98 protein-coding genes, 1 tRNA gene and 1 pseudogene (1 of these 100 running past the window's edge) are annotated in these 115,343 nt (G+C 67.1%); 58 read left to right on the top strand and 42 right to left on the bottom strand.

Annotation, left to right across the window (positions count from 1 at the left end; all coding sequences use genetic code 11):
• Positions 1–234: the beginning of a beta-ketoacyl-[acyl-carrier-protein] synthase family protein gene (locus C0541_RS19755; RefSeq protein ID WP_115051059.1), read on the bottom strand. Its footprint begins 963 nt before the window's first position; only the first 234 of its 1,197 coding nucleotides appear in the window; it begins with the start codon at positions 232–234; the stop codon falls past the left edge of the window.
• Between the two features lie 217 nt (positions 235–451).
• Between C0541_RS19755 and C0541_RS19750 the strand changes: the two genes are divergently transcribed.
• From C0541_RS19750 to zwf, 5 genes are all read left to right on the top strand, one after another.
• Positions 452–712 (top strand): YcgL domain-containing protein, encoded by a 261-nt coding sequence (locus C0541_RS19750; protein ID WP_115051190.1) that lies wholly within the window; start codon positions 452–454, stop codon positions 710–712.
• Positions 705–4,025, top strand: coding sequence for an ankyrin repeat domain-containing protein (locus tag C0541_RS19745; RefSeq protein ID WP_115051058.1), 3,321 nt, complete (start codon positions 705–707; stop codon positions 4,023–4,025). Before C0541_RS19750 ends, C0541_RS19745 begins: the two co-directional genes overlap by 8 nt.
• A 26-nt stretch (positions 4,026–4,051) precedes the next feature.
• The gene (locus C0541_RS19740) at positions 4,052–4,381 is read left to right on the top strand and encodes a low molecular weight protein tyrosine phosphatase family protein (protein ID WP_115051057.1); all 330 of its coding nucleotides are present in this window, start codon (positions 4,052–4,054) and stop codon (positions 4,379–4,381) included.
• Between the two features lie 63 nt (positions 4,382–4,444).
• Positions 4,445–6,244: a glycoside hydrolase family 15 protein gene (locus C0541_RS19735; RefSeq protein WP_115051056.1), complete on the top strand. Its 1,800-nt coding sequence runs from the start codon at positions 4,445–4,447 to the stop codon at positions 6,242–6,244.
• Positions 6,241–8,079, top strand: a complete 1,839-nt coding sequence (gene zwf, locus C0541_RS19730) for a glucose-6-phosphate dehydrogenase (protein WP_161960170.1) — start codon at positions 6,241–6,243, stop codon at positions 8,077–8,079. The genes C0541_RS19735 and zwf overlap by 4 nt, the downstream gene beginning before the upstream one ends.
• Before the next feature lie 814 nt (positions 8,080–8,893).
• On the opposite strand, the gene C0541_RS19725 is transcribed toward zwf, so the two are convergent.
• Entirely contained in the window at positions 8,894–10,705 is a 1,812-nt protein-coding gene (locus tag C0541_RS19725) for a monovalent cation:proton antiporter-2 (CPA2) family protein (RefSeq protein ID WP_115051054.1), read from the bottom strand.
• Positions 10,706–11,242: 537 nt separating this feature from the next.
• On the opposite strand from C0541_RS19725, the gene mgtE reads away from it, so the two are divergent.
• Entirely contained in the window at positions 11,243–12,610 is a 1,368-nt protein-coding gene (mgtE, locus tag C0541_RS19720) for a magnesium transporter (RefSeq protein ID WP_115051053.1), read from the top strand.
• A gap of 255 nt (positions 12,611–12,865) precedes the next feature.
• Here mgtE and C0541_RS19715 read toward each other — a convergent pair whose 3' ends face one another.
• The 3 genes from C0541_RS19715 to C0541_RS19705 all read right to left on the bottom strand — a co-directional run bounded on the left by C0541_RS19715 (position 12,866) and on the right by C0541_RS19705 (position 17,173).
• Positions 12,866–15,205, bottom strand: a complete 2,340-nt coding sequence (locus C0541_RS19715; protein ID WP_115051052.1) for a TonB-dependent hemoglobin/transferrin/lactoferrin family receptor — start codon at positions 15,203–15,205, stop codon at positions 12,866–12,868.
• Between the two features lie 147 nt (positions 15,206–15,352).
• On the bottom strand, positions 15,353–16,246 hold the full coding sequence (locus C0541_RS19710) for an EF-hand domain-containing protein (RefSeq protein WP_115051051.1): 894 nt from the start codon (positions 16,244–16,246) through the stop codon (positions 15,353–15,355).
• Positions 16,247–16,387: 141 nt separating this feature from the next.
• On the bottom strand, positions 16,388–17,173 hold the full coding sequence (locus tag C0541_RS19705) for a DUF4198 domain-containing protein (protein WP_115051050.1): 786 nt from the start codon (positions 17,171–17,173) through the stop codon (positions 16,388–16,390).
• A gap of 198 nt (positions 17,174–17,371) precedes the next feature.
• On the opposite strand from C0541_RS19705, the gene C0541_RS19700 reads away from it, so the two are divergent.
• From C0541_RS19700 to C0541_RS19665, 7 genes are all read left to right on the top strand, one after another.
• Positions 17,372–20,080, top strand: coding sequence for a bifunctional acetate--CoA ligase family protein/GNAT family N-acetyltransferase (locus tag C0541_RS19700; protein ID WP_104584156.1), 2,709 nt, complete (start codon positions 17,372–17,374; stop codon positions 20,078–20,080).
• Positions 20,081–20,184: 104 nt separating this feature from the next.
• The gene (locus C0541_RS19695) at positions 20,185–21,225 is read left to right on the top strand and encodes a DUF475 domain-containing protein (RefSeq protein ID WP_115051049.1); all 1,041 of its coding nucleotides are present in this window, start codon (positions 20,185–20,187) and stop codon (positions 21,223–21,225) included.
• Between the two features lie 859 nt (positions 21,226–22,084).
• Entirely contained in the window at positions 22,085–24,583 is a 2,499-nt protein-coding gene (locus C0541_RS19690; RefSeq protein ID WP_115051048.1) for a ribonucleoside-diphosphate reductase subunit alpha, read from the top strand.
• Positions 24,584–24,757: 174 nt separating this feature from the next.
• Complete coding sequence (locus C0541_RS19680; RefSeq protein WP_104537654.1) at positions 24,758–25,801, top strand: ribonucleotide-diphosphate reductase subunit beta; 1,044 nt, start codon at positions 24,758–24,760, stop codon at positions 25,799–25,801.
• 590 nt (positions 25,802–26,391) lie between these two features.
• Positions 26,392–26,877 (top strand): flavodoxin, encoded by a 486-nt coding sequence (locus C0541_RS19675; protein WP_115051046.1) that lies wholly within the window; start codon positions 26,392–26,394, stop codon positions 26,875–26,877.
• Complete coding sequence (locus C0541_RS19670) at positions 26,849–27,175, top strand: thioredoxin family protein (RefSeq protein ID WP_115051045.1); 327 nt, start codon at positions 26,849–26,851, stop codon at positions 27,173–27,175. Before C0541_RS19675 ends, C0541_RS19670 begins: the two co-directional genes overlap by 29 nt.
• Positions 27,176–27,524: 349 nt before the next feature.
• The gene (locus C0541_RS19665) at positions 27,525–27,935 is read left to right on the top strand and encodes an acyl-CoA thioesterase (RefSeq protein ID WP_115051044.1); all 411 of its coding nucleotides are present in this window, start codon (positions 27,525–27,527) and stop codon (positions 27,933–27,935) included.
• A 134-nt stretch (positions 27,936–28,069) separates the two neighbouring features.
• On the opposite strand, the gene C0541_RS19660 is transcribed toward C0541_RS19665, so the two are convergent.
• The 5 genes from C0541_RS19660 to C0541_RS19640 form a co-directional block, all read right to left on the bottom strand.
• Entirely contained in the window at positions 28,070–28,585 is a 516-nt protein-coding gene (locus C0541_RS19660; protein ID WP_115051043.1) for a hypothetical protein, read from the bottom strand.
• Positions 28,586–29,064: 479 nt separating this feature from the next.
• The gene (gene panE, locus C0541_RS19655) at positions 29,065–30,003 is read right to left on the bottom strand and encodes a 2-dehydropantoate 2-reductase (RefSeq protein WP_115051042.1); all 939 of its coding nucleotides are present in this window, start codon (positions 30,001–30,003) and stop codon (positions 29,065–29,067) included.
• A 111-nt stretch (positions 30,004–30,114) separates the two neighbouring features.
• Complete coding sequence (locus C0541_RS19650; protein ID WP_115051189.1) at positions 30,115–30,693, bottom strand: hypothetical protein; 579 nt, start codon at positions 30,691–30,693, stop codon at positions 30,115–30,117.
• A 2-nt stretch (positions 30,694–30,695) separates the two neighbouring features.
• Positions 30,696–31,499 carry an ABC transporter permease gene (locus tag C0541_RS19645; RefSeq protein ID WP_016903649.1) on the bottom strand — a complete coding sequence of 268 codons (804 nt, stop codon included), beginning with the start codon at positions 31,497–31,499 and terminating at the stop codon, positions 30,696–30,698.
• Entirely contained in the window at positions 31,496–32,524 is a 1,029-nt protein-coding gene (locus C0541_RS19640) for an ABC transporter ATP-binding protein (RefSeq protein ID WP_238601372.1), read from the bottom strand. Before C0541_RS19640 ends, C0541_RS19645 begins: the two co-directional genes overlap by 4 nt.
• Before the next feature lie 35 nt (positions 32,525–32,559).
• Between C0541_RS19640 and C0541_RS19635 the strand changes: the two genes are divergently transcribed.
• Positions 32,560–33,387, top strand: coding sequence for a ferredoxin--NADP reductase (locus C0541_RS19635; RefSeq protein WP_161960169.1), 828 nt, complete (start codon positions 32,560–32,562; stop codon positions 33,385–33,387).
• Positions 33,388–33,465: 78 nt separating this feature from the next.
• Here the strand turns inward: C0541_RS19635 and dmeF are convergent, their stop codons facing one another.
• Positions 33,466–34,446, bottom strand: coding sequence for a CDF family Co(II)/Ni(II) efflux transporter DmeF (dmeF, locus tag C0541_RS19630; protein ID WP_115051040.1), 981 nt, complete (start codon positions 34,444–34,446; stop codon positions 33,466–33,468).
• A gap of 65 nt (positions 34,447–34,511) precedes the next feature.
• Between dmeF and C0541_RS19625 the strand changes: the two genes are divergently transcribed.
• Positions 34,512–34,784, top strand: a complete 273-nt coding sequence (locus tag C0541_RS19625; protein ID WP_115051187.1) for a metal/formaldehyde-sensitive transcriptional repressor — start codon at positions 34,512–34,514, stop codon at positions 34,782–34,784.
• A gap of 139 nt (positions 34,785–34,923) precedes the next feature.
• On the opposite strand, the gene C0541_RS19620 is transcribed toward C0541_RS19625, so the two are convergent.
• Positions 34,924–36,489: a GH39 family glycosyl hydrolase gene (locus tag C0541_RS19620; RefSeq protein ID WP_115051039.1), complete on the bottom strand. Its 1,566-nt coding sequence runs from the start codon at positions 36,487–36,489 to the stop codon at positions 34,924–34,926.
• Positions 36,490–36,810: 321 nt separating this feature from the next.
• Here C0541_RS19620 and C0541_RS19615 point away from each other — a divergent pair, with 321 nt between their 5' ends.
• Genes C0541_RS19615 through C0541_RS19595 form a run of 5 tightly spaced genes read left to right on the top strand, consistent with a single transcriptional unit; the run spans position 36,811 to position 41,222 of the window.
• Positions 36,811–37,398 (top strand): hypothetical protein, encoded by a 588-nt coding sequence (locus C0541_RS19615; RefSeq protein ID WP_115051038.1) that lies wholly within the window; start codon positions 36,811–36,813, stop codon positions 37,396–37,398.
• Positions 37,395–37,595, top strand: a complete 201-nt coding sequence (locus C0541_RS19610) for a helix-turn-helix transcriptional regulator (RefSeq protein ID WP_115051037.1) — start codon at positions 37,395–37,397, stop codon at positions 37,593–37,595. The genes C0541_RS19615 and C0541_RS19610 overlap by 4 nt, the downstream gene beginning before the upstream one ends.
• 60 nt (positions 37,596–37,655) lie before the next feature.
• On the top strand, positions 37,656–39,254 hold the full coding sequence (locus C0541_RS19605) for an alpha/beta hydrolase (protein WP_115051186.1): 1,599 nt from the start codon (positions 37,656–37,658) through the stop codon (positions 39,252–39,254).
• Between the two features lie 31 nt (positions 39,255–39,285).
• A complete protein-coding gene (locus tag C0541_RS19600; protein WP_115051036.1) occupies positions 39,286–40,032 on the top strand; it encodes an ATP-binding cassette domain-containing protein in 747 nt (248 codons plus the stop codon).
• On the top strand, positions 40,029–41,222 hold the full coding sequence (locus tag C0541_RS19595; RefSeq protein WP_115051035.1) for an ABC transporter permease: 1,194 nt from the start codon (positions 40,029–40,031) through the stop codon (positions 41,220–41,222). Before C0541_RS19600 ends, C0541_RS19595 begins: the two co-directional genes overlap by 4 nt.
• Before the next feature lie 528 nt (positions 41,223–41,750).
• Here C0541_RS19595 and C0541_RS19590 read toward each other — a convergent pair.
• The 6 genes and pseudogenes from C0541_RS19590 to C0541_RS19565 all read right to left on the bottom strand — a co-directional run bounded on the left by C0541_RS19590 (position 41,751) and on the right by C0541_RS19565 (position 49,961).
• A complete protein-coding gene (locus C0541_RS19590) occupies positions 41,751–42,770 on the bottom strand; it encodes an energy transducer TonB (RefSeq protein ID WP_115051034.1) in 1,020 nt (339 codons plus the stop codon).
• Positions 42,771–42,904: 134 nt separating this feature from the next.
• Positions 42,905–43,738, bottom strand: a complete 834-nt coding sequence (locus C0541_RS19585) for a tryptophan 7-halogenase (protein WP_429001360.1) — start codon at positions 43,736–43,738, stop codon at positions 42,905–42,907.
• Positions 43,739–43,916: 178 nt separating this feature from the next.
• Positions 43,917–45,056: pseudogene (locus C0541_RS19580) on the bottom strand (tryptophan halogenase family protein); the annotation flags it as partial.
• Between the two features lie 12 nt (positions 45,057–45,068).
• The gene (locus C0541_RS19575) at positions 45,069–46,082 is read right to left on the bottom strand and encodes a cupin-like domain-containing protein (protein ID WP_115051033.1); all 1,014 of its coding nucleotides are present in this window, start codon (positions 46,080–46,082) and stop codon (positions 45,069–45,071) included.
• Entirely contained in the window at positions 46,072–46,773 is a 702-nt protein-coding gene (locus tag C0541_RS19570; protein ID WP_161960168.1) for a SapC family protein, read from the bottom strand. Before C0541_RS19570 ends, C0541_RS19575 begins: the two co-directional genes overlap by 11 nt.
• A 176-nt stretch (positions 46,774–46,949) precedes the next feature.
• Entirely contained in the window at positions 46,950–49,961 is a 3,012-nt protein-coding gene (locus C0541_RS19565) for a TonB-dependent receptor (RefSeq protein ID WP_115051032.1), read from the bottom strand.
• A 377-nt stretch (positions 49,962–50,338) separates the two neighbouring features.
• Here C0541_RS19565 and C0541_RS19560 point away from each other — a divergent pair, with 377 nt between their 5' ends.
• The 3 genes from C0541_RS19560 to C0541_RS19550 all read left to right on the top strand — a co-directional run bounded on the left by C0541_RS19560 (position 50,339) and on the right by C0541_RS19550 (position 55,632).
• Entirely contained in the window at positions 50,339–51,028 is a 690-nt protein-coding gene (locus C0541_RS19560; protein WP_115051184.1) for a glutathione binding-like protein, read from the top strand.
• 252 nt (positions 51,029–51,280) lie between these two features.
• Positions 51,281–53,509: a S9 family peptidase gene (locus C0541_RS19555; RefSeq protein ID WP_161960167.1), complete on the top strand. Its 2,229-nt coding sequence runs from the start codon at positions 51,281–51,283 to the stop codon at positions 53,507–53,509.
• Positions 53,510–53,841: 332 nt separating this feature from the next.
• Positions 53,842–55,632 (top strand): DUF885 domain-containing protein, encoded by a 1,791-nt coding sequence (locus C0541_RS19550; protein WP_161960166.1) that lies wholly within the window; start codon positions 53,842–53,844, stop codon positions 55,630–55,632.
• A 112-nt stretch (positions 55,633–55,744) separates the two neighbouring features.
• On the opposite strand, the gene C0541_RS19545 is transcribed toward C0541_RS19550, so the two are convergent.
• Positions 55,745–56,200, bottom strand: a complete 456-nt coding sequence (locus C0541_RS19545; protein ID WP_115051030.1) for a hypothetical protein — start codon at positions 56,198–56,200, stop codon at positions 55,745–55,747.
• A gap of 201 nt (positions 56,201–56,401) precedes the next feature.
• Here C0541_RS19545 and C0541_RS19540 point away from each other — a divergent pair, with 201 nt between their 5' ends.
• The 3 genes from C0541_RS19540 to C0541_RS19530 all read left to right on the top strand — a co-directional run bounded on the left by C0541_RS19540 (position 56,402) and on the right by C0541_RS19530 (position 60,749).
• Positions 56,402–56,644, top strand: coding sequence for a hypothetical protein (locus C0541_RS19540; protein ID WP_005989387.1), 243 nt, complete (start codon positions 56,402–56,404; stop codon positions 56,642–56,644).
• Positions 56,645–56,897: 253 nt separating this feature from the next.
• Positions 56,898–57,887, top strand: coding sequence for a porphobilinogen synthase (hemB, locus tag C0541_RS19535; RefSeq protein ID WP_115051029.1), 990 nt, complete (start codon positions 56,898–56,900; stop codon positions 57,885–57,887).
• Positions 57,888–58,229: 342 nt separating this feature from the next.
• Positions 58,230–60,749: a PepSY domain-containing protein gene (locus tag C0541_RS19530; RefSeq protein WP_115051028.1), complete on the top strand. Its 2,520-nt coding sequence runs from the start codon at positions 58,230–58,232 to the stop codon at positions 60,747–60,749.
• Between the two features lie 921 nt (positions 60,750–61,670).
• On the opposite strand, the gene C0541_RS19525 is transcribed toward C0541_RS19530, so the two are convergent.
• Complete coding sequence (locus C0541_RS19525; RefSeq protein ID WP_115051027.1) at positions 61,671–62,552, bottom strand: TolB family protein; 882 nt, start codon at positions 62,550–62,552, stop codon at positions 61,671–61,673.
• Between the two features lie 52 nt (positions 62,553–62,604).
• Here C0541_RS19525 and aroE point away from each other — a divergent pair, with 52 nt between their 5' ends.
• The 14 genes from aroE (at position 62,605) to C0541_RS19455 (ending at position 78,018) form a co-directional block, all read left to right on the top strand.
• A complete protein-coding gene (gene aroE / locus C0541_RS19520) occupies positions 62,605–63,456 on the top strand; it encodes a shikimate dehydrogenase (protein WP_115051026.1) in 852 nt (283 codons plus the stop codon).
• The gene (locus tag C0541_RS19515) at positions 63,446–63,820 is read left to right on the top strand and encodes a hypothetical protein (RefSeq protein ID WP_193725970.1); all 375 of its coding nucleotides are present in this window, start codon (positions 63,446–63,448) and stop codon (positions 63,818–63,820) included. The genes aroE and C0541_RS19515 overlap by 11 nt, the downstream gene beginning before the upstream one ends.
• On the top strand, positions 63,817–64,053 hold the full coding sequence (locus C0541_RS19510; protein WP_115051025.1) for a hypothetical protein: 237 nt from the start codon (positions 63,817–63,819) through the stop codon (positions 64,051–64,053). Before C0541_RS19515 ends, C0541_RS19510 begins: the two co-directional genes overlap by 4 nt.
• A gap of 253 nt (positions 64,054–64,306) precedes the next feature.
• The gene (gene dinG / locus C0541_RS19505) at positions 64,307–66,439 is read left to right on the top strand and encodes an ATP-dependent DNA helicase DinG (protein ID WP_115051024.1); all 2,133 of its coding nucleotides are present in this window, start codon (positions 64,307–64,309) and stop codon (positions 66,437–66,439) included.
• A 188-nt stretch (positions 66,440–66,627) separates the two neighbouring features.
• The gene (locus C0541_RS19500) at positions 66,628–67,236 is read left to right on the top strand and encodes a DUF6624 domain-containing protein (protein WP_115051023.1); all 609 of its coding nucleotides are present in this window, start codon (positions 66,628–66,630) and stop codon (positions 67,234–67,236) included.
• A 436-nt stretch (positions 67,237–67,672) separates the two neighbouring features.
• Positions 67,673–69,178: a catalase KatB gene (gene katB, locus C0541_RS19495; RefSeq protein ID WP_193725969.1), complete on the top strand. Its 1,506-nt coding sequence runs from the start codon at positions 67,673–67,675 to the stop codon at positions 69,176–69,178.
• A gap of 58 nt (positions 69,179–69,236) precedes the next feature.
• Positions 69,237–69,812, top strand: a complete 576-nt coding sequence (locus tag C0541_RS19490; RefSeq protein WP_115051021.1) for an ankyrin repeat domain-containing protein — start codon at positions 69,237–69,239, stop codon at positions 69,810–69,812.
• A gap of 873 nt (positions 69,813–70,685) precedes the next feature.
• Complete coding sequence (locus C0541_RS19485; RefSeq protein WP_161960165.1) at positions 70,686–70,910, top strand: hypothetical protein; 225 nt, start codon at positions 70,686–70,688, stop codon at positions 70,908–70,910.
• Between the two features lie 276 nt (positions 70,911–71,186).
• Positions 71,187–72,191 (top strand): tRNA dihydrouridine(20/20a) synthase DusA, encoded by a 1,005-nt coding sequence (gene dusA / locus C0541_RS19480; protein WP_115051180.1) that lies wholly within the window; start codon positions 71,187–71,189, stop codon positions 72,189–72,191.
• Between the two features lie 251 nt (positions 72,192–72,442).
• Positions 72,443–72,832 carry a hypothetical protein gene (locus C0541_RS19475; protein ID WP_193725968.1) on the top strand — a complete coding sequence of 130 codons (390 nt, stop codon included), beginning with the start codon at positions 72,443–72,445 and terminating at the stop codon, positions 72,830–72,832.
• Positions 72,833–72,903: 71 nt separating this feature from the next.
• Positions 72,904–73,587 (top strand): response regulator transcription factor, encoded by a 684-nt coding sequence (locus C0541_RS19470; protein ID WP_002808458.1) that lies wholly within the window; start codon positions 72,904–72,906, stop codon positions 73,585–73,587.
• A gap of 74 nt (positions 73,588–73,661) precedes the next feature.
• Entirely contained in the window at positions 73,662–75,032 is a 1,371-nt protein-coding gene (locus C0541_RS19465; RefSeq protein WP_193725977.1) for an ATP-binding protein, read from the top strand.
• A 123-nt stretch (positions 75,033–75,155) separates the two neighbouring features.
• Positions 75,156–76,745, top strand: a complete 1,590-nt coding sequence (locus tag C0541_RS19460; protein WP_115051178.1) for a DUF1800 domain-containing protein — start codon at positions 75,156–75,158, stop codon at positions 76,743–76,745.
• 85 nt (positions 76,746–76,830) lie between these two features.
• Positions 76,831–78,018: a DUF1501 domain-containing protein gene (locus C0541_RS19455; RefSeq protein ID WP_115051019.1), complete on the top strand. Its 1,188-nt coding sequence runs from the start codon at positions 76,831–76,833 to the stop codon at positions 78,016–78,018.
• Positions 78,019–78,178: 160 nt separating this feature from the next.
• On the opposite strand, the gene C0541_RS19450 is transcribed toward C0541_RS19455, so the two are convergent.
• Positions 78,179–78,934: a zinc-dependent peptidase gene (locus tag C0541_RS19450; protein ID WP_115051018.1), complete on the bottom strand. Its 756-nt coding sequence runs from the start codon at positions 78,932–78,934 to the stop codon at positions 78,179–78,181.
• A gap of 8 nt (positions 78,935–78,942) precedes the next feature.
• Entirely contained in the window at positions 78,943–79,218 is a 276-nt protein-coding gene (locus C0541_RS19445) for a hypothetical protein (RefSeq protein ID WP_115051177.1), read from the bottom strand.
• An 88-nt stretch (positions 79,219–79,306) separates the two neighbouring features.
• Between C0541_RS19445 and birA the strand changes: the two genes are divergently transcribed.
• The 4 genes from birA (at position 79,307) to C0541_RS19425 (ending at position 82,261) form a co-directional block, all read left to right on the top strand.
• A complete protein-coding gene (gene birA / locus C0541_RS19440) occupies positions 79,307–80,311 on the top strand; it encodes a bifunctional biotin--[acetyl-CoA-carboxylase] ligase/biotin operon repressor BirA (protein WP_338016151.1) in 1,005 nt (334 codons plus the stop codon).
• The gene (locus C0541_RS19435; RefSeq protein ID WP_115051016.1) at positions 80,308–81,036 is read left to right on the top strand and encodes a type III pantothenate kinase; all 729 of its coding nucleotides are present in this window, start codon (positions 80,308–80,310) and stop codon (positions 81,034–81,036) included. Before birA ends, C0541_RS19435 begins: the two co-directional genes overlap by 4 nt.
• Before the next feature lie 156 nt (positions 81,037–81,192).
• A complete protein-coding gene (locus C0541_RS19430) occupies positions 81,193–82,152 on the top strand; it encodes an SPOR domain-containing protein (RefSeq protein WP_115051015.1) in 960 nt (319 codons plus the stop codon).
• A 33-nt stretch (positions 82,153–82,185) separates the two neighbouring features.
• A tRNA-Thr gene (locus C0541_RS19425) sits at positions 82,186–82,261 on the top strand.
• Positions 82,262–82,439: 178 nt separating this feature from the next.
• Here the strand turns inward: C0541_RS19425 and tmk are convergent.
• The gene (tmk, locus tag C0541_RS19420; RefSeq protein ID WP_115051014.1) at positions 82,440–83,123 is read right to left on the bottom strand and encodes a dTMP kinase; all 684 of its coding nucleotides are present in this window, start codon (positions 83,121–83,123) and stop codon (positions 82,440–82,442) included.
• A gap of 46 nt (positions 83,124–83,169) precedes the next feature.
• Between tmk and C0541_RS19415 the strand changes: the two genes are divergently transcribed.
• Positions 83,170–83,442: a hypothetical protein gene (locus tag C0541_RS19415; protein ID WP_238601371.1), complete on the top strand. Its 273-nt coding sequence runs from the start codon at positions 83,170–83,172 to the stop codon at positions 83,440–83,442.
• A gap of 201 nt (positions 83,443–83,643) precedes the next feature.
• Here the strand turns inward: C0541_RS19415 and C0541_RS19410 are convergent, their stop codons facing one another.
• The 4 genes from C0541_RS19410 to C0541_RS19395 all read right to left on the bottom strand — a co-directional run bounded on the left by C0541_RS19410 (position 83,644) and on the right by C0541_RS19395 (position 86,069).
• Positions 83,644–84,186 (bottom strand): GTP-binding protein, encoded by a 543-nt coding sequence (locus tag C0541_RS19410; RefSeq protein WP_115051013.1) that lies wholly within the window; start codon positions 84,184–84,186, stop codon positions 83,644–83,646.
• Positions 84,183–85,100 (bottom strand): hypothetical protein, encoded by a 918-nt coding sequence (locus C0541_RS19405; RefSeq protein WP_115051175.1) that lies wholly within the window; start codon positions 85,098–85,100, stop codon positions 84,183–84,185. The genes C0541_RS19410 and C0541_RS19405 overlap by 4 nt, the downstream gene beginning before the upstream one ends.
• A 94-nt stretch (positions 85,101–85,194) precedes the next feature.
• Complete coding sequence (locus C0541_RS19400; protein ID WP_115051012.1) at positions 85,195–85,554, bottom strand: roadblock/LC7 domain-containing protein; 360 nt, start codon at positions 85,552–85,554, stop codon at positions 85,195–85,197.
• Positions 85,555–85,616: 62 nt separating this feature from the next.
• Positions 85,617–86,069 carry a roadblock/LC7 domain-containing protein gene (locus tag C0541_RS19395; RefSeq protein ID WP_115051011.1) on the bottom strand — a complete coding sequence of 151 codons (453 nt, stop codon included), beginning with the start codon at positions 86,067–86,069 and terminating at the stop codon, positions 85,617–85,619.
• 478 nt (positions 86,070–86,547) lie between these two features.
• On the opposite strand from C0541_RS19395, the gene rocF reads away from it, so the two are divergent.
• The 7 genes from rocF to C0541_RS19355 all read left to right on the top strand — a co-directional run bounded on the left by rocF (position 86,548) and on the right by C0541_RS19355 (position 92,897).
• Complete coding sequence (gene rocF, locus C0541_RS19390) at positions 86,548–87,471, top strand: arginase (protein ID WP_115051174.1); 924 nt, start codon at positions 86,548–86,550, stop codon at positions 87,469–87,471.
• Positions 87,472–87,580: 109 nt separating this feature from the next.
• A complete protein-coding gene (locus tag C0541_RS19385) occupies positions 87,581–87,733 on the top strand; it encodes an entericidin A/B family lipoprotein (protein WP_006451340.1) in 153 nt (50 codons plus the stop codon).
• Between the two features lie 81 nt (positions 87,734–87,814).
• Positions 87,815–87,949: an entericidin A/B family lipoprotein gene (locus C0541_RS19380; RefSeq protein ID WP_016904515.1), complete on the top strand. Its 135-nt coding sequence runs from the start codon at positions 87,815–87,817 to the stop codon at positions 87,947–87,949.
• Between the two features lie 253 nt (positions 87,950–88,202).
• Positions 88,203–88,412: a CsbD family protein gene (locus C0541_RS19375; RefSeq protein WP_017117799.1), complete on the top strand. Its 210-nt coding sequence runs from the start codon at positions 88,203–88,205 to the stop codon at positions 88,410–88,412.
• Positions 88,413–88,593: 181 nt separating this feature from the next.
• Complete coding sequence (locus C0541_RS19370) at positions 88,594–89,883, top strand: tryptophan--tRNA ligase (protein ID WP_115051010.1); 1,290 nt, start codon at positions 88,594–88,596, stop codon at positions 89,881–89,883.
• 57 nt (positions 89,884–89,940) lie between these two features.
• Complete coding sequence (locus C0541_RS19365) at positions 89,941–90,885, top strand: MBL fold metallo-hydrolase (protein WP_115051009.1); 945 nt, start codon at positions 89,941–89,943, stop codon at positions 90,883–90,885.
• Positions 90,886–91,244: 359 nt separating this feature from the next.
• On the top strand, positions 91,245–92,897 hold the full coding sequence (locus C0541_RS19355) for a M28 family metallopeptidase (protein WP_429001359.1): 1,653 nt from the start codon (positions 91,245–91,247) through the stop codon (positions 92,895–92,897).
• A 124-nt stretch (positions 92,898–93,021) separates the two neighbouring features.
• Here the strand turns inward: C0541_RS19355 and C0541_RS19350 are convergent, their stop codons facing one another.
• Complete coding sequence (locus tag C0541_RS19350; RefSeq protein WP_115051006.1) at positions 93,022–93,438, bottom strand: Rap1a/Tai family immunity protein; 417 nt, start codon at positions 93,436–93,438, stop codon at positions 93,022–93,024.
• An 85-nt stretch (positions 93,439–93,523) separates the two neighbouring features.
• Between C0541_RS19350 and yedA the strand changes: the two genes are divergently transcribed.
• Complete coding sequence (gene yedA, locus C0541_RS19345) at positions 93,524–94,420, top strand: drug/metabolite exporter YedA (protein ID WP_115051005.1); 897 nt, start codon at positions 93,524–93,526, stop codon at positions 94,418–94,420.
• Complete coding sequence (rarD, locus tag C0541_RS19340; protein WP_115051004.1) at positions 94,417–95,328, top strand: EamA family transporter RarD; 912 nt, start codon at positions 94,417–94,419, stop codon at positions 95,326–95,328. The genes yedA and rarD overlap by 4 nt, the downstream gene beginning before the upstream one ends.
• Before the next feature lie 251 nt (positions 95,329–95,579).
• Here rarD and C0541_RS19335 read toward each other — a convergent pair whose 3' ends face one another.
• The 5 genes from C0541_RS19335 to C0541_RS19315 all read right to left on the bottom strand — a co-directional run bounded on the left by C0541_RS19335 (position 95,580) and on the right by C0541_RS19315 (position 101,784).
• On the bottom strand, positions 95,580–96,695 hold the full coding sequence (locus tag C0541_RS19335) for an alpha/beta fold hydrolase (RefSeq protein ID WP_115051173.1): 1,116 nt from the start codon (positions 96,693–96,695) through the stop codon (positions 95,580–95,582).
• A 200-nt stretch (positions 96,696–96,895) separates the two neighbouring features.
• On the bottom strand, positions 96,896–98,215 hold the full coding sequence (locus tag C0541_RS19330) for an ABC transporter permease (protein ID WP_161960164.1): 1,320 nt from the start codon (positions 98,213–98,215) through the stop codon (positions 96,896–96,898).
• 13 nt (positions 98,216–98,228) lie between these two features.
• Positions 98,229–99,389, bottom strand: a complete 1,161-nt coding sequence (locus C0541_RS19325) for an ABC transporter permease (protein ID WP_115051003.1) — start codon at positions 99,387–99,389, stop codon at positions 98,229–98,231.
• Between the two features lie 12 nt (positions 99,390–99,401).
• Positions 99,402–100,091 (bottom strand): ABC transporter ATP-binding protein, encoded by a 690-nt coding sequence (locus C0541_RS19320; protein WP_115051002.1) that lies wholly within the window; start codon positions 100,089–100,091, stop codon positions 99,402–99,404.
• 448 nt (positions 100,092–100,539) lie between these two features.
• The gene (locus C0541_RS19315) at positions 100,540–101,784 is read right to left on the bottom strand and encodes an efflux RND transporter periplasmic adaptor subunit (RefSeq protein ID WP_161960163.1); all 1,245 of its coding nucleotides are present in this window, start codon (positions 101,782–101,784) and stop codon (positions 100,540–100,542) included.
• Positions 101,785–102,217: 433 nt separating this feature from the next.
• On the opposite strand from C0541_RS19315, the gene C0541_RS19310 reads away from it, so the two are divergent.
• The 3 genes from C0541_RS19310 to C0541_RS19300 all read left to right on the top strand — a co-directional run bounded on the left by C0541_RS19310 (position 102,218) and on the right by C0541_RS19300 (position 105,241).
• Positions 102,218–103,405, top strand: a complete 1,188-nt coding sequence (locus C0541_RS19310) for a sensor histidine kinase (RefSeq protein ID WP_115051001.1) — start codon at positions 102,218–102,220, stop codon at positions 103,403–103,405.
• A 91-nt stretch (positions 103,406–103,496) separates the two neighbouring features.
• Positions 103,497–104,099 (top strand): response regulator transcription factor, encoded by a 603-nt coding sequence (locus C0541_RS19305; RefSeq protein WP_115051000.1) that lies wholly within the window; start codon positions 103,497–103,499, stop codon positions 104,097–104,099.
• A gap of 353 nt (positions 104,100–104,452) precedes the next feature.
• Positions 104,453–105,241, top strand: a complete 789-nt coding sequence (locus C0541_RS19300) for a ThuA domain-containing protein (RefSeq protein WP_115050999.1) — start codon at positions 104,453–104,455, stop codon at positions 105,239–105,241.
• Between the two features lie 275 nt (positions 105,242–105,516).
• On the opposite strand, the gene C0541_RS19295 is transcribed toward C0541_RS19300, so the two are convergent.
• The 9 genes from C0541_RS19295 to C0541_RS19255 form a co-directional block, all read right to left on the bottom strand.
• Positions 105,517–106,059, bottom strand: a complete 543-nt coding sequence (locus C0541_RS19295; RefSeq protein ID WP_115050998.1) for a cytochrome b — start codon at positions 106,057–106,059, stop codon at positions 105,517–105,519.
• Positions 106,056–107,150 (bottom strand): catalase family peroxidase, encoded by a 1,095-nt coding sequence (locus C0541_RS19290; protein ID WP_115050997.1) that lies wholly within the window; start codon positions 107,148–107,150, stop codon positions 106,056–106,058. The genes C0541_RS19295 and C0541_RS19290 overlap by 4 nt, the downstream gene beginning before the upstream one ends.
• Positions 107,151–107,762: 612 nt before the next feature.
• Positions 107,763–109,133 carry a leucyl aminopeptidase family protein gene (locus tag C0541_RS19285; protein WP_115050996.1) on the bottom strand — a complete coding sequence of 457 codons (1,371 nt, stop codon included), beginning with the start codon at positions 109,131–109,133 and terminating at the stop codon, positions 107,763–107,765.
• A gap of 42 nt (positions 109,134–109,175) precedes the next feature.
• Positions 109,176–109,913 carry an HAD family hydrolase gene (locus C0541_RS19280; protein WP_115050995.1) on the bottom strand — a complete coding sequence of 246 codons (738 nt, stop codon included), beginning with the start codon at positions 109,911–109,913 and terminating at the stop codon, positions 109,176–109,178.
• A 122-nt stretch (positions 109,914–110,035) separates the two neighbouring features.
• Positions 110,036–111,142: an AI-2E family transporter gene (locus C0541_RS19275; RefSeq protein WP_115050994.1), complete on the bottom strand. Its 1,107-nt coding sequence runs from the start codon at positions 111,140–111,142 to the stop codon at positions 110,036–110,038.
• Between the two features lie 184 nt (positions 111,143–111,326).
• Positions 111,327–111,710, bottom strand: a complete 384-nt coding sequence (locus C0541_RS19270; protein ID WP_115050993.1) for a hypothetical protein — start codon at positions 111,708–111,710, stop codon at positions 111,327–111,329.
• Positions 111,707–112,195, bottom strand: coding sequence for a phage holin family protein (locus C0541_RS19265; protein WP_115050992.1), 489 nt, complete (start codon positions 112,193–112,195; stop codon positions 111,707–111,709). The genes C0541_RS19270 and C0541_RS19265 overlap by 4 nt, the downstream gene beginning before the upstream one ends.
• A 3-nt stretch (positions 112,196–112,198) precedes the next feature.
• A complete protein-coding gene (locus tag C0541_RS19260; RefSeq protein WP_102251076.1) occupies positions 112,199–112,561 on the bottom strand; it encodes a hypothetical protein in 363 nt (120 codons plus the stop codon).
• A 115-nt stretch (positions 112,562–112,676) separates the two neighbouring features.
• Positions 112,677–114,116 (bottom strand): Do family serine endopeptidase, encoded by a 1,440-nt coding sequence (locus C0541_RS19255; protein ID WP_115050991.1) that lies wholly within the window; start codon positions 114,114–114,116, stop codon positions 112,677–112,679.
• 242 nt (positions 114,117–114,358) lie between these two features.
• Between C0541_RS19255 and C0541_RS19250 the strand changes: the two genes are divergently transcribed.
• On the top strand, positions 114,359–115,177 hold the full coding sequence (locus tag C0541_RS19250; protein ID WP_115050990.1) for a histidine biosynthesis protein HisIE: 819 nt from the start codon (positions 114,359–114,361) through the stop codon (positions 115,175–115,177).
• Positions 115,178–115,343: the final 166 nt, after the last annotated feature.

The following is a 115,343-nucleotide window of genomic DNA, read 5'->3' as shown; positions in this document are numbered from 1 at the left end:
CTGCAGGGCCAGCCAGGCCAGGCGATTGTTGCGGCAGTCCCAGCCTTGCAGGGATGGCGGCAGGACGACGTCTTCCACGTCCTGCACGCGGCCGATCCAGCAGGGCAGCGGCTGCGGGCCGAAATCGTTGCGACGCATGCCGCTGCGGCGCGCGGCCAGCGCGGCAGCCTGGGCATCGAGCCCGGCGCCGAGCGCGGTGGTGGAGGTAAAGGCGGTGACGGCGACCGGGGCCATCTGGGACGGATGCTGCGCTTGGCTCACGGTGATCTGCTGGCAAAAAGTGGGCTCAGTATATCGATGGCGGGTCCGCCTCCCGTCGATGGCGCAACTGAACAAGCCGGTCATGTCGCTGACGGGGCAGGACTTTTCGCGTGCTGCCGCGCTTTCGCCATCGGCGCAATTGGGACACAATCCTGCGACACACTTGCCGATCGAGCGCGACCACGCGCGCATGCACGCCTACGTCTATAAAAGCCAACGCAAGCAGGACACCTTCGTCTATCTCGCCACGCGCGACGACTTCTCCGGTCTTCCCGCCGCCGTGCACGCGCAGCTGGCGCCGTTCGCGTTCGTGCTGGAGGTGGCGTTGACGCCGGAGCGCCGCCTGGCGCAGGCCGACGTGGCCACGGTGCGCGATGCACTCGGCAGGCATGGCTTCTATCTGCAGCTGCCCAAGACGGTGGTGCTGGCGGGCGAGTGCGACTATGACTGAGGCCGCACGGGCCGCACGCGTGCGTGCCGCAGCGCTGGCCGGGGCGGCCGGCGTGGCGTTGTCGTTGCTGGGCGGCATCGGCGGCGGTGTTGCCGCGGTGGCGCTGTGGCTGGCGCAGCCGGCGTTCGCGCTGGCGGTGTCGTGGGCGCGCGGTACCCGCGCATTGCCCAGCCCGCCGCGCGCGGTCGCGCAGGCCTTGCCGCCGCTGCTGACGATCTGGGGCGTGGGCCTGCTGGTGCTGGCCGCCCTGATCAGCTGGCCGCTGACCGCCCTGCGCGACAGCGGCAGCCTGGCGGCCGCGTTGGCCTTGAGCGTGGCGGTGAGCGCCGCGCTGCTCGGGCTGTGGCGGACCTGGCCGCTGTGGGGCGAGGTCGAGCGCGATGGCGGCGCCCTGGCCCCGCGCTGGCATGCGCTGGCGACGCAGGCATTGCACGCCTGGCGCGGCCTGCTGGCGGCGGTACTGGTGCTGGCGATGTGCACGCTGGTGGTGGCGCTGGCCTGGCCGGGCTGGTTGTCGAGCAGCTTGCGCTGGAGTCTGGCGATCGCCGCCAGCGTGCTGCTGCCGGCCGCCCATCTGCTGTTGCAACGCACCGCCGCGCCGGTGCGCAGCGATGCCCCGGCGGCCCCGCAGGCGGCCGATTTCTTCTCCGAAGCGGCGGCCGAGCCGCGTCCGCTGGAGCCGGTGGCCCGGCATCAACTGGTGCCCGAGCTGTTCGAGGCCGCGCGCAGCGGACGTGTGGACCGCGCGCTGCAGTTGCTCGACGCGGGTGCGGACCCGCAGGCGATGCCGCTGCCGGAATGGCGCGACCAACGCAGCCTGCCCGCGCTGGCCGCGGTGCTGCCGGACCTGCGCCTGCTGCGCGAGCTGATCGTGCGCCGTGTCGACGTCAACCAGCCGCATCGCGGCATGACGCCGTTGCTGGCCGCCACGCGCGACAGCTGGCACGGTCGCCCGGACGCGGTGATGACCCTGCTGGCCAATGGCGCGGACCCGCGCGCCAGCGACAACGACGGCAACACGCCGCTGCATCACGCGGTGCGCAGTTCCGACCCGGGCGTGGCCGCGCTGCTGCGCGATGCCGCCGCCGAACTCGATGCGCTCAACAAGGAAGGCCACTCGCCGCTGGCGATGGCCTGCCAGGTCGGCAACTGGCGGCTGGCCAAGTTCCTGCTGGAACGCGGTGCCCACTCCGAACCGGACGGCGGCGCGCCGGTGCTGCTGGCCGCGGCCGGCACCGAGGAAGACGACCCGGCCGGCGTGCAGCTGCTGCTCAAGCACAAGGCGCGCGTGGATGCGCGCGACCGTCAGCGCCGCAGTGCCCTGCACGAAGCCGCAGTGGCCGGGCACGGCGACATCGTCGAAGCGCTGCTGGCGGCCGGCGCCAACCTGGAAGCGCGTGACCTGCTCGGCCGCACGCCCTGGCTGGATGCGGCGCGGCAGGCGCGTAGCGGCGTGCTCGAACGCCTGGTCGCACGCAAGGCCGATGTGCTGGCCGTCGATGGCGAGGGCCGCAACGCGGTGATGCTGGCCTGCGCCGCCGACAACGTGTCGCCGGCGCTGATCCGGCGCCTGCTCGACCTGCAGGTGCCGGCCGACAGCAGCGACGCGCACGGCCGGCGCGCGGTGGATGTGGCCGCCGAAGCCGGGCGCTGGGCGATCGTGCAATTGCTCGACCCCGGCTATCCGTTGCCGGCGGCGGTCAGCGATGCGCACGGCGACACCCCTGGCGTTGCGCTGCTGCCCGATCGCCCGCCCCTGGTGCTGCTGCGCGAAGGCCTGCAGTTCGGCCAACGCGACGGCCTTGTCGCGCTGGCCCGCCTGTGCGGCCCGGAAGAACTTGGCGGCCTGCTGCACGATGCGCAGCTGGCCTTGAACGCCGATGCGGTGGACTGGCTGCTGCGCCACGGCGCCGATGCCGACGTGTGCGATGCCTGCGGCGATGTGCCGATGTTTGCGCTGCTGTCGCGGGGCGTGGAGGCGGTGCCGGCGCTGCAGGCGCTGCTGCGCCATGGGGTGTCGCCGGCCGGTGCGGGCGGGCTGACGCGGCTGCTCAGCGCCTGCGTGCAGCACGATGCGGCATCGCGCGGGCTGGAACAGTTCGCGCTGGAATTGCTCGAACGCGGCGCCGACCCGTTCGCCGCGTCGGCGGCCGGCGATCCGCCGTTGTCGCTGGCGGTGCGGCTGGGCTGGCTGCGCCTGCAGCAGTGGTTGCTGGAACACGGCGTGGACCGCGAGGCGCGCGACAGCCACGGCATGACCGCGCTGCATCTGGCCACCGCGCTGGGCCGCGAGGCCTCGCTGAAATTGCTGGTCAAACAGGGCGCTTCGCCGGAAGCGCGTGCTGCCGACGGGCAGACCCCATTGGGCGTGGCGCTGTCGATCGGCCGCCGCGACCTGGCCGACTGGCTGGACTGGCGCATCTGGTCGCTGCCGCACCGCAGCCTGCGCGAAGCGGATGTGCCGGCGGCCGCGATGGCCGGCGACACCGATGCGGTGCGTCGCCTGATCGATCTCGGCCTGCCGGTCGACGCCGTCGATGCACAGGGCTGCACCGCGCTGCTGCGTGCGGCCGGTGGCGGCCATCTCGGCGTGGTGGCGCATCTGCTTGGGCGCGGCGCCGATCCGCAACGTGCAGCCAATAGCGGCGCCACGCCGTTGTCGGCCGCGGTGAGCATGCGCCAGACCGAGATCGTAGCCGCGTTGCTGCAGGCCGGCGCGCAGATCGAGCACCGCCTGCCCGGCGGCGTCACCGTGCTGATGCTGGCCTGCGCGCTGGGGCTGCCGGATATCGTGGCGCGCCTGCTCACCGCCGCGGCCGACGTGCACGCCAACGACGACCAGGGCCTGGCGCCGCTGCACTGCGCCGCGCTGTACGGCTTCACCGCGCGCGACAAGAGCCGCCTGCTGGCCCTGCTGGATACCTTGCTGCTGGCCGGTGCCGACCCGGACTACCTGGCCGGTGGCCGGGTCAGCCCGCTGCTGCTGTTGCTGGGCGCGCGCGCCGAACCGGGCACCGCCTGCGACGAGCAGGTGGTGCTGGGCGGGGTCGAACGCCTGCTCGACGAAGACGTCTCGCTGGACGTGGCCGATCAACGTGGGTTCGGCCCGCTACACCTGGCTGCACTGCACGGCCTGCCGCTGCTGGTGCAGCGCCTGCTGCGGGCCGGCGCCGATGCCGACCGCCGCGACGCGCTCAACCGCACCCCGCGCGAGATCGCGGTCATGCGTGGTTTCATCGACGTGGCCGGCCAGTTCGAACCTGCCTTGCCGGGTGTGTCCTCGATGGCGCGCTTCCTGCGCGAAGGCCGCTGAGCCGGCGCGGCGGCGCACCGCTGCAGGTGCTGTTCGTGTGCAGCCGCAACCGGCTGCGCAGCCCCACCGCCGAGCGCGTGTTCGCCGACTGGCCGGGCGTGCAGACGCAATCGGCCGGGCTGGCCGCCGATGCCGACGTGCAGCTCACCCCGGAGCTGTTGCACGAGGCGCAGCTGGTGCTGGTGATGGAGCGCCGCCATCTGCAGCTGTTGCGCAGACGCTTCGCCGCGCATCTGCGCCATTGCCGGGTGGCCTGTCTGCACATTCCCGACGACTACGTCTACATGGACCCGGCACTGATCCGTCGGCTGGAACACACGGTGCCACCATTGCTGCGTCTGCCGGCGCTCTCGTAACCTGATCCCGACACCGCGCATGCAAGACTGCCGGCTCCCTCGCACGAAGGAAGCGCCTCTACGATGAGCGTGCGTATCGAAGACCACGCCATGCTGGGCAATTGCCACAGCGCGGCCCTGGTCGATCACCGTGGCACCATCGACTGGCTGTGTCTGCCACGTTTCGATTCCGATGCGTTTTTCGCATCCCTGCTGGGCGATGAGCAGCACGGGCAATGGGCGTTGTCGCCGGCCGGCGACTTCCGCAGCGAACGTGCCTACGAAGACGACAGCCTGGTGTTGTGCACGCGCATGCACACCGACACCGGCACGGTGGAACTGGTCGACTTCATGGTCGCCAGCGAGGAAGGCGACGGCCACCAGCACCTGGTGCGGATCGTGCGTTGCGTGCAGGGCCAGGTACCGATGCACATGCGCCTGACCTTCCGCTTCAACTACGGCCGCACCGTGCCCTGGGTGACGCGTATCGACGGCGGCATCCGCGCCATCGCCGGGCCCGACCAGCTCGCCCTGCGCTCGCCGCAGGCGCTGCACGGCGAGGACATGGGCACCGAAGCCGACTTCACGCTGGGTCAGGGCCAGAGCACCTGGTTCCTGCTCAGCCACGGCCTGTCGCATCAGCCCACGCCGGCGGCGATCGATCCGGAACGGGCCCTGCAACGCACGGCTGCGTTCTGGCATGGCTGGGCACGTCGCTGCACCGATGTCGGCCCCTGGACCGAGCAGGTGCGTCGCTCGCTGGTGGTGTTGAAGGGGCTCAGCTATCTGCCCACCGGCGGTATCGTCGCTGCGCCGACGGCCTCGCTGCCCGAGCATCTGGGCGGTACCCGCAACTGGGATTACCGCTACTGCTGGCTGCGCGATTCGGTGTTCACGCTGATCGCCCTGCTGCAGGCCGGGTATCGCGACGAAGCAGAAGCCTTCCGCGATTGGGTGCAGCGCGCCATCGCCGGTTCGCCGGACCAGCTGCAGGCGCTCTACGGCATCGCCGGCGAACGCCGGCTGCAGGAATGGGAGGCGCACTGGCTGCCCGGCTATGAAAACTCCGGTCCGGTGCGTATCGGCAATGGCGCGGTGGACCAGTTCCAGCTCGATGTCTACGGCGAGTTGATCGGCGCGTTCCACTACGCGCGCGAAAAGGGCGTGGCGCCGCCGTCCGACGACGATGGCTCGTCGGCCTCGTTGCTGGAAAAAGTGCTGGAGACGCTGGAAACGCTGTGGCGCCTGCCCGACGAAGGCATCTGGGAGATCCGCGACGAGCGCCGTCATTTCGTGCATTCCAAGGTGATGGCGTGGCTGGCGTTCGATTGCGGTGCACGCGATGGCATCACCCAAGCCGATGCGGCCAAGCGCGCGCACTGGGGCCGCATCGCCGAGGAAATCCGCGCCGAAGTGCTGGAAAAAGGCGTGCACCCGGATGGGCACTTCGTGCAGAGCTATGGCTCCGACCGCCTGGACGCGTCGCTGCTGCTGATCCCGATCGTGGGATTCCTGCCGGCGGAGGATCCGCGCATCGCCGCCACCGCCGATGCGATCGCACGCGACCTGACCGTCGATGGACTGGTCGAACGCTATCGCGCCGACGACAGCGCCGACGGATTGCCGGCCGGCGAGGGCACCTTCCTTGCCTGCAGCTTCTGGCTGGTGGAAAACTACGCCATGCTCGGGCGCACCGAGCAGGCGCGCATGCTGCTCGAACGTCTGCTCGGGTTGTGCAACGACGTGGGCCTGCTCGCCGAGGAGTACGACCCGCGCAACAAGCGCATGCTCGGCAACTTCCCGCAAGGGTATTCCCACGTGGCTCTGGTCAATGCGGCGCTGCGCCTGCACGGACGCATGGGCGAAGAGGAAACACATCCATGAATGAACAAGCCACAACCCCGCCGTGCATCATCGTGGTGTTCGGTGCACGCGGCGATCTGACCAAGCGCCTGGTGATGCCGGCGCTGTACAACCTGCGCCGCTCCGGCGCACTGGGCGAGCAGTTCGCCATCGTCGGCATGGACCACGGCGACATCAGCGAGCGGTCGTGGCGCACGATGATGGGCCAGTCGATGACCGCGCTGCTCAGCAGCCGCGATGCCGAGTTCCAGACCGACGAGTTCGACACCGACACCTGGGAGTGGCTGCGCGAGCGCATGCATTACCTGCGCGGCGATTTCACCGACCTGGGCGCCTATCAAACGCTGGATGGCGCGCTGGAGAAACTGCACAAGCGCTACGGCACCCAGGGCAACGTGCTGTTTTACCTGGCCACCGCCGCGCGCTTCTTCGAGCCGGTGCTGCTCAACCTGGGCGAAGCGGGGCTGGTCAGGCAACGCGAGGGCGAAGGCTGGCGTCGGGTGATCGTGGAAAAACCCTTCGGCCACGACCTGCCCAGTGCCGTCGCGCTCAATGCCACCGTCGCCAAGGTGCTGCACGAGGATCAGGTGTTCCGCATCGACCATTTCCTGGGCAAGGAAACCGTGCAGAACATCCTGGCGTTCCGCTTCGCCAATGGCTTGTTCGAGCCGGTGTGGAACCGCGACCGCATCGATCATGTGCAGATCACTGCCGCCGAGACCATCGGGGTGGAAGGGCGTGGACGCTTCTACGATCCCACCGGCTGCCTGCGCGACATGGTGCCCAATCACCTGTTCCAGTTGCTGGCGATGATTGCGATGGAGCCGCCGGCCGCGTTCACCACCGAGGCGATGCACCGCCGCCGCGCCGAAGTGATCGAAGCGGTGCGCCCCATCAAGCCCGAAGACGTGGTGCGCGGCCAGTACGCCTCCGGCGCGGTCAACCGCAGCGCCGTGCCGGGGTATCGCGAAGAAGACACGGTGCCGGACGATTCGGAAACCGAAACCTACGTGGCGATGAAGCTGCAGGTCGACACCTGGCGCTGGGCCGGCGTGCCGTTCTACCTGCGTACCGGCAAGCGGCTGCGCGAGCGCACCACCGAGATCGCGATCCGCTTCAAGCCGGCGCCGCTCGCGCCGTTCCGCAGCACCGAAGTGGGCGGTTACGGCCCCGATTGGCTGGTGCTGCACATCCAGCCCGACGAAGGCATTTCGCTGCAGTTCGACGTCAAGCGCCCCGGCGCGCAGGTCAGCCTGGCCCCGGTGCGCATGGACTTCCGCTACCGCGACTGGTTCCCCAAGGAATATACGGTGGGCTACGAGCGCCTGCTGCAGGACTGCATGAACGGCGAAGCCGGTCTGTTCCAGGACGCGGCGATGGTGGAAGGCGCCTGGCGCATCGTGCAGCCGATCCTGGATGCCTGGAAACAACCGCCCAGCGATTTCCCCAATTACGCGGCCGGCAGCGCCGGCCCCTCGGCCGCCGACGCCTTGCTGGCCATGAATGGCGGGCACGCCTGGCGCGCGCTCACCCCGGGCCGCAAGCCCCCGCCGCGCCGTGCACCGGACGTACGCGGCAGCGCGACGACGCCGGTCAAGAAAGCCACCGGGAAGACGGCCAGGAAGGCCACCAAGGGTGCCAAGGCGCCAGCCAAGCAGGTCACCGAGGCACCGGCCAAGAACGTCAAAAAGGTACCAGCCAGCAAGCTCACGAAGGCACCAGCCAGGAAGCTCGCAAAGGCGCCGGTCAGGAAGGTCACCAAGGCCGCTGCGAAGACCGTTGGCACGGCTGTGACCGGCAAGGGCGCAGCGAAGGCCCCGGCCAGCAAGACCGCAGCGCGCACACCGCGTCGCTGAGGGATGCGCGCGCCAAGCAGCCGCACGCACACATGGACATCCGCGTAGGAGCGCGCTCGCGCGCGATGGGGCGTTACCGATAGAGCCCCGTCGCGCGCAGGCACGCTCCTACGAAAGGCGTAGCGCTCCGGTGTGGTGGGTGTGGGTTCGCCGTCTCCATCGGCCTGATCACGCAGGTGCGATCAAACGCTTGCATGCAGGTTGCCCCAAGGCATCGACTGCACCCCGGCGAACGACGAAGAACACCCATGTAGGAGCGCGCTTGCGCGCGATGGGGCGTTACCGATAGAGCCCCGTCGCGCGCAGGCACGCTCCTACGAAAGGCGTAGCGCTGCGGCGTGGTGGGCGTGGGTTCGCCGTCTCCATCGGCCTGATCACGCAGGTGCGATCAAACGCTCGCATGCAGGTTGCCCCCAAGGCATCGACTGCACCCCGACGAACGACGAAGAACACCCATGTAGGAGCGCGCTTGCGCGCGATGGGGCGTTACCGATAGAGCCCCATCGCGCGCAAGCGCGCTCCTACGAAAGGCGTAGCGCTCCGGCGTGGTGGGTGTGGGTTCGCCGTCTCCATCGGCCTGATCACGTAGGCGCGATCAAACGCTTGCATGCAGGTTGCCCCAAGGCATCGACTGCACCCCGACGAACGATGAAGAACACCCATGTAGGAGCGCGCTTGCGCGCGATGAGGCGTTACCGATAGAGCCCCATCGCGCGCAAGCGCGCTCCTACGAAAGGCGTAGCGCTCCGGTGTGGTGGGCGTGGGTTCGCCGTTCCTACCGGCCTGATCACGCAGGCACGCTCCTACGGGAGGGTTAGCGATCCTGCGTGGTGGGGGCGGGTTCGCCGTCCACGTCGGCCTTGACGTCGGCCTCGAACAGATTCATCAGGTCCGCGCGTGCGTCGCGCGAGGTCTGGATCACCTTGGCCTCGTCGTCATAGACCAGGTGCTGCGCACGTATCAGGTCCTCGTCGTGCTTGCGGAAGCGTTTGACGTGTTCGTGCGCGAGCGCGTCGCCCACGCCGAGCGAGGTCAGCACGCGTTCGCTCAGTTCCAGGCTGGAGGCGAAGACCTCGCGGAACGGCTCGGCGCCCAGGTCCATCAGCTTCCAGGCATGCTGGCGATTGCGTGCACGCGCCAGCACGGTGGCCTGCGGATACAGGCGGCGAATCAGCCGCACCGTCTTGATATTGGTGTCCGGGTCGTCCACGGCGATCACGAACACCTTGATGCGATCGGCGCCAGCGGCACGCAGCAATTCGGGCCGGGTCGGGTCGCCGTAGTACAGCTCGCCACCGAAGCGGCGGATATCCTCCACCGTATCGGGGTTGTGCTCCAGTGCGACGAACGGCACGTGGCGCGAGGTGAGCAGGCGCGCCACCACCTGGCCGAAACGGCCAACGCCGGCGATCAGCACTTGCGGTGCCTGCGCGTCGATGGTGTCGAACGGCCGCTCTGGCTTGTTTGCCTGCACCCGCAAGGTTCCGTTGAGCAGGCGTTGCATGCCCAGCAGCAACAGCGGCGTCAGCGCCATCGAGACACCGACGATGGCCACCAGGCGATCGTGATTGGCGCGCTCCAGCAAGCCGACGCGATCGGCCTCGTTGAACACCACGAAGGCGAACTCGCCGCCCAGCCACAGCACGCTGCCGAGCATCAGGCTGCTGCGCAGCGGCAGCCTGGCGACCGTGCCGATCCCGACCAGCAGCGAGAACTTCACCAGCAGCAGGATCGCCACGCCGGCGGCGATCAGCCCCGGTTCGGCGACCACCCGGTTCAGGTCGATGCCCATGCCGACCGAGATGAAGAACAGCCCCAGCAATAGGCCCTCGAACGGCTCGATCTGCGATTCGAGCTCGTGGCGGAATTCCGAATCGGCCAGCAGCACACCGGCCAGAAACGCGCCCAGGCTGGCGCTCAATCCGGCTTCCTGCATGATCCAGGCGGTGCCCAGCACCACCAGCAGGGCGCTGGCGGTGAACACTTCCGGCATGCGCGTGCGCGCCACCATGTTGAACAGATAGCGCAGCACGAAGCGCCCGCACAGGATCACCAGCGCCAGCGCCGCCACCGCCTTGGCCACGTCCTGCCATTCCAGGGTGGCGTTCTTGCTGCCGCCCAGCAGCGGAATCGCCGCCAGCAACGGAATGGCGATCAGGTCCTGGAACAGCAGGATGGCAAATGCCAGGCGCCCGTAGTCGCTGCCCAGCGCCTTGCGCTCGGCCAGCAGCTGCAGGCCCACGGCGGTGGACGACAACGCCAGCGCCACGCCGACGATCAACGCGCTTTTCCAGCCCAGGTTGCCGAGCATCAGCAGGCCGCCCAGGATCAGCGTGGTCACCACCACCTGGGTGGCGCCGGCACCGAACACCGAATGCCGCATCACCTTCAAGCGGGCCGGCGACAGTTCCAGGCCGATCACGAACAACAGCATCACCACGCCGATTTCGGCCGCGCCGCTGATGCGCTCGGCGTCCTGCACCACGCCCACGCCATCGGGGCCGAGCACCACACCGGCAACCAGATAGGCCAGCACCGCGCCCAGGCCGAAGCGCTTGAACACCGGCACCGCCACGATGGCGGCCAGCATCAGCACCAGAGCCAGTTCCAGACCACCGCTATGCATGCGCACTCTCCGTTGAGATGCGCATTATGCCGCCCGCGGTCGGCTGCTGGCCCGGATCGGTGTGCGCTGCGTGCAACTGTGTGGATTGGCGGTGTGCCCAGGTGCGGTGCTGCAAGCCGGCAGCACCACGTCGCGGGCCGCAATGCACCACCGCGTTCCGCATCACCGGGCCGCATGGCCGGGCATGCACGCGGGCACGCAGTCACCGTTGCAGGCAATGACACACCCTCCTGGTCGATGGCGCACGGCCGGTGCCCGGGTGCAATGCACTTGCTTGCCGCATGACAGTTCCTGCGCTGCGGCACCCGCCTGGACGCCCGCTGAGCATGGCCTGCGCAGGGCATTGACCAGGCGGGCACAGGCGCGCAGACTGCGCCGCGCTGCCGCCCGGATCACCGGTCGGTACGCACCTTTCGGAGCCCATCCTCATGTCCAGCGACAGTCACCCTAGACCCGGGTCGATGACCCAGCTGGCGCGCGCCTGAGGCTCAGGTTCGCCGGCTGTCATCGACGACGGTCGTCACCAGGCGAACCACCATGTACAACGAAACCCTGCGCCTTGCCCAAGGCGTCGATGCCTTGATCGCACCCATGGCCGACTTCAACACGGCCGATGCGGTGGAATACCTCAACACCCTCGACCGCGACGATGCCGCCCGTGTGCTGGCCGCGCTGCCGCAGCCGCGTGCGGTGAAGGTGCTCGAACAACCCGAGCTGCACGCCGCCAGCGCGCTGGTCGCGCAGCTGCCGGCCGAGCAGGCCGCCGCCCTGCTCGGGCAGATGGCCGACGACCGCGCCACCGACCTCTTCCACGGCCTGGACGCCGAGCAGCGCGCGCCGCTGCTGTGGCTGCTCAGTGCCGAGGCGCGGCTGTCGATCCAGGCCTTGATGCGCTACCCGCCCAACACCGCCGGCGCGCTGATGACCACCGAGTTCGTGGCGGTGCCGGCCGACTGGACCGTGGGCCGCACCCTGCAGCACATCCGCGAGGTGGAGCGCAGCCGCGAGACGGTCTATGCGATCTACCTGCTCGACCCGCACAGCCGGGTGCTGACCCAGGTGGTCACCATGCGCCGGCTGATCACCGGCGCGCCGGATGCGCCGATCCTGGAGGTGGCGCAGGTCAACCCGCCGGTCACGGTGGACCCGGCGCTGGACCAGGAAGAAGTTGCCCGGCTGATCCGCCGCCACGACTTGCTCGCAATCCCGGTGGTGGATGCGCACGGGCATGTGCTGGGCATCGTCACCGTGGACGATGTGCTGGACGCGCTGATCGCCGAATCCACCGAGGACGTGCACAAGTTCGGTGGCATGGAGGCATTGGACAAGCCCTACATGCAGATCGGCTTCGGCCAGATGATCAAGAAGCGCGCCGGTTGGCTGAGCGTGCTGTTCCTGGGCGAAATGCTCACCGCCAGCGCGATGCAGCACTTCGAGGACGAGCTGTCCAGGGCGGTGGTGCTGACCCTGTTCATTCCGTTGATCATGAGCTCGGGCGGCAACTCCGGCTCGCAGGCCACCTCGCTGCTGATCCGCTCGCTGGCACTGCGCGAACTGCGCCTGCGCGACTGGTGGAAGGTGGCGCTGCGCGAGCTGCCCACCGGGCTCACCCTGGGCACCATCCTGGGGGTGTTGGCGATCGTGCGCATCGCGATCTGGCAGACCGCCGGCCTGTACGACTACGGCCCGCACTGGCAGATGGTGGCGCTGACCATCGGCGCGGCGCTGATCGGCATCGTCACCTTCGGTTCGCTGTCCGGCTCGATGCTGCCGTTCGTGCTGCAACGGCTCGGCTTCGACCCGGCCAGCGCCTCGGCGCCGTTCGTGGCGACCCTGGTGGATGTCACCGGCCTGGTGATCTATTTCAGCATTGCCGCGGCGATCCTCAGCGGCACCTTGCTGTAGCGCCGCGGGCAGTCGGCGGTGGCGAGCGCGTCGCTGCGCGCCGCCATGCCACAGGCTGCGATGGGGCAGATGCCGCATGTGCTGCGGCATCTGCCCCGGTTGTTGCGTGTGCGGATCGGCATTCGCCACGACGCAGCGGGTGCCGGACCAGGCCGTACCGGCGGGTCCATCGCGCCTCGCTGCACGGCCCACCGTGCAGCGATGCGCGGCAATCGCGGCAATCGCGGCAATCGCGGCAATCGCGGTCAGCGCGCCTCAGAACGTCACATACAACGTCGCGCGCAGGTTGCGGCCCGGTTCGCTGTAGCGGCCGATACCGTCATCGGTGGCATAGCCGTACAGGTAGAAATCGCCGCGGGTGACATTGCGGATGCGCGCCCACTGGTAGTAGCGCTCGTCGAACAGGTTGTAGACGCCCAGATTGACGCGCACGTGCGCGTTGAAACGGTAGCTGCCGAACAGGTCGACCACGCTGTAGGCGTCGCTGAGGAACGGCTCGGCCGCAGCGCCGAAGATGTCGTTCTCCACGTTGACGTCCTTGGCTTTCTTGGCCAGCGCATGGGTGATGTTGGCGGTGACACGCAGGCGCTCGTCCAGGCCCTGCCAGCTCAGGCCGAGCACGCCGCGATCCGGATTGATGCTGTCCAGCGGGCGGCCGTCTTCCAGCTCGCCCTGGTTGTGGGTCCATGCCGCGCGCAGCAGCCACGCATCGCCGAGCCTGAATTGCGCATCCAGCTCCACGCCCTTGACCTCGACCTGGCCGACATTGAGCAAGGTGGTGTAGTTGTAGCCGTTGCGGGTGGTGCACACGCCACGGGTGCAACTGCGGTAGAACGTGCCGGCATCGGCGGTGACGGTCTCGCTCTGGATGAAGTCGTCGTAGCGGTCGCGGAACACCGACAGGCCCACGCGCGCCCAGTCGCTCTCCCAGCGCCAGCCCAGTTCCAGGTTGAGGCTGCGCTCGGCTTCCAGCGCGGGATTGGCGGCCACCGTCGGCACGTTGATGGTGGCGCCGGTATCCACCCGGGTCAGCGCGGTGATGCTGGTCGGGGCATACATCTCGGCCGTGGTCGGGGCACGGAAGCCGCGCCCGGCCTGGAACCACAGCGTCTGCTGCGGGGTGAAGGCATAGCTGATGCCGGCCTGCCAGGTGGGCGAGGAGAACGTCACCTCGCGCACCGTGCCGGTGCTGTCGACGAAGGTGGGCGACAGCGTCGGCGTATAGCGGTAGTGGTCGTAGCGCGCACCCAGGGTCAGCTGCAGGCGGTCGTCGAGCAGGCCGATGCGGTCGCGCAGGTACACGTTCCAGCTGTCGGCATCGGTCTTGGGCACCTGCGCCGGGTCGATGGTGGCGGTGTCCAGCGCGCCGGCGTTGTTCCAGCGGTAGTCGATCGCGCTGTAGTCGATGCTGCGGCGCTGCCAGGCTGCCCCGTACAGCAGCGCCTGCGACCAGCCGCCGCCGTGCAGCTGCTTGTCGAAGTCGACCGCGATGCGGTCCAGGGTCTGCTCGGTGTCGCGGTCCTCGGCCCGGCGGCAGGGCAGCGCCACCGTGCAGCGCGTGGTGGCGGTTGTGGCCGGCGTGCTCGAGCTGCCGCTCTGGGTCAGGATGCGGGTGGTGCCACGGCTCTCGGTCTGCTGGCGGTCCAGCTGCGCCTGCAAGGTATCGAACAGGGCGTTGTCGGCCGTCCAGAGGTAGCGCAGGCCGTAGCGGTCACGGTCGTTGCTGTCCTCGCCGATGCGTTCGGCGTAGCTGGGGGCGCTGACGCGGCTGAGATTGTCGACCCGGTTCTGCGCGCGGTTGCGCTCGTAGACCACGCCGACGCGGTGCTGCGCGTTCGGCACCACGTCGAGTTTGGCCAGCACGTTGTCGCTTTCGTTGTCGATCGGGTCGGGCGTGCGCCGCGCGCTGCCGGTGTCGATCCCGGTGCTGGAGTACCAGCCCTCGGACTCGTGACCCTCGCGGCGGGTGTAGCTCAGCATCGATTCGACGATGCCGCTGCGGTTGGCGACGGTGAGGTTGCCCAGCCATTGGTCGTTGTGGCCGGTGTAGCCGGTCTTCAGGCCGACATGGCTGTCGTTGCCCTGGGCCTTGAGGTAGTCGTAGGGGTCCTTGGTGGTGAATACCACCGCACCACCGAGCGCGCCGCTGCCGGCACTGATGGAATCGGCGCCCTTGACGATGTCCACCCGCTTGAGCGCATCGACGTCCACGCCGCCGCGGCCGGCGCGGAAGAACTCGTAGTCGCGCGCGGTCTCCACGCCTTCGGCCATCGACAGGCCGTCGATGGTCATCGCCACCCGGTCGCCTTCCAGGCCGCGGATGTTGAAGCCGTTCTCGCCGAAGCGGCCCATGTCGGCGATGCTCACGCCGGGGATGTAGCGCACCAGGTCCTCCATGCTCTCGGCCTGTTCCTGCTGCAGCTGCGCGGTGTCGAGGGTGGTGACGTTCTGGTTGCCGGAGGCGCGCTTGTCGCGCGCGGCCTTCACTTCGACCGGGTCGAAGGTGGTGGCGTCGGCCGGTGCCTGTTCGGCATGCAGCGGGAAGGCCAGGCCGGTGGCGATCGCCAGGGCCAGCAGGGTCGGTGTCGAGGTCATCGTGGAGTCCACAGTCAGGAAGAGGAAGGAGCGCCGGACGGCGCGGACCTGGCTGCAAGCGGCAGAACACTGCAGTCGCGTGGCTGGGTGGGCCCGCCGGCGGCGGGCCAGGGGAGGGCGCGCGGGCGCCAGGGCCCGCGCAGCAGGTCAGTCGGCCCGGGCCGGCGTGGTGGCCGGCGCGGTCGCCGGCGGCGGCAGCGCGGCATCGCTGGCGTCGACCACGCCGTCGTGGTTGCGGTCGACGCGGGCAAAGGTGCGCAGCCCCGAGGCCTGGTACTCGGCGAAGCTCATGCGCTGGTCCTTGTCGGTGTCGAGCACCTTGAAACGCACATGCACCTGGCGATCGTCGGCCTGCTCGAGCGCGGTGAGGCGACGGTTGAGGCGGTCTTCGAACTCCACCTGGTACTCGTCCGGCGACAGCGCCGCGTTGCGGTTGCCGTCGGCGCTGGCGAACTGCGCCGCGCGCAGGTCCGCGTATTCCTTGCGGCCCACCTTGCCGTCGCCGTTCTCGTCGTACAGCGCGAGGAAGCCCTCGGCCGAGCCGCTGTCGGGCATGCCCGGGCGGCCGCCATCGCGATCGAAGGCCAGCGTCCTGTCGCCAGGGGCGGCCTTGGCCGCCGCCGTCAACGCTGCCTGGCCGCGTGCCCAGTCCTGCGCACCGGCGGCGTCGAATTCGGCGCGCGCCACCTGTCCGTCGCCGTCGGCATCGAGTGCGGCAAAGCGTTGCCTGCCGTGCGCGGCCTGCGCGCGGCGTTCCTGCTCCAGCGCCTGCTGGCGACGCTGGCGGAATTCGGCCACGTATTCGTCCTCGTCGACGCTGCCGTCGTGGTTGCGGTCGGTGGCGTCGAAGCGGGCGCGGCGGAAGGCCGCGAAGTCGGCGGCGGTGATGCGGCCGTCGCGGTCGTCGTCGTGCTGGGTGATGAAGGCCTGCACGTTGTTGCCGTGACCGCCGAGCAGCGGGCGCGGCCCGGACTGGGCGAGTGCGGTTGCGGGAAGCAGCAGCGCGCACAGGCACGCGCCGGCCAGGGAGCCAGTGTTCATGGATTGCCTCTTGAGGGGGAAAACGGTGGCGGGCCGTGGCGCTGGCTGGGCCTGCAGGCGTGTCGGGACGCCGGGCGGAGACGCCGCGCCGGTGAAGTCGGGCCAGTGGGGCAATGCAACCGCCGCAGCGGTTGCGCAGCGCTACGGCTCCAGCACCTGGAAGGTGAGCGTGGTGCTGTTGCTGTACTCGCGCACCGGGGCGTCGGCCGGGGCCGGGGTGCGGTGGCGGGACAGCGCCAGCCAGGTGCCGGCGCGGTCAAGCTGCATCGTGGCGCGGCCGGCCGCGTCGGTGGTCAGGCTGACCAGCGTCGGGGTGCGGTCGGAAGTCCAGACCGCCTCGCTGATGTCCACGGTCTGCCTGGCCAGCGGCACGCCGTCGTACTGCACCGTAAAGACGAAGCGCTCGCCGACATACAGGTCGTTGGGATGGGAGACCGGCACCAGTTCCAGGCCACGGTTGCGCGGCGCCAGCGCGGTGCGATCGGGTTTGCCGACGCTCAGATAGGTGTCGGCCAGGGTGCGCGACTGGAAGCTGGCGAGCAGCGTGGCGCCCTTGGGCATGGTCACGTTCGGGTCGCGCACGGTCTGCCGTTTGCCGTCCAGCTCCCAGGTGCGGAACTGCGCACCCACGCGCAGGCCGGTGCTGACCCGGTAGCTGCCGGGTTGCTTGCCCAGGGGGTGTTCGACCACGGTGCGGGTGTCGAGCGCCTGCACCCGGGCCGGCGCGACATCGCGGCCGTCGGGTCCGGTGATGCGGAAGTGGCTCTGGTCGAAGGCCGCCTCCGGGACGAAGAAGGTCTCGGCGAAGGCCGCGTCCAACGTGACCGTCTGGCCCGGCTGGGGCGTGAAGGTGTTGGGTGCCAGGTAAGGGGTGTGCGCAGAGGCGGAGGCAGCGAGCAGCAGCGCCGACAAGGTCAGCAGTTTCATGGGGGGCCCTGTTCCGAGTGGGTCGCTGGCGGCAGGGCGCGCGGCGGCGCAGGAAGCTGGCTGACCACACGATATTAACGAAAATGCGAATCGTTCACAACAATAACAAGCGCCGCGTCGCGCTTCCTCGCTGCGGGATCGATGACGTGCGCTCGGGCCGACGTGTACCGTGTCCGCTTTCCCCGCCGTCTCTTCGCCATGAGTACCTACCACCTGCAGCAGGTCTTTCGTCCCACCACCGTGGCGGTGGTCGGCGGCAGTCCGCGCGATCGCTCGGCCGGGCGGGCGGTGGTGCGCAATCTGCGCGCGGCCGGGTTTCCCGGGCAGATCGGCTGGGTGAGCCCGCGCTATACCGAGATCGACGGCGTGCGCACGGTGGCGCGGCTGACCGACCTGCCGTGGGTGCCGGACCTGGTGGTGATCACCGCGCCGGCGCGGATCGTGCCGCGCATCGTCTCCATCGCCGCGCGGCGCGGGGTGGCCGCGGCGATCATCCTCACCGCCGGGCTGGGCAGCGGCCCCGGCTCGCCGGCCGCGCGGATGGAGGCGGCCGCGCGGGCCAAGGGCATGCGCATCCTCGGCCCGCACTGCCTGGGCGTGATCGCCCCGCATGCGCGGCTCAATGCCAGCATCGCCGCGCATTGCCCGCAGGCCGGCGACCTGGCATTGATTTCCGAATCCAGCGCGATTGCCGCCGCGCTGGTGGAATGGGGCGTGGCACGCTCGGTGGGATTCTCGGCGGTGGTGTCGCTGGGCGACACGCTGGATGTGGATTTCGGCGACCTGCTCGACTACTTCGCCACCGACTACCGCACCCGCGCCATCCTGCTGTACGTCGAACGCATCGGCGATGCGCGCAAGTTCATGTCGGCCGCCCGCGCCGCCGCGCGCGCCAAGCCGGTGGTGGTGGTCAAGTCGGGCCGCCAGTTCCGCATCAATCCCAATGCCGATACGCATGCGCAGGCGCTGGCCGGCTCGGACGCGGTGTACGGCGCGGCATTCGCACGTGCCGGCCTGCTGCGGGTGGGCGCGCTGGACGAATTGTTCGCCGCCGCCGAAACGCTGGGCCGGCTCGGCAGTTTTCCCGGCCGGCGGCTGGCCATCCTCAGCAATGGCGGCGGGGTGGGGCAGCTGGCGGTGGACCAGCTGGTGCTGCGCGGCGGCACCCTGGCCGAGCTGTCGGCCAAGACGCTGGAGCGGCTGGATCAGTCGTTGCCGCAAGGCTGGTCGCGCAGCAACCCGGTGGACATCATCGTCGATGCCGATGGGCCGCGGTATGCCGCGGCGATTGAAGCCTTGCTGGACGACCCGGAGAACGACGCGCTGCTGGTGGTCAACGTGCCGACCGCGTTCACCTCCTCGGCCGATGCGGCCAAGGCGCTGACCCGCGCGCTGGACCAACGCAACCGCTACCAGCGCGAAAAGCCGGTGTTTGCGGTGTGGCTGGGCCAGGACGATGCGGCGATCGCCGCGCTCAATGCCGCGCGCGTGCCCACCTATGCGACCGAATCGGACGCGGTGCGCGGCTTCACCCACCTGGTGCGCTATCGCGAGGCGCAGGCGGCGTTGATGGAGACCCCGCCCAGCCTGCCGGAAGATTTCGTGGTGGATGCGGCCATTGCCCGCACCGTGGTCGACGACGCCCTGGCGGCCGGCCGGCGCTGGCTGGACCCGGTCGCCACCAACCGCCTGCTGGCCGCCTACGGCATCCCGATCGTGCCGCTGCAGGTGGCCGCCACCGCCAACGAGGCCGCCTTGCTGGCCGACCCGCTGTTGGCCGTCGGCCGCACGGTGACCTTGAAGGTGCTGTCCAGCGACATCGCGCACAAGTCCGATGTGGATGGCGTGCGCCTGAACCTGTCCAGCGTGGCGGCGGTGCGCGAGGCGGCGGCCGGCATCCTGGCGCGCGCGCGCGCTGCGCTGCCGGATGCAGTGATCGAGGGGGTGATCGTGCAACCCACCGTGCTGCGGCCAAAGGCGCGCGAACTGATCGCCGGCATCGCCGACGACCCGGTGTTCGGCCCGGCCATCGTGTTCGGCCGTGGCGGCACCGCGGTGGAAGTGATCAACGACCGCGAGCTGGCGTTGCCGCCGCTGGACCTGCGCCTGGCCCACGAGCTGATCGGGCGCACGCGGGTCTCGCGCATCCTCAAGGCCTACCGCGACGTGCCGGCGGCCGACGAGCGCGCGGTGGCGCTGGTGCTGGTCAAGCTGGCGCAGCTGGCCGCCGACATCCCGGAAATCACCGAGCTGGACATCAACCCGTTGCTGGCCGACCGCGATGGCGTGATCGCGCTGGACGCGCGCGTGGCGGTGGCGCCGGCGCGCAAGCTGCACAAGGGCCGCGGTCATCCGCGCTTTGCGATCTTTCCGTACCCGAAGGAATGGGAGCGCCAGATCGGGCTGGGCGATGGCACGCATGCGCTGGTGCGTCCGGTGCGCCCGGAGGACGACGCCTTGTTCCGCGCGTTCTTCGCGCGGGTCACCGACGAAGACCTGCGGCTGCGCTTCTTCCAGTCGGTCAAGCACTTCAGCCACGAGTTCATCGCCCGGCTGACCCAGCTCGATTACGCGCGCTCGATCGCGCTGGTGGCCATCGACCCCAAGACCGGCGACATGCTCGGCGCGGTGCGGCTGCATGCCGATGCCGATTACGAGCGTGGCGAGTACGGCATCCTGATCCGCTCGGACCTCAAGGGCCACGGCATTGGCTGGCAGCTGATGCGCATCATGATCGAGTACGCGCGCTGGCTGGGCCTGAAGCAGATCGAAGGCCAGGTGCTGCGCGAGAACCGCACCATGCTGGCGATGTGCCAGAGCCTGGGCTTCGGGGTCCGCCCGGATCCGGACGATGCGACCCTGATGGCGGTGACACTCCCTATAATGGGCGAGCCGCGCCCGGCCTGACCTTGCGTCACGCCGCGGTCCCCCTCTTCACCGCCTGCCGGATCTGCCGGGCCTTGCCCTGGCCCACCCATCCGGCTGTCGTCTCGGCCCGCCTCGGAGTGTCAATGTTTCGCGATTTCAGAATGTCGTTCTTGGTCACAGCGATCTGCCTGGGCCTGGCCGCCTGGTGGGGCCACACTACGTCGATGGGCCTGTGGCAGGCGCTGTGGCTATGCCTGGTGCTGAGTGTGCTGGAGGTGTCGCTGTCGTTCGACAACGCGGTGGTCAACGCCGGCGTGCTCAAGCACATGAACGCGTTCTGGCAGAAGCTGTTCCTCACCGTCGGCATCCTGATCGCGGTGTTCGGCATGCGCCTGGTGTTCCCGATCGTGATCGTGTCGGTGGCCACCGGCATGGGCCTGGTGCCGGTGATGCAGATGGCGCTGAAGGAGCCGGACCGCTACAGCCAGGTGCTGACCGACAACTACCCGTCCATCGCCGCCTTCGGTGGCATGTTCCTGCTGCTGGTGTTCCTGAACTTCCTGTTCGACCAGGAGCGCAAGCTGCACTGGCTCGGCCCGGTGGAGCGGCTGGTCGGTAAATTGGGCAAGGCCGATGCGATGTCGGTGATCGTGGCGGTGACGGTGCTGCTGGGCACCAAGCTGTTCCTGCCCGAGGCCATCTTCCAGAGCGTGCTGTTCGCCGGCCTGGGCGGCATCCTGCTGTATCTGCTGGTGGGCAGCGTGGATGCCTTGTTCGAGTCCGAAGAGAGCGAAGACGGCATGGGCCCGGCCAAGCGCTCGGGCATTGCCGCCTTCCTGTACCTGGAAGTGCTGGACGCCTCGTTCTCGTTCGATGGCGTGATCGGCGCATTCGCGATCACCCGCGATGTGGTCATCATCATGCTGGGCCTGGCAATCGGCGCGATGTTCGTGCGCTCGATGACGGTCTACCTGGTGCACAAGGGCACCCTGGACGAGTTCGTGTTCCTGGAGCACGGCGCCCATTACGCGATCGGCGTGCTGGCGATCATCATGCTGGTCGGCACCGTCTACCACGTACCGGAAGTGCTGACCGGCCTGATCGGCGTGGCATTCATCGCCGCCTCGGTGTGGTCCTCGATCCGCTACCGCAAGCGCCACCACGTCGGCCCGACCGAGATCTGATCCCGCGCACGGGCTGCGCACAAGGCGTCACGTAGTTCCTCTGGGAGGGGCTGACAAGGCGCCTTCTCGGCCATTCATGGCGTGTCCCGCAAGCGGTGAGGGCACCGCGCCCTCGACGCTGCGCGTTCTTGCTCCGGGGCCCTCGACCGCAACGTCCAATAGCGCGCGCGGCGGCGCACACCTGGATTCGGCAGTGGCGAGTTTGCTCCCGCAGCCTGGGCACGCGCCGGCGTCAGGGCGGCGCGGCAGGCGTGCGGTGCCGCTTGAGGCGGTCACGGCCAACTGACCGGCTTCAGCATCGATGCATGCCGCAGCCAACCCAACCGGACCCAACTGGCCGACGGAAATGTCGGTCCGGGTCTTGACTGCGCAATCAAATTGGCGGGTTCCAAGGGGCAGCATCGACCGTTCGTCAGACAGTGCTTTGTGCTGCAAGGGTTTTGGGGAATTTCCTACATTTGGTGTTGACCCCTCCGGGTGACCCCACTATCTTGGGGGAGTCGGTGGTTGGTCGCCCCAAGGCGTCCGGACCAGTGAGAGCATGATTTGCAGCAGGTTGCCGATCAAACGCCTCTCCGCGGCGGCAGCAACGAACGATCACGGCCATCCGGGCCTCGCCTGGAGCAGGCGGCGTGGTCTCGTTGCGCCGCGGTTGTTTCGCCACCGACCACTGCGCGACAGCACACCGCGCGGTGGCGGCCGTGGAATCTCCGGTAAGGAGATGGCTGGTGAGGCGATGCCGCCGCGGACCCCGTGTCCTGCGTGCTGGTCGTCGCGCACCGCCATCGCTGTCCAGGGAGTCCGGATCCGGCCGCAACCCGTCCCCAGCCGGGTTCGTGTGCCTACGCATGGAGGACGCATGACCACCAACGACACCCTTGCCGCGATCGCCGCCGTTACCGCAACACCCACCAGCGGTCCCGCCGGTGTCAGCGCACCCGGTTGCGGTGCGCCGGAACTGACCGACCCGTCGGATGTTGTGCCGCCTCCCCGCCAAGCCATTGCAATGCACGCACAGACCATCGAAGAACAAGCCGTCGCCACCTGGATCACCAAGGAGGCCGGCAACCGCCGGATCCCGTTCGAGCCGGAGCGCCTGGAGCGCGCGATCGACCAGATCCATGCCGAATTCCCGCAGCTGGACGTGGCCGACTACAAGCGCTCGGTGTTCGGCTTTGTCGACCGCAAGGACAGCGTCAACGCCGACGACCTGGTCGACCACCTGATCCGCGAGGCCGAGGCCCGCGTCGATCTGACCACCCCGGAATGGGAGCACTTTGCCGCGCGCCTGTACCTGCGCCGCCTGTACAAGCGCGCCAGCCGCAACCGTTTCTACGACGCCAGCCAGAAGTACGGCTCGTTCGTCGGCCTGCAGGAGAGCCTGGCCGACCGCAATGTCTATTCCAATGACATCCTGCGCCGCTACTCCAAGGACGAACTGATCGAAGCCGGCAAGATGATCGAGCCCGAGCGCGACAAGTTGTTCGCCTACAACGGCCTGTACCTGCTGGCCACGCGCTACCTGGCCACCGACAACTCGCGCGGCGTGTTCGAGCTGCCGCAGGAGCGTTGGCTGACCATCGCGCTGTACCTGATGCAGGACGAGATCGGCAACGGCAAGGGCAGCCGCGAGCGCCGCATGCAGCTGGTCGGCGAGGCCTACTGGGCGCTGTCCAACCTGTACATGACCGTGGCCACCCCGACCCTGGCCAATGCCGGCAAGGTCGGCGGCCAGCTGTCGAGCTGCTTCATCGACACCGTCGACGACAGCCTGCAGGGCATCTACGACTCCAACACCGACGTGGCACGCGTGTCCAAGCACGGCGGCGGCGTGGGCGCGTACCTGGGCTATGTGCGTTCGTCCGGTTCGGCGATCCGCGGCGTGTCCAATTCCTCCGGCGGCGTGGTGCCGTGGATCAAGCAGCTCAACAACACCGCGGTGTCGGTGGATCAGCTGGGCCAGCGCAAGGGCGCCATCGCGGTCTACCTGGACATCTTCCACCGCGACATCGAGGCGTTCCTGGATCTGCGCCTGAACAACGGCGACCAGCGCCTGCGCGCGCACGACGTGTTCACCTCGGTGTGCATCCCCGACCTGTTCATGGAAGCGGTCGAGCGTCGCGGCGACTGGTATCTGTTCGATCCGCACGAAGTGAAGCGGATCAAGGGCTGGTACCTGCAGGACTTCTACGACGAGAAGAAGGGCGACGCCAACAGCAGCTTCCGTCGCAAGTACGAGGAAGTGGTTGCCGACGAGCGCATCACCCGCAAGACGGTCAAGGCGATCGAGATCTTCAAGCGGATCATGGTCAGCCAGCTGGAAACCGGCAACCCGTTCATGTTCTATCGCGATGAAGTCAATCGCAAGAACCCGAACAAGCACGAGGGCATGGTCTATTCGTCCAACCTGTGCACCGAAATCCTGCAGAACATGAGCCCGACGCGGATGATGCAGGAGATCATCAGCGGCAATCAGATCGTCACCACCAAGAAGGCCGGCGACTTCGTCGTGTGCAACCTGTCCTCGATCAACCTGGGCCGCGCGATCACCGTGCAGGCAGACCAGGCCGATCTGCTGGGCGCCGACGTGCTGGAGCGCTTGATCCCGATCCAGGTGCGCATGCTCGACAACGTGATCGACCTGAATCAGCTGCCGGTGCCGCAGGCCACCATCACCAACCAGAAGTACCGCGCCATCGGCCTGGGCACCTTCGGCTGGCACCATCTGCTGGCGCAGAAGTCCATCCACTGGAATGCCAAGGAAGCCGAGGACTACAGCGACGAGCTGTACGAGCGCATCAACTACCTGACCGTCCAGGCGAGCATGGAGCTGGCCAAGGAAAAGGGCACCTACAGCGTGTTCCGCGGCAGCGACTGGCACACCGGCGAGTATTTCCGTGCGCGCGACTACAACAGCCCGCAGTGGCTGGAGTTGTCGGCGCAGGTGGCCGTCAATGGCGTGCGCAATGCCTGGATGCTGGCGGTTGCGCCGAACATGAGCACCGCGCAGATCGCCGGTTCCACCGCCTCGATCGACCCGATCTACAGCGCGTTCTACTACGAGGAAAAGAAGGACTTCCGTCGTCCGGTCGCCGCGCCGGGCCTGTCGCTGGACACCTGGCCGTACTACGAAAAGGGCGCCTACAAGGTCGACCAGTTCGCCAGCGTGCGCCAGAACGCGCGTCGCCAGCGCCATGTCGACCAGTCGATCAGCTTCAACTTCTACGTGCCCAGCACCATCCGTGCCAGCACCCTGCTGGACCTGCATATGACCGCCTGGCGCGAAGGCTTGAAGACCACGTACTACGTGCGTTCCAACGATATCGATATCAGCGAGTGCGAGTGGTGCAGTAGCTAAGCGCATTCGCGCTTCGCTTCCACGGTTCGCGTTGCGAACCGTGGACCCTGCTTCACCAGCTCCCACACCCCGCGCCTTCGGCGCGCCCCCTGACTCAGGGGGCTTTCCTCCAGAACGATTGCTGCCGTCGTCCCTGCTGCACGCGTACGACGCCTGAAACACGAGTAGAAATCCATGTCCGCAACACCGCTTGAGCGCATCAAGATCCTGGAGCCGCGTCACCCGAACCGCTCCACCGCCATCATCAATGGCCAGACGTCCGGCATCCTCAACTGGAACGACATCCCGTACCCGTCCTTCTATCGGGCCTACAAGGAGCTGTCGACCAACTTCTGGATCCCCGACGAGGTGGACATGAAGGGCGACGCGCGCCAGTACAACGAGCTGTCGGCGCGCGAGAAGAATGCCTACGACTCGATCATCGGCCTGCTGGCCACGCTGGATTCGCCGCAGACGCGCTTCATCTACAACGTTGCCGAATACATCACCGACCCGGCCGCGCATGCCAATGCCGCCATCATCGGCCAGCAGGAAGTGATCCATAACGAGAGCTACAGCTACGTGCTGGCCTCGATCACCGGCCTGGCCGACCAGAACCGCGTGTTCGAGATCGCGCGCACGCATCCGACCATCATCAAGCGCAATGCGCCGATCATGGGCGCCTACGAAGATTTCATGCGCGACAAGACGGCCGAAACGCTGATCCGCGCGCTGATCCAGTCCTCGATCCTGGAAGGCATCAACTTCTATTCCGGCTTTGCGTATTTCTACAATCTGGTCCGCCAGAACCGCATGACCGGCACCGGCAAGATCATCAGCTTCATCAACCGCGACGAGCTGGCCCACTCCAAGTTCATCAGCGAGCTGATTCGCGCCATCATCGGCGAGAACCAGGCGCTGCAGGGCGACCAGCTCACCGATTACGTGCACAAGGCCTTCGAGCACGCGATCGACCTGGAAACCCAGTGGACCGCCGAAGTGCTGGACGGCATCGACGGCATCGACGTGGACGAGATGATCCGCTACGTGAAGTACCGCGCCAACAAGATGGCCGGCATGCTCGGCATCGAGAAGCTGTACGAAGGCGCCAACGACAACGTGATGCCGTGGATCAAGGCCTACGCCGACAACTTCACCGAAACCAAGACCGACTTCTTCGAAATGCGTAATGCCTCGTACAAGAAGACCAACTCGGATAACGGCTTCGACGATCTCTAGCAGAAGGTGCAAAAAAAGACCCCGCCACTGTGGGCGGGTTCCAGATCGCTCTTTTACAACTTAGATGATTAAATCTGCCGGGTAGTGGACTGTGCGCGCCAACGCACATTCTTCCACCCGAGGCCCGGGATAGGCGGATGCCAAAGAGGCGGTTCGCACTACACCAGATTTGGAGCATCGTCAACAATTTGCACTCGCTGACAACACGCATCCTACAGAGAGTTGGACGCTAGGCCTAGTGCCTTCGGTCACTCTTCGACAGGATGGGTAGTTCCATTTCTACCGGTTCGTTGCGCCTCTTAGTTCGATCAAGAGGTCAGCATGACAGCTCATGCCAAGAGTGTGTTTGTGCATTCGTACACTAGGTTCCGTAATGGACGCCTGGAGAACGTATGTCAGCACTTTCGTTCGCTACCCAATCATTGATTGGTAGTTGTTAACTGGTAAATGGGAGGGGCGTCGGTGTACCGACGCCCCAATCTGAGTTGCTGTGTTGCTTTGGAATTGGAAATGATCGCTACAGCTGTCAATGAAGGCCGTTATAGCGCCTCATTTGAGCGCCGGTAATGCCATAGTGAATAAATCAAGTCATGAAGATCCTTCTTGCCGTAGCATCGCTTAGTGGCAACACCCGCGACGTAGCAAGGCTAGTCTCCGCTCGCTGCGCAGAGCATGGATTGGCACTAGATTGGATCGAGACCGACATGCAGACGCTTGCTGATGCCCCAGCTCCACCAAGTCGATATGACCTGTTCATGCTGGGCACTTGGACGGACAACGGGGGGCGCACGCCGTCGGAAATGAAGCGTTTCATCATCGATATGGTAAATCTGGTGGGAAAGCCCTCACACGTCGCGGTTTTTGGTACTGGCGAAACACAGTGGGGCGAGGAGTACTATTGCGGCGCGGTCCACCGCATTGCACAGTTCTTCGCCAGTCCCTTTCCCGTTCTGACAATCGAGCAGATGCCTCACGGTGTAAGTGACGCAAACATCATCGCTACCTGGACTGATCAAGTCCTGGCCCACTGCCAACATAGTCCCCAAGATGCAAACCATTACAGTCACCTCGCCTGAACACTACGCAGCCACTTTGGCAGCCCACCCGCGTGCGCTCGTGGATTTCTATAAGGACGACTGCCCTGGCTGCCGCATGCTCGACATGTCGCTGGACAGATTCTCTAAAAGCGATGCCGCCAGTGGCGTGGCCTTGCTGAAGGTCAAGCTGGAAGTGGTAGGTCATGACTTCTTTCGAGATCTCGGCTTGCGCCAGACCCCAACTCTGTCGCTATACCGCGACGGCAGCGAGGTGGCACGACTGCCCGGCTTCCAGTCGCCGGCGCAGGTGGAAACCGCAGTCAAGCACAGTCTCTGAGCTACGGTGGCACGGGCGCCTGCGGGTTGCCACGTCATGCATCAAGGATAATCGCTGCGCGCTGCCAAGCGATCGCGGTGCTCTTGTAGGAGCGGCCCGGGCCGCGACCGCCGTCGTGACGAACCTATCGGGCACGCGGCAATGCATGCGATAGCCACGCAGGCGATTGGCCATCAGCCGACCCTCCCAAAGCGGCAATGCGCAAGCGCGGTGTCCGCCTCGGTACGATGGTTGGCAACGGCGGCTGCGCTGCGTTCGGGCGTACGCCGCTGCGGCTGACCGCCTATCCTGTCGGTGCCAGGCTGCTGCAATCGCCCTGGCACGCAGCGCCTCTCCACTGGAAACCCTCATGTCAGACAGCTCGCAGACCCAGCCACCGATCGAAGCGCGCATGGCCGAGATCGTGTTCCCCAACCACACCAACCACATGGGCACGCTGTTCGGCGGGCAGGCGCTGGCGTGGATGGACAAGGCCGCATTCCTGGCCGCATCGCGCTATGCGCGGCGTGCGGTGGTGACCGCGCGCTCGGACCAGGTGGATTTCAAGCTGCCGATCCGCCAGGGCCAGATGGTCGAGACCATCGCGCGGGTAGTGTCGGTGGGGCGCAGTTCGATCAAGGTGGAAGTGGAGCTGATCGCCGAGGACCTGCTCAGCGGCGCGCGCGCGCTGTGCACCCGCGGCCACTTCGTGATGATCGCACTCGGCGACGACGGCAAGCCGACCTCGGTGCCTGCACTCCCGATGACGGACAAGGGCTGAAGCTGCAACCAGCGCTGTTCTCGTCGCCGATGCAGCCGGCCAGGCACCTGTCCTGCGCGCATGGCAGGGCGCACCGGGTGCACATGCGCACCCCGCAAGATGCGGCTGCGTAACCGGCAGCCGCCTGCGCTGGCCTATTCCTCGACCTCGCGGTCCTCGCGCTTGGCTTCAGCCATCGCCTCGGGCTCCAGCTCTTCGGCGCTGCGATTGAGTTTGACGAACACGCCCCAGGCGATCAGCAACAGCGCCGCGCACAGGCCCACTGCTGCCGCATATGGCAGCTTGGCCGGGTCGTCGTGCATCAGCTCGAAGACCGACACCAGCGTCTCGATCGCCAGCGCAATCACGATCACCACCAAGAACCGCGACAGGTAGCGGCGCACGCGCGTCGGTCCGCTGACCTTGACGTCGCGCAGGATCTCTTCCTCGAAGATGGTCTGGCCCAGCTCCAGCGTCACCAAGGCCACCGTGAGCAGGCCGATCGCTTCCAGCACCACGTTGAAGCGGTCGCGCACCATCATGTCGCCGCCGGGGGTGAAGCCATGCCACAGCTCCAGCCCGGCCATCGCCACCAGACCCGCCGCGCACAGCACGAAAAACGCCAGGATCACGAAATGACCGGCACGGAACAGGTGGCTGAGCAGCTTCATGATGACGACGGCGATGGAGGGATGCAGAGCATCGTGTGCATGGCGTGGTGGTGGTGCGAAGGCTGCGCCGGGTGGACGCGCCCTCATCCGGCGCTTCGCGCCACCTTCTCCCGCCAGCGGGAGAAGGGAAGGGGGCTGCGAGAGTAAGCGGTGGGGGCGCGGAGGTTGCTGTGGTGGTGCGAAGGCTGCGCCGGGTGGACGCGCCCTCATCCGGCGCTTTGCGCCACCTTCTCCCGCCAGCGGGAGAAGGGNGGAGGTTGCTGTGGTGGTGCGACGGTTGCGCCGGGTGGACGCGTCCTCATCCGGCGCTTTGCGCCACCTTCTCCCGCCAGCGGGAGAAGGATCTGCCGCGGCTAGGCGGCGGAGGGACGCAGGCCACTCGTCCAGTCATGCAGCGGTGGCTGCCCCTGCCTTCTCCCGCCTGCGGGGGAAGGTGCCCGAAGGGCGGATGGGGGCCACGCGCCCGCCCGCCATGCCCATCAGCTATGCCGCAACACCTGATACGCCTGCAGATGCACATTGGCGGCCATCAGCAGTGGCGCGTTGCGTCCGGTTTCGCGCACGCGCCTGAGCATGTCGCCGACGATCTGCGCTGCTTCCACGTCCTGGCCTGCTTCCAGGTCGCGCAGCATCGAGGCCTTCAATGGCGAATCCACCTGCAACAGCGTCTGCAGCGCCTTGGCGCGCGCGCTTTCCGGAATCGGCTGGCCGGCCGCATCGGCGGCCCACAGGCATTCGTTGTACACGCCGTTGATCAAGGCGCGGCCGTCGTCGGTGGCGACGATTGCGCCGACCGGCGCACGCATCAGGCAGGTGGCTGCCGCCAGCGCGGTGAGGAAGCTGTACTTGATCCACTGCTCCTGCGCGATCTGCGCGCTGGCCACATGATCGATGCCGGCCTGCGTGCAGGCTGCCGCAAATGCCTGCACGCGCGTCGACTCCGCGCTGCCATCGCGCTCGCCGAAGGTCACCGCCGCCGGCTTGCCCAGGTGCAGGATCTCGCCGTGCGCGCCCTTGGTGGCGCTGATGAAGCACAGCCCGCCCAGCACGCGTGCCGCACCGAAACGCTCGTCCAGCGCCGCGTAGTGCCGCAGGCCGTTGAGGATCGGCAGCACCGTGGTGTGCTCGCCCACCGCCGGGGCAATCGCCTCGATCGCGCTGTCCAGGTCGTAGGCCTTGCAGCTGAGGATCACCAGATCGAACGGCCGCTGCGCCACCAGCGCCGGCAGATCCTGCGCGGTGACGGTTGCCACCGGCAGCTCCGCATCGCCCAGTGGACTGCGGATGCGCAGGCCATCGGCCTGCAGCTGTGCCGCGCGCGCATCGCGCACCAGAAAGGTCACATCGACCCCGGCCTGCGCCAGGCGTCCGCCGAAATAGCCGCCGGTACCGCCGGCGCCGAGGATCAAGATACGCATGAAAAATTCCTTTCAACTTCATTCGAACGCGCAGACGGCAGCTATTCCTTCAGCCGGAGCGAGGATTCTCGGTCCGCATCAGGTTCTGGCGCAGTCGCCGGGGACTTTTGGTCAGTAGATCTGACTACCTCTACCAACAATATGTATTGGAAAGTCAGTACCTAGCTTTTTTAAGCTGGCCTTATTCATCTGATTAATAACTTCTTCCATGTTTCCCACGAACCGGCTTGCTTCTTGCGGTCTTGCTTGCTTAGCCCACGGCGGATCGGTGCTAGGAGTGCGTGGACTCGACCCCTTCCATGTGGCTTTCTCATCTTCGCGCGAGTAAGGCTTTGCATGGGCAACCTTGTTGCGGAAGCGGAATGCTTCATCTACCCAAGCGTGCGGAATGGCCTGCATTAAAATATCAAGCGCATCAACTAAGGCTAGAAATTTCTGATCTGGCGCGGTCCGCTCAAAATCCTCGATAGCCGCAAGCTGCGGAACCATTCGGCGTTCGTGTAGCGCATGACCGAGCTGGTTAAAGTAGGCCTCCAAAGTAAAGCAGCACATCATCATGGCGCCCAGTGCGAAATGGTTAGGTTGTTCCTCTGCGGCATCTCTGCTTCTTTCAAGAAAAGAGAGCGCCGCATTCGCGAGAAGCGCATGCGAATAACCTTCCACGCTTTGCGTCACATGCTTTCTATCCATCATCAGCTCCGCAAACCCACGCCACGGCGCAGCAGCCACAGCGCCAGCGCGCTGAGCACCGCGACAAAGCCCAGCATCAGCGCGTAGGCGACCCAGATCGGCACGTCCGAGCTGCCGAGCAGGCCGTAGCGGAACGCGTTGACCATGTAGAAGATCGGGTTGGCGTGGGTGGCCGCTTCGGCCCACGGCGGCAGCAGCTTCACCGAATAGAACACGCCGCCCAGATAGGTCAGCGGGGTCAGGATGAAGGTCGGCACGATCGCCACGTCGTCGAACTTCTTGGCGTACACCGCATTGACGAAGCCGGCCAGCGAGAAGATGGTCGCGCCCAGCAGCACCGTGGTCAGCGTGACCAGCGGATGCGGGATGCGCACCGGGGTGAAGAACATCGCGATGATCAGCACCAGCGCGCCGACCATCACCCCGCGCAGCACCGCGCCGGAGACGTAGCCCCACAGGATCACCCAGTTGGGCATCGGGCTGACCAGCAGCTCTTCCACATGGCGGCCGAACTTGGCGCCGAAGAAGCTGGAGGAGATGTTGCCGTAGCTGTTCTGGATCACGCTCATCATCACCAGGCCCGGCACGATGAACTGCATGTACGAGTAGCCGCCCATGTCGCCCACGCGCGAGCCGATCAGCCCGCCGAAGATCAGGAAGTACAACGTCATGGTGATGGCCGGCGGCACCAGGGTCTGGCCCCAGATGCGCAGGATGCGCTGCACTTCGCGGCGCACGATGGTGCCCAGCGCAATCCAGTTGCGGCGCGCGTTGGTGGGTTCGGTCACGGTGCGGATCTCGTTCATGGCTGGCCTCCGCTGCGCGGCTGCGCTGGCGGCGTGCCGTGGGGCGTGGGAGGCGTGGCTGCAGTGGCAGCGGCGCTGGTGGGTGCCGGGGCATCGCCGGTCAGGCGCACGAACAGCTCTTCCAGCCGATTGCTCTTGGTGCGCATCGAGCGCACCCGGATGCCGGCGCTGCCGAGCGTGGCGAACACGCGGTTGAGGTCCATCGCGCGCGGCATGTCCAGGTCCAGCGTGTGGCCGTCGATGGCGGTGAGCGTGGTGCCTTCGATCACCGGCAGTTCGGCCGGCAGGTCGCCGTCGATATCGAACAGGAAGCCTTCCACGTCGAGCTTGGCCAGCAGCTCGCGCATCGGCCCCTGGGTGACGATCTGGCCGTGGTTGATGATGGCCAGGTTGCGGCACAGGTGCTCGGCTTCTTCCAGGTAATGCGTGGTCAGGATGATGGTGGTGCCGGCGGCGTTGATCTCCTTGAGCACGCGCCACATGTCGCGGCGGATCTCGATGTCCACGCCGGCGGTGGGCTCGTCCAGGATCAGCAGGCGCGGCTGGGTCATCATGGCCCGGGCGATCATCAGCCGGCGCTTCATGCCGCCGGACAGCGTGCGGCTCATCACCTGGGCCTTTTCCCACAGGTGCGAGCGGCGCAGCTCGGCTTCGGCCAGCGCGGCAGCCTGCTCGCGCGGCATGCCGTAGAAACCGGCGTAGTTGACCAGGATGTCGAAGGGTTTTTCGAACAGGTTGAAGTTGACCTCCTGCGGGACCAGGCCGATCAGGCGCATCGCATCGCTGCGCTGGCCGACCAGGTCGGTGCCGAACACTTCCACCTGGCCGGCGGACAGGTTCACCAGCGAGCTGATGATGCCGATCAGGGTGGATTTGCCGGCGCCGTTGGGGCCGAGCAGGGCGAAGAAATCGCCTGGCGCCACGTCCAGCGACACGCCCTTGAGCGCCTGGGTGCCGTTGTCGTAGGTCTTGCGCAGATCGCACACACGCAAGGCGGGTGCGGTGATCGGGGATGGGGAATTCACGATGTTCCTTCGCGTCAGCGTGACGGCGCAGCGAGTTGCAGGCCGTTATTATAGAAGCCCGCGGGGGCAAGCCCCGATCACAGACTGTCCCAAATACGTTCGTGCCCGTTCAATTCCCCCTCAAGCTCGTCGACCGGCGCATGATTGCGCCCACCGTGGCCCACTGCCAGTTCCTGCGTGACGACGGGCAGCCGCTGGATTTCCAGCCCGGGCAGTTCATCCAGATCCATTTCACTGCCGCCGACGGCACGCCGACCAAGCGCAGCTATTCGCTGGCGACCATCCACGACCATGCGCTCGGACCGGGCGAGGCGGTGGATATCGCGGTGAGTTTCGTGCCCGGCGGCTCGGCCACCGCGCTGTTCGAAGGCCTGCAGATCGGCGACCAGTTGCAGGCCAGCGGGCCGTATGGCCGCTTCTGCCTGCCGGCGGGCGACCACAACCGGCGCTATGTGCTGATCGCCACCGGCACCGGGGTCACCCCGTACCGCTCGATGCTGCCGCTGCTGGCCGAGGCGATCGCCACCCGCGGCGTGCAGGTGCTGCTGCTGCAGGGTGCGCGTACGCCGGCCGAGCTGCTGTACGGCCACGACTTCCGCGCGTTTGCCGATGCGCATCCGCAGTTCCGCTACATGCCGTGCTTTTCGCGCGAGCTGCCGGAACAGCCGCATGCCGATGTACGGCAGGGGTATGTGCAGCAGCAGCTGGCCGAGTGCGCGCCCGATGCGCAGGGCGATATCGCCTACCTGTGCGGCAACCCGGACATGGTGGACAGCTGCATCGACGCCCTGAAGGCGGCCGGCCTGCCGAACGCGCAGATCCGCCGCGAGAAATACGTCAGCCCGGCACCGGCAAAGACCTGAGGCTACCCACGCAAGGCGGCGCATGCCTGGTTGCCCCGGCGCTGGCAAGGTCCGCCCACAGCTGGCGCTGCCGGGCCGCTAGGGGGCAGCCAGCGTCGCCGGCGGGCGACGCAACTCGACGGTGATGTGCACCAGTTCTTCGTGGATCTGCAGGGCGGCGCGCACCAGGTCCGCATCGATGTCGGCCGCAGTGACCAGGCTGACCACGCAGGCGTAGCGATCGCTGCCCACGCGCCAGACATGCAGGTCGCCGATGGCGATGACCTGCGGCAGCCCGGCGATGACCTGCTTCACTTCTGCCACCACCGGCGCATCCATCTCCGCATCCAGCAGCACCCGGGCGGTACTGCGCAGCAGTCCCCACGCCCACACGGTGATCAGCACCGCACCGACCATGCCCATGACCGGATCCAGCCACCTCACGCCCCAGTACATGCCGGCGAGCAGCGCGACGATGGCCAGGACCGAGGTCGCGGCATCGGCCACCACGTGCAGATACGCGGCGCGCAGATTGAGATCGGCATGCCCATCGTGGTGATGCCCATGACCATGGCCGTCATGCGCGTGATCGTGCCCGTGGTGATGGCCATGCGTATGGCCATGCGAGTCGCGCAACCACCAGGCGCAGATCAGGTTCACCAGCAGGCCGATGACGGCGATGACGGTGGCTTCCTGGTACTGGATGGGCCTGGGCGAAAACAGCCGTTCCACCGACTGCAACGCCATCAGGCCGGCCACGCCCAGCAGCAGCATTGCGCTGGTGTAGCCTCCGAGCACTTCGACCTTCCAGGTGCCGAAGCTGAAGCGCAGGTCGCCGGCATTGCGCCGCGCGAAGCGGTAGGCGAACAGCGCCAGGCCCAGCGCCAGCGCGTGCGAGCTCATATGCCAGCCATCGGCGAGCAAGGCCATGGAGTTGAGCATCCAGCCGCCGACGATCTCCACCACCATCATCACCACGGTCAGGATGACCGCCTTGCCGGTGTTGCGTTCGGCCAGCGGATTGGCGCTGGCGAAGCTGTGCGACTGCGCGCAGTGCGGCGCGGCGTGCGTGATCGACATCGGACGGGTCCCTGGCTACGATACCCCCCTAGGGTATCTCAGGTACCCCCAGGGGGTATATGGCAATGGCGCATCTGAATCAGGACAAGTCCAGGCTGCTCGCCCGCGTGCGCAGGATCCGTGGACAAGTGGAGGGGCTGGAGAAGGCCCTGGCGCAGGACGTGGACTGCACGGCGTTATTGACGCAGGTGGCGGCGTTCCGCGGCGCGGCGCAGGGCTTGATGGTGGAGTTGCTCAGCGAGCACTTGAAGCATCACGTCGCCGCACCGCAGGCGCTGAGCGAGCGCGAGCTGGCGGTCGACGACATCGCCGCCATTCTCAGGACGTATCTGAAGTAAGCGCGGCCATCGGAAGCGCCGCGTCCACCGCCAGGCGGATGCGGCCGGCGGCAGGACCCGGCACGTGCCATGCGTGCACTGCGGTCGCTTTGCGCCGTCGGCCCCCGCCCGCGTGCAGGCGCGAGGGCTTGCCCTGCACTCAGCGCGCCGAAGGCTCCAAGGTCATCAGCACCACGTCGTTGCTGCGCATCGGCACGCGGATCTCCACCACGCCATCGGCGCCGACGCGCACGCGGCGGTCCTGTTCGGGCGTATCGCGCGTGGCCTGCTGCAGCTGCGCCAGCTGCCGCGGTGCCAGGTCCTTGGGCATGCCCATGTCGATGTACAGCGACAGCGGGTCGTTGCGCCGGTAGCCGGTCTTGCGCACCTGCAGCCGGTAGTTGCCGGCCGGCACCTGCGCCAGCCGGAACACCAGCGCTGCGCTGTCGGTGCTGGGCACCTGTCTGGTATAGAACGGAGTATTGCTCACTGCCTGCACCGGCTGCTGCCAATCCCAGGCCACTGCCGCGATGCGCTGGCCATCCACCGCCGCAAACGCATGCGCATCGCGCAGCGGGATGTCGCGGCCCTTGAGCGCGTGCAGGTACTTGTAGGCAAACCACGCCGGCTTGCGGATGCCCTCGCGATTCATCAACCCGAAGCCGCCGTGGAAGGGCGTGGGCGGCGGGCCGGGTTCTTCGAACAGATCGGTGTAGGTCCAGTAACTCATGCCCTGCACCAGGCCTTGCACCTGCTTGAGCTTGGTCAGGATGTAGGGCGCGCTGACATAGCTGTCGTGGACGAAATCGCGCGGCGTGTAGCTGCTGCTCCACTCGGTGAAATACAGCGGCAGATCCGGAAACGGCGAGGCCTGGATCTGTGCGTGCACCCGGCGCACATCGCCGACGATGGCATCCGGCGAAGCCGACAGCTTGACGTCCTGCTTGCCGTCTTCATCGAGAAAGCCGCCGTCCACGCCATAGGTATGCGTGGTGACGAAGTCGATCGGCAGTTTGTTCTTGGCCACATAGGCCAGCAGTTCCGGCACCCAGTCCGCACCGGCAGTGGACGGACCGCCGACGCGCAGCTGCGGATCGATTGCCTTGATCGTGCGTGCGGTGTTCGCATACAGCTCGAAGTAGGCCTGCTGGTCGGCGTTCTCCCAGAAATCCTTGAGGTTGGGTTCGTTCCACACCTCGAAGTACCACTGGCGCACTTCCTCGGCGCCGTAGCGCGCCCGGATGTGGCGCACGTATGCGTCGATCAGCTGGGTCCACTTGGCCGGGTCCGGATGCGAGGTGTTGCCCTTCCAGTAGAACAGCGTCTGCTCGGAGGTCTTCATCGCGCCGGGCGTAAAGCCCAGCTCGACGAAGGGACGGATGCGCTTGGCCAGCAGCGCGTCGTAGAGCTGGTCCAGCTTGGTCCAGTCGTACACCAGTTTGCCGTCCACCTCCTTGACGGTGCCGAGCACGTCATGGAACACGTCGTGGAAGCGGATATAGCGAAATCCCAGTTCCTGCACCGCCGGCACCAGATGCGCCTGGCTGTCGCTGCGGATCAAGGTGCCGGGAAAGTCCGAGCCGATCGACAGGTCGTAGAAGCGGTCGACCGGCCCGCCGGCGCTGCCCAGATCCACCTGGATCGTGCGCGGCGCTGGCGCCTGCGCCATGGCAGAGCTCGCCATGCAGCCGCCCAATGCAATTGCCAACAAGAGATTCAGACGCATCACCGCTCCCGTCAATGTTCGATCCGAGAGCGTAACCCAGCTCCTGTCCGATGCTGCGCAGTGCAGGTGCGTGTGTCTGCTTCCCGCGATCGTCCAGTCGCGCTGGGTGGAGATCGCACGCGATCGGTTGTGTAAAGGATGCTTGACAGCCGACCACGCCAGGCGCATCTTGGCTGTCAAGTTGACTTGACAGGCGACGGGGATGCGTCAGCAACATCGGCAATGGAATTGCACACTGGCGCGGCCGCTGCTGCATGGCGATGTCGAAAAGGGGAGCGCCGGCCCGCCACTGCGTGCATCCACGCCTGCGCGGCACGGCGCATGACCGGCTGCAATCGCAACGCGCTGATGGCGCTCTGCCTGGGTGCGGGCTTGCTGGTGGCCGGGGCATTGGGGCATTGGCGGCTGCTGCCGCTGGGCGCTTACCTTGCCGGGTTGTGCGTGGGCATGGGCCTGTCGTGCCTGTTGCTGTCGCTGCTGCTCTGGCTGTCGCGTGGCAGCCTGCGCGACAGCACGCGGCCGGCGCTGGCAAGCCGCTATCACCGCGAATTCGGCGTCCCGATGGGGGCGTACGTGGTGGTGATGCTGCTGTGGCGCGACCTGCTTGAACAGGTGGGCTCGAACTGGGCACGGGTACTGATCGCCTTGCTGCCGGCACTGCTGGTCATGCTGGTGATCCGCGCGGTGGCGCGCTACGTGCGCGATTCGGACGAGATGCAACGCCGCATCGAACTGGAATCGATCGCCATTGCCGCCGGCCTGGTCAGTGGTGCCTATATGGCCGGCGGATTCCTGCAGGCCGCCAGGCTGATCGACATCCCGGCAAGCGCGGCAATGCTGTTCGTGTTTCCGATGCTGTGCGCCATCTACGGTGTCACCAAAGGCATCAATGCGCGTCGTTTTGAATGAATAGCCGCGTGCGCGAACTGCGCGAGGCCAGTGGCTGGTCGCAAGGCGAACTGGCCGAGCAGCTGGGTGTCTCGCGGCAGACCATCAATGCACTGGAGACCGGCAAGTACGATCCCAGCCTGCCATTGGCGTTTCGCATCGCGCGCTTGTTCGGGGAATCGATCGAGCACGTGTTTCTTTACCAAGACGGGCAGTAGCCGCGCCGGTCACACCCGACCGGAGAGGGCGTCAGCGGATAGGGGATATCAGGAGAGATGGTGAACATGGTGAAGCAATCCACACTGGCAGCGACGCTGCTGCTCGCGCTGCTGGCGAGCGGATGTCAGCGAACGGACCAGCCGGCTGAAAACGCAGCTGGCGCGACCAAGGCTGGCCCGGCCGCGTCCGGCAGCGTGCGGCCGCGTGCTGCAACGGCGCAGACCGGCACCGCCGCCGGCAATCGCTACGGCGCATTGCACTTTGCACCGTGCACGCTGAGTTCCGGCAGCGCGGCCGGCAATATCGAAGCGCAGTGCGCCAGCCTGCGCGTGCCGGAAAACCCGGCCGCGCCGACAGGGCGCAGCATCGACCTGAAGATCGCCTGGCTGGAAAGCGATGCCGGCGCCGGCAGCACGCCGGACCCGGTGTTCTTCATCGCCGGTGGGCCAGGCCAGTCGGCCACACAGGTCGCCGCGATCGTGGAGATGGGGCTGCATGAAGTCCGCAAGCAGCGCGACATCTTCCTGGTCGACCAGCGCGGGACCGGCGGTTCGCATCCGCTGGAGTGCCGCGATGCCGCCGGCAAGCCGCTCATGCTGGAAAACAGCAGCGCCGCCACCGCCGGGCAACTGACCGATTACGCACGCCAGTGCGCACAGGGACTGCGCAACGATGCCGATCCCCGCTATTTCACCACCACCGAGGCCATCGGCGATCTGGAGGCGGTGCGCGCGGCGCTGGGCGTGCAGACGCTGAACCTGGTCGGCGGCTCCTACGGCACCCGTGTCGCACAGCATTATGCGGCGCGCTACCCGCAGCACACGCGCACGCTGGTGATCGATGGCGTGGCGCCGAACGATCTGGTGATCGGCGGCGAATTCGCGCGGACGTTCGAAGATGCGATCGCGTTGCAGGCCAGCCAATGTCGCAAGCAAGCCGCCTGCGCCAAGCGCTTTCCGGTGGACACGCGCACGCAGCTGCGGCAGGTGGTGGAGCGCCTGCGGCAGGCGCCGGTTGCAGTGGATTACCGCGATCCGCGCACCGGTGAACTGCACCACGAACAGGTGACGGCCGATACCGTGGTCGGCCTGGCATTCGGGTTTTCGTATGCGCCGGAAACCGCTTCCTTGCTGCCGCTGGTGCTGGACGAGGCGGCGGCGGGCCGTTACGCCTCGCTGATGGCCTTGGCGCAGATGAGCGCATCGGACATGTCCGACCAGATGAATCGCCCGATGCAGTGGTCGGTGCTGTGCAGCGAAGACGCCGGCCGCTACGTGCCGCCAGCCGGCAAGGACGACACCCTGCTGGGCGCGGACGTGGCGCAGATGTTCTTCGCACCCTGCACGGCCTGGCCGACCAAGCCGACTCCGGCTGCCGAGGCCGCGCCGTTCAAGTCCAACCTGCCGGTGTTGCTGCTGTCGGGCGAGCTGGATCCGGTGACGCCGCCGCGCTATGCCGAACGTGTACTGCAGGGCCTGCCCAATGGCCGCCACCTGGTGGCGCCGGGGCAGGGCCATGGCGTCTTTCGCCTCGGCTGCATGCCCAAGCTGCTGGGCCAGTTCCTGCAGACCGCCAACGCCAAGGCACTGGATGCGCAGTGCGTGGCCAGCCTCAACACCGTGCCCGCGTTTACCTCGTTCAACGGATGGGAACCATGAGCCGTACCGACCACGCCACGGAGGCGCACGCATGATCGTCGTCGACAACCTGCACAAAGCGTTCAAGACCAAGACCGGGCCGGTGAAGGCCGTCGATGGGGTCAGTTTCAGTGCCGCCGATGGCCAGATCACCGGCCTGCTCGGCCCCAACGGCGCCGGCAAGACCACTACCTTGCGCATGCTCTATACGCTGATGTCGCCCGACCAGGGCAGCGTCACGGTCGATGGCGTGGATGCCACCCGCGACCCGGTGACCGTGCGCCGCGCACTGGGCGTGTTGCCGGATGCGCGCGGCGTGTACAAGCGGCTGACCGCGCGCGAGAACATCGCCTACTTCGGCGAGCTGCACGGCCTGTCGCGCACGCGCATCGCCGAGCGCACGCGCCTGCTGTCGGCAGCGCTGGACATGGACGACATTCTCGATCGCCAGACCGAAGGCTTCAGCCAGGGCCAGCGCACCAAGACCGCGATTGCACGCGCGCTGGTGCACGACCCGCGCAACGTCATCCTCGACGAGCCCACCAACGGGCTGGACGTGATGACCACGCGCGCGATGCGCGGCTTTCTGCAGCAACTGCGGGCCGAGGGCCGCTGCGTGATCTTCTCCAGCCACATCATGCAGGAGGTGGCGGCGCTGTGCGACCGCATCGTCATCGTTGCCAAGGGCACGGTGGTGGCCTGCGGCAGCGCCGACGAACTGCGCGCCGCCACCGGGGAAGACAATCTGGAAGACGCCTTCGTCAAGGCGATCGGCTCGGACGAGGGACTGCACGCATGAGCACCACATCGTTGTTGTCCACGCTGTGGACGGTGCTGCGCAAGGAACTGCGCGACATCGGCCGCGATCGCCGCACCCTGGCACTGGCCTTGCTGCTGTCGCCATTGCTGTATCCGATCCTGATCCTGGGCATGGGCGCACTGAGCGAAAGCCGCGTGCGTACCCAGATCGACAAGCCGCTAGAGATCCCCACGCTCGGCCGCGAGAATGCGCCCAATCTGGTGCGCTTCCTGGCCGCGCAGGGGCTCAACGCGGTCGCTGCGCCGGCCGATCTGACCGCCGCAATCCGCAACCAGGATGTGGATGTGGCATTGCGCATCAGCGCCAGCTACGCCGACGACTGGCGCGCCGGGCGCCCGGCCCTGGTGGAGATCATCAAGGACAGCACGCGGCGCGAGGCCGACGTACCGAGCCTGCGGCTGCAGGCTGCGCTCGGCAGCTATAGCCAGCAGGTCGGTGCACTGCGCCTGCTGGCGCGCGGCATCGATGCGCAGGTGGGCAGGCCACTGGAAATCGCCGCGCAGGACCTGGCCACCGCCGAAGCCAAACGCGGCCAGATGATGGCGATGCTGCTCCCGGTGCTGCTGGTGATCACCTCGTTCCTGGGCGGTGCCTCGCTGATCCTGGATGCCACCGCCGGCGAGCGCGAACGCCAGTCGCTGGAACCCCTGCTGGCCACGCCGGCGCCGCGCAGCGCGATCGTCAGCGGCAAGATCGCCGCCGCCTGCGTGATCGGCATGCTGTCGTTGCTGCTGACCTTGCTGGCGTTCAAGGTGAGCGCGCAGCTGTCCACGTCGAACCTGGGGCGCCAGCTCAATGTCGGCGTCGTGCCGATGCTGCAGATGCTGTTCATCCTGGTGCCGATGCTGTTCATCGGCACCTCGCTGCTGACCTATCTGGCCGCCGCCGCCAAGAGCATGAAGGAAGCGCAGGCGCACATGACCTGGCTGTTGCTGCTGCCGATGCTGCCCGGCTATGCGCTGATGGCGTACCCGTTGAAGACGCAGTTGTGGCATTTCGCGGTGCCGTTCCTGGCGCAGAACCAGATGCTGCTGAAGGTGATTCGCCACGAGCAGATCAACGCGCAGACCTGGGCGGTGTATCTGTTGGCGGGCTTCGGTGTGGCCGCAGTGTTGTGGTACGCGGCGGTGCGACGTTATCACCAGGAGCGGCTGGCGATTTCCGGCTGATGTTACTAGTCCCACCGGAAGAAGGCGGCGCGCAGCGGCGGATGCGGGGGCGGATTGCCAATACGAATGCACGGTGACGCATGTTGATGTTGAATGATTGAACGTCCTTGTTGTCTACGTAGTGCGTGACGTCCACCTGGTCGCCGTACCCTCACCCCAACCCCTCTCCCGAGGGGAGAGGGGCTTTAATCCTTCTCCCCCCGGGAGAAGGTGCCCGAAGGGCGGATGAGGGTACGGATCACCAGCCAACAAAAAGCCCGCATCGCTGCGGGCTTTTTGTTGGGTGCCCAACATTCGCCGGGAGTGCAGTGCATCGATCATCGGCAGCCATGAGCCATGAGCCATGAGCCATGAGCCAACAATCAACCAATCAACCAATCAACCAATCAACCAATCAACCAATCAACCAATCAACGACCAAGCAATCAACGACCAAGTAATCAAGGAATCAACGACCAAGCAATCAAGCAATCAACGGACTCACTCACTCAGCCGCATGCAGAACTACCTGATCGCCCAGCCACCCGCTCAACCCCCCGGATTGAACGACAGCGTGCGCCGCGTGGTCACCGGTGCAGCCACCGGTTCGAAGCGCCAGCGCTTGACCGCGTTGAGCGCTTCGCGGTCGAACACGCGCGGCGGGGTGGCGCGCAGCACGCGCGAGGCGGTGATCGAGCCGTCGGTGCCGACGGTGATTTCCACCAGCACTTCGCCGGAGGTGCCGGCGCGCAGCGCTTCCGGCGGGTAACGCGGTGCCGGGGTGCTGATCGGGCGCAGCGACTGCGCGGCCGGTGCAGCTGCGGCAGTTGCCGGTGCCGGGCGCGGGGCGGCCGGGGTCGGCGCGGGCGCCGGGGTCTCGGCCTGACGGCGTGCGGCGGCCTGGCGGTCGGCCTCGGCGCTCTGCTGGCGGGAGGCTTCCTGTTGCGCGGCGATCTGCTGCGCAGCGGCCGCCTCGCGGGTCTGCTGCTCGGCCAGCCGCTTCTGCTCGGCGGCCTGCTTGGCCTTGTCCTCGACCAGCTTCCTGGCCTGCTCGGCATCCTGCTCGGAGCGGCTGGCGGCGGTCTTCATGCCGGTGTCCAGGCCACTCTTCAGGCGCGGCAGTGCCGGTGCCTTCGGGTCGACCTTTTCGATCAGCGCGATCAGGCGCTGCGCCTCGGGGAATTCTTCGCGGCTGATGCCCTGTTCGGCGGCGATCAGCGTGTACGGCAGCAGGTCGGTCAGCGCGCTGTTGACGGTGGCGTCCTGCGGCTGCTTCTCACGCAGGGCCAGGTAGTACTCCACCGCGTTGTCGCCGGCCGGGGCGTACATGCGGTTGTCCTGCAAGGCCTTGGTGGCCGAGGCGCGCAACTGGTCGGCAGCCATCGATTGCACCTGCGGCGACACCGCCGTGGCCGGCGTTGGCGCGGCGGCCGGTGCCGCAGGCGTGGCGCCGGTGGCAGGCGCGGTGGTGGCGGCCTTGTCGTCCTGCCTGGAGCAGGCGGCCAGGCCGACCAACAAAATGACCGGCGCGATCCGGCGTGCCATACGGCCCTGTGTCAGATCCAACATGCGTCCCCCTTACCCCGATTGCAAAAAGATGCTGCGGCGAGCGCCGGCCATTGTTCCCGCAATGGCTGGCAAAGCGGCAATCTAGCATTGCCGGGGCGGTTCAAGCCAAGGGGGGCACCTGCCGGGCGCGAAATTCATCGCGCTGCGGTGGCCGGTGCCGTATCGGCCGGTAGCCGCGTGGCCGGCTCGGGCAGCGGTGCCGGGCAATAGCGCCGCAGGAAGTCCGCATGCGCAGGCAGCCGCACCAGGGCGGCATCGACCCGTGTGCGGATGGTCTCCAGAAAATGACGGAGCTCGGCATCGCCCATCAGGTCGGCCACCGGGTGATGCTGCGTCGGCGTGATGCCCTGGCCCAGCATCACCTGCACCCAGGAGTTCTCGGCAAACAGCTCGTTGGCCTGGTGGAAGACGCGCCCGCTCTGGCGGAACAACTCCACCCGGTGGCGCAGCGTGTCGGGGATGTCCATCGCCGCGCAGTCGCGCCAGAACGGCGTGTCGCGGCGGTCGGTGGCGTGGTAATGCAGGATCACGAAATCGCGGATATGGGTGATTTCCGCAGCGGCCTGGCGGTTGTATTCGGCGATATCGACATCGCTGATGACCTGCGGGAAGGTCTGCATCAGGCGGATGATGCCGCGCTGGATCAGATGGATGTTGGTCGATTCCAGCGGCTCCAGAAAGCCGCTGGCCAGCCCCAGCGCCACGCAGTTCTTTTCCCACACCCGATGCCGCTGATTGGGCGTGAAGCGCAGTGCGCGCGGCGGGGTCAGCGCGCGGCCGCTGAGATTGCGCTGCAGGACCTGCGCGGCGCTGTCCTGGTCCATGTAGCGGCTGGAATACACGATGCCGTTGCCGACCCGGTGCTGCAGCGGAATGCGCCACATCAACCCCGGACGCTGCGCCGATGTCGCCGCCAGCGGTATAGTCACCCGCTGTTTGCACGCAAGGACGTCTGCATGCCGCTCGATACATCACCTGTCTCTGGTAGACATCTAGATGTGTATAAGAGATAGTCGGGCGTGCACGCGCGCGGTCGGCGCCCGGAGCGACTGCGCGCGCAAGATCCGACCCAAGCTGCGCAAAATGTTAGCGCTACCACAGCCGCGACAGAAAAAAGCCGCGCGATGGAGCGAAGCTGGAAANCGCAGCGGCCTGGCGGTTGTATTCGGCGATATCGACATAGCTGATGACCTGCGGGAAGGTCTGCATCAGGCGGATGATGCCGCGCTGGATCAGATGGATGTTGGTCTATTCCAGCGGCTCCAGAAAGCCGCTGGCCAGCCCCAGCGCCACGCAGTTCTTTTCCCACACCCTATGCCGCTGATTGGGCGTGAAGCGCAGTGCGCGCGGCGGGGTCAGCGCGCGGCCGCTGAGATTGCGCTGCAGGACCTGCGCGGCGCTGTCCTGGTACATGTAGCGGCTGGAATACACGATGCCGTTGCCGACCCGGTGCTGCAGCGTAATGCGCCACATCCAGCCCGCCTGATCGGCGCGCGAGCGGGTGTAGGCCACCGGCGCGCCGACCGATTCGGTCTGCACCGCCAGCGCGCTGTCGGCAAACAGCCACTGCGACCAATCGTCCGTGCCCACGCCCAGCGTCTTGCCGATCAGCAGGCCGGCAAAGCCGGTGCAATCCAGGAACAGATCGCCCTCCACCCGCGTGCCGTTGTCCAGCGTCAGCGCGGTGAGATAGCCGCTGTGCGCGTCGGTCTCCACGCTGCCGATGCGCCCTTCGATGCGCCGCACGCCGAAGCCTTCGCTGAAGCGGCGCAGGAAGCGCGCGTACAGGCCGGCGTCCAGGTGATAGGCGTAATTCATGCCGCCGTTGGGCAGATGCGCAAAGCGCCCTTCCTGCGCGGCGCGCAGCTCCAGGCAATAGTCGCCGAAGTCGTGTGCCACGCCACGCTGCCGGCCCTTCAACCAGAAATGATGAAACCCCGCGCTCCAGTGATCGGTGCCGGTATGGCCGAAGGAATGGATGTAGTGCCGGTCGACATCGCGCCAGTGCTCGAAGCCGATGCCGAGCTTGATGGTGGCCTGGGTGGCGGCCATGAACGCGGCCTCGTCGATCTCCAGCAGGCGATGGAAGGTGACCAGGCTGGGGATGGTGGCTTCGCCCACGCCCACCGTGCCGATCTCGTCCGATTCCACGAGGGTGATCTGCAGGTGCCGGCCCAGCACCTTGGACAAGGCGGCGGCGGCCATCCAGCCGCCGGTGCCACCACCGGCGATGACGACGCGGCGCACCGGGCGCTGTCGTGGGTCGGAAGGGGCGGTGTCGGTCATGGCGTCGGATCCTCAGCGATTCAGGCGTTGCAGCAAGCGCGCGCGCAGGCTGCGGGCACGGGCCTCGTCCATCGGCGCCAGCACCCCGCGCGCAGACTCGGGCATGTGTGCGGCGGTGTCCGCGTCAGCATCGAACACGTAATGGTCGAACACGTCCTGCCAGATCGCGCGTTGTTCCGCTGGCAGGTCGCGCACGGTGAGCAGCGCCAGCATCAGCGCGTTCATCGGCGAATCCATGTAGGCCGGGCTCTGCCGCCACCAGAAATTCACCAGCACGTTGAACGCCGTCAGCGCTTGCACGTGATGCCACCACATGCTGGGAATGAACAACGCATCGCCCGGTTCCAGCTCGGCCACCAGCGCGTGTTCCAGCGCCTGCGCATAGCGTGGAAAGCGCTGCAGGTCCGGCGCGGCGATATCCACCAGGCTGACCGGCTGCCCGGCCGGGGTGAGATCGAGCGGGCCGATGTACAGGTTGGCCAGTTGCTGCGGCGGAAACAGCGTGAAGCGGCGCCGCCCGGCGACCACGCAGGCCAGGTTGTCGGGCAGGTCCTGGTGGGCGGCGATGCGGGTGCGGTTGCCGATCCAGATGCTGGCCAGCGGCTGCGCCTGCGGCAGGGCGATCGGGTTGTGCGCGCGCAGGCCGGGCAGGTAGGTGTCCAGCGTGGTGGAGCCGACATAGATCGCCGGTGGCTGCGGGTCGTGCAGGTCGCGCAGCAGGGTGTCCAGCACCACCGCCAGCGGCACCCGCTCGGGGCGGAAATTGAAACCGCTCATGTCCGCGTTGTAGAACAATCGCCCATCGATCTCCGGCGGGCCGACCTGCGCCACCACTGCTTCGCCGCGATCGAAGCCGCGCAGGTAGGCAGCGGCCGCCTGCGCAGAGCGCGCGCCGGCCTGCGCCAGCGGCCAGTCGCGCACCAGCCCGCGCAAGACCAGCGGCGTGGTGGAGCGCAGCACGGCCGGGTCCGGCTGCTGCGGGTCCAGCCCGTGTCGCTCTTCGATGGCGCGCGGCTCAGCCAGCATGACGGCGCTGCAGGCGGTCGAGCAGGTGGCGGAATTGCGCGATCGAGGCCACCGCCATGTACAGCGGTTCCAGATCGCCATGCCGGTGCAGGTCCAGCAGCGCGGTCTTGCCGAGCGCGCGCAGGCGTTCTTCGTGCACGGTGTGCAGGCCGGCCAGCCGGCAGTCCAGGCCGTTGTCGAGCGTGGCTTCGAACACGAACGGTTCCAGCAACTCGTAGCGCAGCAGGCGCTCGACGAAGGCATCGCTCGCCGCCAGCCCGTCGTGCAGCGTGCGCAGCAATTGGCTGATGTGATACAGGAAATCGGTGGTGCCGCCGTGTTCGCGGAACAGCAGCTCGCCTGCCTGGGTGCTGATGCGCGGGCTGTCCAGATCCACGTGCACCATCGGCCCGTCCGGTTGCTCGCCGATCAGGAACGGTTGGCGCTGGATTGCCAGCGGGACATACGGCGCATCCCAGCGCGCGCCATCCAGAAACAGGTTCTCGCCCAGGCGCAATCCCAGCAGGGCCAGCGGCTGAAAACGCCCGCTGTCGCTGCGGTGGAACACGATCGGGTACTGGCCCTGCAGCTGGCGGAATTCCTGCGGAAACGTCGCCGCCGACATCACGTCATCGCCATAGGCGGCGCCATGGGCGGTGATCACGCGCAGGTCGCGGTGATCGAGATTGTTCAACAACACGGCATTGGTCATGGGGGGGCGACACATCACGCGGGGCGCGTGGCCCATGCTTGGACAGTTGCTTGGGCATGGCAAGTCCCGGATGCGTCGCATCCGGGACTTGCCACGAGAGAGCCGTGCGAGACGCTCCGGCAGACTGGCTGCCGAGAGCGCTTAAAAGTACATCACTGCATGATCAACGCGCTGCCTCACCAGAACTTGTAGCGCAGGCCCAGCATGTAGCGCGGGCCGGTCTGGGTGGCGTAGACGATCTGGTTCTTCTGCCTGCCGTGCTGGCGCTGCACCTCGTCGGTGAGGTTGATCGCCTCCAGGCTCAGCGACAGGTTCTCGTTCCACTGGTACCCGATGCTCAGATCCAGCTGGCCATAGGCTTCGGTATAGACCGGGTTGGGCTGGGTGCCGCCGTCGAAACGCGCAGCCAGGAACTCGTCGCGCCAGTTGTAGGCCGCACGCACCTGCCACTTGTCGCGGTCGTAGAAGCCGACCACGTTGGCCGAATCGCTCAGGCCTTCCAGCGCGAACTGCTCGCCGATCACCGCATTGTCGTAGGTCAGCCCGGAGTCGACCATGGTGTAGTTGGCCGACACGCCAAAGCCGCTGGCGCCGAACATGTGCTGCAGGTTGAATTCCCAACCGTCCAGCGAGGCCGAGCGCTGGTTGGCCGGCGCGGTGATGGCGAAGTTGGCCACCGGATCGCCCGGCTGCCCGCTGATCACGCCGGTGGCGTTGCCGTTGGCATCGGCCGCGCGCACTACGCCCGGCGAACCGTTACGGTTGCGGAAGATGTAGTTGCGGATACAGGTCAGGTCGGCCGAGGCGCATCCATTGGCCAGCGCTTCGTTCCAGTACGTGCCGCCAATCGGGGTATTCAAGCCCAGCGAGGTATCGTTGCGCGTGGTCACGCCGATGTAGTTGTCGATGTTCTTGCGGAAGAAGCCCACCGAGGCGTAGCTGGCATCGCTGTAGTACCACTCCAGCGACAGGTCGATGTTGTGCGAGAGCAGTGGCTTCAGGCCTGGGTTGCCTTCCCGGCCGGTGCCGCCTTCCACGCGCGCGATCTCGCTGAGCGTCTGCCCGCCCTGGATATCGCCCCAGCCGGGCCGGCCGATGGTTTCGCCGTAGCTGCCGCGCAGCACCAGGTCTTCGGTGAGCTTGAAACTCAGGTCCAGGCTGGGTAGCCAGTATTCGTACTTGCCGCTGTCGCTGGCGAACGCCGAATTGGCCACACGAATCGGCAACTCGTTGTTGGCGACCCAGTCGATGCCCACCGCCACCGGCACCAGCGCCTGTGCGTCCACCTTGGTTTCTTCGTAGCGCACACCGGCGGCCAGGCTGATCGGCACGCGCAGATCGTCCCAGCTGTTGTTCCACTGCAAATAGGCGTTCTTGGATTTTTCAGTCACGCGGCGGTCGGTGGTGAACACCGGCGAGGTGCGGTACAGCGCATCGTCGCCGGCCACCTGCGCGGCCGCCTGGCGGGCACGTTCGAAGTCGAACAGGAACAGCTGGTTGAACTGCGCCGGATTGCCGCTGCCGTCGATCGCGTCGAAGTACTGCGCAAACGCACTGGGGATCCACAAGTCGTCCGGATAGTCGGCTGCGGTGCCGTTGCCGTTCCAGGTATCGCGCTGCACATTGGAGAACGCCGAGCGGTTCTTGACCTCGGTGCTGCCGATGCCGAACTTCAGCTGCGAATAGTTTTCGAAGGTGAAGTCGCCGTTGACCTGCGCCTGGTCGATCTCCGACTTCATGTAGCTGTTGCGGAACGCCGAGCCGGTGACCAGCGTGCGCGACGGATCCAGCCCGGTCAGGCCGAAGCCCAGCTGCTGCTGCAATACCGGGAAATCCTTGCTGAAATCCACCACCGAGGTGCCGCGGTAAAAGCCGGACACACCCAGCGAATTGCTCGACCCGTCCGGGCTGTCCGCGCCGGCTTCGGCGGTGGAGCGGTGGATGTCGAAGTTGAGCTTGAACTGGTCGTTCACCGCCCAATCCACGTTGAAGCCCAGCGACTTGTTCTGGTTGCGCGTGGCCGCGTTGGAACCGGCGGTGGCCAGATCGCTGGTGGCCGGGTTGACGATTTCCGAATAGGTGATCGGACCGGCCACCGGGCCGTTGGTCCAGGCGCTGGCGGAGGGCCCATAGTTGAACCACACCGACATTTCGTTGCGCTGCTGCTGGATCTTGTTTTCCGAGTAGGTGTAATCCAGCGTGGTGGTGACGTTGTCCAGCGGCTTGTACTGCAGCACCAGCTGGCCGTTGGTGCGCTGGCGCTCGACGCCGACCACGCGGTAGTTGAGGTTCTGCGGCACCGAGTAGATATCGTTCGGGCCGGGGCGGTTGGCGATGTTCTCCGAACCCGCCGTCCCCGGCTGAGGGATGGTGCCGTAGGCGGTGGAATCGCCGCGGAACGAACGCCAGCCATTGGGCACGCCGACCTGGCTGTAGCCGAAGTCGCGTTCCTGGTAGCTGCCGCTCAACGACACGCCAAAGCGGCCATCGTCCGAGGTGGTGCTGAAGATGCCGGAGATTTCCGGCGTCAGCGCATCGCCCTGCAGGCGGCCGGGCAGGTTCTCGTTGGAGGCATCGTGCACGCCCTTGAGGCCCACGTTGGCATGCAGGCCCGGGTTGTCCAGCGGCCGGGCCGTCTTGATGTTGATGGTGGCACCGATACCGCCGGTGGGCGTGCTGGCGCGGCTGGTCTTGAACACCTCGATGCCGGAGATCGACTCCGACGCCAGGTTGGCGAAGTCGAACGCACGCGAGTTGGAGGCGTTGGATTCTTCGATGCTGGCGCCCGGCATCTGCCGGCCGTTCAACAGCACCAGGTTGAAGTCCGGGCCGACGCCGCGCACGGTGACGCGCGAGCCTTCGCCCAGTGAGCGGTCGATCGACACGCCGCTGATGCGCTGCAGCGACTCGGCCAGGTTGGTGTCGGGGAACTTGCCGATGTCCTCGGCCACGATGCCGTCGACGATGCCCTGCGCATCGCGCTTGACGTTCATCGACGAGGTGAGGCTGCCGCGGATACCGCTGACCTGGACGGTATCGAGCGTGGCAGGGTCGGCCTGGCTGGAACCGGGCACGGTCGAGGCCGACTGCGGTGCAGGCGCGGTTTGCGCGGCAAGCGGCGTCGACAATGCGAACAGCAAGGCAGACGTCAAGCGCCGCGTGCGCGGCAGGGTGCGTAGCTCTCTCACGATGATTCCATCCCCAAGCAAGGAAAGCCGGCCCCGAGCGGAACAGGCAAAAGGTCGAACAGCAATCGCGCATTTGTTAGCGCTGGCTTAACCAAGTCAACTTGCACTGCAGCATCGGCCGCGAGCCGAGGACGCCACACACCGTTCCACGACGGGTGCCGCCACAGGCGGACAAGGGCGATCGCTTGCCCGTACCCTTGGTATTCCACGGCAGCTTGCCGGCCCTGCGGATGGCAGATGCCGCTCATGCGAGCCTGCTGCACGGATGCGGCCTACCCGCATGCGGGAGCCCGGCCTGGCGCTGTTGCGTGATCGAAGACGGCCCAGCTTGCGTGTCAGTTGTCCCCCGAACCACCCCTTACGACCTGGAGCGCATGATGATCGACCTGTACTACTGGCCCACCCCCAACGGCCACAAGGTCACCCTGTTCCTGGAAGAAGCCGGGCTGGACTACACGCTCAAGCCGGTCGACATCGGCAAGGGCGAGCAATTCGCGCCGGCGTTCCTGCAGGTTTCGCCCAACAACAAGATGCCGGCCATCGTCGACCACGCACCGGCCGGCGGCGGTCCCGCGCAGAGCGTGTTCGAATCCGGCGCCATCCTGCTGTACCTGGCCGAAAAGACCAGCCGCTTCCTGCCGCGCGATGCGCGTGGCCGCATCGCCGCGCTGGAATGGTTGTTCTGGCAGATGGGCGGGCTGGGGCCGATGAGCGGCCAGATGGGCCACTTCAACGTCTATGCGCCGGAAAAGATTCCCTACGCGATCGAGCGCTACAACGCCGAGGTGCGCCGCCTGCATGGCGTGCTCGACACGCGCCTGGCCAGCCACGCCTTCCTTTCCGGCGACGATTACGGCATCGCCGACATGGCCAGCTATCCGTGGATCGAGGTCTATGCCGACCTCAAGCCGGACTACGCCGCGTTCCCGCATCTGCAACGCTGGCACGCCGCCATCGCCGCGCGCCCGGCCACGCAGCGCGCGTACGCCTTGACGGAGAAGGTCAATCCCGATGCCGGCAAGCCGCTGGGCGAGGAAGAACGCAAGCATCTGTTCGGCAAGCGCTGAGGCAAAGCGGCCGGTGCGCCTGCGCACCAGGACACGCGGCGACAGCGGTCACCAGCGCAACTGCGCAGCAACAACCGCACCCAGCTCAGGACCCGGCAGCGGCACGCGCGTGCATCAATCGCGCGCGACACAGACCCGGCGCAGCGAGCCCCGCACCCGCGCACAGTTCTTCACCGCACACGCACCATCGCCGCGCTTTTCAAACACCCCTCGCGCCCGCATCCTGTGGGTTATCTCAAGACAGGATCTTCGATGCGCGCCCTGTTCGCCGCCCTTGCCCTCATGCTCAGCACGATCCCCACTGCCCACGCCGAAAAACTCACCCTCGAGGCCATCACCGGCCCGCTGCCGCTGTCCGGCCCGACGCTGATGAAACCCAAGGTCGCCCCCGACGGTTCGCGCGTGAGCTTCCTGCGCGGCAAGGACAGCGACCGCAACCAGCTGGATCTGTGGGAATACGACATCGCCAGCGGCCAGACAAGGCTGCTGGTCGATTCCAAGGTGGTCCTGCCTGGCACTGAAGTCCTGAGCGATGTCGAAAAGGCCCGCCGCGAACGCCAGCGCATCGCCGCGTTCAATGGCATCGTCGATTACCAGTGGGCACCGGACGCGCAGGCGTTGCTGTTTCCGCTCGGCGGCGAGCTGTACCTGTACGACCTGCGCAAGACCGGCAGCGCCGCGGTACGCCAGCTCACCCATGGCGAAGGCTTCGCCACCGATGCCAAGCTCTCGCCCAAGGGCGGCTTCGTCAGCTTCGTACGCGCGCGCAACCTGTGGGTGATCGATCTGGCCAGCGGCAAGCAGCTGCAACTGACCCGCGACGGCAGCGAGACCATCGGCAACGGCGTGGCCGAGTTCGTTGCCGACGAGGAAATGGACCGCCACACCGGCTATTGGTGGGCACCTGACGACTCGGCGATCGCCTTCGCGCGCATCGACGAATCCGGCGTGCCGGTGCAGAAGCGCCCGGAAGTCTACGCCGACCACACCGAGGTGATCGAGCAGCGCTATCCGCAGGCCGGCCAGCCCAATGTGGCCGTGCAGCTCGGCGTGATCGCCCCGCGGATTGCAGCCAAGCCGCAGTGGATCGACCTGGGCAAGAACCCGGATATCTACCTGGCGCGGGTGGATTGGCGCGATGCGCAGCGGCTGACCTTCCAGCGCCAGTCGCGCGACCAGAAAACCCTGGAGTTGATCGAAACCACGCTGGCCAGCGGCAAGCAGCGCGTGCTGATCACCGAAACCTCGCCGACCTGGGTGCCACTCCACAACGATCTGCGTTTTCTCAAGGATGGCCGCTTTGTCTGGAACTCCGAGCGCAGCGGCTATGAGCATCTTTACCTGGCATCGGAAGACGGGCGCACACTCACCGCGCTGACCTCCGGCGCCTGGGTGGTCGATGCGTTGCTCGCCGTCGACGAGCACGCCGGTATCGTGTACTTCTCTGCCAGCAAGGAAGCGCCGACGCAGTCCCACATCTACGCCGTGCCGCTGGCCGGCGGTGCGATCGAAAAACGTTCGACGCCCCGCGGCACGCACGCGGCCAGCTTCGCCGGCAATGCCAGCGTGTATGTCGACAGCTGGTCCAATACCGGCACGCCGCCACAGATCGAGCTGTTCCGCGCCAGTGGCGAAAAAATCGCCACGCTGCTGAAGAATGACCTTGCCGATCCGCAGCACCCCTACGCCAGATACCGCGACGCGCAGCGCCCGGTGGAATTCGGCACGCTCACCGCTGCCGACGGCACCACGCCGCTGCAGTATCGCCTGATCAAACCGGACAACTTCGACCCGGCCAAGCGCTATCCGGTGATGGTGTACGTGTATGGCGGCCCCGCCGCGCAGACCGTGCTCGATGCCTGGCCGAGCCGTGGCGATGCGCTGTTCGATCAGTATCTGGCCCAGCGCGGCTACGTGGTGTTCTCGCTGGACAACCGCGGCACGCCGCGACGCGGGCGTGCCTTCGGTGGTGCGCTGTACGGCAGGCAGGGCACCGTCGAAGTGGACGATCAATTGCAGGGTGTGGCCTGGCTCAAGGCGCAGCGCTGGGTCGATCCGGCCCGCATCGGCGTGCAGGGCTGGTCCAACGGCGGCTACATGACGCTGATGCTGCTGGCCAGGCACAGCGAGGCCTATGCCTGTGGCGTGGCCGGCGCACCGGTCACCGATTGGGGGCTGTACGACACCCACTACACCGAGCGCTACATGGACCTGCCGGCCAGCAACGCGGACGGTTACCACGACGCACGCATCGCCACCCATCTGGACGGCCTGCGCGCCAGGCTGCTGCTGATCCACGGCATGGCCGACGACAACGTGCTGTTCACCAACTCCACCGCGTTGATGAGCGACCTGCAGCAGCGCGGTACCGCTTTCGAATTGATGACCTATCCCGGTGCCAAGCATGGATTGTCCGGCAGCACCGCCTTGCATCGCTACAAGACCGCGGAGGCCTTCATCCAGCGCTGCCTGAGGCCCTGAGCGGCCGGCGCTCGGCTGCAGGGGACGCGGCAACTGCAGTGGCAAGGGCGGGCGCTGCCGCTGCGCAGCGGCGACGTTGGTCGCGCTGCGGCGTTTGCCTGCCGCCACCGTGATCTGCCGTCGTATGCCGGTACCTGGGCCAGAAGGACGTTGTGATGTCATCGCCGCCACCGGTTCGCTGCATCGCCTCGCAAGCTGCAATCGCCCAACGTCTGCAGCTTGGTCACAGGCCCGCAAGCGCTGCCGCAATCCTGCGAACCATGACCTAAGGCGCATTGCCGCAGCGGCTGCGGATGGGTAGGGTCGCGCTACTCAACTTGCGGATCCACCCAATGAAACCACTCGTTCTCGCCGTTGCGCTGGCGCTCGGTGCCTCGCTGCCATTGCAGGCACAGACCGGTAAAACCGCGCAGGCCCAGCCTGCGACGCCGGCCTGGGTGCAGACCAGCAACGGCTACGCACAGATCCTGCTGAACGCGCAGGCGCCGTTCCAGCCCGAGTACGCCAGCTTCTTCGGCGTGCCCGGCTACGACGACCAGGTCATCGACCTGGGGCCGAACAACGCCGCGCGCTACCGCGATGCGATGAGCAAGGCGCGCGCTGCGCTGCAGGCCAGGCTGGCGACCGAGCGTGACACCAATGTGCGCCAGGATCTGCAGATCATGATCGCGGCGGCCGAGCAGAACATCGAAGGCAGCCAGCTCAACGAGCGCTACCTGCTGCCGTGGAACGACGCGCCGCAGCTGGTCTTCAGCGGCCTCAATGGATTGCTGTCCGACCAGACCGTGCCCGAGCGCCGCGCCAAGGCGCTGGATCGCCTCAAGCGTTACGTGGGCCTGGTGCCGGGCACGACCCCGACCACCACGCTGGCCCGCCAGCGCTACGAGGAACAGCTTGGCAATAAGGCCTTGCTGCAGCCGACCGAGCGCGAAGTGGAGCAGGCGCTGGCCAACGTGGACACCTACGTCGCCGGCATCGGCGAGCTGTTCGCCAAGTACAAGATCGCCGGTGCCGACGAAGCGCTCAAGGCGATGTCCACGCAACTCAAGGACTACGCGAACTGGACCCGCACCACCGTGCTGCCCAAGGCACGCAAGGACACCCGCCTGCCCGAACCGCTGTATGCCTTCCAGCTCAAGCAGGTCGGCATCGACATCGCCCCGCAGCAGCTGATCCAGCGCGCGCAGCTGGAATTCATGGAAACCCGCTCGGCGATGCGTCAGCTCGCGCCGCTGGTGGCCAAGGCCAAGGGCGTGCAGGGTAGCGATTACGTGCAGGTGATCCGTGCGCTCAAGGGCAACAAGATCGCCGACGACCAGCTGGAAACCCACTACCGCGGCGTGATCGACCAGATCGACCCGATCATCCGTCAGCAGCGCATCGTCGATGTGCCCAATCGCCCGATGCAGATGCGCCTGGGCAGTGCGGCCGAAAGCGCCGCGCAACCGGCGCCGCACTTCCTGCCGGCACCGCTGATCGGCAATACCGGCCAGCAGGGCCAGTTCGTGCTGCCGCTGGGCAACCCCACTGCCGACGGCGCCAAGAAGGAGCAGTACGACGACTTCAACTTCGGCTCGGCCGCCTGGACGCTCAGCGCGCACGAAGGCCGCCCCGGCCACGAGCTGCAGTTCACCGCCATGGTCGAACGTGGCGTGTCGCTGGCGCGCAGCCTGTTCGCGTTCAACTCGGTCAATGTCGAAGGCTGGGCACTGTATGCCGAAGCCGAGATGGTCCCGTACGAACCACTCGATGGCCAGCTGATCGCCCTGCAGTTCCGCCTGCTGCGCGCCGCCCGCGCCATGCTCGACCCGATGCTCAACCTCGGCCTGATCGACCGGGAGCGCGCAGGCCAGGTGCTCGAAGACGATGTCGGCCTCTCGCCAGCGATGACCCGCCAGGAACTGGACCGCTACACCGTCCGCGCCCCCGGCCAGGCCGGCAGCTATTTCTACGGCTACACCCGCATCCTGGAACTGCGCATGCGCACCGAGCTGATCCTCGGCAACAAGTTCGACCGCCTGGCCTTCAACAACTTCCTGCTCGACCAGGGCCTGCTACCGCCCGACCAGCTGGCCAAGGCGGTGGAGACGCAGTTCATCCCGGCGCAGCAGGGCAAGCGCTAAGCGATTGGCGACGGCGCAACGCAGCAGGGCGCGATGGAGCCTGAATCAGCCAACCATCGCGCCCTGCTGCGGTGCTGCCGTCGCAAATGCTTGCCAATCCTTGAGGCTCACCTCAGCGCATTGGGGGCGGCACATCAGGCGCAGCACGCTGCTGCGCCCCCGCCGGCACCCAGATCGCCATGCCGGCCGCGCGCTTCTGGGTGGTTGGGATGCCGATGCCCAGGCCGCCGCCGACGCGGCCGCCGTAGCTGCCACCGCCGACCGACAGGCCGCCGCCGGAGCGTTCCGAACCCACGCCGACGATGACCACGCCATTGGCACCGAGCTTTGCCGCCTCGCGCTTGAGCCGTTGTACCGCCGCGTCGGTCTGGCCCTGGGTGCCGAAGCCGGCGGCGCTGGTGGATTCGAGCTGGGCGATCTCCACCGAGCCGACCGGCGCGTTGGAATACACCTGCACCTGCGCCGGATCGATCGGCGCACGCGCCTGACCCAGCATCACCTTGGAACTGCTGGCGCAACCGGCCAGCAGCATGGCGAGCGCAGCGGCGATGACGACCTGCTTGTTCATGATGTGGCCCCTGTTGACGACGGTGATGGCTATGATCCGGCGCCCGGACTGAATCGCGCCGGACTTTGCCGCACCCTAGCCATGCCCGCGTGAGGCTGCCGGCAAGCCGCCGTTGGTCAGGGTGACCATCTGCCCACGGCGTCTTGGCGACCGCGGCGCTAAGCTCATGCCATTCTTCTGATGGCGAGGTGGCACGTGGGATTGATCAGCCTGTTGTGGGGCATCGTGGCGTTGCTGTGGATGGTGCTGGCCTTCATCCCGTTGCTGGGCTGGGGCAACTGGTTCCTGATCCCGTTTGCAGCGGTGGGCGCGCTGATCGCGGCCATCGCGCTGCTGTTCACCTCGGCCGGCAACCGCGGGCGTGCCAAGACCGGTCTGCTGCTCAACGGCCTGGTGATCGTGGTCGGGGTGATCCGCCTGAGCCTGGGCGGTGGTGTGATCTAGGGCGCGGCGGCGTCCAAGCAGGTCGCGCAAGCCGGAAGGGCCTTGCACCGGCCGGCGATGAAGAAGGTCGCCGCGTGGCACCGCCGCCATCCGGATGCGGTCCCTATGGTGAGCCGACCGTGTACCCCGGCGGAATCACGCTGGCATGAATCGCGGCGCGCTCCTGTCTGTTGCAGCGCTGCGACACTGCGTCGCAGCGCGTCCGGCGGCGGATGGCGGGCGTAAACTTGCCGGCTGCCGACAGGAGCCCACGATGGCCCATCCCCACTACCGCCCCCGCCGCATGCGCCACGATGCCTTTTCGCGGCGCCTGATGCGCGAAAACACACTGACCACCGACGATCTGATCTGGCCGGTGTTCGTGCATGACGTGTCCGGCCGCGCGCCGATCGCCTCGATGCCGGGCGTCGAGCGCCTGTCGCTGGACGACTTGCTGCGCGAAGCCGAGGCGGCCCTGGAACTGGGCATTCCGGTGATCGACCTGTTCCCGGTGATCGACCCGGCCGGCAAGAGCCTGGACGCAGCCGAGGCCTGGAATCCGGACGGCCTGGCGCAGCGCGCGGTACGTGCGCTCAAGGCGCGCTTTCCCGAACTCGGCATCATGACCGACGTGGCGCTGGACCCGTACACCACGCACGGCCAGGACGGCCTCATCGACGCCAACGGCTACGTGCTCAACGAGATCACCGTCGAGGCGCTGGTCAGGCAATCGCTGTCGCACGCCGAAGCCGGCGTGGACATCATCTCGCCCTCGGACATGATGGATGGCCGCATCGGTGCGATCCGCCGCGCGCTGGATGCGCAGGACCATCTCAACGTGCGCATCATGGCCTACTCGGCCAAGTACGCCTCGGCGTTCTACGGCCCGTTCCGCGATGCGGTCGGCAGCGCCGGCAATCTGGGCAAGGCCGACAAGACCACCTACCAGATGGACCCGGCCAACGGCGACGAAGCGCTGCGCGAGATCGCGCTGGACCTGGAAGAGGGTGCCGACATGGTGATGGTCAAGCCGGGCATGCCGTATCTGGACGTGGTGCGGCGGGTGAAAGAGGAGTTCCGCGTGCCCACCTTCGCCTATCAGGTCAGCGGCGAGTACGCGATGCTCAAGGCGGCGGCCGCCAACGGCTGGCTGGATGAGCGCAAGTGCGTGCTGGAAGCGCTGATGGCCTTCAAACGCGCCGGCGCCGATGGCGTGCTGACCTACTTCGCCCCGCAGGTGGCGCGTTGGCTGCGGGAAGGCTGAGTGCGGTGATGCGGTGGCGTGACGGCGTGCAGGCAAGGAACCGGCGCTTGCAGGTCTGGCTTGATGCGAAGACGCAATGACTCCGCAGGCCGCGTTCTTTCGCGGCCTGCGCTTCGTGCAGAGCGCAGCAATCGCCTGGATGAGCGAGGATCGTGCTGTGCAGACAGCCTTGCCCAGGCTGATTTCAGGGGACCAGCAGATACCGGCAATGCGGCAATGAGCGGGGATCTCCATCGCCGCATCGCATGGCGTCAGTGGCGTGGATCAAGAAAATCCGCAGCCAAACTGCGATAACGATTCTCATCTACAATGGCGAGCCCTGCGGCTTCAGGTTGTTCGCGCGTGTTCAAGACGGTCCTGTTCCAACTGCACTGGCTGCTCGGCATCACGGCCGGGCTGGTGCTGTCGGTCATGGGGCTGACCGGCGCGTTGATGTCCTTCGAGAACGAGATCGTGCGGTTGGCCAATCCGGCCATCGCGCAATTGGCGCAGCGGCATGCGGCAGGCGAGCGGGTCTTGCCGGTGGATGCGCTGCTGCGTCGGCTCGACCTGGATCAACAGCAGGCAGTCACGCGCATGCTGATCGATCCGACCGGCAAGCGTCCATCCACCGCACGCCTGGCCGGCAAGGGGGGCGGTCGGGTGTACTTCGATCCGTATACCGGCGACAAGGTCGCCGCTCCGCGACTGAGCGGCGCGTTTGCCTTCATCGAGGATCTGCATCGCCACCTGGCCGCCGGCAAGCGCGGCCAGGCAGTGACCGGTGCCAGCACCCTGATCCTGCTGTTCTTCTGCGCCTCCGGCCTGTATCTGCGTTGGCCGCGACGCTGGTGGAGCCTGCGCACCTGGTGGGCGGTGGAATGGCGACGGCAGGGGCGCAGCTTTCTGTGGAGCCTGCACGCGGTGTTCGGCACCTGGTGCCTGCTGGTGTATCTGTTGGTGGCGCTGACCGGGCTGACCTGGTCCTACCCCTGGTACCGCGACGGCATGGTGGCCTTGCTCGGTACCGAGCCGGCGATGCGTGGCGACGGGCGCGATCATCGCCCCGCCGCGGTGGATTTCGCGGCCGTGCAGCGCACCCTGGATGCCATCCCGGCCACGCACCACACGGCCCTGGACCTGCGCATCCCGCCGCGTGCGGGTCAACCGCTGAGCGTGCGCTTCCTGCCCGATCATCCCGACCACGATCGCGCCTACGACAATCTGGAAATCGAGCCGGGCAGCGGTGCATTGCTGCGTCGCCAGGACTATGCGCTGCTGCCGCGCGGCCAGCAGTTGCTGGTCAGCATGTTCCCGCTGCATTCGGGCAGTTTCTTCGGGTTGCCGGGCCGCATCGTGGTGATGCTGGCCAGTGTCGGCATGTCGGTGTTCTTCGTGACCGGCTGGATGCTGTATCTGGATCGCCGCCGCAAGAAGCGCGCGCTGCGTGCCGCGCGCGAGGTCCTGCATGGTGCGCCGGCGGCCTCGCAAGCCGAGCCCTGGTTGATCGGGTTCGCCAGCCAGAGCGGGTTTGCCGAACGGCTGGCCTGGCAGGCGGCCGGACATCTGCAGGCCGCCGGTCTGCCGGTGCAGGTGCGCCCGCTGGCGCAGCTCAGCGCGCAGCACCTGCAGGGCACCCGGCATGCCTTGTTCGTGGTCAGCACCTTTGGCGATGGCGAACCGCCCGATACCGCGCGCGGCTTCGAGCGCGAACTGTTGCGCCAGCGCATGACGCTGGCGCAGCTGACCTATGCCGTGCTGGCGCTGGGCGACCGCCAGTACGCGCAATTCTGCGGATTTTCGCGGCGCATCGAGCAGTGGCTGCAGGCGCAGGGCGCGCAGCCGCTGTTTCCGGCGGTGGAGATGGACAACACCGATCCGCAGGCCCTGGCGCAATGGCATGCGCAATTGGCGCAGATTGCCGGCGCGCCGGTGGCGGCCGTGCCGCTGGCACGCCCGACCCTGCTGCAGTGGACGTTATCGGCGCGCACGCATCTGAACCCGGGCAGCGAGGGCGCCCCGATCTGGCAGATCGACCTGCTGCCACCATCCGGCACGCAGTGGCAGGCCGGCGACATTCTCGAAGTGCAGCCGGCGCATGCCTACACCCGCGTCCGCGCGTGCCTGGCCGCCTGGGGGCTGCCGCCCGACGCGCTGGTGCATGTCGACGCGCAGCTGCTGCCGCTGCAGCAGGCGGTCGCCGAGCGCGTGCTGCCGGAGCCGCCCACGCGCCCGCCCACGCCGCATCCGGATCCGCAGACCTGGCTGGATGCCTGTGCCTGGCTGCCGACCCGCGACTACTCGCTGGCCAGCGTGCCGGCCGACGGCGTGGCGACCGCGGTGGTGCGGCTGACCACAACCGCCGACGGCAGCCCCGGCCTGGGCTCGGGCTGGCTGATCTGCCACGCGCCCGTCGGGATGCAGATACGCGCACGGCTGCGCACCAATCCCGGTTTCCATCGCCTCGAACAGGCGCCGATGGTGCTGATCGGCAACGGCACCGGCATCGCCGGCTTGCGCGCCCTGCTGCGCGAGGCCGAGCTGGCCGGCGTGCACGGGCACTGGCTGCTGTTCGGCGAACGGCAGGCCGCGCACGATGCTCTGTTCGCCGACGAGCTGCAGGCCTGGCAGGCGCATGGCCACCTGCAGCAGCTCGATCAGGTGTTCTCGCGCGACCAGGCGCACAAGCGCTACGTGCAGCATCACTTGCGCGAAGCCGGCGACAGCTTGCGCCACTGGATCGACCGCGGTGCGGTGATCCATGTCTGCGGCAGCCTGGACAGCATGGCGCGTGAGGTCGATGCCGCGCTGCGCGAACTGCTGGGCGAGACGCGGCTGGAGTCCCTGACTGCAGCGGGACGTTATCGGCGCGATGTGTATTGAGCGCGGTCATGGCCGCTGCATCGCTGGGTTGGAGCGGCTAGTAAAACGTGGCGTGCGGTCGTCAAGCGGGCGCGAACGGTTTGGAGAAATCGCGGTGAACGACGGGTACATGCTGCGTCCTAGCTAGCATCGACCGCGCCCTCCTTGCAGCGTGTGCGGTGGTTTTGTTAGCTGCCAACCATGGCGGCGTCTAGGCGCGGTCCGATGCTTGAATCAAGAGCCTGGTTGGTCGAGGGCGCGATGCCCTCACCACTTCCGGGACACGCCGTGAATCCGTCCATGGAGGCTCCTTGGCGGCATCCATGCCGCCAGGGGTCCCGGAACCGGTAAGGACATCACGCCTGCCAAGTCGGTCGTGCGCTGATGGAACTGCAAAAAGCGAGATGACTTAAGCGAGACGACTTAACGCAGCTGTCTGGCTGCTTGTATCCATGTGTGCATGACTATTAGCGATAGGGGGCAAACCCAATCCACTTGCTGCCCGCCTTCGACGGAAAGTTTTGGAAATCAGACCACGTCCGCTAGATCACAAGGATCATGCAACCACCGCTGCATATGACTCGCCTGCTCCCGCTCCCGCTTTTGACCATGCACACCGACCATCTCGACAGGTCCTTGCCCGCTCACCGTCGCGGGACCTTACGCGGCATGGATGCCGCGTAAGAGCCTCCATGGACGGATTCACGGCGTGTCCCGCGATGGTGGGCGGGCAAGGGCCCCTCGGCAAAGCCGCAGCAGAGCAGCTGAGCTGCCCTGCAGCCAGGTCTCAGATCAACAGCCGGGCAGTGAAAACGCACCGGGCGAGACGTTCTATCGCTGATCAGCCGCCCTGCACCAAGGGCCCGGATCAGCACTTCGCCATAGACCGGCGCGACATGGTCTGGCTGGCCGCTCCATGTCTGAGTCTGCACATCCGCCACCTCAACGGCAGCTCGTATCCCCCTCCACCGCCGGCGCCTTCATCCGGTAGATGTCCAGCTGCCCCGCGCGCGGTGCGCGCGCGCTGCCGGTCACCAGCAACTCGCCCGGCTTGGCCGCATCCACCACCGCGCCGAAGGTGCGTTCCTGCGGCCCGTTGAACGACAGCGGCAGCGCCTGGCCCACGGTGTAATGGCGGTTGTTGCAGGTCGCCAGCAACACCTGGCTGGGGCCGTCCTGCTGACCGCGTGCCCATACCAGCCCACGCCCGTCGCCGAGCCAGGCCGCATCCAGCTCGTCGGCAGTGCTGTTGATGTCGCTCAACGCCACCGGCGCGATGAAGGCGAGCCCGTCCCAGCGCGCCACGAACAGGTCCATGCCGCCGGCGCCGCCGTGGCCGTCGCTGGCGAACAACAGGCGCGTACCGTCCAGCGACAGCGTCGGGGAACGCTCGTCGCCGCGGCTGTTGATCGCCGCGCCCAGCGTTTGCACCGCGCCGATCCGGCCCTGCGCATCCACCGGCGCGCGATACAGGTCCGCGCCGCCGGCACCGCCGGGCCGGGTGGAGGCAAACAGCAGCCAGCGGCCATCGGCACTGAACAGCGGGGAGGTCTCGTCCTGCGCGGTGTTGATCGGCAGCACTTCTGCGTTCTGCCAGCGCCCGCCGCTCAAGCGGGCCTGCCACAGATCCCAGCCGCCGGTACCGCCGGCGCGGTCGCTGGCCCAGACGATGCGTTGCCCGTCCGGACTGAGCGTGGCGCGCGCCTCGTTGGCCGGGGTGGAGACCACGCCCATGCCTTCGATGCCGAATTCGGCAAGCCCCGACGCGGCCGGGACGCAGAGTAAACTTGCCGCCAGCGCGAGCAGCGTCCATCGAAGTTGCATGCGGTGTTCCTGTCTCAAGTCGCGCACAGTCTAGTCAACCAGAGAGCGTTTCATGCCCGTATCCCGTTATGCCGTGTTCGGTCACCCCGTCGCCCATTCGCTGTCGCCGGCCATCCATGCCGACTTCGGGAAGCAGACCGGCATCGCGCTGGACTACACCGCCATCGACGCAGCGCCGGAGGAGTTCGCTGCCGCGCTGGAGCGCTTCGCCGACGAAGGCGGCAAGGGTGCCAACGTGACCCTGCCGCTGAAGGAGGCCGCCTGTGCGTTGTCGGCCGGCCTGAGCGATCGCGCGCGCCTGGCCGGTGCGGTCAATACGCTGGTGCGCAACGACGGCCAGTGGCAGGGCGACAACACCGACGGCATCGGCCTGGTGCGCGATCTCACCGACCGCCACGGGCTGGATCTGCGCGGTCGGCGTGTGCTGCTGCTGGGCGCCGGCGGTGCCGCGCGCGGGGTGGCGCCGGCGCTGCTGGAAGCGGGCATCACCGAAATGGTGGTGGTGAACCGCTCGCCCGAGCGTGCCGATGCCTTGTGCGATGCGCTCGGCGAACCGGGGCGGGTGGTCTCGCGCTACATCGAAGACCTGCGCGACCTCGGCGACTTCGAGCTGATCGTCAATGCCACCGCGGCCGGGCGTGATCGCGATGCCGGCGCGTTCGCCATGCCGCTGGGCTTGGTCAACAGCCTCACCGCGGCGGTGGATCTCAACTACGGCGCCACCGCCATCGCCTTCCTGGCCTGGGCACGCGCGGCGCAATGCCGCTACGCCATCGACGGACTGGGCATGCTGGTGGAACAGGCGGCCGAGAGCTTCTCGCTGTGGCATGGCGTACGCCCGGATACCGACCCGGTCTACGCCGCGCTGCGCGCGCGCGAGGCCGTGCTGGTCAGTGCCGACTGAGGTGGGCAGCGTCACTGCCACCGATATCCTGCTGACCCTGGTCACCAGCCTGCTGTCGCGCGTGCCGATGCTGATCGCGCTGCTGCTCGGGCTGGTTCTGCTGTGGCGTGCACCACAAAGCCCCATGCGGCGTGCCGGGCTGGCCGCGCTCTGGCTGCTGCTGGGCTGCCTGTTTGCCGAGGTCGCCTTCCAGGCGATTCCGATGTTGCTGCTGCAGCAAGGCAATGTGCGTCAGATCAGCATGGTGGTCAGCATCGCCCACTTCGTGCTGATGGCGGTGCAAGGCGTGGGCATCGGCGTGCTGGTGTGGACGCTGGCCGGCAGCCTGCAACGGATGCCGCCCGCCGCCGGCCCGCGCCCGTGATTCCGCTCAAGGCCATCGCGCTGGTGGTGGTCGGGCTGGTCAGTGCCGGGCAGGGCGGGTGGACGCTGCTGCATCCGCAGGCGCTGGCCGCGGTCAATCGCGGCGGCCTGCTGTACGAGCGCTTCGGACCCACTGGCGTGGGTGCCGGCATGTTGCTGGTGGGCGTCGCAATGGTGCTCATCGGACTGGTCTGGGCGCGCCATGCATGGCCGCGGCGGCCGCAGGGCCGCTGACAACGTGAAGCGACGCTGCCTGCTCGTTGCAGGCAGCGCAGGGTGGTTCGGTCGGCATCCATTGCACGACCCTTCGGGTCAGAACTTGCGGCCAGTGCCTGCCGGCGATGACCGGATCCGACGCATGCGGTGGCCGGGTAGCGTGCACACCTGGAACCAGGTTGGCGGCGGTGCCGCCCCGCGCCAGCAAACACGTTCAGCCGAGCGCGGTGCTGGTCGCAGGCGTTGCGCCGGTCCGTGCGAAAATAGCCCGATGAATGAAGTTGCCCCACCGGCCGCGCCGTCGGCGCCCGTTTCCACCCAGCGTGTGCTGACCGACCCGATCAAGGCCGGCATCCGCGAGGCTTATGCCAAGCTGCAGGCCAACACGCCCGGCTTCGCCACGCGGCGGGCGCAGAGCCAGATGATCGGCCTGGTCTCGCGCGCGCTGGCCACCTCCGGTGGCATCGGCATTGCCGAGGCGCCTACCGGCGTCGGCAAGAGCCTGGGCTATCTCACCGCCGGCGTGCCGATCGCGCTGGCCACCAAGAAAAAGCTGGTCATCAGCACCGGCACCGTGGCGCTGCAATCGCAGCTGGTGGAGCGCGACATCCCGGCCTTCCTCAAGGCCACCGGGCTGGAAGCGACCGTGGCACTGGCCAAGGGCCGCACCCGCTACCTGTGCACGCGCAACGCCGCCGAGCTGCAGGGCGAAACCAGCCAGGAAGGCATGTTCGACGACGAGCAGGTGCTCTACGACCGTCCGCTCAGCCCGGCCGACGCCGATCTCGCCAAGCGCCTGGCCAAGGCCTACGCCGAGCGCAGCTGGAACGGCGATCTGGACGATGCGCCCGAGCAGGTCTCGGTACCGCTGCGGCTGCGCATCACCACGCCGGCCTCCGGCTGTGCCGGCCGCCGCTGCAGCTACGCCGCGCAATGCCCGGTGCTGAAGGCGCGCACCGACGTGCGCGAAGCGCAGATCGTGGTCACCAACCATGCACTGCTGCTGTCGTCGCTGTCGCTGGGCGATGCCGAGAATGGCCAGCCCTTGATCGCCCCGCCCGCCGACATGCTGCTGGTGCTCGACGAAGGCCACCACATCGCCGGCGTGGCGATCGACCAGGGCGCCGCGAATCTGCCATTGGACGAGATGGCCAAGCGCACCGGCCGGTTGCAGATCCTCATCGCCGCAGCCTACCGCGCCGTGGACAAGGACAAGCTCGGCAACCTGCTGCCCAACGAGGCCATCGAGGTGGCCGCGCGCGTGTCCAAGCTGCTCAAGGCCTTCCATGCCGAGGTCGAACGCGTATGGAAGCCCGAGCCCGGCGAGCGCGATCCCCTGTGGCGTGCGGCCAACGGCAAGCTGCCGCCGCAGTGGGGCCCGGCGATCGAAGAACTCGGCGAAGAAACCCGCGCCTTGTTCAACTGGGTGCATGCCGCACACAGTGCGATCGCCAAGGGCAAGCAGGACGATGCGGCGCGCGAGCGCCTGCAGCGCAGCCTCGGCCTGGCCCTGGAGATGGCCGAGCAGCAGCATAATCTGTGGAGCGGCTGGCGCCGCGAGGACAAGGAAGGCCAGCCGCCGATGGCACGCTGGATCACCCTCTCGCGCGATGGCGATCTGATCTGCCATTGCTCGCCGGTGTCGGCCGCGCAGGTGCTGCGCACGATGATCTGGAACGAAGTGGATTCGGTGGTGATGACCTCGGCCACCTTGACCGGTGGCGGCGATTTCCAATCGTTCGCCATCGACAACGGCCTGCCCGATCACGCCGAGATGGCCTCGCTGGCCTCACCGTTCGACCTGGCCAACCAGGCCGAGTTGATCGTGCCCAATTTCCCGGTCACCCCCGACGACCGCGAAGGCCACCCGAAGGAAGTCGCGCGTTATCTGGTGCGCGAACTCGATTGGACCGCCAAGGGCAGCATCGTGCTGTTCACCTCGCGCTGGAAGATGGAAAAGGTCGCCGACCTGATGCCGCTGGCGCAGCGCAACCGCGTACTGGTGCAGGGCGAGGGCAACAAGTCGCAGCTGATCACCGAACACCTGCGCCGTATCGCTGCCGGCGAGGGCTCGGTACTGTTTGGCCTGAATTCCTTCGGCGAAGGCCTGGATCTGCCCGGCGATGCCTGCACCACCGTGGTCATCACCCAGGTGCCGTTCGCGGTGCCGACCGACCCGCAGACCTCGACCCTGAGCGAATGGCTGGAAAGCCGCGGCCACAATGCCTTCAACCTGATCGCCATCCCGCACGCGCTGCGCACGCTTACGCAGTTTGCAGGCCGCCTGATCCGCAGCTCCAGCGACCACGGCCGCGTGATCATCCTCGACTCGCGCCTGCTGACGCGCCGCTACGGCAAACGCATCATCGACGCGCTGCCGCCGTTCAAGCGGGTGATCGGCTAGCGGCGCCAAGCCTGCGCCAGTCCTGCACGGAGGATGAACCGTCCGTCTCGCAGAGTGCCGCTGTCACGCGTTTGCGGTGCATGACCGTGCCCGTCAATGCGCGTGGCATGTCGATGGCAGCGGTATCTTTCCCTGCCGTGCTTTATCGACGCGATGTCGTGACCTTTTCAGATCCGGGAGGATTGCGGATGAAGACAGTGATGCTCGGTGTACTGCTATGGCAGCTGACGACTGCGGGATGGGCGATTGCCGGAGTCGATCGCAATTTGCAGCAAGGTGGTCCAGGCATGAACGCCTCTTACCGCGAACAGCTGCTGGCACTGGCCGATGCAGATCAGAAGATCCGCGAGCAGATTCGTGGTGCTTTCACGGCGCAACAGCTACAGGCCAACCAAGGCGCAGCGAAAGACATGGCAATGCGTCTGGTTGCGTCGCAACGGGAAAACCAGGCTGCGCTGTCTGCATTGATCGAGAAATTCGGCTTCCCCGATGTCGCGTCGGTCGGCGAAGACGGGGCGCACGCTGGTTTCCTGGTCGCGCAGCACTCCACTGACCGCACGTTTCGCGATGGCTTCCTGAAGAGCATCGAGGTCGCAGTGGCGCGCGGGTCTTACAGCACCGCAGACATGGCATTGTTCGTGGATCGTAATCTGATCATGTCGGGCAAGCCGCAGCGCTACGGCACCCAGCGCAAGGCGGACGGCAGCCTGTTCGAGCTGGAGGATCCTGCGCGGCTGGCACGCAGACGGGCAGACGTCGGTTTGCCTGACGAACAGGGCGGTTCTGGGGGCCTTTGAACCATAAGCGATATCCAGCTGCGATGCGATAGATGCTGGTCAACGCATGGGGCGCGCGTGCATACCTGGATCAAGAAGACGTTGCGAGGTGTTGGTGCTTCGGTTTCTACCAGGCGATAACACCCGGCCCTGTGCGTATTTTTCACCGCATGCTGTTGCTGGTTCCTGAGCCTGCCGATCTTCTGCACTGCAGTATTCTTACAGTCACCAACGCACTACGTGCGTCGCTGTGAATCAGCTTGGTCACCGCATCTGCGGCATAAGCGGCATGATCTTCAACGTACCGCCGCTTTGTTACGCGATGCATATCACGCTCTGTAGTCGTCATCATGTTCGTCTATCGCAGCGATCATAACTAACGACTTCTCACGCTTCGGTCCGCTGGCCATGATTCAGCTCCCTCAAACGAGCTGACGCCATGCGCCCTGGATCCCTCATGGTGCTAGCCCTGCTAGCCCCGACGCTGATCGCCCCGCCGGTCTTCGCCCAATCCGTCCTGACCCGCGACAACGGCGCCAAGGTCGGTGACAACCAGAATTCGCAGACCGCCGGCGCCAATGGCCCGACCCTGCTGCAGGACGTACAACTGATCCAGAAGCTGCAGCGCTTCGATCGCGAGCGCATCCCCGAGCGCGTGGTGCATGCACGCGGCACCGGCGTCAAGGGCGAGTTCACCGCCACCGCCGATCTGTCCAGCCTGACCAAGGCCAAGGTATTCAGTGCCGGCGAAAAGACCCCGGTGTTCGTGCGCTTCTCCTCGGTGGTGCACGGCAACCACTCGCCGGAAACCTTGCGCGACCCGCACGGCTTTGCCACCAAGTTCTACACCAGCGAAGGCAACTGGGATCTGGTCGGCAACAATTTCCCGACCTTCTTCATCCGCGATGCGATCAAGTTCCCCGACATGGTCCACGCGTTCAAGCCGGATCCGCGCACCAACCTGGATGATGATTCGCGCCGCTTCGATTTCTTCTCGCACGTGCCCGAAGGCACCCGCACGCTGACCCTGCTGTACTCCAACGAAGGCACGCCGGCCGGCTACCGCTTCATGGACGGCAACGGCGTCCATGCCTACAAGCTGGTCAATGCGCAGGGCGAGGTGCATTACGTCAAGTTCCACTGGAAGACGCTGCAGGGCATCAAGAACCTCGATCCCAAGCAGGTTGCCGCGGTCCAGGCCAAGGACTACAGCCACCTGACCAACGATCTGGTCGGTGCGATCAAGAAGGGCGATTTCCCGAAGTGGGACCTGTACGTGCAGGTGCTCAAGCCCGAAGACCTGGCCAAGTTCGATTTCGACCCACTGGATGCCACCAAGATCTGGCCGGACGTGCCGGAGCAGAAGGTCGGCCAGATGGTGTTGAACAAGAACGTCGACAACTTCTTCCAGGAGACCGAGCAGGTCGCGATGGCGCCGGCCAACCTGGTGCCGGGCATCGAGCCGTCGGAAGACCGGCTGCTGCAGGGGCGCATCTTCTCCTACGCCGACACCCAGCTGTATCGCATCGGCGCCAACGGCCTGAACCTGCCGGTCAACCGTCCGCGCGTGGCCGTCAACAACGGCAACCAGGATGGCGAAGGCAACAACGGCCACACCACCAGCGGCGTGAACTACGAGCCGAGCCGGCTGGAGCCGCGTCCGCAGGATACCGCTGCGCGTTACAGCGCGTTGCCGCTGTCGGGCACCACCCAGCAGGCCAAGATCACCCGCGAGCAGAACTTCAAGCAGGCCGGTGAGTTGTACCGCTCCTACAGCAAGAAGGATCGCGCCGATCTGGTGCAGAGCTTCGGCGAGTCGCTGGCCACCACCGACACCGAGAGCAAGCACATCATCCTGTCGTTCCTCTACAAGGCCGACCCGGAGTACGGCACCGGCGTTGCCCGGGTTGCCAAGGGCGACCTGGCCCGCGTCAAGCAGCTGGCCTCCAGCCTGCAGGACTGATCCACCCACGGCATCGCGGCCTGTGCCGCGGTGCCGTTTTCGCTATCGGGAGAGCCATATGCGCACCCTGCTGTTTCTGATGCTCGGAGCCCTGTCTGCGGCTGCCAGCGCCGCCTCGCCGGCGCCGATGTCCACCAGCGCCACGACTGCCGCCGCCGACCCGGCGCAGATCAAGCTGCAGTTGCGCGAGTACTTCTTCGACGCGGCACGCGAAGGGCGGCAGGACATGCTGGCCGAGTTCATCCGTTCGCACTACGACCTCAACACCCGCGACGAAAAGGGCTACACCGCCCTGATCCTTGCCGCCTACCACGGCCAGCGCCCGGCGGTGGAACAGCTGCTCAGTGCCGGCGCCGACCCCTGCGCGCAGGACAAGCGCGGCAACACCGCGCTGATGGGCGCGATCTTCAAGGGCGAGCTGGGCATCGCCAAGCGCCTGATGCAGGCCGACTGCGCCCCCGACCAGCGCAACAATGCCGGGCAGACCGCGGCGATGTACGCAGCGCTGTTCCAGCGGACCGACGTGCTCAAGGACCTGGCCGCCAAGGGTGCTGACCTCAGCCTCAAGGACGGGCAGGGCAACGATGTGACCAAGCTGCAACGCGGCGAGTTCGCGACCGCCCCGGTGCGCTGAGCGCGCCTGGCATGCGTGGCGGGGCAGGCATGCGTGATGCCAAGCGTGCGTGATGGCAGGCGTCAGCAAGCTCGCACAGGCGCCATGCGGCCGATGCCGGCGTGAGCCAACGGCGATCTTGCGGCAGCGTGCCGTACCGCGCTGCACCTGGTGCACAGGCCAGTCGCCTGCAGGCCGCAGCCGAGCGGATTGCACGCCTAGCGCTCGGGCGTCTTCGAAGCGCTGTCGGCGGTTGCGACGGCAGCTCCGTCCCGGGGGCCGTCGGCTGAGTCGCTGATCGGCTGATCGGCATCGCCTGAGTCCTGCACCTCGATACATGGAGCCTCGGCGGCCTCGCTGCAGCACTCCATCGGGCTACCGGTGCGTACCGGCGACGCCCGCTCGGCGATGACCACCGACGTGGTTCGGGGGTCAGCCGTTGCGCACCGAGCGCACCACATCCTCGCTCCTGGATCGGCTGGCTGCGCGTCCACCGACGCAATCTGCCTTCATCACCTGCCGAGAGGCGCAGGCATCGCCCCCGCCAGGTTCGGAGCTCAGCCATCGTGCACCGGGCCCGGCGAATCGTCGCTGCCGGATCGGCTGGGGCTCGCCGACCTGCTCAATTGCCTCCACGACCCGCCCAGAAGGGCAGCCACCGCCTCCGCCGGTTTTCCGCCGCAGGCGCGTTGGATCTCTGGCGGAGGTGGTGATTTTTCCGCCACTGCGTCAGGAGCCTCCTGACATGGAAACCTTTGTGCGCCAAGGGTTTGACATAAGTCTGAGCGCGCGCTGACTTGCCTGAAATTGGCGCGGAAAAACCGCTGAAAACAGTTCAAGAAAGCGCCGCGAAGGCCGATGCTTCCGCTATCGCACACTGGAACCCCCCGGACCATGAAGCTCGATCCCTCCATCCCCTTCCTGATGTCCCTGCTGGCCATGGTGCTGTGCACCGCCACTGCCGTGGTCGCCCTGGTGTTCGGTCAGGTACACGTGCTGGCCACGTCGTGGAGCTTCTACACCGTGCTGGGTACTGCCCTGGTCACCCTGGTCGCCTCGTACCACGCCCTCGGCAAGCCGCTGAGTGCCGAAGAGCGCGTGGGCTTCCGCAACCCGTAACTGCAGCCTCCGTCCAGGGGCAGGGCGCCACGCCGGCACTGGGCGAGACGAGCTCCACTCCGTACTGAAGAAGTACCGCGTTCGCCGGTCCCGGGCGAACGCCTCCAGACACTACACGTCCGGCGCGCTCCGGCAGGTCAGTGTCTCAGGATGCCGCCGCGCTCCGGCAGGTCAGCGCCGCAGGATGCCGCCGCGCCGCCGCGGATTCATCGACGCCCGTGTAAGCTGTTGATCCTGTTCCGCATTCCGATGGCCGCCTGCTGCGGCCACATGTCGATGACCGTTTCCGCCGATCGCTACGCCGCCTCCCTGCGCCTGTCCGTCGCTCCGATGATGGATTGGACCGACCGCCATTGCCGGGTCTTCCACCGCCTGCTGGCGCCCTCGGCCCGGCTGTATACCGAGATGGTGCATGCCAATGCGGTGATCCATGGCGATCGCGCGCGGCTGATCGGCTTCGATCCAACCGAACACCCGCTGGCGCTGCAACTGGGCGGCAGCGAGCCGGCGCTGCTGGCGCAGGCCGCCGCGATCGCGCAGGAATGGGGCTATGACGAGATCAACCTCAATTGCGGCTGCCCGTCCGATCGGGTGCAGGCCGGGCGCTTCGGTGCCTGTCTGATGCGCGAGCCGGCGCTGGTCGCCGACTGTGTCGCTGCCATGTGCGCAGCGACCACGTTGCCGGTCACGGTCAAGTGCCGTCTCGGTGTCGATGACGATGACGACTATGCGGCGTTTGCCAGCTTCGTCGACCAGGTGGTCGCAGCCGGCGCGGCCATGGTGGTGGTGCATGCCCGCAACGCGTGGCTCAAGGGCTTGTCGCCCAAGGAAAACCGCGAGGTGCCGCCGCTGCGTTACGACTGGGCCTATCGCCTCAAGCAGGAGCGCCCCGGGTTGCCGGTGGTGCTCAATGGCGGCATCGCGGCGGTGGAGACCGCGTTGGACCACCTGCAACAGGCCGATGGCGTCATGCTCGGCCGCGCCGCCTACCACGACCCCTATGTGCTGCATCGCCTGGATGCGGCCCTGAACGGACGCGCGGAGCAGCCTCGCGACCAACTGCTGCGCGCCTTGCGGCCCTACGTCGAGTCCCAGCTGGAACGCGGCCTGGCACTGAAGCACATCACCCGGCACGTATTGGGGCTGTTCCATGGCCAGCCGGGCGGGCGCGCGTTCCGGCAGGTCCTCAGTGAGGGGGCGCACCGGCCCGGTGCCGGCTGGGATCTGGTCGAGCAGGCCCTGCAGCGCACCGACACCCAGGGCTGGCGTGTGGTGGCCTGAACTGGCCTGCAGCTTGCATCGGTTGAACCGGCATCTCCGATGCCTGCATTGTGGCGGGGCGTGCTGCCTGTCGCGCGCTCGCGCGGTCCGGTGGCGCACGGTGCTCCAGGTGCTGGTCGGATTCATTTCACTGAACCGCGTTAACACAAAGCTAAAAAGTTCAGATGGGATTCACCCCGAAAAATCAAGAATTTGGGTCTATTCTGGGGTTTGACCATGCCTTCACCGATGGTCGATTTCACGGATTTTGAATGTTCCTGAACAACCCGCTAGGATTCCTTGTGACCCAGCCGTTCTGCCGCGCCCGCTATGTCTTCCTGGTTGCCCTCGGGGCCGCCATGGCTGCGCCGTCGGCGTGGGGACAGGCATATCCGATGTCGCATGCGGGACGCGAGGCGTTGCCGCCGTCCGCGCGCGGCAACGGTCGCACGCTCTCGGACACCATCCGGCAGGTGCAGCGGTCCACCGGTGGACAGATCCTCAGTGCCGAGCGCGTGCCGTTCGACGGGGGCAATCTCAACCGGGTCAAGTACATGAAGGATGGCCGCGTGCACACCGTGTACGACTCGGAGCAGACGCAGGCCGCGCCGCCGCGTAGCCAGGCGCCACCCGATGTGCCACCACGCGACGATAACCACTAGACGTAGATAGTCCTGCGTTCAGTCTCATAAATTCCCCGGCCACCGGCCGACAACGTAACTAGGGAGAGTGCATGCGTATCCTTTTGGTCGAAGACGAAGCTCCGCTGCGCGAGACCCTCGCCGCGCGCCTGAAGCGTGAAGGCTTTGCGGTCGACGCTGCACAAGACGGCGAAGAAGGCCTGTACATGGGCCGCGAGGTTCCGTTCGATGTCGGCATCATCGATCTTGGCCTGCCCAAGATGTCGGGCATGGAGCTGATCAAGGCGCTGCGCGACGAGGGCAAGAAGTTCCCGGTGCTGATCCTGACCGCGCGTTCGAGCTGGCAGGACAAGGTCGAAGGCCTCAAGCAGGGCGCCGACGACTACCTGGTCAAGCCGTTCCATGTGGAAGAGCTGCTGGCGCGCGTCAATGCGCTGCTGCGGCGTGCGGCGGGCTGGAGCAAGCCGACCCTGGAATGCGGCCCGGTCGCGCTGGATCTGGCAGCGCAGACGGTCAGCGTCAATGGCGCCAACGTGGACCTGACCAGCTACGAGTACAAGGTGCTCGAGTACCTGATGATGCATGCGGGCGAGCTGGTCTCCAAGGCCGACCTGACCGAGCACATCTACCAGCAGGATTTCGATCGCGACTCCAACGTGCTGGAGGTGTTCATCGGCCGCCTGCGCAAGAAGCTCGACCCCGATGGTGAGCTCAAGCCGATCGAGACCGTGCGCGGCCGCGGCTACCGTTTCGCCATTCCGCGTACCGAAGGCTGAGTCCGCGCGTCGGCAAGCAGGACGATCAGGTGCCGGGCCGCTCCAAGTGGTATAGACGCTTGCGGCCACGCTCGCTGCAGGCCCGCCAGCTGCTGGCCGCCAGCCTCAGTCTGGTGGCCTTCCTGGCCCTGGCGGGGTACGCGCTGGACGTGGCGTTTGCCGATACCGCCGAGAAAAACCTGCGCGAGCGGCTGAAGAACTACGCCTCCGCCTATGCGGCCAATATCGATTTCGTCCGCGACGGCTCGCTGTACATCGGCGGGCAACCGCCGGACCCGCGCTTCGATGTACCCGGCGGCGGGCTGTACGTGGAAGTCGTGCGCCCGGACGAAAGCTGGACCTCGATGTCGGCCGAAGGCCCGAACATTCCGCACGGGCGCATGCTCGAGCCGCGCCAGGAAGAATTCATCGGCCCTTTGGAGATGACCCAGATCGACGGCAGCGTCGGCCAGCTGTATCGCTACGGCCTGGGCGTGAGTTACGTCGAGCGCGAACACGGTGGCGAGATTCCGTACACCATCTACGTGATGGAAGATGCGCGCTCGATGGGTGCGCAGCTGCGCGTGTTCCGTACTGCGGTGTGGTTCTATCTCGGCAGTGCCGGCGTGGTGCTGCTGGTGTTGCAGGCCTTCATCCTGCAATGGAGCCTGCGTCCGTTGCGGCGGGTCATCAACGAGTTGACCAAGGTGCAACGCGGCGAGATCCAGCGCATGAGCGAGCAGCATCCGCGCGAGCTGGAGCCGCTGACCGAAAGCATCAACGCCTTCATCGAGAGCGAGCGCGACAACCTGGATCGCCAGCGCAATACGCTGGCCGATCTGGCGCATAGCCTCAAGACGCCGATCGCGGTGTTGCGCACCCAGCTCGACAGCGGCCAGTCCGAGCGCGATCTGCACGAGGAAATGGATGTGCAGCTGCGGCGCATGAACGACCTGGTGTCCTACCAGCTCGCACGCGCGGCCTCCAGCGGGCACAAGCTGTTTGCCGCGCCGGTGCCGATCGAGTCGACCGCCGAGGAAATCGTGCGCGGGCTGGAGAAGGTCTATTCGATCAAGGGCGTGTTGTGCGAGTTCGATATTTCGCCCGACGCACGCTTTCATGGCGAGCCGGGCGACCTGCAGGAATTGCTGGGCAACCTGCTGGAAAACGCCTTCAAGTGGGCGCGCAGCCGCGTGTTGCTGACCGCGCAGCCCGGCCCCACCACCGGCAGCCGCCGCGCCGGCTTGATCCTGTCGGTGGAAGACGATGGCCCCGGCATCGCGCCGGAAGACGTGGCCAAGATCCTGCAGCGTGGCGTGCGCGGCGACGAGCGCGTGCAAGGCCACGGCATCGGCATGTCGATCGTGCAGGACCTGATCAAGGCCTACCGTGGCGAGCTGCAGGTGGTGCGCTCGCAGGAACTGGGCGGTGCCCGCTTCGACGTGACCCTGCCACCGGGACTGTGACCGGTCTGGGGGGCGGAATGAACCCGTGGTCAACGTCGCGGCGCGCTCCGACAACCGTTTAACGCCCCGCGCGCTGGCGTGACCATACTGGGCCGGTTGCAGGCCGTTGCGATGGAGAGCCGCATGTTCGAGCGCAATGCACACACACCTCGGCTGAGCGCACATCCGGTGAACACGCCTCGCCGTCACCGATGGCAGCGGGCGTGGCTGCTGGCGGGCTGTGCCTTCGCACTGTCCTGCAGCGCGGCCAGCCCGGCACTGACGCCGGCACAGACGCGCTGGCTGCAGCGTGCCACCTACGGCGTGGATGCCGATAGCGCAGCCCAACTGCAGCGGCTCGGGCCCAGGCGCTACGGCAGGTTGCTGTTGCAGCCCGGCGATGACGCAGCCTTGCCAGCGCCGATCCGTGCGCAACTGCAGCAATTCGATGCATTGCACACGCCCTTGCTGGCCTTGCTGACGCAGTACGAGGCCGACAAGATCCGCCTGCAGGGCATGCCCGATGGCGAAGAAAAGACGGCCTTGCGCAAGGCGTGGCAGGCGCGCGGCGGGCAGATGCTGACCCAGGCGCGTCAGGCGCAGCTGCTGCGCGCGGTATATGCGCCGGAGCAGGTGCATGAGCAGCTGGTGTGGTTCTGGCTCAATCATTTCAGCGTGTACGCCGACAAGGGGCGGGTGAAATGGATGGCGGCCGATTACATGGAAAACGCGATCCGCCCGCATGCCACCGGCAAGTTCGCCGACCTGGTGATGGCCACGCTGGAAAGCCCGGCAATGCTGGAATACCTGGACAACGCCAGGAACGCCAAGGGCAAGGTCAACGAAAACTACGCGCGCGAACTGATGGAATTGCACACGCTGGGCGTACACGGCGGCTACAGCCAGCAGGACGTGCAGCAACTGGCGCTGATCCTTACCGGTGCCGGCCTGGTGCCGGTCAAGGCCGAGGGTGCTCCGCCGTTGCCGCCTGCGGTGCCGGGACAGCCGCCAGTGGTGCGCAAGGGACTGTTCGAATTCAATCCCGCACGCCATCAACCCGGCGACAAGACCTTGCTGGGCCAGCGCATCGCCGCCGGCGGCCTGGATGAGATCGCGCGGGCGGTGCAGCTGCTGGTGCGGCAGCCGGCATGCGCACAGTTCATTTCGCAGCGTTTGGCCGAGTACTTTGTCAGCGACACGCCGCCGGTCGCGCTGGTCGGGCGCATGGCAAACACGTTTCAACGCAGCGATGGCGATATCGCCAAGGTGATGCAGACCCTGCTGGACTCAGCGGAATTTGCGCAGGCGCAACCGCGCAAGTTCAAGGATCCGAATCGGTTCGTGGTGTCGGCATTGCGGCTGGCGTACGAGGACCAGCCGGTGGTCAATGCCGCGCCGATGGCGAGCTGGGTGCAGCAACTCGGCGAGCCGCTGTTCGGGCGCATCACCCCCGATGGGTGGTCGCTGCAATCGCAGGCGTGGACCAGCTCCGGGCAACTGGCGCGCCGTTTCGAGGTGGCACGTTCGCTGGGCAGCGGACCCAGGCAATTGTTCCGCTTCGATGGCGATGACGACACGCCACTGCCGGCGCTGACGCAGATCGACACGCGTCCGTCGTATCGCTGGATTGCGCCCTCGCTTTCCAGCGCCACGCGCGAGGCGCTGGAGCAGGCGCGTTCGCCTGCGGAATGGAACGGATTCCTGCTGGCATCGCCGGACTTCAACTATCGCTGAGTGCAGGGTCGCCGATCCGGTGGCTGCCGATTCAATACCCGCAGTCTCCACCGTCGACCAGCGATCACCGCCACGGGAGTGCGCCATGCAACGACGTCAATTTCTGCTTGCCTCTGCAGCGGCCGCGAGTCTGCCCTGGAGCGGTCGCCTGTTTGCCGCACCACGCGACAGCGCGCGCATGCTGGTGGTGTTCCTGCGCGGCGGCTACGACAGCAACAACCTGCTGGTGCCGCATGCCAGCGATTTCTACTATCAGGCGCGTCCGACCCTGGCGATTGCGCGGCCGGATGCGGCCAATCCCAACAGTGCCATTGCGTTGGATACGCAATGGGGGCTCAACCCGGTGATGCGCGATGCGCTGCTGCCGCTGTGGCAAGGCCGGCAGCTGGCGTTCGTGCCGTTTGCCGGCACCGACGATCTGTCGCGCAGTCACTTCGAAACCCAGGACGATATCGAATCCGGGCAGGCCGGCCGGCAGCGCCGCGATTATCGTTCCGGTTTCATGGCGCGCCTGTCGGGCGTGCTCAGCGGAGTGCCGGCGATTGCCTTCACCGATTCGCTGCCGCTGACCTTCCAGGGCGGCGGCGACCTGCCCAACGTGTCGTTGCGCGGCATCGGCAAGGGCGGTGTGGATGCGTATCAGGCGCAGATCCTGTCGCAGATGTACGACGCCACGCCGCTGGCGGCGGCCGCACGCGAAGGCCTGGCGCTGCGTCGGCAGGTCACCGCGCAACTGCGCGAAGAGATGGAGCAGGCCGGTCGTGGCGCCGCCAGCGCGCGCAGCTTCGCCGACGAAACCCGGCGCATGGCGAGCCTGATGCGCGAGCGTTATCGGCTGGGATTTGTCGATGTCGGCGGCTGGGACACGCACGCCAACCAGGGCAGCGTCGAAGGCGGCCTGGCGAACAATCTGCGCAATCTGGGCGAAGGGCTGGCGGCGTACGCCGACGCCCTGGGGCCGGCATGGAAGGACACCGTGGTGGTGGTGCTGTCCGAGTTTGGCCGCACCTTCCGCGAGAACGGCAGCAAGGGCACCGATCACGGGCACGGCACCACGTACTGGGTGCTGGGCGGCAGCGTGCGCGGCGGCCGGATCGCGGGCGAGCAAGTGGCCGTGGCGCCCGCGCAGCTGCTGCAAAACCGCGATTATCCGGTGCTCACCAATTACCGCAGCCTGTTCGGCGGTGTATTGAGCCGGTTGTGGGGATTGTCGCCTGCGCAGCTGGACCGGGTGTTTCCCGGGGCCAGGCCGCGCGACCTTGGGCTGGTATGAGTGCGGGCCAGTGCGTGCTGGCGATGTTGGTGCGGATCGCGTGCGGACATGCGCGGCATCGCGCACTGCGGTGCCTGGTCGGTTGGAATGCCTGCGAGCGACGCGCGCGACAGCATTGCATCAGGCCATTCCGATCCAGCGCTGCGCCGTCACCACACCCTCAGCGCTGCGCTGAAGACGCAAACGGTGAAGGCCCGTAAAACCGCGTCAGTTGCGCAGCGACATCCGGCATGACGCGCGCCAGCAACTGCGGTGCGGAGAAGTGGTATTCGCTGACGACCGCGAAGAATTCCTCCGGTGCTTCGGCGGCATACGGGTCGATCTCGGTGTCTTCGCCGGCATCGACGCGTTGGCAGAAGGCATCGAAGGCGCGCTGGAAATCGCGTGCCCAGGCGCGCTGCGCATCGCGCGGCAGCGGCGGGGTGCCGTCGAGGGCGCCATCGAGTGCATCGAGCTTGTGCGCCATCTCATGCACGATCACATTGAAGCCGGCCTGCGGCTCGTCCAGGTCGGCCTGCACGTCGGCCCAGCTGACGATCAGCGGGCCTTGTTCCCAGGCCTCGCCGATCAGGGTGTCGTCCCAGGCATGCATCACGCCGGCCGCATCCATGTGCGTGCGCTGCACGCGGAACGCGTCCGGGTAGACGATCAGTTGCGACCAGCCGCGCCAGCCGGCCGCGCCGATGTTCAGCAGCGGCAGGCAGCAGCTGGCAGCCAGCAAGACGTGATCGTGCGGCTGCAGCTGCAGTCCATCGACCGGGGAAATGGTCTTTTGCTGCAGGAACTGCGCGGTCAGGGTACGCAGACGGTGCTGGCGGGGCGGATCGAGCGCAGCGACCCAGGCGCAGCGGCGGCCAACCGGCAGCCATAACGCGTCGGGAAGATCGAGCGGCGGCCGGCGCAGCCGGCGCAACAACCACTGGATCAGCGGAACATGCCCGGCAGGAAGCTATGCCAGCGTGGCATCGTGCGCATGCGCGGGAACAGTCCGTCGCCGTCGCCACCACCACCGCCGGTGGCCGGCGCCGGCTTGTGTGCGGGCGCGCGTGCCGGGGCTGCCGGATCGGCGTTGGGGGTTCTGCCACGTGCCGCCGAGTTGCTGCTGACGCAGCTCTCATGATCGCCATCGGCCAGCTGGTCCGATGCCAGCGCGGCAAGCGGAGCCAACAACAACAGCAGGCAAACCGTGATTCGGCGCATCGTCCACATCCAGGCAGGCGGCGTGAGTGGCCGATCATAACGTGCTTTTCACTCCCTCACGCAAGCCAGGCTGGGCGGGTGGGAGCGCTTGGCGCATACTTTCACGGATCGATTTGGGAACCTTGCCGTGGATGACCGCGCCTTGCTGGCCAAACTTGCGAGCGGCCGGCTGTCCGGCGATGCGTTGGCGCGCGACGCCGGGCTGACCCGTGCGGCGGTTTGGAAGCGGATCCAGCATCTGCGCGCGGCCGGTGTCGACATCGAAGGCCGGGCCGGGGACGGTTACCGCCTGGCGGCACCGCTGGACCTGCTGGACCAGGCGCGCATTCGCGCGGCGCTGTCGGCCGATGCGCTGGCAGACCTGGCTGCGCTGGAGGTCGCCTGGACGCTGGAATCCACCAATACCAGCTTGCTGGCGCGCCCGGCGCCGGAGCAGGGCGTGGCGGTGCTGCTGGCCGAGCGGCAGACCGGCGGGCGCGGCCGGCGCGGACGCCAATGGACCTCGCCGTTGGGCGCGCACATCTATCTATCGGCCTCGCGCCGGTTCAGCGGTGGGCTGGGCCAGCTGGCCGGGCTCAGCCTGGCCGTGGGCGTGGCGGTGGCCGAGGCCCTGCGTGGTTGCGGCTTTGCCGATGTCGGGCTGAAGTGGCCCAACGACCTGCTGGCGCGCGGGCGCAAGCTGGGCGGCCTGCTGATCGAAGGCGGCGGCGAAATGGCCGGCAATGCGCGCGCGGTGATCGGACTGGGGTTGAACGTGCATATGCCGGCGGCCGCCGCGATTGCGATCGATCAACCGTGGGTGGATCTGGATACGCTGGCCGGCCATGTGGTGTCGCGCGATACCGTGGCGGCGGCGGTGGTGTCGGCGCTGCTGCCGGCACTGGCGCTGTTCGAGGCACAGGGGTTGGCCCCGTTCCTGGGCCGCTATGCGGCCCTGGACGTCCTGAGCGGCCGCGCGGTGCAGGTCGAAGAGGCCGGCACCCGGCATCACGGCGTTGCGCTTGGCCTGGCAGCCGACGGCGCGCTGCGGGTGCAACTGGGCGAGACGGAGCGGCTGTTCCACTCCGGAGAAGTGAGCGTGAGGCCTGCATGAGCGAGTGGCTGTTCGACCTGGGGAATTCGCGGTTCAAGTACGCACCGCTGCAGGCCGACCGCGCCGGCGATGTGCAGGCCTGGCCGCACGGTGCCGAGGCGATGGATGCGGCCGCATTGGCGGCATTGCCCACCGGGCGCATTGCGCACGTGGCCAGCGTGGCCGCGCCAGCGCTGACCCAGCGCATGCTGGGCTGCCTGCGCGAGCGCTTCGAGCAGGTGCGCATCGCGCGGACCGCGGCCGAATGCGCCGGCATCCGCATCGCCTACGCAGACCCGGGTCGCTTCGGGGTGGATCGCTTCCTGGCGCTGCTGGGCGCACGCGGCGACGCACCGGTGCTGGTGGCCGGCGTGGGCACCGCGCTGACCATCGATGTGCTGGGCGCCGATGGACGGCACCACGGCGGGCGGATCGCTGCCTCGCCGACCACCATGCGTGAAGCGCTGCATGCGCGCGCGGTGCAGTTGCCGGCCAGCGGCGGGACCTACGTCGAGCTGGCCGACGACACCGACGATGCGCTGACCTCCGGTTGCGATGGCGCTGCGGTGGCGCTGATCGAGCGCAGCCTGCAGCATGCGCAACGCAGCCTGGGCGTGCCGGTGCGGCTGCTGCTGCACGGGGGCGGTGCGCCGCCGTTGCTGCCGTTGTTGCCCGATGCCAGCTTCCGTGCCGCGCTGGTGCTGGATGGATTGGCGACCTGGGCCAGGGCTGCGTCGGCGGCCTGAACGCACGAGCCGCGCGGTCGCACGGCCTCGCAGCGGGTGCGGCCGGCAGACGGAATCGGCCGGCTGCGGCGGTGCGCTGCGGCCACGGGCCCTGGCCTCGGCGGCGGATCGACGAGCACTCGTGTGTTGTGACCGCCCCCGCTTAGAATCCCTGGCATGTATGTGCGCGCACTTATCGTTGTCCTGATCGTCCTCAATGCCGGTGTGGCGTTGTGGTGGGCATTGCAGCCGGCACCGGCAGCCGTGGCTGCACCGCCGCAGCCGGCCGGCGTGGCGCGCCTGGAAGTGCTGCCGAGCACGGCGACAGCCGCGGCGCCTGCGGTGTCAGGCGAGGCAGGCACCGCGGCGGCAGCATCGGGCGCTGCGCCGACCGCACCATCGGATGCACCGGCACCGGCACCGGCACCGGCACCCGCACCCGCACCCGCACCCGCACCCGCACCCGCACCCGCACCCGCACCCGCACCGCCTGAGACATCGACGGCGGCACCAGCGGCAGCAGCTTCCTCGACAGCTGCGGCTGCCGCTGCGGCGCAGGTGGCCGCCGCGGCGCAGTCGCCGGCACAGGCGCCAGCGCCGGCCACGCCCGCTCCGTCGCCGGCCGGGCGTGCCGCGGCAGCGGCGATCAATTCTTCGCCAGCGCTGCCCGCGCCAGCCGCTGCGCCGGAACGCTGCGCCAGCCTGGGGCCGTATGCGGCGCGCGCCGATGCCGATGCCGCGCTGGCACGCCTGCGTGGCCAGGCCACGCGCAGCAGCGTGCGCGAGGACAGGGACGCCGGGGCCAGCACGTTCCGGGTGATGCTGCCCAACGTCGGCGATCGTGCAGCGGCGCAGGCCCTGGTCAAGCGCATCGCCGCCGCCGGCCTGGGCGACTACTACGTGATCGCCGAGGGTGAGAACACCAGCATTGCGTTGGGGCAGTACCAGAGTCGCGAACGTGCCGAGCGACGGCAGGCCAGCCTGGTCGGCGCGGGATTTCCCGCGCAGTTGCTGCCCAGCGGCAGCGGGCAGTCGCGCTGGTGGATCGATGTGCGCAGCACGACCGCGATCGGGACATTGCAGGGCAGCGCAGGCGCAACGCGTCAGCGGTCGCTAGATTGCGCCACGCTGCGCTAGAATGCGCACCGGCGCGCAATGCGCTTGGCCTTTGCCGGCATAGCTCAGTTGGTAGAGCAACCGCCTTGTAAGCGGTAGGTCCCCAGTTCGAATCCGGGTGCCGGCACCACGAAGGTCCTTCGTGCTCTCCCGCAATCTCCATGCAGTCCGGTGCTGGCTGCGCTGCCGGGTCAGCATGCACGGGAGGCGTATTCCCGGATCTGACCGGCGTAGATCAGGTCTCTGCGCGCAACCCGCGAATCACGGCGCGCCAGTTGCGGTTGCCTGTGCGTGGTTCGCGCAGCAGCTCAGGCCGGGCGACCGGCCGAGAGCAGTTCCAGCGTGGCCTTGTCGGCGTCGGCGTGGGGGGCCTCGCCGCGCAGGCGGTCGGCCAGTGCGGCAACGACGATGGCGTGGGCCTGGCGGAGCACGCTGTCGGCATCGGCGCTGGCGTCCACGACGTGCTTCCCGGGCAACTGCAGCTGCGCAAAGATGCTGCGGCAGCGTTCCAGGTTGTCCTGGGTTTCGAAGTGATTGGGCGCATCGCCGCGGGCGCGGATACGCGCCAGGCCGGTGGGCGGGGGCAGGTCAAGCAGCAGCAGCACGTCCGGGCGCGGCGCAAAGGCGTTGCGTTCCAGCAGATCGTCCAATGGCAGGCCGGCAGCGCCCTGGTAGGCGACCATCGAGGGAAAATACCGGTCCAGGATCACGATGTCGCCACGTGCCAGCGCCGGTGCGATCAGGGTGTCCACGTGCTCGTGGCGGTCGCGGATCAGCAGCTCGGCTTCCTGGTCTGCACTGAGGCGGCCGGTGGCGGCGGACTGGCGCAGCTGGGTGCCCCAGGGGCCGTTGGTCGGCTCCTTGCTCAGCACGACGTGCGCGCCGGCCGCTTCCAGCGTGGTGGCCAGGCTGCGGGCGAGGGTGGTCTTGCCGGCGCCGTCGATGCCTTCGATCGCGATCAGCAGACCGCCGGGCTTCAGTTCGATTGTCATCGCACTACTTTATCCGATCGAGGCGCTGGATCACCTGGACAGCGGCATGGAACTCGCCCCCGCAATTGCCGATCCGGGTGGATCAGGCAACCGTTGCGCGACACCGGCGGCGGCAGTGCCGCCGCGCGTCGATGCCTGTGCGGGACGGCTTGACGACCGGCCTGCTCCGCACGTGGCCGCACCTGCGCCACCGCCGGCTGCAGGCCTGGTTGGCTGGCCGCTGCTTGCGCTATTGCTCGTGCCGTATGACCGGTATGCCCAGCGCGATGTCGGGAATGTCCCGATGCACTGGCTTCTGACCGCGCGCCATACTGAATAAGTCAGGCAAAGCGCTCGAAGGTATGACGTCCGTGTCGCGTGTCTGGCATCAAGGAAGATGGACGCGTCGCCGCCACCCTAGAGGCGGCATCCCCCGCGTGACGCCCTTCAGGCACCGTCGTGACCGGATTCCTTGTTTTGTCCCGCATGGCGTTTTGTCGTATGCGCCGACCGCGTCGGCGTGCGCCACCTACGCGATCGATCAACTGGTTGCCGAGGTGTATCGATAGGACAGCAACGACTTCACCAGGAACGTGATCTGGGTGGCCGAGCGCGCATCCACGCGCATGACCGGGATGCGGAAGCCCTCGGCGACCAATGCGTCGCGGAACGGCGGCAGCAAAAAGTCCTGCACTTCATCGGTCATGGTGATGCCCACCGCCAGGCTTGCCGCAGGTGCGATCTGCGAAAACTCGCGCAGCAACGCCACGGTGGCATCGCGCATCTGCGGATCGCGCGCGCTGACCAGCACGATCACGCCCAACGCGCCGTCGCACACCAGCGGCCACATGAAATCCAGGTATTTCTGCCCCGGCACGCCGTAGACGTGCAGCAATTCCCCGTCTTCCAGCTCGATCGAGCTGTAGTCCAGCGCGACCGTGGTGTAGGTCTTGTCGCCGTAGGCATCCTGGCTGAGCGGCATTTCGGTGCTGACCGGCTCCACGTCGGAGATGGCGCGCACGGCGGTGGTCTTGCCGGCGCCCATGCCGCCAACGAACACCAGTTTGTTGGCCGGAAGATTCATGGCTGCGCCTGAAAGAAAGAGAGGCCAAAGCGACGCGCGACCCAGGAGAAAAACCGGGAGTTGCTGCTGTCCGGACGAGGCTGCGTTGCAGGCACGGGAATCTCCGCAGTCTGGGCAAGGCCGCTGGCGAGTGCAGCGGCGAACAGGCATTCCACCGTTTGCAGTGGCAGCTTGCAAGCATTGGCCAGCGCCTGCGGGCGCCACGGCCGTGCATGCAGGTGGGCAATGGCCAGCAGCCGCGCCGATGAACGGGTCCCGGCGCTCAGCTCCGGCCATTGGCGCAGCTGCAGCGCGTGGCTGGGATCGACCGCCGGCAGCGCGGGGCGCAGGTGCTCGGGCAGGGCGAAGTACAGCGCCTCGAAGGAAATACGGTGGGTGAGTGTGTGATCGCCGCTGTCCGCTGCGACCTGCCAGCCGGGGCGATCCAGCAGCGCGAGCAGCTCCGGCAAGGCAAGGCCGGCGGGAAGCTGTATGCAGCCGTTGGCGGGGTCCACGCGGACCTGCAGGTGCGCATTGCGCAACAGCACCGCAGCGGCACCGAACTCGCCGCGGCAATGGCGGACCAGCAACGCCGGCTCGGCGACCTGCGCGTGGTCGGAGGACGACAGCAGCAGGCGCATCTGTTCGTTGAGGTCGCGCACGGTGGCGCCGTGCTTGAGCCATGCGCCGCCGACCGGCGTGCGCGACACCACCAGCACGCGCACGGGTTGGCCTTGCAGGGCCTGCCAGGCGGCCAGGCCGTCGGCGCTTTCCAGCCCCAGCACCACCACCTCGGCGGCGTGCTGCGGCCACTGCCCCAGCTGCACGTCGATGCGCTCGGCCAGCAATAGCGAGCACGCCAGTTTCAGGCGTGTGGTGTGCAGCAGGTCCAGGCCGGCCGTGGCGACCCGCATGGTGTGGATGGGTGAGGTCATGACAGGGCGCCGCGTCGGCGCGTCGAAAGTGCGGTGCCTGCCGGTGCGCACCGGCAGGCGGGGCAGGCGACGCATGCGCGTCGCCGGGTTGGCATCAACCGAAGTCCAGGGTCTTCTCGAACGCCTTGAGCTCGTGGCGGGCCATGGCCAGGTTGGCCTTGGCGCGGTCCAGCACGACGTACAGGAACAGCGTGCCGTTGCTCTCCAGCGGACGCAGCAGGTGGTACTGACGCGCCAGGGTGATCAGGATGTCTTCGATGGAATCGTTCAGACCGAGCTGCTCGGCGATACGGCGCTTGGCGCGCACCACTTCGGTGTTGCCGGCCGCGGCAAGTTCCAGGTTGAGATCGGTGCCGCCGGTCATGCCCAGCGCCATGCCGCTGTCGCTATCGACCAGGGCGGCGCCGACGAAGCCGGCGATCGAATGCAGGTGTTCCAGGTTGAGCTTTGACATGGGTCGTCCTTACGAGTGATGGGAATCGGTGCACCGGCACAAGCATGAACGGTGCCAAGCGCTCAGCCTGCCGGCTGCGCCAGTGCCGCAGCCAGGCGGCCGGCGCAGTCGCGCGCGTTGAACAACAGCGCCGCGGCATTGATGTCGCTGCCGCCCACTGCCGTGAGTGTCAATGGTCTGTCGGCGCGAATGCGGATCAGCACCAGCTGCCCGCCACGCGTACTGATGGTGGCGTAGTCGGCTTCGCTGAGGCTGGATTCGCGCGCCAGGGTCTCGCCCAGGGTCAGGAATGAATTGGCCATCGCGGCCAGGCGGCGGGCATCCACATCCAGGCTGGAGTGTTCGGCGATGGCACGCCCGTCGGCGGTGGACAGCATCAGCAGACGGATGCCCGCCTCACGCTCGATGGTCTGCGCGAACTCGCGCCCGATGCGCTGCAGATCGTACTGATGCGACGCCCGCGCGACCTCGCCCACGGCAGCCTTGACGATCTGGTTGACGGCGTTATGCGGCATGCAATCCTCCCCTGTATGAAACACGCTGCGCGATGAAGGACCTTGTCGATGACACCGGGTCCCGCGCTGGCGGGCGAACAGTAGCATCGGCACCATCTGTCATCGTCATGGCGCCCTCCCTGTCTTAACTGTGCGGTCAGGCAGGCACATCGCGCAAAGCGCAGATACGCCACAAACTGCCCAACCACGTCACTTGAAGCGGCCATCAGGACGCCGTTGCCGTCGCCAGGCGGTCGCGGCCGATGCCTGGCAACGCTCCCGCCGCACTGCCGCGCGCTTGTAGCGCAGCGTTTGCGCCTGCTGCCCGCACCGGTCCGGCGATTGCCCGCTACGCAGTATCGGCCGCACTTTGGATTGCTGCAGTGGCAGATGCGATTGCGTGATCGGTGACGCAGGCCCCGCGCCGTGCTGCGCTGCCGCGCGTCAGTGCGCGAGCCGACGACTAGACTGCAGCGCTTTCTCGATGCTGGAGCAATGCATGGCGACGCAGTACGTACCGGTTTCCCTGATTGGCGTTCCCACCGACATCGGTGCCGGCCACCGTGGTGCGCGGATGGGGCCGGAGGCGCTGCGCATCGCCGGGTTGCAGGAGGCCTTGATCGGCCGCGGCGTGGAAGTGCGCGACCTGGGCAATCTGGATGGCCCACGCAATCCCTGGCAGGCGCCCCAGGCCGGTTACCGGCATCTGGACGAGGTGGTGGCCTGGAACCAGGCGTTGATGGACGCCAGCTACGCCGAACTGCGCGCCGGGCGCATGCCGGTCATGCTCGGTGGCGACCATTGCCTGGGCATCGGTTCGATCACCGCCGTGGCCAGGTACTGCCGCGAGCAGCAACGCCCGTTGCGGGTGCTGTGGCTGGACGCGCACTCGGACTTCAATACCAGCGAGGTGACGCCGTCGGGCAATGTGCACGGCATGCCGGTGGCCTGCCTGTGCGGGCTGGGCCCGCAGGCCTTGACCCACCTGGGCGGCAGTGCGCCGGCGTTGCTGCCCGAGCAGGTGCGGCAGATCGGCATCCGCTCGGTGGACCCGGAGGAGAAGCGCCTGATCAAGCAGCACCGCATCGATGTCTACGACATGCGCTACATCGACGAGGCCGGCATGAAGCGGACCATGGAGACCGCCCTGCAGGGCATGAGCGAGGACACCCATCTGCATGTGAGCTTCGATGTGGATTTCCTGGACCCGAGCATCGCGCCGGGCGTGGGCACCACCGTGCCGGGTGGACCCAACTACCGCGAGGCGCAGCTGGTGATGGAAATGATTGCCGACACCGGGCGCATGGGATCGCTGGACATCGTCGAGCTCAATCCGGTGCTGGACAACCGCAACGCCACCGCCGAGCTGGCGGTGGACCTGGTCGAGAGCCTGTTCGGCAAGTCGACCCTGATGCGAGATTGATCGATCGCTGAACGCCGCACGCCACGTTCACATCAAATCCACGGCCGCGCAGTCAGATTTGTCGCCACACACGGTGCGTCTGCACCGCATGCAGAACTGAGGAAGACCGATGAAGCGATTGCTGACACTGATGGTACTGGGCCTGTTTTCGGCCGGCGTGATGACTGGCTGCAACACCATGGCTGGCGCCGGCAAGGACATGCAGGGTGCAGGTGAGAAGGTCGAAAAGAAGGCCGACAATTGCAGCGACGGTAAGTGCTGATCCCCGAGTTCTGTTTGATCGTCGTTGTTTGACTTGATTGATCTGCGGCAAGTCGCCGCTTTACCCACGAAGGAGTCTGTTATGAAGCGTGCAATTGTGCTGCTGGTGCTGTCGGTGTTGTCGGTCGGGATGCTGTCGGGTTGCAACACCGTCGCAGGTGCCGGCAAGGACGTGCAGGGCGCTGGCGAGAAGGTGGAAGACGCTGCGCGCAAGTAATCTAGCGCTGCATGCAGAAAGAACGGGCCGCAAGGCCCGTTTTTTTTTGCCCGGCATCGTCGCGCAGTCAGGGCCGCGCGGCGACGTGCCTGCACGCTGCAAGGCAGGGCCGATGCGAACAAGGTGCGCCGCAAGCGTAGGCAAGCATTCAGTGCGGTGAGTGCCGGCTTGACGGTTCTTGATCTGCACGGAACGAGGCGGCGGGCAACCTGCACGCACGGTCAATCGCGACCGCATCAGCGGAGTCGACGCAATGAACACCGACATCATTTCCGGCAAGTGGACCCAGCTCAAGGGCAAGGCACAGGCCAAGTGGGGCGACCTCACCGACGACGATTTCAAGGTTGCCGAAGGCAATGCCGAATATCTGCAGGGCAAGCTCCAGGAGCGCTACGGCTGGGATCGCGACCGCGCCCAGACCGAGGTACGCGCGTTCGAGAAGTCGTTGCGCGACGAGACCTGACAGCGTCGCCCCGCTGTGGCCATCCGCAGCGGTGAGCGCAGACTGCATACGACGGGCCGCCCAACGCGGCCCGTCGTGCGTCTGCCGCCACGCCGGCCACAGCAGCCGTCTGGCGCGGCTGCGCCCATGCCGGGGGCACGGAACCGTTAAACTTGCGTGCTGACCCCCTGGCCTTACGCAGATGACCACTCGCGTCCTTACCGGCATCACCACCTCCGGCACCCCGCATCTGGGCAACTACGTCGGTGCGATCCGCCCGGCCATCCAGGCCAGCGCGGCGGCCGACGCGGAAAGCTTCTATTTCCTGGCCGACCTGCACAGCCTGATCAAGGCGCAGGACCCGGCACGGACGCAGCGCTCCACGCTGGAGATCGCCGCCAGCTGGCTGGCCTGCGGCCTGGACCCGGAAACGGTGTGGTTCTATCGCCAGTCCGACGTGCCGGAAACCACCGAACTGCTGTGGCTGCTGACCTGCGTGGCCGGCAAGGGCATCCTCAACCGTGCGCATGCCTACAAGGCGGCGGTGGACAAGAACCGCGTCGACGGCGAGGACGAGGATGCGGGCGTGACCGCCGGCCTGTTCATGTATCCGGTGCTGATGGCCGCAGACATCCTGATCTTCAATGCGCACAAGGTGCCGGTGGGACGCGACCAGATCCAGCATATCGAGATGGCGCGCGATTTCGCCCAGCGCTTCAACCACGTGTATGGCCGCGACTTCTTCACCCTGCCGGAGGCGGTGATCGACGAGCAGGTCTCGACCTTGCCCGGTCTGGACGGCCGCAAGATGAGCAAGAGCTATGGCAACACGATTCCGTTGTTCGCCCCGCGCGAGGAACTGCGCAAGCTGGTGTTCTCCATCCTCACCGATTCGCGCGCGCCGGGTGAAGCCAAGGATACGCAGGGATCGGCGCTGTTCCAGTTGTACCAGGCCTTTGCCACGCCGCAGGAAACGGCCGCCTTTGCGCAGGCGTTTGCCGATGGCATCGGCTGGGGCGATGCCAAGCAGCAACTGTTCGAGCGGATCGACCAGGAGATCGCACCGCTGCGCACGCGCTATGAGGCGCTGATGGCCGAGCCGGCCAAGATCGAGGCGATTCTGCGCGCCGGTGGCGCACGCCTGCGCGCGCGCTACGCCACGCCGTTCCTGGCCGAGCTGCGTGCTGCGGTGGGCCTGCGCGACCTGTCCAGCCAGGGCGATGCGGCTGCGGCGCCGGTGGGCGAGAAGAGCGCGCCGCCGGTGTTCAAGCAATATCGCGAAAGCGACGGGCAGTTCTACTTCAAGTTGACCGACGGCGCCGGTGCCTTGCTGCTGCAAAGCGATGGCTTCGCCTCGCCACGCGATGCGGGCCAGCTGATTGCGCGGCTGAAACAGGCCGAGCACGGCAGCGACCTGCAATTGCCGGGCGTGCATGCGCAGGCGGGGGCGGAGGTGATCCTGGCGGCGCTGCGGGTCTTGCGCGAGGCGTAACGACACGCCCGGTGCCCGTGGCTAGACTGTGGCGTCTCGCATCGCCATGGGGGAGCAATGACAGCGACCGTCGATTCCAGCATCCACACCATCGACACCGGCTTTGGCGGTGTGCAGTTCGATGCGGCCTACCTGATCGTCGAGGCGCAACGCGGCGCCTTCGTCGATTGCGGCACCACACTGTCGGTGCCTCGGATGCTGGCCGCATTGCAGTCGGCCGGGCTGACGCCTGCGCAGGTGGACTGGCTGATCCTGACCCATGTGCATCTGGACCACGCCGGCGGTGCGGGTGCCTTGTTGCAGCACCTGCCCAATGCGCAGGTGCTGGTGCATCCGCGCGGCGCGCCGCACATGATCGATCCGACCCGGCTGATTGCCGGTGCCACGGCGGTGTACGGCGAGGCGGAAATGGCGCGCAGCTACGGCGCGATCGTGCCGGTACCGGCCGAGCGCGTGGTGGAAGCGGCCGACGGACAGACCGTGATGCTGGGCGAGCGCGCGCTGCGCGCCATCGAGACGCCCGGCCACGCGCGGCATCACCTGTGCGTGTGGGATGCGCGCAGCCGCAGCTGGTTCACGGGTGACACCTTCGGCCTGTCGTATCGCCAGCTCGACAGCGCGCAAGGCGCCTTCATCCTGCCGACCTCCTCGCCGGTGCAGTTCGAGCCGGAGGCGATGCTGCAGTCGATCGCGCGGCTGATGGAGGCCGCACCGCAGGCGATGTATCTCACCCATTACGGGCGGGTCACATCGCCGGCACCGCTGGCGCAGGCGCTGGTCGAGCAGATCCATGCGATGACCGCCATCGCGCTGGACTGCGCGCAGCATGCGGACCGCCATCGCTGCATGGTGGCGGCGCTGACCGACCTGTATCTGCAGCGCGCCCGCCTGCACGGCTGCCGCCTGGACGATGCGCGCGTGGCGCAGTTGCTGGGTACCGATATCGAACTCAATGCGCAGGGCCTGGCGTGCTGGCTGGACCGCGCGACGCGGACGAATTAGCGCCACTGCAGTGGGTAACACCCCCAAATCGAACGCTGTAGCGCGTCGCAGCCTCGCTTGGCTGCAGTCAAAGGCCGGGTGAGTCGAGCGTGCGGCGTCCTCACCGCTTGCGGGACGCGCCATGAACCCGTCCGTGGCGGCTCGGTGGCGGCATCCATGCCGCCACACGGTCCGGCAACCGGCCAGGACACCACACCAGACCGTTTGCAGGCTGCTTTCTTGAAAGCGTGTTGCCTGGCCTGTGGTGGCAGGCGGGAGGTTGCAGGTTGCGTATGCAAGGCGTGTCTGCTGTCCCGTGGCGGGCGCGCGCTTGTAAACTGTGTGTCATCTATCTGTTGCAAGGCCACGCCGTGAATCCGATGCGCATCCTGTTGTTGTCCGCCTGCCTGTTCGTGGGAGGCGTGGCGCAGGCCGCCAACGATCTGCCCGGTGGCGGCATCGATGCCGAAGCGCTGTCGCGGCATGTGCGCCTGCTGGCATCGGATGAGTTCGAGGGCCGTGCGCCGGCCAGTGCCGGCGAGCAGCGCACGGTCGATTACCTGGTCGAGCAGTTCAAGGCCGGCGGCCTGCAGCCGGGTGGCGAGCAGGGCGGCTGGACCCAGGCGGTGCCGTTGGTGCGCGCGCAGGTCGACGGCCCGGTGCGCGCCAGCCTGCGTGTCGGCGGCAAGACCCAGGCGCTGGTCAATGGCAGCGACGTGACCTTGCAGAGCCTGCGTCCGCAGGCCGCGGTGCGCTTGAAGAACGCACCGCTGGTGTTCGTGGGCTACGGCATCAGCGCGCCGGAGCGGCAGTGGGACGACTACAAGGGCGTGGACCTGCGCGGCAAGATCGCGGTGGTGCTGATCAACGATGCCGACTTCGCATCCAGCCAGCCTGGCGCCTTCGATGGCAAGGCGGTGACCTACTACGGCCGCTGGACCTACAAGTACGAAGAGGCCGCGCGTCGCGGCGCCGCCGGCGTGTTGATCGTGCACGAGACCGCGCCGGCCGCGTACGGCTGGGCGACGGTGCAGAGTTCGGGCCTGTCGCCGTTGTTCGATATCGAACGCAGCGAGGCCGATGCGAAGGCGCAGCACGTACCGGTGCGTGGCTGGATGCAGCAGGCATTGGCGGTGTCGCTGTTCCAGCGCGCCGGGCTGGATTTTGCGCAGGCCAAGCAGCGCGCGCAGCAGCGCGACTTTGCACCGATGGCGTTGGGCGATGCGACGCTGTCGGTGGACTTCAAGCTCAAGCGCGAGCGCGTGGTCACGCACAACGTGGTGGCCAAGCTCACCGGCAGCCAGCATCCGGACGAGACGGTGATCTTCTCCGCGCACTGGGATGCCTTCGGCGTGGGCAAGGCCGATGCCGGCGGCGACACGGTACGGCGTGGCGCGGTGGACAACGCCACCGGCGTGGCCAGCGTGCTGGAGCTGGCGCGCGTGTTCGCCGCCGGCCCCAAGCCGCAGCGCACGCTGTACTTCATCGCATTGACGGCGGAAGAGAAGGGCCTGCTCGGCGCCAACTATTACGCCGCCCATCCGCTGGCGCCGTTGGACAAGACCGTGGCGGTGCTCAACATGGAGATGTTCAGCCCCGACGGCCCCACCCGCGATATCGCCTCGTGGGGACGCGGACGGGTGTCGCTGGAAGGCAATCTGGAAACCGCTGCCAAGGCGCGCGGCCGCAGCTATTCGCCGGACCCGAATCTGGAAGCGGGCTTCTTCTACCGCGCCGACCATTTCGCCTTTGCGCGCATGGGCGTGCCGGCGATCACCGCAGGGCCCGGCCTGGACATGCTCGACGGCGGCGTGGCAGCCGGCAAGGCGCTGCGCGACAAGTACTTTGCCGAGTGCTATCACCAGCCCTGCGACCGCTGGACCCCGCAATGGGACGCCAGCGGCCACGCGGCCGACACCACCCTGGTCTACGACGTGGGCGTGGCGCTGGCCAACGGCCGGCAGTGGCCGAGCTGGCAGGACGGTTCGGAGTTCAAGGCGATCCGCGCCAGGAGCGATGCCGCGCGCAAGTAAGGCCAGTGGTGTTCAAACGCCTGGTGCGTTCAAGCCGGCGCGGCGAGTGATTGGCGCGGCGCATGTGCACCGCATTCGGCCATTGCGCGGCGGGTCGTCGAGCCGGCTTGCGGCAACCGTGCCGCTACTTGCGGCACGGATAGCGCTTGGCCAGCGCCTGGACGATCAATGCGGGTGCGGCCTCGTCCAGGCGCGCATCCGGCAGCGCGCCGATATCGGCGATGATTGCCTGCAGATCCGGCGGGCCGCTTTTGCCGGCCGGCATGCACCATTGGGTGCGGTAGCTGCTGCTGGCGACGCCGAGCAGGTAGGCGCCGGCGCGGTTCGCCGAGAGCATGACCTTGAGTTCGGTTTGTTCGGGCGCGATTTCCGGCGCCAGCGAACCGTCCAGCCCGGCCTCGAGCAGTTTGCGCCCGCTGGGTTCCCAGGGTTCGGGGACGCGCGCCGACGCATTGGCCGACAGCACGGTCAGGGCGGCCAACATCAACCAGGGGACGCGACGCTGCATAGGCACTCCGGGCCGGGGATCAGTGCGCACCATAACCTGGCAGGCGCTTGAAGGCGCACGACGTTGGCGCGGGCAGGTGATCTAGAATTGAAGCTTCCGCTGCATTTGGCAATCTCCGATGTCCTCTTCACACGATGCTGTTGCGCCCACGCGCAATGGCCTGGTCGTTGTCGCTTTGTTGCTGGTCTATGTGGTCTGGGGCTCGACGTATCTGGCGATCCGCTTTGCGCTGGAAGGCGGCGCGCTGCCGCTGACCATGGTGTCCGGGACGCGTTTCATCGTGGCCGGCACGGTGTTGTATGCGGTGCTGCGCTGGCGCGGGGTGGCCGCGCCGACGCGTGCGCAGTGGAAGAACGTGGCGGCGATGGGCGCGGCCTTGTTGCTGCTGGGCAACGGCATGGTGGTGCTGGCCGAGCGCAGCGTGTCGTCCGGCCTGGCCGCCACGTCGGTGGCGTCGGTGCCGCTGTGGATGGCCTTGTTCGGCGCCTTGCGCGGGCAGCACGCCAGCCGTGGCGAATGGCTGGGCATCGTGATCGGCTTTCTGGGCGTGGTCTGGCTCAATGCCGGCAGCAGCCTGACCGCCACGCCGGGCGGGCTGGTGTTGTTGCTGATCGCGCCGATCGGCTGGGCCTTCGGCTCGGTGTGGTCGCGCGGACGCGACCTGCCGTCGCCGTTCATGACCGCCGCCGGGCAGATGCTGTGCGGCGGCGTGTTGCTGGTCGGCACCGGCCTGCTGATCGGCGAGCGCCCACAGCGCCTGCCGACTTCGCAGGGGCTGCTGGCCGTGGCCTACCTGTGCGTGTTCGGCTCGATCGTGGCGTTCACCGCCTACGTGTGGCTGCTGCATCACGTGCGCCCGGCGTTGGCTGGCAGCTATGCCTACGTCAACCCGGTGATTGCGGTGGCGTTGGGCGCCTGGCTGGGGCATGAGCGTTTCAGCGCGCACGACATTGGCGCGATGGCGGTGATCCTGTCCGGCGTGCTGGTGGTGACGCTGGCAAAGGCGCGGCGATGAAGGCGATTTCGCCGATCGAGGCACGCCGCGGACTGCTGATCACCGCATCGACCTTCGTGATCTGGGGCCTGGTGCCGCTGTACTGGCATCTGCTCAAGGCGGTGCCGTCGCTGCAGATCATCGCGCACCGCATCGTCTGGAGCGCATTGCTGGTGGTGGCGTGGTTGCTGGCCACCTCGGGCCTGCGCTGGTGGCGCGCCATCGCCGCGCAGCCGCGCGCGCTGTGGATGCTGGCCGGCAGCAGCGTGGCGATCGCGTTCAACTGGGGCCTGTACATCTGGGCGATCAATGCCGGGCATGTGATCGAGGCCAGCCTGGGCTATTTCATCAATCCGCTGCTGAGCGTGTTGCTCGGCGTGCTGGTGCTGAAGGAACGCCTGCAGCGCATCCAGTGGGTGGCGGTGGCGTGCGCGGCGGTGGGCGTGCTGTGGCTGACCCTGGATGCCGGTGCACCGCCGTGGATCGCGCTGGGGCTGGCGCTCTCGTTCGGTGCCTACGGCCTGCTGCGCAAGCTGGTGGCGGTGGATGCGGTGGCCGGGCTGGGCGTGGAAAGCGTGTATCTGTTCGTGCCGGCGCTGCTGCTGGCGGGCTGGGGCGAGCAGGGCCACGGTGGCGCCTTCCTGAGCGGCTGGGACCTGCGCACCGATCTGCTGCTGATCTTCGGCGGCGTGTTGACCGCAGTGCCGCTGATCGGGTTTGCGTATGGCGTGCGGCGGATTCCGCTGTCGCTGGTGGGCATCCTGCAGTACATCGCGCCGAGCCTGCAGTTGCTGCTGGGCGTGTGGTTCTTCCACGAGCCCTTCGATCAGGGACGCGCGATCGGCTTTGCCGCGATCTGGGTCGGGCTGCTGCTGTTCGTCGGCGATAGCGTGTGGCGGTCGCGGCGGCCGGCTGTGGCGGTGCCGTAAGCATCGGTGGTGCGCGCTCGGGGTGAGCGCGCAGCGACGGCGTTGTGTGGTGGACGGTCGCACGGTTGCGCGTTTCGGCAGCCTGCCGCCGCCCAGCTTTCCGTCTGGATGCAGGGCGACCAACGAGCACTGCGCTCAGCGCCGTGCGGGCGCAGTCGCTGCTCGACATCGGCATGTCATTCGTACACGTCGGTCGGGAGCGTGCAGTCCGCTTCCACCTGAGGACCGCGCGCGACGTTTGTCGGCCGCCCTCAGCCGCGCGGCGCCGATGCCGGTGCCGCCACCGCGAGCGTGGAGGTCGGCAGTGCCTGCGGGGCGGGGCAGTGGTTCGGATCCTGCTGCGTCTGCGCCAGCCACTGGTCGATCGGCCCGCCCAGCAGATCCAGTCGTAGCGGCAGGCTCAGATGGGTTTCGCCGGGCAGCTCGACGTAGTGCGCGCGCGGGCTGGCCAGCGCCAGCGCACGGCCATGCGCCACCGGGATGTGCTGATCGGCATCGCCATGCACCAGCAGCACGCAGCTGCGGGTGTCGGCCAGGGCGTGCGCGACATCGACGTGGTCCAGATCCAGCTGCAGCTGGCGGTCGGCGGCAGCGATCACCGCATCGAGATCCTGGTCGGCGTAGCGCCAGCGCGCATACGCGGCCACCGCCTGCCCGCGCCAGCCGTTCGGTTGGCTGGCGAGCAGGTGCGGCACCATGTCGCGAATGCCGCGCCCGGCGTTGGCGAAGGATTCCATCGCCACCACGCCGGTCACGCGCGGCCCGAGCTTGTCGGCGGTGAACAGCGCGGTGGCGGCGCCATAGGAAATGCCGAACAGGTACAGCGGGCCACGGATCTCGCCGCGCGGCTGCAGCGCATCGAGCACATCGATGACGTCGTCGGATTCGCGCGTGCCGTAGCCGGACGGGCCGCCGCCGGAATGGCCGTGGTTGCGCAGGTCGATGGTGATCACCCGGTAGCCGGCCTGGGCCAGTTGCAGCGACCACGGCAGCAGCGAATCGCCATCCATCATCCAGCCATGCAACAGCACCACGGTGCCGCGCGGCGTCGGCGGGGATGAGGTGGGGACCTTGAAACTGAAATCCACATCCAGCGCATGCGCCGGATCGTGGCGCTGGCCCAGGTAGCGGTAGTGCATGGCGTACTGGCCGGGATCGATCGCGCGCCAGAAGATCGGCACCGCATCGCGCGTGACCACATGCCCGCTGCGGTTGGGCACCGTGGCGATGGTGGCGGCGATGCGCTCGGCGTCCAGCAACGGCGAGGTGCCACCGGGCGCGACCAGGCGTTCGCTGAGCGAGGTGGAGGACGAAGAACAGCCGGCCAGCCACAGGCAGGCGCAGGCCAGCAGAATCAGGCGCGTCATGGGCACGATCGATGCATGCAACGGCCGCGCAGCCTACGGCCTGCCGGCCCACGCATCTACCGCACTGCGGTGACAAAACGATGACAGCCCGCACTGCATTCAGCCGCTGCACGCGCATGCGCTCTGCGTTGGCTGTCACCAATCCCCAATCCCCAATCCCCAATCCCCAATCCCCAATCCCGCGCGGGCCAAGGCCCGCGCTACACCTCACGCAACGCCGTGGTAATCGGCAACCGCGCCGCGCGCAAGGCCGGAAACAGCCCGCCGACCAGCCCGATGCCCAGCGCCCATTTCAAGCCGCTCCACAGCAGCTCCGGCGACACCTTGAACTGGAACACCACCTGGCTGAAGTTGTTGCCGAGCGTGGAGACCGTGTAGCCATTGAACACCGCCCAGGCAATCAGCCCGCCCAGCAGCCCGCCCAGCAGCGCCAGCAACATGGTTTCCAGCATCAGCGCCATGATCACCGGGGTGCCGCGAAAGCCGATCGCGCGCATCGTGGCGATCTCGCGCGCACGCGTGGCGACCGCCGCATACATGGTGTTGAGCGCACCAAATACCGCGCCCACTGCCATGATCGCGCCGATCACCGTGCCCAGGATGCTGATCAACTTGTTCAAGCCACCGCCCTGCTTGCCGTAGTACGCGCGGGTGGTTTCCACATCCAGCTTGAGTCGCGGGTCGGCGGCCATGGCGGCCTTGAACTGCGTAAAGCCAGCCTTGCCGGTGGTGCGCACATTGATCGACTGGTAGGCGCTGCGGTTGTAGGTGGTGGCCAGCGTCTGCGCATCGGTCCACAGCTCCGAATCGTGCGCATCGCCGGAGGCGAACACGCCGACCACGGTCCACTGCTGGCTGCCGAGCGTGAGCGTCTTGCCCAGCTCCAGCCCGCGGAACTGGTTCAACGCGCCCTTGCCGACCACCAGTTCGCGCAGGCCGGGGGTGAAGCGGCGCCCCTGCGCGATCTTGACCTTCTGGTGCACCGCCCAGGCCTGCTCACCCACGCCACGCAATTGCGCGTTGACGTCGGTGCCATCGGCGCGCGAGGCGATGTTGACAACCTGCGACAACTCCGGCGACACCTGCGGACGCCCGTTGGCATCGCTGGCGATGCCGGGCAGGCTGCTGATCAGTGGTACCAGGTCGCGGGTAATCACCGAATTGGTCTCCGCCTGCGAGCCGCCGCGCAATACGATCGCAGTGGTGTCATCGCCGGTGCTGTTGAGCGTGGCCTGGAAGCCCTCGCCCATCGCCAGCATCGCCACCAGCACGCCAACCACGCCGGCGATGCCGACCACGATCACCGAGGTGGAACCCCAGCGCTGCGGCAGGCTGGCGATGCCGATGCGCGCGGCCGCCAGCGACAGGCGGCCGCTGCGCGTGGCCACCAGCCACAGCGTCAGGGCTACCGCGATCGCCAGCACGCCGATCCACGGCAACGCAATCCAGATTCCCAGCCCCACCGCCAGCACCACCACCGACAGCAGGTTTGCACCACGGTTCTTCCATTTGCTTTGCATCTGTGTGCTCCTGTCAGCGGCCGGCGAGGGCATCGACGATCTTCAAGCGCTGCGCGCGTAACGCCGGCAGCACACCCACCACGAAGCCGATGCCGACCATCAGGGCCAGCGCAACCAGCCAGGTCTGCAGCGGCACGCTCTGCGTGGGCATCAGGCCGCCGCTGCGTGCGGACACCGCCGGGATCACCAGCGCGGCCAGGCCCATGCCGATCAACCCGCCCAAGCCGATCAGCAACACCGATTCGATCATCACCAGGCTCAACACCGTGCGGTCCTGGAAGCCCAGCGTCTTGAGCGTGGCCAGTTCCGGAATGCGCTCGCGCACCGCCTGCGCCATGGTGTTGCCGGTCAGCAGCAGCAAGGTGAAGAACACCGCGGCCATGATCGAGGTGACAATCAGGCCGATGTCGGCGAACTGCTTGACGAAGGCCTGCTGGAACGCCGATTCGGTCTGCGACTTGGTTTCGTGATCGGAGTTGGCCGAGAGCGCATCGATGGCCTGCGCCACGCGCGAAGCCTGGTCGGGATTGCTCAGGGTCACCGTCATCCAGCTCACCTGGTTCTTGATGTAGTCGTTGGATTCATCGAAATATTTCCAATTCATCATCAACTGGCGTTCCTGGTTGGCCGCCACCGTGCGGTCCTTCATGCGGAAGATGCCGACCAGCTGCAACGGCCAGTCGTTGCTGCCGCTGCGCGGGAAGATGGTGGCCTGCAGCGGAATCGTGTCGCCGATCTTCCAGCCGAACTCCTTGGCCAGGGTTTCGCCCACCACCGCGCCGGTGCGTGTGGTCTGAAAGGCCTTGAGCTGGTCCTTGGGCAATTGGTACTCGCTGTAGACGTCGAAGAAGTTCGGCGCCACCGAGAAATTGGGGAAGAAATTCTTCGGGTCGCGGTAGATGCCGCCGAACCACATGGCCGAGGTCACATCGCGCACGCCCGGCACGCTGCGCACCTGCGCTTCCAGGCGGATCGGCAGCGACTGGGTGATCGACAGGCGCGAGGCCACCACCAACCGGTCCACGCCATTGACGCTGCCGCCGGAGGTGAACGCCACGCGCACCGAATCGAGCATGCCGAACAACAGGAATGCCGCCACCACCGACAATAACGTCAACAAGGTGCGCGTCTTGCTGCGGAACAGCTGCGCCCACACCAGCGAGAGATACTTCATGGCAGCGTTCCTTCAGAGCACGAGTGGCGCGTCGGCCAGCTCGCCCTTGTCCAGATGGATGGTGTGGGTGGCGTACTCGGCGGCCTTGGGGTCGTGGGTCACCATCACGATGGTCTTGCCGTGTTCGCGGTTGAGTTCCTGCAGCAGGCGCAGGATTTCCTCGGCGTTCTGGCGGTCCAGATCGCCGGTGGGTTCGTCGCAAATCAGGAAGGTCGGGTCGGACACGATGGCGCGCGCGATCGCCACGCGCTGCTGCTGGCCGCCGGACAGTTCGCTGGGCTTGTGGCTGCGACGTTCCTGCAGGCCGACCAGGGTCAATGCGATCTCGGCATTGCGCTTGCGCTGGCCGGCATTGAGCGAGGTCAGCAGTAGCGGCAATTCCACATTCTTTTGCGCGGTGAGCATCGGCATCAGGTTGTAGAACTGGAAAACGAAACCGACGTGATGGCTGCGCCAGGTGGCGAGCTGTCCGCCGCTCATGCGGTCGATGCGCTCACCCTCGATCTCGATTTCGCCGCCGCTGGGGCTGTCCAGGCCACCGATCAGGTTGAGCAAGGTGGTCTTGCCGGAGCCGGACGGTCCCATCAGTGCGACGAAATCGCCGCTGGCAATGTCCAGATCGATGCCGTGCAGCACCTGCACCTGCTCGGGGCCGCGTTGGTAGGTCTTGGTGATGTTGCGCAAGCTGACGAGGGCGGGCATGGCGACTCCTGGCGGTGCAAGGGAAAGAAGCAGGTGCGATACGGCATGGCGGCTGCGATGGCATGAAGCGGCATGGCCAGATGCGATGAATGTGGCGCTGCAGGGCAATGCAACGCCTTGCGACGACAGACGCGACTACCGGGCAAAGCGCTCGACTGCGTTTGGCGGCGACGCCCGAGGTCTTTCTTCCTGCAATGACGGAAAACGATGCCTGGTGCGGATCTAGCTCGACATCGCGTTCTTTGGGACGTATTGAATTGCGTTCGTTTACCCACAGCGCGATCTGGCGCAAAGATGCGCGTACGACCAGGCGCAGCCAACAACCCTACTCCACGCCCGCCTGACGACCGCTTGCTACCTTTTGTCAGCTGCCTTGAATACCGACGTAGGCGCCGCGCTCCCCTGAGCAGCTTTGCAGCCTTCGTTTTTACTCCATCTGTCACTGCCGTTACTGGGCAGCGTCCGCTTCCGCTTCGGTCACCGTGTCGCCGTCTTTCAGGCCTTGCGGCGGATCCAGCACCACGCTGTCGCCTGCGCGCAACCCCGACACCACCTGGCGGTCCTGGCCCATCACCATGCCGGGCGTGACCGTCTTTATGCCAACGGTGTTGCGCTCGCCAAGCACGAACGCGACCATGCGCGTGTCGCGCTCGACCAACGCCGCACTCGGCACGCGCACGCCCTGCGGCTTGCTGGCCTCCTGCGTGTTGGCCTGCTCCAGAAAGCTCACCCGCACGCCCATCTCCGGCACGATGCGCGGGTCCTTGAGCTTGAACGCCACCCGCACCTTCACCGTGGCCTTGCCGCGGTCGGCGGTGGGAATGATGGCGATCACCTCGCCGGGAATCTTCCAGTCCGGGTAGGCGTTGAGCACCGCTTCCACCGGCATCTTCGGTTGTACGCGGCCGATGTAGGACTCGCCCACTTCCACTTCGATCTCCAGCGATTCCATGTCCACGATGGTGCCGATGCCGGTGCGGGTGAAGCCGCCGCCGGCCGACAGCGGCGAGACGATTTCGCCGGGCTGGGCGGCCTTGGCGGTGACCACGCCGGCAAACGGCGCACGCACCACGTTGAAGTCCGAGCGGATGCCGGCAATGGCCAGTTGGTCCGATGCCACCTGCACGTTGCGTTGTGCATTCTGCAACTGCGCACGCAAGGCATCGCGTTGCGCGGTGGCCTGTTCGTACTGGGAGCGCGAGACCAGCTGCGCGTCGACCAGCGACTGCAGACGCGTGGCATCGGCATGGGCCACCGCCAGCTGCGCCTGCATGTTGTCGACCTGGCTGCGCGCGGCCGACAGTTGCGATGCCGACAGCGTGCGCTGCGCGTCGGCATCCAGCGGGTCGAGCGTTGCCATCACCTGGCCTTGCTCGACGCGCATGCCTTCCTCGATCATCACCTCGCGCACCTTGCCGGTGACCTGCGCCGACACCGTGGCCATGCGCCGCGCCACCACGTAACCGGACGCATCCAGCACCGAGGCGCTGCTGCTGCCGGCGCTGATCGCCACCACCGGTGCGGTCTGCACCGTGACCACCGGAGTGCGGGTGAACCACCACGCCGCGGCTGCCAACAGCACGACGATGACCACGGCGGCCATGATCCAGCCACCACGCCGTGCAGGTTCGGGGGCAGCAGGACGTTGGCGGTCGATACGGAGTTGCTTGAGCAGATCGGCAGAAGTATTCATCGACAACCAGGACGGGATGCTGCGCAAAATGTGACGGGCTGCGGGCGCCACCGCAAGCTGCCGGAAGTCACCAACACGGTTGCGGCGACGAACGGTCGCGCAACCGATGCCGCTGCAGGGTGCTGCGCAGCATGCGACCGCAGTGGCCCTCTGCACCAGTGACAGCTGTCACCTGCCGTCCATGACAGCGGCAACTGGCCGGCCTTTCCAGGATGGACGAGGCTGCATCCCTCTCATACTGTCGGAACCGCCATGCGCTGCGTCCATGGCTGGTGTCGGCCTGCGCGATTGCCCGGGTCGGTGCTGTGCAGGATCACCACGCGCGGGCGCGGCGCAGATGCATGAGCCTGGCGGTTCGCAGCGAGCTGCCGCATCGGGCACCCGGCCGGGCCCGGCAGTGGCAGAATCCGATCACTCACACGGACCCATCCCGATGCGCCTGTCGCTGCCCGCCTGGCTTCGTCCCGCCGCCACGTCGCAGGTTGCCGCACGGCTGGCGCAGGGCCAGTCGCCGTGGATGGACGCCGTGCATCTGCTGTGGTCGAGCTGGGTGTTCGTGGTGCCGGTGTTCTCGCCACGTGGCTACGACAGCACCTGGCTGCTGTGCACCGTGCTGTCGTATCCGGTCTTTCTGCTGTTGTACGCGCGGATGTTGCTGGCGCCGCGCGGCACGCTGTATCGCTACGCCTGGGCGATGGGTGTGCTCAGTGCCGCATTGCTGCCGGTGTATCCGGCGGGGATCAGCTATTTCGTCTTCGCCTGCCTGAGCCTGCGCCCGTCCACACGGCATGCCATGTGGTGGCACTTCGCGATGCTGGTGGTGATGAACGTGCTCTACCTGGGATGGGCGCACTGGCTGGGAATGCGCCTGCACTCGCTGGTGTGGTTGCCGGTGTCGGTGCTGGGCATGGCCGGGGTCGGTGCGGTGTACAGCATCAACGAACGCAAGGACGCATTGCTGCGCCTGTCGCAGGACCAAGTGCGCCGGCTGGCGGCCACCGCCGAGCGCGAACGGATCGGGCGCGATCTGCACGATCTGCTCGGCCACACCTTGTCGCTGGTGGCGCTCAAATCCGATCTGGCCGCGCGCCTCATCGAGCGTGACCCGCAGGCCGCGCGCGGCGAGATCGATGCGGTGGCGCAGATCTCGCGCGATGCACTGGCGCAGGTGCGGCATGCGGTCACCGGCATCCGCGCCGCCGGGCTGGTGGCCGAGCTGGCATCGGCCAGGGTGCTGCTGGACATGGACGGCATCGTGCTGGAACACACGTTGGAGCCGCTGCCGCTGCCGCCCGAGCACGAAACTGCGTTGGCGCTGGTGGTGCGTGAGGCGGCCACCAACGTGCAGCGTCACGCACAGGCACGGCGCGTGCGGGTGAGCCTGCGCGCCCATGGCCAACACGCAGTGCTGGAAATCACCGACGACGGGCGCGGTGGCGTGATCGTGCCCGGCAACGGCCTGGACGGCATGCGCGCACGCGTGCAGAGCGTGGGCGGTGCCTTGGAGGCGGAGGCCTTGCCGCGCGGCATGCGCCTGCGCGCCAGCGTGCCATTGCCGCAGTCCGCGTCGGAGCCGGCAAGCCCGCCGTTGTCCGCGCCGCTGATGCCGCAACCGCGCTGATCGCTCCTGGCTGGCGCAGCGCTGCTGCCATGCACGTCATGCGTCAGCGCTGTTATCGTGCTCAGCCGTTGCACACAGACGAGCGCGCGCGATGATCCGGGTGTTGTTGGCCGAAGACCAGGCGCTGCTGCGTGGCGCACTGGTGGCCCTGCTGGGGCTGGAAGAGGACATCGACGTGGTCGGCAGCGCCGGCGATGGCGAAGCCGCCTGGCGCGAGCTGCAGCGGTTGCAGCCGGATGTGCTGGTCACCGATATCGAGATGCCCGGGTTGAGCGGCCTGGAACTGGCCCAGCGCATCCAGCGCCAGGCACTGCCGGTGCGGGTGATGATCGTCACCACCTTCGCCCGCCCGGGATTCCTGCGCCGCGCGCTGGATGCCGGTGTGGCTGCGTATCTGCTCAAGGACGCGCCGGCCGAACAACTGGTCAGCGCACTGCGCCAGGTGCAGCGCGGTGGCCGGGTGATTGACCCGCAACTGGCCCTGGACGCCTGGGTGGAAGCCGACCCGTTGAGCGAGCGCGAGCGCACCGTGCTGCGGCTGGCCGGCGAAGGGCGCTCGGCCAGCGAGATCGCACAGCAGCTGCAGTTGTCGCACGGCACCGTGCGCAACTATCTGTCCGAATGCATCGGCAAGCTGGGCGTGGCCAATCGCATCGAAGCGTATCGGCTGGCGCGGCAGAAAGGCTGGTTGTAACTGCTGGTGGACGCGGCAGTGCGTGATCGCCATCGGCGTGTTTAGCTTGCGGCATCCGCACGGTGCTGCCGAGCGCAAAGCGGACGCGGCCAGGGCGGTGAATCGGCAGAGATCCTGCGGGCGGTCGGTCGCCGCACTGCAGCCATGCATCTCATGCGCGCGCGTGCGGCATCGTGTAAGCAAGCGCACTGCGACGTTGCACGCGGTGCGTGCTTTGCGATCGCGTCGATGCGCAGCGGCCTGCATCGTCCATGCGCTCTGGAGCGAATCACAGCTATTCCAAATGCGTGCGAAGGCATGCCGTCGCCGCGCAGGTACACTGCCCGGCGATCGTCACCAACACGAGTAACTGCATGAAACCTGTGTGGCTGTTGGGCCTGCTGCTGACCTGCGCATTCAATGCATCGGCCGAGCAATTCAAGATTCTGGTGGCGGCTATCCCCAATCAGTATCACCACGATTACATCCCCGTGGCCAAGCCGCAGTTCGAAGCAATGGCGCGCAGGCACTATGTCGAGCTGGTGTGGGCATGGAATGCCAAGGCCTTCGATGGCGATCTCTCGCAATACGCGGCCATCGTGCTGCTCAACACGCCGGCCACCGATCTGGATCCTGCCCAGCGGGCCAACTTCCAGAAATACGTGCGCAACGGCGGCGGCGTGGTGTTGGTGCACAAGGCATTTGCGATCAAGCGTGGCGACTGGGCGTGGTACGACCATCTGATCGGCCGCTCGTTCCGCACCCATCCGTACATGCAGACCGCGATGGTGGACGTGGTGGACCCCAATTTCCCGGCCACTGCCGGCCTGCCCGGGCGCTGGGTGTGGACCGACGAGTGGTACGAATACGATCCGCCGTACAGCGATGACCTGGTCACGCTGCTGACGGTGGACGAGAGCAGCTACGACCCCACGCTGATCTGGCCGGGCCAGGTCGCCAAGGGCATGGGCCAACAGCATCCGGTGGCCTGGTACCACCACTTCGAAGGCGGTCGCGTGTTTGCCACCGCGCTCGGCCATCTGGCCGAGGCCTACAACGACCCGCGCTATCTGGAGCATCTGTATGGCGGGATCTACTGGGCCGCGACCGGCAAGGGCATCCAAGCACCTGCACCAGCGACCAAGGCGAAACGCCAGCGTTAAATCCTGGCCCTACTCCCGTCGGGAGAGGGGTTGGGGTGAGGGTACGAGGCAAAGACACTCCAGATGGCGGTCAACCCGATGCTTCGCCCGCACCCTCATCCGCCCCTGCGGGGCACCTTCTCCCAGCGGGAGAAGGGAAGACCAAGCCCCTCTCCCAGCGGGAGAAGGGAAGACCAAGCCCCTCTCCCACCGGGAGAGGGGTTGGGGTGAGGGTACGTCCGCGCAGTGAAATCACTCAGCGCAACACGTCTTCCAACACCCACCCATCCAATCCATCAACGCGCAGGCCGCTCCCCGCGCGCCATGCTGGAAAACACGCCATCCCGGCGTACCCAGGCATGGAACAGCGCCGCGCTCAGATGCCCCAGCACGGTGGCGAACAACAGATACGCCAGCCAGCCATGCGCGCTGCGCAGCCAGGCGTACAGCGCCGGATCGTGCGGTGCGATCGGCGGCAGGTTCGCCCCCGGCCACAGCACGATCGGATACGCGCCGGCCGACAGCATCGCCCAGCCGATCAACGGCATGCCCAGCATCAACGCATACAGCAGCCAGTGCGAGGCGATCGCGGCGGCCTTCTGCCAGGCCGGCAGGTCGGCCGGCAGCGGCGGCGGGCGGTTGCGCAGCCGGTTGATCAGGCGCAGCACTGCAAGGATCAGGATCGCGATGCCCAGGGGGCGGTGCAGGTCGATCAACCACGGCCGCTGCGTCACCGACGCCACCATGCCCACGCCGACGAACAGCATGGTCAGGATCATCGCGGCCATCACCCAATGCAGCACGCGTGCGGGCAGATTGAAATGGGTGTGGCTGCTCATCGGTGTGCTCCCTGGCCGGTGGCGGCGCTGCCGGTGCCGTTGGCGATCTCATGCTCGCGCCGGTTGAACGACTGCGAATACACCGACGAGCGCGCCGCCAGGATCGGGTCGTTCGATCCGGCGATGCCCTTGGGCAGGATCAGCGGGTCGTAATTGAGATCGCGGCACGGGCCGGTGGCCTGTGGCTGCGCATGATCGATCGACACCGTGCCGGCCACGACTTGCTTGCGGCTGTCCGGCCATGGCTGCGAGGGATCGTCCACCGCATCGCCCGGCTCGGCCACGGTCAGCACCATGTCCCAGCGCAACGGCCCCTGCGCCAGGCGCGTGTCCAGGTCGGTGGCGAGAAAATCGCCATCGGCCTGCGCGCGCTGCTCGGTGCTGAGTTCCTTGAACGGCGTATGCGGACGCATCGACCAGCGGATGTAGCGCTCGCGTCCATCGGCCGCAATCGCGCGAAACGCATTCACCCCGTTGTATTGGGTGTTGGCCCAGCTGTCGGACCACGGCGCGGTCTTGGCCCACTGCTGGAACTTGGCCGCTTCCGGATACTGCTTGCCGAACGCGGCCAGCTTGGCCGGATCGGGCTTGCCGGTGGCCGGGTCCGGCCTGGAGGCCACGTTCAAGGCCTGGAAACCGGCCGGCGTGGCCACCACGAAGAACGGAAAACTGTTCATCGCGGTGCGCCATTCCTGCCCGTCGTCGCTGCGCAGCAGCAATGCCATGCTGCGTACGCGCGCCGCGCCGTCGGCGCCATGCGGGTCGCCACCGCCGATCGACATGCGCCCGAGCACCGGCGTGCTGGCCTGGCTGAAGATGCGTGCCGATGACAGCCAGGTGGCCTTGCCGCTGGCCTTGAACTCCCCGCTCACGCACACGCCCTTGGTATGCGCGCGGCGAAAGCCCGGATGCGGCGGTCCGCTGGCTTCGATGGTGTCGGTCATGCGCGCGGCGGTGAGCCGGTCGCCACCGATCCAGCCGGCGGTCCAGGCGAACGCCACCGCGATACCGCCGGCAATCGCGGCGATACCGAGCAGTGGCGCCACAACACGTGCGCGCTGCGGGGGTGGAGCGGGAGGTGGCAAGTTCATGGCTGGCTCCGGTGGTAATGCAGCAAAGAGTCGATGCGGTGAGACGTGTGGCGCCGTGATCGCCACCTCCGCCCAACCTGCGGCACAGGCACGACCCGTGGGCGCATAGTCCATGCTCCAGTGCGTCTGGTGTGTGATGCTGCGACCAAAGCGGTCGATGAGTGATCCAGATGACGGGCAATGGCGCAGCGTGCTGGGGGCATTACGCCCTCGACCCGCTCGGCTTGGGGATAGTCAAACGACGCCGAAGCTCGAGCGCTCGGTCGCCTGCAGCGGTCATCGAGCGGAATGGATGCGTCGATTGTAGAGCGGATGATCCGCGGGTTTGCTGCAGGGCCCTTGCCCGCCCACCGACGCGGCACACGCTGCAGGTACGTCCTTGGTAAGCCCTTACGCGGCGTCCATGCCGCGTAAGGGCCTGCCACGGTGGGCGGGCAAGGACACGTCGGGATGGTCGGTGTGCATGATGGCGAGCCGTGGATGCGGCGCGGAGGCCGGATGCGGTGCGGCCGGATCAGGCACTACCGATCCGGTCAACGTCGCTGCCATCGTCGGCATCGCTTCACGCGTCGACGAAAGCGAGTTTGTTGAACGCCGTGGTGTCAGCCGGCCTCAGCCGCCGTAGCGCTGCTGCAGCAGCGCAAACGCCGAGCGCAGCGCCAGTGCCTCGCCGCCAGCCGGGCGGCCGGGGCGGTCGCTGTCGTTCCAGGCGTAGACGTCCAGGTGCGCCCACGGCTGGCCGGGTGCGACAAAGCGCTCCAGGTACAACGCGGCGGTGACCGCGCCAGCCATGCGCGAGCCGGCGTTGGCCATGTCGGCGACATGGCTGTTGAGGTAGCGCAGGTAAGGGCGCCACAGCGGCATGCGCCAGACCGGGTCGCGGGTCTGCTCGCCGGCGCTGATCCAGGCCTGCGCCAGCGCATCGTCGTTGGCGAACAGCGCGGGCAGGTCCGGCCCCAAGGCGATGCGTGCGGCACCGGTGAGCGTTGCGAAATCCAGGATCAGGTCAGGGCGTTGCTCGGTGGCGTAGCTCAGCGCATCGCACAGCACCAGGCGGCCTTCGGCATCGGTGTTGTCCACCTCCACCGTGACGCCGGCGCGGGTGGTGATCACTTCGCCCGGGCGAAATGCGTCCGGGCCGACCGCGTTTTCCACCGCGGCGATCAACAGGGTCAGCCGCACCGGCAGCTGCTGCGCCATCACCAGGCCGGCCAGCGCCAACGCATGCGCCGCCCCGCCCATATCCTTCTTCATGTTGCGCATGCCATCGGCCGGCTTCAGGTCCAGCCCGCCGGTGTCGAAGCACACGCCCTTGCCGACCAGCACCAGGTGCGGATGCGCGGCATCGCCCCATTGCAGCTGGATCAGCCGCGGCGCCCGGTGCGAGGCGCGGCCGACCGCATGGATGGTGGGGAAGTTCTGCGCCAGCAATTCTTCGCCGACGATGGCCTCGACCTGCGCGCCATGCGGTTGCGCCAGTGCGCGCGCGGCCTCTTCCAGATGTTGCGGGCCCATGTCCTCGGTCGGGGTGTTGACCCAGTCGCGCACACGGATGCAGGCCTCGATCAAGGCACGGGTTTGCGCCGATGGTGCGGCAGCCAATTCGGCCGGCGCACGCGGCACCTTGCGATAGCGCGAGAAGCGATACGCGCCCAGGCCCCAGCCCAGGTGCAGCAGCGCCTGTTCGTTCTCGCTCAGCGCGCTGGCCAGCGTCCAGCGGCTGGCCGGCGGCAGCGCCATCGGTGCGTGCGCGTAGGCGTAGGCATCGGCGCGGTCGCCGATGCCGAGCACCGCGCCGGCCAGGCCCTGTTCGCCCGGCAACAACAGCACGCTGCCCGGCGCGGCATCGAAGCGTTGCGCCTGTGCCCACGCCAGCACGCGGGTGGGCTGCTCGGCGCACCAACGTGCAAAGCCTTCGCGGTCGAGCACATGCAGCGGCAGGGCTGCGGCGTTGGGATCGATGAAACCGGTGAGCTGCGACATGGAAATCCTTGGAGGCGGCGCCATGCGCCGAGCAAAAGTGGCTCAGGCGGGAATGCGGATGCCGGTACGCGCGGCGTCGGGATGCGGCTGCTGCGCGTCCAGCCAATCGGCCAGCCCGGTCATGGAGTCGAACTCCAGGTCCGGCTGCTGGGTCGGATGCGACCACTGTGCTGCGTCGCGATTGATCCAGCAGGCGCGCAGACCGGCATCCAGTGCGCCGAGCACGTCCATGCGCACGTGGTCGCCTACATGCAGCACCCGCTCCGGCGGAACCTCCAGGCGCGCGCAGGCGGCCAGGAAGATGCTCGGATCGGGTTTTGCGCTGCCGTGTTCGCGCGAGCCCAACTGAAACGCAAAGTGATGCATCAGCCCGATCCGCTGCAGATCGGCATTGCCGTTGCTGAGCGCCGCCACCGGCACGTGCGCGGCGATGCGTGCCAGCGCGTCCAGCGCATCCGGATAGCACTCCACCTGGTTGCGCGCGGCGTAGAAGACTTCATACGCAGGCTCCAGCAGGGCCAGGTCGCCGCCGCTGTCGCGCAGCGCCATTTCCAGCGTCAGCCGCCGCAGCGCGCTGAGATCGTGGTGCAGGTGGGGGTTGTCGGCAAAGCTGCGCTCGCGCAGTTCGCGCATCGCCTCCACCGGAAACCGCTCGGCGGTGACCGGACTGTGCTCGCGCATCCAGTCGTACAACACCTGATCGATCCGCGCCCCGATCGGTGCAAAGGGCCACAACGTATCGTCGAGGTCGAGAGTGATGGCGCTTATTGGGAAGCTCATCGCGAGATTGTAATGCCGGGAATGGGGAGTCGGGAATCGAGAATGGGTAGACGAGCGCTTCGGCAAGATGCATCACTGCTCTTGCGATTCCCGATTCCCGATTCCCGATTCCCCATCCCCGGCTACTCAAGCAGCCTGGCCCAACGCTGCATTCCCTCCACCCGGCTCAGCACCATCTTGATGCAGACCAGCAGCGGTACCGCCAGCAGCAGGCCGACCATGCCCCACAGCCAGCCGAACAGCATCAGCGCCAGGATCAGCATCAGCGGCGAGATCGCCATGCGGCGGCCGAGCACGATCGGCGTGACCACCTGGCCTTCGATGGTGTGCAATGCCAGATACAGGATCGCCGGCAGCATCGCCGACAAGGTGGTGCGAAATTCCACAAAGCCCATCAGCAGCATCAGCACCACGCCGATCAACGGCCCCACGTACGGGGCGAAGTTGAGCAGCGCCACCACCGTACCCCACAGCAGCGCTTCGGGCAGCGGAATCTTGAGCACGTAGAGGATGCCGGCAAAGACCAGCCCGACCAGCGTATTGATCACGCTGATGGTGAGTACGTAGCGCGACACCTCGCGCTCGATGTCCAGCATGATTTCGGTGGTGAAGCGCTGTTGCTGGCGATTGGGCAGCAGCGCGATCGCATGCCGTTGCAGGCTCTCGCCGTAGACCATGAAGAAGAACGTCAGCAGCACCACTGCCAGCACCGAGGCGGCCAGTTTCGGCGTACGCACCAGCGCCTTGTAGGGGTCGTCCATCTGCGTGCGCACGATCTGCACGCTGCGCTGGCCGTCGCCGCCGGCGGCACGTGCAAAGTTTTCGGCAGCCTGGTTGGCCTGCATCATCGGCTTGGTGAAATCGCGCACGTCGCGCGCAATCTGGCGCATCTGCCGCGGCGCCTGCTGCACCCATTCGGCTGCCGGCCCGGCCAGTTGCGCAGCCAGCGCCACTGTACCGGCCAGGCCCAGGCACAACACCATCAGCGCGCCGAGAGAGCGTGGGATATACAGCTTGCGCAGCCCGCGCAGGATGGGGTTGCCGATCAAGGCGAAGAATGCCGCCAGCAACACCGGCAGGATGATGGTCTGCGCCGCCCACAGGGTGTAACCGACTGCAAGCGTGGCCAGCACTACCAACGAGACCGGTGCACGTGGACGCGGCGGCGGTGGCGGCGGGAGCGAATCTGCCGCGACGGCAGCATCCATGGAATCGACGGGAAGAGTCATGCGCGCCCTGGCAGCAGACTGGCGTGCTGCCAGCGGTGCGCCATTATCAGCCGAATGCGTCAACGCAGCGCACAGGGAGCGTGGGCATGACGTCATCCTCCGACGCCATCAGTGGCGGACTCTGCCGCGCATCAGCGGGTCGACGCGCCACACGCACCCGGGCGGGCGCCCGGGTGCGCGGGCATCATGCGGCGCGATCGATCGGTGCCTGCACCACCGTCACCGGTGGATCGGCAGCGACCTCTTCGGCACTGTCGGCTGCGCGTTCGGCCTGCTCGGAGGCCTCCTGCGCACGGTGCGCGGTGAACAGCGCAGAGATCGTGCTGATCATCTGCAGAATCTTCGGGATGCCGCCGAGCTTGCTGGCAATGCTGCCCAGCGCCGCCTGCGGCTCGTTGCGGCCGGTGACGAAGCCAAGCCCGAAACCGACCACCATGATCCGCAACGGCGACCATCCGGCCCGCCAGGTGTCACGTAGTTGCCCCCAGTGCAGGCGCGTTTCCTGGGCGCGCCCTTCCACCAGGAATTCCGCACGTTCAACGCGGTGGCGCAAGGTGCCAAACTTCATGGGCGTGCTCCCGTGGCGGCCGATGCGTTGGTGTCGTCGTCGTCGCTGCTGTCATCGAAGATGCCCAGCTTGATGAGTTGACGGCGCGTTGCATTCAGGCCGGTGTGGTCGAAGTAGAAGAACACCCGCCACGCCGCGATGCCGGTGACCAACAGGCTGGCCAACGCGGTGAAGAACATCGCCTGGAACCACGACAGGCCGGCGCGCTGCAGCAGCGCGATGATCGCACCTGCCAGCAACAACCACGACGACGCACCGAAGACCACGGCAATGCATGCCCAGGCCAGTCCGCGCCCGAAGGCACTGCGTGCAAGTTGCAGGTCGGCCGACACCAGCCGACGCAGGGCGCGGCTGGTGTCCTTGGCCGAGCCCAGCGTGGCGCGGCCGGCTGCGCCGACCGCACGTACGCTTTCGTCCAGTCCTGGCGTCTCCGGACGCGCGTCGGGCGCGTCGGAGGCGGCAGCTGTAGAGGCCTGATCGCTCACGACTTAGTTGTCGTTGCTGCGTGCCAGCTTGGCAATGATCCAGCCGGTCGCAAATGCCACGCCGAAGGCGGCCAGCGGGCGCTCGCGGATCAGGTCGGTGGCGCTTTCCAGCAGGTCGTTGCCCTTGCTGACCAGCACGTCGAGTTGTTCCTTGGCAGCGGCGCCACCGAACTCTGCAGCCGCCATACCGGCCAGTGCGGTGTCGGAGAGCTCGGCCTTGACGTTGGCACGACCAAGCTTGAGCTCATCGCCTGCAGCGCTGGTGGCGCCCTTGACGGCTTCGCCTGCGGCGCTGGCGGCAGACTTCAGGTGGGTGCCGGCTTCGCTCAGATTTTCTTTCAGCTGGTCGGTGTTGGTGGGGCTCATGCGATATCTCCTTCGGTCATTGATGGCAGCCGCGACAGCGTGCGGACGAAGTGCAGCAATAGCATCGCTGCGGTGTAGGAGGTGTTAGTGCAGGTTGACGGCAGTGCACGCCATGTCAACGCATCAACGCGTCGTACTGCGCGTTGCCACGCAGGATGCGCACCACCAGTTGCTGCGGCTTGCGCTGGAAATTGGCACGCCAGCTGGCCAGGTCGGCAAATTCGCCCACGCTGCTGGCCACGATCACGTCGCCGGACACCAGGCCATTGGCTGCGGCACGACCGCCGCGTTTGACCTCGCTGACCATGACGCCGGTGATGCCGGATTGGCGCAGCGATTCGGGCAGATCCACGAAGGTGGCGCCACCCAGGCGCGGGTCGAGCATGTCGCCGGTGACTGCGCGGTCCTGCTCCTTGAGTGTCGCGGTGAGCGTGAGCGGTTTGCCGTCGCGGCGAATCTCCAGCCTCACCGCGCTACCGACCGCCTGCAGGCCTTCGTAGTTGTGCAGCGCCTCTGCGCTGTCCACGCGTTGGTCATTGGCCGCCACCACCACGTCGCCCGGCTGCACGCCTGCGGCGGCCGCAGCGGAACCTGGCAACACGCGCGTCACCAGGGCGCCGCGCAACGAATCCACACCCAGTCCCTGCAGCATCTGCTGGGTGAGGTTCTGGGTTTCCAGCCCGAGCGTGCCGCGTACCACCACGCCCTTGGTCACCAGTTGCTCCACCACGTTGCGCGCCAGGTTGGACGGGATCGCCAGGCCCAGGCCGATGTTGCCGGCCATGCTGCCCTGTGGATTGAAGCTGGCGGTATTGATGCCCACCAACTGGCCCTGCAGGTTGACCAGCGCGCCGCCGGAATTACCTGGATTGATCGAGGCGTCGGTCTGGATGAAGTTCTGGTAGCCCAGCCCGCGAATGCCGCTGCGGCCCACCGCCGAGACGATGCCGGAGGTGACCGTCTGGGTGAAGCCGAACGGATTGCCGATCGCCACCACGAAGTCGCCCACGCGCAGCGCGTTGCTGTCGGCCAGCTTGATGTCGGTGAGCTTGTCGGCCTTGATGCGGATCAACGCGATATCGGTATCGGCATCGGAGCCGATGAAATCGGCCTTGACGGTGCGCCCGTCGCCGAGCGTGACCTGCACGTCGTCGGCATTTTCGATGACGTGGTGATTGGTCAGCACGTAGCCCTTCTGCGCATCGATGATCACGCCCGAGCCGAGCGATTCGTTGATGCGGTCCTGCGGGATCTCCGGGAACAGCCGGCGCAGGATCGGGTCGTTGAAGAACGGGTTGCGCACGCGCACCACCTGCTTGGTGTTGACGCTGACCACCGCCGGCATCGCCTGTTGCAGCATCGGCGCCAGCGACGGCACCGGCTGCCCGGCGACGGCGGCCGGCAACGCGGCGGCGGCCGGCAGGCTGAAGGTGGCGGCGGCGCCGGATGGTGTGGCTTCGGCGCGGTTGTCCATCCAGGCATTGATGCCGGTGGCGGCAAAGCCGCCGAAGGCAGCGGCCAGGGAAAGTGTCAGCAAGGTAGGCAGCGGGCGCATGCAACGAAGTCCGGGTTACGCGGTGGAAGAGGAATAGGGCGTCTGACTGCGTAAATCAAGCTGAACGAGAGTGCCAGCGGGCAATTTAACGCGTGGTGAAAGCGCTGCAGATTCCTTGCCGGCGCTGCGTTGACAGCCGCTTGAGCCCGGCGTAGCGTCCGCTTGATCCGATGCCTGTTCAGCAGACGCATGCCGCTGCGCATCGCCCGCGTTTCCAGCACTGACGCCCTTAAGGAGGGTCCATGAACAACGGCAATGGTGTGACGGCCACCCTGTCCGACGCCGTCGATAGCGTCAAGAGCACCGCCACCGACCTGGGCGAGACCATCGCCAGCACCACCAGCGACGCGGTGGCCAGTGTGCAGGACGCGGCCGGCACGGCGGTGGCGCAGGTCAAGAGCCGTGTCGCCAAGGCCCGCAAGGCCGTGGTCAAGGCCGAGCAGCGCGTCGTCGACAAGGCCGGCGATGCAGCCACCGCGGTCAAGCGCAGCGTGGCCAAGACCAAGCGCTCGCTGGTGTCGGGCAAAGCGGCCGCCAAGGACAAACTGGCCGCCACCAGCGCTGCCGCCAGGCAGAAGCTCGCCTCCACCAAGGATGCGGCCAAGCAGAAGCTGAGCAGCACTACCGATGCGGCCAAACAGAAACTGGCCACCAGCAAGGCCAGTGCCAGGCAGAAGCTGGAAACCGCCAAGGCCAATGCCAAGGCCGAAGCGGCGGCGCTCAGCGCCAAGACCGCCGCCAAGAGTGCCGCGCGCAAGAGCGCGGTGGCCACGGTGGGTGCGCGTGCGGCAGCGAAGAAGGCGACGGCCAAGTCGGCCCCGGTCAAGAAGCCGGCCGCCAAGACCGTCGTCAAGCCGGCTGCCAAGAAGGCACCGGTGGCCAAGCAGACCGCCACCAGGCAGGCTGCAGTGAAGAAGGCCCCGCTCAAGAAGGCGGTGAGCAAGACCACCTTGAAGAAGGCCGCCAAGGTCACCAAGACCCCGGCCACGCGCGCAGTGGCCAAGACCACCGCTGCCCGCAAGGCCGTCGGCAAGAAGGTGGCCAAGCGGGTCACGCGCTGATGCTGCAGCGCCAGGAGGGCATTGCCCGCTGACGCGGCGTTGGTGGTGCGGACTGACAAAGGCCGGCGCTGTTCGTACAGCGCCGGCCTTTTTCGTGGGTTGAGGGTTAATCGGGTGATCGCTTTCCTGTCGTTCCGCCTTCGCGAGGCGTCGCCCGTACCCTCAT

This window comes from Xanthomonas arboricola (assembly GCF_003353015.1).
GTDB classification, from domain to species: domain Bacteria; phylum Pseudomonadota; class Gammaproteobacteria; order Xanthomonadales; family Xanthomonadaceae; genus Xanthomonas; species Xanthomonas arboricola_E.
Note: the sequence above shows the minus strand (reverse complement) of the source record. Positions and strands in the feature narration are given on the sequence as shown.

Bases quoted from the DNA above. Each gene is read 5' to 3' on its own strand.
- C0541_RS19750 (WP_115051190.1), top strand. From the start codon at position 452: ATGCACGCCTACGTCTATAAAAGCCAACGCAAGCAGGACACCTTCGTC.
- C0541_RS19745 (WP_115051058.1), top strand. From the start codon at position 705: ATGACTGAGGCCGCACGGGCCGCACGCGTGCGTGCCGCAGCGCTGGCC.
- C0541_RS19735 (WP_115051056.1), top strand. From the start codon at position 4,445: ATGAGCGTGCGTATCGAAGACCACGCCATGCTGGGCAATTGCCACAGC.
- zwf (WP_161960170.1), top strand. From the start codon at position 6,241: ATGAATGAACAAGCCACAACCCCGCCGTGCATCATCGTGGTGTTCGGT.
- C0541_RS19725 (WP_115051054.1), bottom strand. From the start codon at position 10,705: ATGCATAGCGGTGGTCTGGAACTGGCTCTGGTGCTGATGCTGGCCGCC.
- mgtE (WP_115051053.1), top strand. From the start codon at position 11,243: ATGTACAACGAAACCCTGCGCCTTGCCCAAGGCGTCGATGCCTTGATC.
- C0541_RS19715 (WP_115051052.1), bottom strand. From the start codon at position 15,205: ATGACCTCGACACCGACCCTGCTGGCCCTGGCGATCGCCACCGGCCTG.
- C0541_RS19710 (WP_115051051.1), bottom strand. From the start codon at position 16,246: ATGAACACTGGCTCCCTGGCCGGCGCGTGCCTGTGCGCGCTGCTGCTT.
- C0541_RS19705 (WP_115051050.1), bottom strand. From the start codon at position 17,173: ATGAAACTGCTGACCTTGTCGGCGCTGCTGCTCGCTGCCTCCGCCTCT.
- C0541_RS19700 (WP_104584156.1), top strand. From the start codon at position 17,372: ATGAGTACCTACCACCTGCAGCAGGTCTTTCGTCCCACCACCGTGGCG.
- C0541_RS19695 (WP_115051049.1), top strand. From the start codon at position 20,185: ATGTTTCGCGATTTCAGAATGTCGTTCTTGGTCACAGCGATCTGCCTG.
- C0541_RS19690 (WP_115051048.1), top strand. From the start codon at position 22,085: ATGACCACCAACGACACCCTTGCCGCGATCGCCGCCGTTACCGCAACA.
- C0541_RS19680 (WP_104537654.1), top strand. From the start codon at position 24,758: ATGTCCGCAACACCGCTTGAGCGCATCAAGATCCTGGAGCCGCGTCAC.
- C0541_RS19675 (WP_115051046.1), top strand. From the start codon at position 26,392: ATGAAGATCCTTCTTGCCGTAGCATCGCTTAGTGGCAACACCCGCGAC.
- C0541_RS19670 (WP_115051045.1), top strand. From the start codon at position 26,849: ATGCAAACCATTACAGTCACCTCGCCTGAACACTACGCAGCCACTTTG.
- C0541_RS19665 (WP_115051044.1), top strand. From the start codon at position 27,525: ATGTCAGACAGCTCGCAGACCCAGCCACCGATCGAAGCGCGCATGGCC.
- C0541_RS19660 (WP_115051043.1), bottom strand. From the start codon at position 28,585: ATGAAGCTGCTCAGCCACCTGTTCCGTGCCGGTCATTTCGTGATCCTG.
- panE (WP_115051042.1), bottom strand. From the start codon at position 30,003: ATGCGTATCTTGATCCTCGGCGCCGGCGGTACCGGCGGCTATTTCGGC.
- C0541_RS19650 (WP_115051189.1), bottom strand. From the start codon at position 30,693: ATGGATAGAAAGCATGTGACGCAAAGCGTGGAAGGTTATTCGCATGCG.
- C0541_RS19645 (WP_016903649.1), bottom strand. From the start codon at position 31,499: ATGAACGAGATCCGCACCGTGACCGAACCCACCAACGCGCGCCGCAAC.
- dmeF (WP_115051040.1), bottom strand. From the start codon at position 34,446: ATGTCGATCACGCACGCCGCGCCGCACTGCGCGCAGTCGCACAGCTTC.
- C0541_RS19625 (WP_115051187.1), top strand. From the start codon at position 34,512: ATGGCGCATCTGAATCAGGACAAGTCCAGGCTGCTCGCCCGCGTGCGC.
- C0541_RS19620 (WP_115051039.1), bottom strand. From the start codon at position 36,489: ATGCGTCTGAATCTCTTGTTGGCAATTGCATTGGGCGGCTGCATGGCG.
- C0541_RS19615 (WP_115051038.1), top strand. From the start codon at position 36,811: ATGACCGGCTGCAATCGCAACGCGCTGATGGCGCTCTGCCTGGGTGCG.
- C0541_RS19610 (WP_115051037.1), top strand. From the start codon at position 37,395: ATGAATAGCCGCGTGCGCGAACTGCGCGAGGCCAGTGGCTGGTCGCAA.
- C0541_RS19600 (WP_115051036.1), top strand. From the start codon at position 39,286: ATGATCGTCGTCGACAACCTGCACAAAGCGTTCAAGACCAAGACCGGG.
- C0541_RS19595 (WP_115051035.1), top strand. From the start codon at position 40,029: ATGAGCACCACATCGTTGTTGTCCACGCTGTGGACGGTGCTGCGCAAG.
- C0541_RS19590 (WP_115051034.1), bottom strand. From the start codon at position 42,770: ATGTTGGATCTGACACAGGGCCGTATGGCACGCCGGATCGCGCCGGTC.
- C0541_RS19575 (WP_115051033.1), bottom strand. From the start codon at position 46,082: ATGCTGGCTGAGCCGCGCGCCATCGAAGAGCGACACGGGCTGGACCCG.
- C0541_RS19570 (WP_161960168.1), bottom strand. From the start codon at position 46,773: ATGACCAATGCCGTGTTGTTGAACAATCTCGATCACCGCGACCTGCGC.
- C0541_RS19560 (WP_115051184.1), top strand. From the start codon at position 50,339: ATGATCGACCTGTACTACTGGCCCACCCCCAACGGCCACAAGGTCACC.
- C0541_RS19555 (WP_161960167.1), top strand. From the start codon at position 51,281: ATGCGCGCCCTGTTCGCCGCCCTTGCCCTCATGCTCAGCACGATCCCC.
- C0541_RS19550 (WP_161960166.1), top strand. From the start codon at position 53,842: ATGAAACCACTCGTTCTCGCCGTTGCGCTGGCGCTCGGTGCCTCGCTG.
- C0541_RS19545 (WP_115051030.1), bottom strand. From the start codon at position 56,200: ATGAACAAGCAGGTCGTCATCGCCGCTGCGCTCGCCATGCTGCTGGCC.
- hemB (WP_115051029.1), top strand. From the start codon at position 56,898: ATGGCCCATCCCCACTACCGCCCCCGCCGCATGCGCCACGATGCCTTT.
- C0541_RS19525 (WP_115051027.1), bottom strand. From the start codon at position 62,552: ATGCAACTTCGATGGACGCTGCTCGCGCTGGCGGCAAGTTTACTCTGC.
- aroE (WP_115051026.1), top strand. From the start codon at position 62,605: ATGCCCGTATCCCGTTATGCCGTGTTCGGTCACCCCGTCGCCCATTCG.
- dinG (WP_115051024.1), top strand. From the start codon at position 64,307: ATGAATGAAGTTGCCCCACCGGCCGCGCCGTCGGCGCCCGTTTCCACC.
- C0541_RS19500 (WP_115051023.1), top strand. From the start codon at position 66,628: ATGAAGACAGTGATGCTCGGTGTACTGCTATGGCAGCTGACGACTGCG.
- katB (WP_193725969.1), top strand. From the start codon at position 67,673: ATGGTGCTAGCCCTGCTAGCCCCGACGCTGATCGCCCCGCCGGTCTTC.
- C0541_RS19490 (WP_115051021.1), top strand. From the start codon at position 69,237: ATGCGCACCCTGCTGTTTCTGATGCTCGGAGCCCTGTCTGCGGCTGCC.
- C0541_RS19485 (WP_161960165.1), top strand. From the start codon at position 70,686: ATGAAGCTCGATCCCTCCATCCCCTTCCTGATGTCCCTGCTGGCCATG.
- dusA (WP_115051180.1), top strand. From the start codon at position 71,187: ATGACCGTTTCCGCCGATCGCTACGCCGCCTCCCTGCGCCTGTCCGTC.
- C0541_RS19475 (WP_193725968.1), top strand. From the start codon at position 72,443: ATGTTCCTGAACAACCCGCTAGGATTCCTTGTGACCCAGCCGTTCTGC.
- C0541_RS19470 (WP_002808458.1), top strand. From the start codon at position 72,904: ATGCGTATCCTTTTGGTCGAAGACGAAGCTCCGCTGCGCGAGACCCTC.
- C0541_RS19460 (WP_115051178.1), top strand. From the start codon at position 75,156: ATGTTCGAGCGCAATGCACACACACCTCGGCTGAGCGCACATCCGGTG.
- C0541_RS19455 (WP_115051019.1), top strand. From the start codon at position 76,831: ATGCAACGACGTCAATTTCTGCTTGCCTCTGCAGCGGCCGCGAGTCTG.
- C0541_RS19445 (WP_115051177.1), bottom strand. From the start codon at position 79,218: ATGCGCCGAATCACGGTTTGCCTGCTGTTGTTGTTGGCTCCGCTTGCC.
- C0541_RS19435 (WP_115051016.1), top strand. From the start codon at position 80,308: ATGAGCGAGTGGCTGTTCGACCTGGGGAATTCGCGGTTCAAGTACGCA.
- C0541_RS19430 (WP_115051015.1), top strand. From the start codon at position 81,193: ATGTATGTGCGCGCACTTATCGTTGTCCTGATCGTCCTCAATGCCGGT.
- tmk (WP_115051014.1), bottom strand. From the start codon at position 83,123: ATGACAATCGAACTGAAGCCCGGCGGTCTGCTGATCGCGATCGAAGGC.
- C0541_RS19415 (WP_238601371.1), top strand. From the start codon at position 83,170: ATGGAACTCGCCCCCGCAATTGCCGATCCGGGTGGATCAGGCAACCGT.
- C0541_RS19410 (WP_115051013.1), bottom strand. From the start codon at position 84,186: ATGAATCTTCCGGCCAACAAACTGGTGTTCGTTGGCGGCATGGGCGCC.
- C0541_RS19405 (WP_115051175.1), bottom strand. From the start codon at position 85,100: ATGACCTCACCCATCCACACCATGCGGGTCGCCACGGCCGGCCTGGAC.
- C0541_RS19400 (WP_115051012.1), bottom strand. From the start codon at position 85,554: ATGTCAAAGCTCAACCTGGAACACCTGCATTCGATCGCCGGCTTCGTC.
- C0541_RS19395 (WP_115051011.1), bottom strand. From the start codon at position 86,069: ATGCCGCATAACGCCGTCAACCAGATCGTCAAGGCTGCCGTGGGCGAG.
- rocF (WP_115051174.1), top strand. From the start codon at position 86,548: ATGGCGACGCAGTACGTACCGGTTTCCCTGATTGGCGTTCCCACCGAC.
- C0541_RS19385 (WP_006451340.1), top strand. From the start codon at position 87,581: ATGAAGCGATTGCTGACACTGATGGTACTGGGCCTGTTTTCGGCCGGC.
- C0541_RS19380 (WP_016904515.1), top strand. From the start codon at position 87,815: ATGAAGCGTGCAATTGTGCTGCTGGTGCTGTCGGTGTTGTCGGTCGGG.
- C0541_RS19375 (WP_017117799.1), top strand. From the start codon at position 88,203: ATGAACACCGACATCATTTCCGGCAAGTGGACCCAGCTCAAGGGCAAG.
- C0541_RS19370 (WP_115051010.1), top strand. From the start codon at position 88,594: ATGACCACTCGCGTCCTTACCGGCATCACCACCTCCGGCACCCCGCAT.
- C0541_RS19365 (WP_115051009.1), top strand. From the start codon at position 89,941: ATGACAGCGACCGTCGATTCCAGCATCCACACCATCGACACCGGCTTT.
- C0541_RS19355 (WP_429001359.1), top strand. From the start codon at position 91,245: ATGCGCATCCTGTTGTTGTCCGCCTGCCTGTTCGTGGGAGGCGTGGCG.
- C0541_RS19350 (WP_115051006.1), bottom strand. From the start codon at position 93,438: ATGGTGCGCACTGATCCCCGGCCCGGAGTGCCTATGCAGCGTCGCGTC.
- yedA (WP_115051005.1), top strand. From the start codon at position 93,524: ATGTCCTCTTCACACGATGCTGTTGCGCCCACGCGCAATGGCCTGGTC.
- rarD (WP_115051004.1), top strand. From the start codon at position 94,417: ATGAAGGCGATTTCGCCGATCGAGGCACGCCGCGGACTGCTGATCACC.
- C0541_RS19335 (WP_115051173.1), bottom strand. From the start codon at position 96,695: ATGACGCGCCTGATTCTGCTGGCCTGCGCCTGCCTGTGGCTGGCCGGC.
- C0541_RS19330 (WP_161960164.1), bottom strand. From the start codon at position 98,215: ATGCAAAGCAAATGGAAGAACCGTGGTGCAAACCTGCTGTCGGTGGTG.
- C0541_RS19325 (WP_115051003.1), bottom strand. From the start codon at position 99,389: ATGAAGTATCTCTCGCTGGTGTGGGCGCAGCTGTTCCGCAGCAAGACG.
- C0541_RS19320 (WP_115051002.1), bottom strand. From the start codon at position 100,091: ATGCCCGCCCTCGTCAGCTTGCGCAACATCACCAAGACCTACCAACGC.
- C0541_RS19315 (WP_161960163.1), bottom strand. From the start codon at position 101,784: ATGAATACTTCTGCCGATCTGCTCAAGCAACTCCGTATCGACCGCCAA.
- C0541_RS19310 (WP_115051001.1), top strand. From the start codon at position 102,218: ATGCGCCTGTCGCTGCCCGCCTGGCTTCGTCCCGCCGCCACGTCGCAG.
- C0541_RS19305 (WP_115051000.1), top strand. From the start codon at position 103,497: ATGATCCGGGTGTTGTTGGCCGAAGACCAGGCGCTGCTGCGTGGCGCA.
- C0541_RS19300 (WP_115050999.1), top strand. From the start codon at position 104,453: ATGAAACCTGTGTGGCTGTTGGGCCTGCTGCTGACCTGCGCATTCAAT.
- C0541_RS19295 (WP_115050998.1), bottom strand. From the start codon at position 106,059: ATGAGCAGCCACACCCATTTCAATCTGCCCGCACGCGTGCTGCATTGG.
- C0541_RS19290 (WP_115050997.1), bottom strand. From the start codon at position 107,150: ATGAACTTGCCACCTCCCGCTCCACCCCCGCAGCGCGCACGTGTTGTG.
- C0541_RS19285 (WP_115050996.1), bottom strand. From the start codon at position 109,133: ATGTCGCAGCTCACCGGTTTCATCGATCCCAACGCCGCAGCCCTGCCG.
- C0541_RS19280 (WP_115050995.1), bottom strand. From the start codon at position 109,913: ATGAGCTTCCCAATAAGCGCCATCACTCTCGACCTCGACGATACGTTG.
- C0541_RS19275 (WP_115050994.1), bottom strand. From the start codon at position 111,142: ATGACTCTTCCCGTCGATTCCATGGATGCTGCCGTCGCGGCAGATTCG.
- C0541_RS19270 (WP_115050993.1), bottom strand. From the start codon at position 111,710: ATGAAGTTTGGCACCTTGCGCCACCGCGTTGAACGTGCGGAATTCCTG.
- C0541_RS19260 (WP_102251076.1), bottom strand. From the start codon at position 112,561: ATGAGCCCCACCAACACCGACCAGCTGAAAGAAAATCTGAGCGAAGCC.
- C0541_RS19255 (WP_115050991.1), bottom strand. From the start codon at position 114,116: ATGCGCCCGCTGCCTACCTTGCTGACACTTTCCCTGGCCGCTGCCTTC.
- C0541_RS19250 (WP_115050990.1), top strand. From the start codon at position 114,359: ATGAACAACGGCAATGGTGTGACGGCCACCCTGTCCGACGCCGTCGAT.